The organism is Marinococcus halophilus, assembly GCF_002265875.1.
GTDB classification, from domain to species: domain Bacteria; phylum Bacillota; class Bacilli; order Bacillales; family Marinococcaceae; genus Marinococcus; species Marinococcus halophilus.
The window spans coordinates 114,099-229,441 of the sequence record NZ_NPFA01000003.1 but is presented as its reverse complement, the minus strand read 5'-3'; the positions used below and the strand labels follow the sequence as shown (position 1 = coordinate 229,441).

General features: G+C 47.0%; 121 protein-coding genes, 1 other RNA gene and 1 other annotated feature (2 of these 123 cut by a window edge). Of the genes, 88 read left to right on the top strand and 34 right to left on the bottom strand.

Going from position 1 to position 115,343, the window contains the following annotated elements:
- The 3 genes in view from trmL to CHL76_RS05105 are tightly spaced (at most 17 nt apart) and all read left to right on the top strand, a layout consistent with a single transcriptional unit that may run on beyond the window.
- Positions 1–164 carry the final stretch of a tRNA (uridine(34)/cytosine(34)/5-carboxymethylaminomethyluridine(34)-2'-O)-methyltransferase TrmL gene (gene trmL, locus CHL76_RS05115; RefSeq protein ID WP_079476961.1) on the top strand. Its footprint begins 310 nt before the window's first position, so 164 of the gene's 474 nt are visible here — the last part of the coding sequence; the start codon falls outside the window, past its left edge; the stop codon is at positions 162–164.
- 17 nt (positions 165–181) lie between these two features.
- Positions 182–487: an antibiotic biosynthesis monooxygenase family protein gene (locus tag CHL76_RS05110; protein ID WP_079476959.1), complete on the top strand. Its 306-nt coding sequence runs from the start codon at positions 182–184 to the stop codon at positions 485–487.
- A gap of 15 nt (positions 488–502) precedes the next feature.
- Positions 503–1,060, top strand: coding sequence for a DUF5366 family protein (locus tag CHL76_RS05105; protein ID WP_094908023.1), 558 nt, complete (start codon positions 503–505; stop codon positions 1,058–1,060).
- 14 nt (positions 1,061–1,074) lie between these two features.
- Here CHL76_RS05105 and CHL76_RS05100 read toward each other — a convergent pair whose 3' ends face one another.
- A complete protein-coding gene (locus tag CHL76_RS05100) occupies positions 1,075–2,946 on the bottom strand; it encodes a transglycosylase domain-containing protein (RefSeq protein ID WP_094908022.1) in 1,872 nt (623 codons plus the stop codon).
- A 183-nt stretch (positions 2,947–3,129) separates the two neighbouring features.
- Here CHL76_RS05100 and lepB point away from each other — a divergent pair, with 183 nt between their 5' ends.
- Positions 3,130–3,684 carry a signal peptidase I gene (gene lepB, locus CHL76_RS05095; RefSeq protein ID WP_079476956.1) on the top strand — a complete coding sequence of 185 codons (555 nt, stop codon included), beginning with the start codon at positions 3,130–3,132 and terminating at the stop codon, positions 3,682–3,684.
- Positions 3,685–3,742: 58 nt separating this feature from the next.
- On the opposite strand, the gene msrA is transcribed toward lepB, so the two are convergent.
- Positions 3,743–4,300, bottom strand: coding sequence for a peptide-methionine (S)-S-oxide reductase MsrA (gene msrA, locus CHL76_RS05090; RefSeq protein ID WP_079476955.1), 558 nt, complete (start codon positions 4,298–4,300; stop codon positions 3,743–3,745).
- Positions 4,301–4,418: 118 nt separating this feature from the next.
- Between msrA and CHL76_RS05085 the strand changes: the two genes are divergently transcribed.
- The 5 genes from CHL76_RS05085 to CHL76_RS05065 all read left to right on the top strand — a co-directional run bounded on the left by CHL76_RS05085 (position 4,419) and on the right by CHL76_RS05065 (position 11,132).
- A complete protein-coding gene (locus CHL76_RS05085) occupies positions 4,419–4,964 on the top strand; it encodes a glycerol-3-phosphate responsive antiterminator (RefSeq protein WP_079476954.1) in 546 nt (181 codons plus the stop codon).
- Between the two features lie 26 nt (positions 4,965–4,990).
- Positions 4,991–6,487 carry a glycerol kinase GlpK gene (gene glpK, locus CHL76_RS05080; RefSeq protein WP_094908021.1) on the top strand — a complete coding sequence of 499 codons (1,497 nt, stop codon included), beginning with the start codon at positions 4,991–4,993 and terminating at the stop codon, positions 6,485–6,487.
- 153 nt (positions 6,488–6,640) lie between these two features.
- Complete coding sequence (locus CHL76_RS05075) at positions 6,641–8,329, top strand: glycerol-3-phosphate dehydrogenase/oxidase (protein ID WP_094908020.1); 1,689 nt, start codon at positions 6,641–6,643, stop codon at positions 8,327–8,329.
- A gap of 166 nt (positions 8,330–8,495) precedes the next feature.
- On the top strand, positions 8,496–10,235 hold the full coding sequence (locus CHL76_RS05070; RefSeq protein ID WP_094908019.1) for a phospho-sugar mutase: 1,740 nt from the start codon (positions 8,496–8,498) through the stop codon (positions 10,233–10,235).
- A gap of 72 nt (positions 10,236–10,307) precedes the next feature.
- The gene (locus tag CHL76_RS05065) at positions 10,308–11,132 is read left to right on the top strand and encodes an arylamine N-acetyltransferase (protein WP_094908018.1); all 825 of its coding nucleotides are present in this window, start codon (positions 10,308–10,310) and stop codon (positions 11,130–11,132) included.
- Positions 11,133–11,191: 59 nt separating this feature from the next.
- Here the strand turns inward: CHL76_RS05065 and CHL76_RS05060 are convergent, their stop codons facing one another.
- The 6 genes from CHL76_RS05060 to CHL76_RS05035 form a co-directional block, all read right to left on the bottom strand.
- Complete coding sequence (locus CHL76_RS05060) at positions 11,192–11,464, bottom strand: acylphosphatase (protein WP_079476949.1); 273 nt, start codon at positions 11,462–11,464, stop codon at positions 11,192–11,194.
- 21 nt (positions 11,465–11,485) lie between these two features.
- Positions 11,486–11,713, bottom strand: coding sequence for a hypothetical protein (locus CHL76_RS05055; protein WP_079476948.1), 228 nt, complete (start codon positions 11,711–11,713; stop codon positions 11,486–11,488).
- Positions 11,714–11,756: 43 nt separating this feature from the next.
- Positions 11,757–12,575, bottom strand: coding sequence for a pyridoxine/pyridoxal/pyridoxamine kinase (gene pdxK / locus CHL76_RS05050; RefSeq protein ID WP_094908017.1), 819 nt, complete (start codon positions 12,573–12,575; stop codon positions 11,757–11,759).
- Between the two features lie 31 nt (positions 12,576–12,606).
- Positions 12,607–13,839: an aminopeptidase gene (locus CHL76_RS05045; protein WP_094908016.1), complete on the bottom strand. Its 1,233-nt coding sequence runs from the start codon at positions 13,837–13,839 to the stop codon at positions 12,607–12,609.
- A 352-nt stretch (positions 13,840–14,191) separates the two neighbouring features.
- The gene (locus CHL76_RS05040; protein WP_079476945.1) at positions 14,192–14,761 is read right to left on the bottom strand and encodes a LemA family protein; all 570 of its coding nucleotides are present in this window, start codon (positions 14,759–14,761) and stop codon (positions 14,192–14,194) included.
- An 81-nt stretch (positions 14,762–14,842) separates the two neighbouring features.
- On the bottom strand, positions 14,843–15,466 hold the full coding sequence (locus tag CHL76_RS05035; protein WP_079476944.1) for an NAD(P)-dependent oxidoreductase: 624 nt from the start codon (positions 15,464–15,466) through the stop codon (positions 14,843–14,845).
- A gap of 104 nt (positions 15,467–15,570) precedes the next feature.
- Between CHL76_RS05035 and CHL76_RS05030 the strand changes: the two genes are divergently transcribed.
- The 8 genes from CHL76_RS05030 to CHL76_RS04995 all read left to right on the top strand — a co-directional run bounded on the left by CHL76_RS05030 (position 15,571) and on the right by CHL76_RS04995 (position 23,097).
- On the top strand, positions 15,571–17,361 hold the full coding sequence (locus CHL76_RS05030) for an AMP-binding protein (protein WP_094908015.1): 1,791 nt from the start codon (positions 15,571–15,573) through the stop codon (positions 17,359–17,361).
- Positions 17,362–17,408: 47 nt separating this feature from the next.
- Positions 17,409–18,548, top strand: a complete 1,140-nt coding sequence (locus CHL76_RS05025; protein ID WP_158219072.1) for a DUF445 domain-containing protein — start codon at positions 17,409–17,411, stop codon at positions 18,546–18,548.
- 93 nt (positions 18,549–18,641) lie between these two features.
- The gene (locus CHL76_RS05020; protein WP_079476941.1) at positions 18,642–19,007 is read left to right on the top strand and encodes a YlbF/YmcA family competence regulator; all 366 of its coding nucleotides are present in this window, start codon (positions 18,642–18,644) and stop codon (positions 19,005–19,007) included.
- A gap of 139 nt (positions 19,008–19,146) precedes the next feature.
- A complete protein-coding gene (locus tag CHL76_RS05015) occupies positions 19,147–19,803 on the top strand; it encodes a lytic transglycosylase domain-containing protein (protein WP_233133218.1) in 657 nt (218 codons plus the stop codon).
- A gap of 1 nt (position 19,804) precedes the next feature.
- A complete protein-coding gene (locus tag CHL76_RS05010) occupies positions 19,805–20,074 on the top strand; it encodes a hypothetical protein (protein ID WP_079476939.1) in 270 nt (89 codons plus the stop codon).
- Positions 20,075–20,109: 35 nt separating this feature from the next.
- Positions 20,110–20,874, top strand: coding sequence for a membrane protein insertase YidC (gene yidC / locus CHL76_RS05005; RefSeq protein WP_233133217.1), 765 nt, complete (start codon positions 20,110–20,112; stop codon positions 20,872–20,874).
- Positions 20,875–21,031: 157 nt separating this feature from the next.
- Positions 21,032–21,721 carry a response regulator transcription factor gene (locus tag CHL76_RS05000; protein ID WP_079476937.1) on the top strand — a complete coding sequence of 230 codons (690 nt, stop codon included), beginning with the start codon at positions 21,032–21,034 and terminating at the stop codon, positions 21,719–21,721.
- A complete protein-coding gene (locus tag CHL76_RS04995) occupies positions 21,718–23,097 on the top strand; it encodes a sensor histidine kinase (RefSeq protein ID WP_079476936.1) in 1,380 nt (459 codons plus the stop codon). The genes CHL76_RS05000 and CHL76_RS04995 overlap by 4 nt, the downstream gene beginning before the upstream one ends.
- Positions 23,098–23,124: 27 nt before the next feature.
- Here the strand turns inward: CHL76_RS04995 and CHL76_RS04990 are convergent, their stop codons facing one another.
- Together CHL76_RS04990 and CHL76_RS04985 are read right to left on the bottom strand one after the other, a co-directional pair.
- Positions 23,125–24,048 (bottom strand): peptidylprolyl isomerase, encoded by a 924-nt coding sequence (locus tag CHL76_RS04990; RefSeq protein ID WP_094908012.1) that lies wholly within the window; start codon positions 24,046–24,048, stop codon positions 23,125–23,127.
- A 123-nt stretch (positions 24,049–24,171) separates the two neighbouring features.
- The gene (locus CHL76_RS04985) at positions 24,172–24,357 is read right to left on the bottom strand and encodes a hypothetical protein (protein ID WP_079476934.1); all 186 of its coding nucleotides are present in this window, start codon (positions 24,355–24,357) and stop codon (positions 24,172–24,174) included.
- 161 nt (positions 24,358–24,518) lie between these two features.
- Here CHL76_RS04985 and CHL76_RS04980 point away from each other — a divergent pair, with 161 nt between their 5' ends.
- Positions 24,519–25,088 carry a YpmS family protein gene (locus CHL76_RS04980; protein WP_158219071.1) on the top strand — a complete coding sequence of 190 codons (570 nt, stop codon included), beginning with the start codon at positions 24,519–24,521 and terminating at the stop codon, positions 25,086–25,088.
- Between the two features lie 42 nt (positions 25,089–25,130).
- Here the strand turns inward: CHL76_RS04980 and CHL76_RS04975 are convergent, their stop codons facing one another.
- The 5 genes from CHL76_RS04975 to CHL76_RS04955 form a co-directional block, all read right to left on the bottom strand.
- A complete protein-coding gene (locus CHL76_RS04975; RefSeq protein ID WP_079476932.1) occupies positions 25,131–25,679 on the bottom strand; it encodes a DUF3267 domain-containing protein in 549 nt (182 codons plus the stop codon).
- A gap of 184 nt (positions 25,680–25,863) precedes the next feature.
- Positions 25,864–26,427 carry an HTH-type transcriptional regulator Hpr gene (locus tag CHL76_RS04970; RefSeq protein WP_079476931.1) on the bottom strand — a complete coding sequence of 188 codons (564 nt, stop codon included), beginning with the start codon at positions 26,425–26,427 and terminating at the stop codon, positions 25,864–25,866.
- A gap of 39 nt (positions 26,428–26,466) precedes the next feature.
- Positions 26,467–26,988, bottom strand: coding sequence for a YtxH domain-containing protein (locus CHL76_RS04965; RefSeq protein ID WP_143745455.1), 522 nt, complete (start codon positions 26,986–26,988; stop codon positions 26,467–26,469).
- Positions 26,989–27,002: 14 nt separating this feature from the next.
- Positions 27,003–28,088 carry a 3-phosphoserine/phosphohydroxythreonine transaminase gene (serC, locus tag CHL76_RS04960; protein WP_094908010.1) on the bottom strand — a complete coding sequence of 362 codons (1,086 nt, stop codon included), beginning with the start codon at positions 28,086–28,088 and terminating at the stop codon, positions 27,003–27,005.
- A 35-nt stretch (positions 28,089–28,123) separates the two neighbouring features.
- The gene (locus CHL76_RS04955) at positions 28,124–28,552 is read right to left on the bottom strand and encodes an HIT family protein (RefSeq protein ID WP_079476928.1); all 429 of its coding nucleotides are present in this window, start codon (positions 28,550–28,552) and stop codon (positions 28,124–28,126) included.
- A 176-nt stretch (positions 28,553–28,728) separates the two neighbouring features.
- Between CHL76_RS04955 and CHL76_RS04950 the strand changes: the two genes are divergently transcribed.
- The gene (locus CHL76_RS04950) at positions 28,729–29,475 is read left to right on the top strand and encodes an ABC transporter ATP-binding protein (protein WP_094908009.1); all 747 of its coding nucleotides are present in this window, start codon (positions 28,729–28,731) and stop codon (positions 29,473–29,475) included.
- On the top strand, positions 29,472–30,683 hold the full coding sequence (locus CHL76_RS04945) for an ABC transporter permease (RefSeq protein ID WP_094908008.1): 1,212 nt from the start codon (positions 29,472–29,474) through the stop codon (positions 30,681–30,683). The genes CHL76_RS04950 and CHL76_RS04945 overlap by 4 nt, the downstream gene beginning before the upstream one ends.
- A 44-nt stretch (positions 30,684–30,727) precedes the next feature.
- Here CHL76_RS04945 and CHL76_RS04940 read toward each other — a convergent pair whose 3' ends face one another.
- Entirely contained in the window at positions 30,728–31,864 is a 1,137-nt protein-coding gene (locus tag CHL76_RS04940; RefSeq protein ID WP_094908033.1) for a M20 family metallopeptidase, read from the bottom strand.
- 252 nt (positions 31,865–32,116) lie between these two features.
- On the opposite strand from CHL76_RS04940, the gene liaF reads away from it, so the two are divergent.
- From liaF to hemH, 4 genes are all read left to right on the top strand, one after another.
- On the top strand, positions 32,117–32,908 hold the full coding sequence (liaF, locus tag CHL76_RS04935) for a cell wall-active antibiotics response protein LiaF (RefSeq protein WP_143747439.1): 792 nt from the start codon (positions 32,117–32,119) through the stop codon (positions 32,906–32,908).
- Positions 32,909–32,976: 68 nt separating this feature from the next.
- Entirely contained in the window at positions 32,977–35,133 is a 2,157-nt protein-coding gene (locus CHL76_RS04930; protein WP_094908006.1) for a transglycosylase domain-containing protein, read from the top strand.
- Positions 35,134–35,298: 165 nt separating this feature from the next.
- On the top strand, positions 35,299–36,351 hold the full coding sequence (gene hemE, locus CHL76_RS04925) for a uroporphyrinogen decarboxylase (RefSeq protein ID WP_079476923.1): 1,053 nt from the start codon (positions 35,299–35,301) through the stop codon (positions 36,349–36,351).
- On the top strand, positions 36,348–37,280 hold the full coding sequence (gene hemH / locus CHL76_RS04920; protein ID WP_094908005.1) for a ferrochelatase: 933 nt from the start codon (positions 36,348–36,350) through the stop codon (positions 37,278–37,280). The genes hemE and hemH overlap by 4 nt, the downstream gene beginning before the upstream one ends.
- 47 nt (positions 37,281–37,327) lie before the next feature.
- Here the strand turns inward: hemH and CHL76_RS04915 are convergent, their stop codons facing one another.
- Positions 37,328–38,281: an agmatinase family protein gene (locus tag CHL76_RS04915; RefSeq protein ID WP_094908004.1), complete on the bottom strand. Its 954-nt coding sequence runs from the start codon at positions 38,279–38,281 to the stop codon at positions 37,328–37,330.
- Between the two features lie 179 nt (positions 38,282–38,460).
- Here CHL76_RS04915 and CHL76_RS04910 point away from each other — a divergent pair, with 179 nt between their 5' ends.
- The 4 genes from CHL76_RS04910 (at position 38,461) to pheA (ending at position 41,731) form a co-directional block, all read left to right on the top strand.
- Entirely contained in the window at positions 38,461–38,868 is a 408-nt protein-coding gene (locus tag CHL76_RS04910; RefSeq protein WP_094908003.1) for a Spo0B domain-containing protein, read from the top strand.
- Positions 38,869–39,026: 158 nt separating this feature from the next.
- Positions 39,027–40,316 (top strand): GTPase ObgE, encoded by a 1,290-nt coding sequence (gene obgE / locus CHL76_RS04905; protein WP_094908002.1) that lies wholly within the window; start codon positions 39,027–39,029, stop codon positions 40,314–40,316.
- A gap of 55 nt (positions 40,317–40,371) precedes the next feature.
- Positions 40,372–40,812 (top strand): ACT domain-containing protein, encoded by a 441-nt coding sequence (locus tag CHL76_RS04900; protein ID WP_269845155.1) that lies wholly within the window; start codon positions 40,372–40,374, stop codon positions 40,810–40,812.
- A 28-nt stretch (positions 40,813–40,840) separates the two neighbouring features.
- Entirely contained in the window at positions 40,841–41,731 is an 891-nt protein-coding gene (gene pheA, locus CHL76_RS04895) for a prephenate dehydratase (RefSeq protein WP_094908001.1), read from the top strand.
- Here pheA and CHL76_RS04890 read toward each other — a convergent pair.
- Positions 41,728–42,285 (bottom strand): transcription repressor NadR, encoded by a 558-nt coding sequence (locus CHL76_RS04890; protein WP_094908000.1) that lies wholly within the window; start codon positions 42,283–42,285, stop codon positions 41,728–41,730. The two genes, pheA and CHL76_RS04890, sit on opposite strands and share 4 nt — an antisense overlap.
- A gap of 124 nt (positions 42,286–42,409) precedes the next feature.
- Here CHL76_RS04890 and CHL76_RS04885 point away from each other — a divergent pair, with 124 nt between their 5' ends.
- The 16 genes from CHL76_RS04885 to aspS all read left to right on the top strand — a co-directional run bounded on the left by CHL76_RS04885 (position 42,410) and on the right by aspS (position 60,086).
- Positions 42,410–43,168 (top strand): YebC/PmpR family DNA-binding transcriptional regulator, encoded by a 759-nt coding sequence (locus CHL76_RS04885; protein WP_079476915.1) that lies wholly within the window; start codon positions 42,410–42,412, stop codon positions 43,166–43,168.
- Between the two features lie 140 nt (positions 43,169–43,308).
- Positions 43,309–43,917, top strand: a complete 609-nt coding sequence (gene ruvA / locus CHL76_RS04880) for a Holliday junction branch migration protein RuvA (RefSeq protein WP_079476914.1) — start codon at positions 43,309–43,311, stop codon at positions 43,915–43,917.
- A 24-nt stretch (positions 43,918–43,941) separates the two neighbouring features.
- Positions 43,942–44,949: a Holliday junction branch migration DNA helicase RuvB gene (gene ruvB, locus CHL76_RS04875; RefSeq protein ID WP_079476913.1), complete on the top strand. Its 1,008-nt coding sequence runs from the start codon at positions 43,942–43,944 to the stop codon at positions 44,947–44,949.
- 116 nt (positions 44,950–45,065) lie between these two features.
- On the top strand, positions 45,066–46,109 hold the full coding sequence (gene queA, locus CHL76_RS04870) for a tRNA preQ1(34) S-adenosylmethionine ribosyltransferase-isomerase QueA (RefSeq protein WP_079476912.1): 1,044 nt from the start codon (positions 45,066–45,068) through the stop codon (positions 46,107–46,109).
- A complete protein-coding gene (gene tgt, locus CHL76_RS04865; RefSeq protein WP_079476911.1) occupies positions 46,106–47,245 on the top strand; it encodes a tRNA guanosine(34) transglycosylase Tgt in 1,140 nt (379 codons plus the stop codon). The genes queA and tgt overlap by 4 nt, the downstream gene beginning before the upstream one ends.
- Before the next feature lie 33 nt (positions 47,246–47,278).
- Positions 47,279–47,530 carry a preprotein translocase subunit YajC gene (gene yajC / locus CHL76_RS04860; protein WP_261763944.1) on the top strand — a complete coding sequence of 84 codons (252 nt, stop codon included), beginning with the start codon at positions 47,279–47,281 and terminating at the stop codon, positions 47,528–47,530.
- Between the two features lie 114 nt (positions 47,531–47,644).
- Positions 47,645–47,965, top strand: a complete 321-nt coding sequence (locus tag CHL76_RS04855) for a post-transcriptional regulator (protein ID WP_158219070.1) — start codon at positions 47,645–47,647, stop codon at positions 47,963–47,965.
- 159 nt (positions 47,966–48,124) lie between these two features.
- The gene (secD, locus tag CHL76_RS17175; RefSeq protein ID WP_179124140.1) at positions 48,125–49,426 is read left to right on the top strand and encodes a protein translocase subunit SecD; all 1,302 of its coding nucleotides are present in this window, start codon (positions 48,125–48,127) and stop codon (positions 49,424–49,426) included.
- Positions 49,416–50,363, top strand: coding sequence for a protein translocase subunit SecF (secF, locus tag CHL76_RS17170; protein ID WP_186807343.1), 948 nt, complete (start codon positions 49,416–49,418; stop codon positions 50,361–50,363). Before secD ends, secF begins: the two co-directional genes overlap by 11 nt.
- Before the next feature lie 99 nt (positions 50,364–50,462).
- Positions 50,463–50,783, top strand: a complete 321-nt coding sequence (locus CHL76_RS04845; RefSeq protein WP_094907998.1) for a LapA family protein — start codon at positions 50,463–50,465, stop codon at positions 50,781–50,783.
- A 164-nt stretch (positions 50,784–50,947) separates the two neighbouring features.
- A complete protein-coding gene (recJ, locus tag CHL76_RS04840) occupies positions 50,948–53,311 on the top strand; it encodes a single-stranded-DNA-specific exonuclease RecJ (protein ID WP_094907997.1) in 2,364 nt (787 codons plus the stop codon).
- Positions 53,301–53,822 carry an adenine phosphoribosyltransferase gene (locus CHL76_RS04835; RefSeq protein WP_079476907.1) on the top strand — a complete coding sequence of 174 codons (522 nt, stop codon included), beginning with the start codon at positions 53,301–53,303 and terminating at the stop codon, positions 53,820–53,822. Before recJ ends, CHL76_RS04835 begins: the two co-directional genes overlap by 11 nt.
- Before the next feature lie 198 nt (positions 53,823–54,020).
- A complete protein-coding gene (locus CHL76_RS04830; RefSeq protein WP_079476906.1) occupies positions 54,021–56,201 on the top strand; it encodes a RelA/SpoT family protein in 2,181 nt (726 codons plus the stop codon).
- A 29-nt stretch (positions 56,202–56,230) separates the two neighbouring features.
- Positions 56,231–56,689 (top strand): D-aminoacyl-tRNA deacylase, encoded by a 459-nt coding sequence (dtd, locus tag CHL76_RS04825; RefSeq protein WP_094907996.1) that lies wholly within the window; start codon positions 56,231–56,233, stop codon positions 56,687–56,689.
- Positions 56,690–56,732: 43 nt separating this feature from the next.
- Positions 56,733–56,958 (top strand) — a binding site (T-box leader).
- Positions 56,959–57,018: 60 nt separating this feature from the next.
- Complete coding sequence (gene hisS / locus CHL76_RS04820) at positions 57,019–58,302, top strand: histidine--tRNA ligase (RefSeq protein ID WP_094907995.1); 1,284 nt, start codon at positions 57,019–57,021, stop codon at positions 58,300–58,302.
- The gene (gene aspS / locus CHL76_RS04815) at positions 58,299–60,086 is read left to right on the top strand and encodes an aspartate--tRNA ligase (RefSeq protein WP_094907994.1); all 1,788 of its coding nucleotides are present in this window, start codon (positions 58,299–58,301) and stop codon (positions 60,084–60,086) included. The genes hisS and aspS overlap by 4 nt, the downstream gene beginning before the upstream one ends.
- Before the next feature lie 3 nt (positions 60,087–60,089).
- On the opposite strand, the gene CHL76_RS04810 is transcribed toward aspS, so the two are convergent.
- Positions 60,090–60,380 (bottom strand): hypothetical protein, encoded by a 291-nt coding sequence (locus CHL76_RS04810; RefSeq protein WP_079476902.1) that lies wholly within the window; start codon positions 60,378–60,380, stop codon positions 60,090–60,092.
- Between the two features lie 100 nt (positions 60,381–60,480).
- Here CHL76_RS04810 and ssrS point away from each other — a divergent pair.
- A non-coding RNA gene (ssrS, locus tag CHL76_RS04805) (6S RNA) lies at positions 60,481–60,663 on the top strand.
- Positions 60,664–60,786: 123 nt separating this feature from the next.
- Complete coding sequence (locus CHL76_RS16815; RefSeq protein WP_143747438.1) at positions 60,787–62,970, top strand: ATP-binding protein; 2,184 nt, start codon at positions 60,787–60,789, stop codon at positions 62,968–62,970.
- A 72-nt stretch (positions 62,971–63,042) separates the two neighbouring features.
- Here CHL76_RS16815 and CHL76_RS04785 read toward each other — a convergent pair whose 3' ends face one another.
- Complete coding sequence (locus CHL76_RS04785) at positions 63,043–64,326, bottom strand: replication-associated recombination protein A (RefSeq protein ID WP_079476900.1); 1,284 nt, start codon at positions 64,324–64,326, stop codon at positions 63,043–63,045.
- A 221-nt stretch (positions 64,327–64,547) separates the two neighbouring features.
- Between CHL76_RS04785 and cymR the strand changes: the two genes are divergently transcribed.
- Positions 64,548–64,967, top strand: a complete 420-nt coding sequence (gene cymR, locus CHL76_RS04780) for a cysteine metabolism transcriptional regulator CymR (protein WP_027847299.1) — start codon at positions 64,548–64,550, stop codon at positions 64,965–64,967.
- Between the two features lie 93 nt (positions 64,968–65,060).
- Positions 65,061–65,783 carry a hypothetical protein gene (locus tag CHL76_RS04775; protein WP_094907993.1) on the top strand — a complete coding sequence of 241 codons (723 nt, stop codon included), beginning with the start codon at positions 65,061–65,063 and terminating at the stop codon, positions 65,781–65,783.
- A 37-nt stretch (positions 65,784–65,820) separates the two neighbouring features.
- Here CHL76_RS04775 and CHL76_RS04770 read toward each other — a convergent pair whose 3' ends face one another.
- The gene (locus CHL76_RS04770; RefSeq protein WP_094907992.1) at positions 65,821–66,420 is read right to left on the bottom strand and encodes a hypothetical protein; all 600 of its coding nucleotides are present in this window, start codon (positions 66,418–66,420) and stop codon (positions 65,821–65,823) included.
- A 161-nt stretch (positions 66,421–66,581) separates the two neighbouring features.
- Here CHL76_RS04770 and CHL76_RS04765 point away from each other — a divergent pair, with 161 nt between their 5' ends.
- The 13 genes from CHL76_RS04765 (at position 66,582) to CHL76_RS04710 (ending at position 79,410) form a co-directional block, all read left to right on the top strand.
- Positions 66,582–67,736 carry a cysteine desulfurase family protein gene (locus CHL76_RS04765; RefSeq protein WP_079476897.1) on the top strand — a complete coding sequence of 385 codons (1,155 nt, stop codon included), beginning with the start codon at positions 66,582–66,584 and terminating at the stop codon, positions 67,734–67,736.
- Positions 67,733–68,830, top strand: coding sequence for a tRNA 2-thiouridine(34) synthase MnmA (mnmA, locus tag CHL76_RS04760; RefSeq protein WP_094907991.1), 1,098 nt, complete (start codon positions 67,733–67,735; stop codon positions 68,828–68,830). Before CHL76_RS04765 ends, mnmA begins: the two co-directional genes overlap by 4 nt.
- A gap of 100 nt (positions 68,831–68,930) precedes the next feature.
- Positions 68,931–69,593 carry a tetratricopeptide repeat protein gene (locus CHL76_RS04755; protein ID WP_079476895.1) on the top strand — a complete coding sequence of 221 codons (663 nt, stop codon included), beginning with the start codon at positions 68,931–68,933 and terminating at the stop codon, positions 69,591–69,593.
- Between the two features lie 9 nt (positions 69,594–69,602).
- The gene (gene recD2, locus CHL76_RS04750) at positions 69,603–71,897 is read left to right on the top strand and encodes an SF1B family DNA helicase RecD2 (RefSeq protein WP_079476894.1); all 2,295 of its coding nucleotides are present in this window, start codon (positions 69,603–69,605) and stop codon (positions 71,895–71,897) included.
- A gap of 49 nt (positions 71,898–71,946) precedes the next feature.
- Positions 71,947–72,114: a hypothetical protein gene (locus CHL76_RS16965; protein WP_158219069.1), complete on the top strand. Its 168-nt coding sequence runs from the start codon at positions 71,947–71,949 to the stop codon at positions 72,112–72,114.
- Between the two features lie 87 nt (positions 72,115–72,201).
- Complete coding sequence (alaS, locus tag CHL76_RS04745; RefSeq protein WP_094907990.1) at positions 72,202–74,844, top strand: alanine--tRNA ligase; 2,643 nt, start codon at positions 72,202–72,204, stop codon at positions 74,842–74,844.
- Between the two features lie 138 nt (positions 74,845–74,982).
- Positions 74,983–75,252 (top strand): IreB family regulatory phosphoprotein, encoded by a 270-nt coding sequence (locus tag CHL76_RS04740; protein ID WP_079476892.1) that lies wholly within the window; start codon positions 74,983–74,985, stop codon positions 75,250–75,252.
- Entirely contained in the window at positions 75,249–75,674 is a 426-nt protein-coding gene (gene ruvX / locus CHL76_RS04735) for a Holliday junction resolvase RuvX (protein WP_079476891.1), read from the top strand. Before CHL76_RS04740 ends, ruvX begins: the two co-directional genes overlap by 4 nt.
- Positions 75,675–75,691: 17 nt before the next feature.
- A complete protein-coding gene (locus CHL76_RS04730; protein ID WP_094907989.1) occupies positions 75,692–75,982 on the top strand; it encodes a DUF1292 domain-containing protein in 291 nt (96 codons plus the stop codon).
- Positions 75,983–76,092: 110 nt separating this feature from the next.
- Positions 76,093–77,193, top strand: a complete 1,101-nt coding sequence (gene mltG / locus CHL76_RS04725; RefSeq protein WP_094907988.1) for an endolytic transglycosylase MltG — start codon at positions 76,093–76,095, stop codon at positions 77,191–77,193.
- A gap of 20 nt (positions 77,194–77,213) precedes the next feature.
- Positions 77,214–77,870, top strand: a complete 657-nt coding sequence (locus CHL76_RS04720) for an O-methyltransferase (protein WP_094907987.1) — start codon at positions 77,214–77,216, stop codon at positions 77,868–77,870.
- A 74-nt stretch (positions 77,871–77,944) separates the two neighbouring features.
- Positions 77,945–78,421: a transcription elongation factor GreA gene (greA, locus tag CHL76_RS04715; protein WP_079476887.1), complete on the top strand. Its 477-nt coding sequence runs from the start codon at positions 77,945–77,947 to the stop codon at positions 78,419–78,421.
- Positions 78,422–78,666: 245 nt separating this feature from the next.
- Positions 78,667–79,410: a YrrS family protein gene (locus tag CHL76_RS04710; RefSeq protein WP_158219068.1), complete on the top strand. Its 744-nt coding sequence runs from the start codon at positions 78,667–78,669 to the stop codon at positions 79,408–79,410.
- A gap of 56 nt (positions 79,411–79,466) precedes the next feature.
- Here CHL76_RS04710 and CHL76_RS04705 read toward each other — a convergent pair whose 3' ends face one another.
- Complete coding sequence (locus CHL76_RS04705) at positions 79,467–79,682, bottom strand: DUF2536 family protein (RefSeq protein WP_094907986.1); 216 nt, start codon at positions 79,680–79,682, stop codon at positions 79,467–79,469.
- Positions 79,683–79,762: 80 nt separating this feature from the next.
- Here CHL76_RS04705 and mtnN point away from each other — a divergent pair, with 80 nt between their 5' ends.
- Positions 79,763–80,452: a 5'-methylthioadenosine/S-adenosylhomocysteine nucleosidase gene (gene mtnN / locus CHL76_RS04700; protein ID WP_079476884.1), complete on the top strand. Its 690-nt coding sequence runs from the start codon at positions 79,763–79,765 to the stop codon at positions 80,450–80,452.
- Positions 80,453–80,480: 28 nt separating this feature from the next.
- Here mtnN and CHL76_RS04695 read toward each other — a convergent pair whose 3' ends face one another.
- Positions 80,481–81,122, bottom strand: coding sequence for an NUDIX hydrolase (locus CHL76_RS04695; RefSeq protein ID WP_079476883.1), 642 nt, complete (start codon positions 81,120–81,122; stop codon positions 80,481–80,483).
- A gap of 64 nt (positions 81,123–81,186) precedes the next feature.
- Here CHL76_RS04695 and CHL76_RS04690 point away from each other — a divergent pair, with 64 nt between their 5' ends.
- Complete coding sequence (locus tag CHL76_RS04690) at positions 81,187–81,384, top strand: hypothetical protein (RefSeq protein WP_079476882.1); 198 nt, start codon at positions 81,187–81,189, stop codon at positions 81,382–81,384.
- A gap of 82 nt (positions 81,385–81,466) precedes the next feature.
- Here the strand turns inward: CHL76_RS04690 and CHL76_RS04685 are convergent, their stop codons facing one another.
- The 10 genes from CHL76_RS04685 to CHL76_RS04640 form a co-directional block, all read right to left on the bottom strand.
- Positions 81,467–83,449, bottom strand: a complete 1,983-nt coding sequence (locus CHL76_RS04685; RefSeq protein ID WP_094908031.1) for a S9 family peptidase — start codon at positions 83,447–83,449, stop codon at positions 81,467–81,469.
- Between the two features lie 445 nt (positions 83,450–83,894).
- Entirely contained in the window at positions 83,895–84,200 is a 306-nt protein-coding gene (locus CHL76_RS04680; RefSeq protein WP_094907985.1) for a HesB/YadR/YfhF family protein, read from the bottom strand.
- A 120-nt stretch (positions 84,201–84,320) separates the two neighbouring features.
- Entirely contained in the window at positions 84,321–84,593 is a 273-nt protein-coding gene (locus CHL76_RS04675; RefSeq protein WP_022793829.1) for an HU family DNA-binding protein, read from the bottom strand.
- Positions 84,594–84,861: 268 nt separating this feature from the next.
- Positions 84,862–85,245, bottom strand: coding sequence for a monovalent cation/H(+) antiporter subunit G (mnhG, locus tag CHL76_RS04670; RefSeq protein ID WP_186807344.1), 384 nt, complete (start codon positions 85,243–85,245; stop codon positions 84,862–84,864).
- Complete coding sequence (locus CHL76_RS04665; protein WP_179124138.1) at positions 85,229–85,516, bottom strand: Na(+)/H(+) antiporter subunit F1; 288 nt, start codon at positions 85,514–85,516, stop codon at positions 85,229–85,231. The genes mnhG and CHL76_RS04665 overlap by 17 nt, the downstream gene beginning before the upstream one ends.
- Positions 85,513–85,992, bottom strand: a complete 480-nt coding sequence (locus CHL76_RS04660; protein ID WP_079476879.1) for a Na+/H+ antiporter subunit E — start codon at positions 85,990–85,992, stop codon at positions 85,513–85,515. The genes CHL76_RS04665 and CHL76_RS04660 overlap by 4 nt, the downstream gene beginning before the upstream one ends.
- Positions 85,992–87,479: a Na+/H+ antiporter subunit D gene (locus CHL76_RS04655; RefSeq protein WP_094907983.1), complete on the bottom strand. Its 1,488-nt coding sequence runs from the start codon at positions 87,477–87,479 to the stop codon at positions 85,992–85,994. Before CHL76_RS04655 ends, CHL76_RS04660 begins: the two co-directional genes overlap by 1 nt.
- Positions 87,472–87,813 carry a Na(+)/H(+) antiporter subunit C gene (locus CHL76_RS04650; RefSeq protein ID WP_079476877.1) on the bottom strand — a complete coding sequence of 114 codons (342 nt, stop codon included), beginning with the start codon at positions 87,811–87,813 and terminating at the stop codon, positions 87,472–87,474. The genes CHL76_RS04655 and CHL76_RS04650 overlap by 8 nt, the downstream gene beginning before the upstream one ends.
- A complete protein-coding gene (locus CHL76_RS04645; RefSeq protein WP_094907982.1) occupies positions 87,813–88,235 on the bottom strand; it encodes a Na(+)/H(+) antiporter subunit B in 423 nt (140 codons plus the stop codon). Before CHL76_RS04645 ends, CHL76_RS04650 begins: the two co-directional genes overlap by 1 nt.
- Positions 88,232–90,637, bottom strand: a complete 2,406-nt coding sequence (locus CHL76_RS04640) for a Na+/H+ antiporter subunit A (protein WP_094907981.1) — start codon at positions 90,635–90,637, stop codon at positions 88,232–88,234. The genes CHL76_RS04645 and CHL76_RS04640 overlap by 4 nt, the downstream gene beginning before the upstream one ends.
- A 349-nt stretch (positions 90,638–90,986) precedes the next feature.
- Between CHL76_RS04640 and CHL76_RS04635 the strand changes: the two genes are divergently transcribed.
- The 12 genes from CHL76_RS04635 (at position 90,987) to holA (ending at position 101,713) form a co-directional block, all read left to right on the top strand.
- The gene (locus tag CHL76_RS04635; RefSeq protein WP_079476874.1) at positions 90,987–91,511 is read left to right on the top strand and encodes a YqeG family HAD IIIA-type phosphatase; all 525 of its coding nucleotides are present in this window, start codon (positions 90,987–90,989) and stop codon (positions 91,509–91,511) included.
- Positions 91,508–92,611, top strand: coding sequence for a ribosome biogenesis GTPase YqeH (yqeH, locus tag CHL76_RS04630; RefSeq protein WP_079476873.1), 1,104 nt, complete (start codon positions 91,508–91,510; stop codon positions 92,609–92,611). Before CHL76_RS04635 ends, yqeH begins: the two co-directional genes overlap by 4 nt.
- Positions 92,612–93,466 carry a shikimate dehydrogenase gene (aroE, locus tag CHL76_RS04625; protein ID WP_079476872.1) on the top strand — a complete coding sequence of 285 codons (855 nt, stop codon included), beginning with the start codon at positions 92,612–92,614 and terminating at the stop codon, positions 93,464–93,466.
- A complete protein-coding gene (yhbY, locus tag CHL76_RS04620) occupies positions 93,456–93,749 on the top strand; it encodes a ribosome assembly RNA-binding protein YhbY (RefSeq protein WP_079476871.1) in 294 nt (97 codons plus the stop codon). The genes aroE and yhbY overlap by 11 nt, the downstream gene beginning before the upstream one ends.
- 15 nt (positions 93,750–93,764) lie before the next feature.
- The gene (locus tag CHL76_RS04615; RefSeq protein ID WP_094907980.1) at positions 93,765–94,340 is read left to right on the top strand and encodes a nicotinate-nucleotide adenylyltransferase; all 576 of its coding nucleotides are present in this window, start codon (positions 93,765–93,767) and stop codon (positions 94,338–94,340) included.
- Positions 94,327–94,890, top strand: a complete 564-nt coding sequence (gene yqeK, locus CHL76_RS04610) for a bis(5'-nucleosyl)-tetraphosphatase (symmetrical) YqeK (protein WP_079476869.1) — start codon at positions 94,327–94,329, stop codon at positions 94,888–94,890. The genes CHL76_RS04615 and yqeK overlap by 14 nt, the downstream gene beginning before the upstream one ends.
- Before the next feature lie 13 nt (positions 94,891–94,903).
- Entirely contained in the window at positions 94,904–95,260 is a 357-nt protein-coding gene (gene rsfS, locus CHL76_RS04605; RefSeq protein ID WP_079476868.1) for a ribosome silencing factor, read from the top strand.
- 67 nt (positions 95,261–95,327) lie between these two features.
- Complete coding sequence (locus tag CHL76_RS04600) at positions 95,328–96,086, top strand: class I SAM-dependent DNA methyltransferase (protein WP_233133216.1); 759 nt, start codon at positions 95,328–95,330, stop codon at positions 96,084–96,086.
- A gap of 107 nt (positions 96,087–96,193) precedes the next feature.
- Positions 96,194–96,826, top strand: coding sequence for a helix-hairpin-helix domain-containing protein (locus tag CHL76_RS04595; RefSeq protein WP_094907979.1), 633 nt, complete (start codon positions 96,194–96,196; stop codon positions 96,824–96,826).
- Between the two features lie 72 nt (positions 96,827–96,898).
- Positions 96,899–98,188 carry a homocysteine synthase gene (locus CHL76_RS04590; protein ID WP_094907978.1) on the top strand — a complete coding sequence of 430 codons (1,290 nt, stop codon included), beginning with the start codon at positions 96,899–96,901 and terminating at the stop codon, positions 98,186–98,188.
- Positions 98,189–98,305: 117 nt separating this feature from the next.
- Entirely contained in the window at positions 98,306–100,603 is a 2,298-nt protein-coding gene (locus CHL76_RS04585) for a DNA internalization-related competence protein ComEC/Rec2 (RefSeq protein WP_094907977.1), read from the top strand.
- Positions 100,604–100,693: 90 nt separating this feature from the next.
- Positions 100,694–101,713, top strand: a complete 1,020-nt coding sequence (holA, locus tag CHL76_RS04580; RefSeq protein WP_158219066.1) for a DNA polymerase III subunit delta — start codon at positions 100,694–100,696, stop codon at positions 101,711–101,713.
- 31 nt (positions 101,714–101,744) lie between these two features.
- Here the strand turns inward: holA and rpsT are convergent, their stop codons facing one another.
- On the bottom strand, positions 101,745–102,011 hold the full coding sequence (rpsT, locus tag CHL76_RS04575) for a 30S ribosomal protein S20 (protein ID WP_022794935.1): 267 nt from the start codon (positions 102,009–102,011) through the stop codon (positions 101,745–101,747).
- A 233-nt stretch (positions 102,012–102,244) separates the two neighbouring features.
- Between rpsT and lepA the strand changes: the two genes are divergently transcribed.
- The 13 genes from lepA to CHL76_RS04510 all read left to right on the top strand — a co-directional run.
- On the top strand, positions 102,245–104,068 hold the full coding sequence (gene lepA, locus CHL76_RS04570) for a translation elongation factor 4 (protein ID WP_094907975.1): 1,824 nt from the start codon (positions 102,245–102,247) through the stop codon (positions 104,066–104,068).
- Between the two features lie 58 nt (positions 104,069–104,126).
- A complete protein-coding gene (hemW, locus tag CHL76_RS04565) occupies positions 104,127–105,269 on the top strand; it encodes a radical SAM family heme chaperone HemW (RefSeq protein ID WP_094907974.1) in 1,143 nt (380 codons plus the stop codon).
- 79 nt (positions 105,270–105,348) lie between these two features.
- Positions 105,349–106,383 (top strand): heat-inducible transcriptional repressor HrcA, encoded by a 1,035-nt coding sequence (gene hrcA / locus CHL76_RS04560; protein ID WP_079476861.1) that lies wholly within the window; start codon positions 105,349–105,351, stop codon positions 106,381–106,383.
- 93 nt (positions 106,384–106,476) lie between these two features.
- Complete coding sequence (gene grpE, locus CHL76_RS04555) at positions 106,477–107,058, top strand: nucleotide exchange factor GrpE (protein WP_233133215.1); 582 nt, start codon at positions 106,477–106,479, stop codon at positions 107,056–107,058.
- Between the two features lie 37 nt (positions 107,059–107,095).
- Positions 107,096–108,934 (top strand): molecular chaperone DnaK, encoded by a 1,839-nt coding sequence (gene dnaK / locus CHL76_RS04550; RefSeq protein ID WP_094907972.1) that lies wholly within the window; start codon positions 107,096–107,098, stop codon positions 108,932–108,934.
- Between the two features lie 171 nt (positions 108,935–109,105).
- Positions 109,106–110,227, top strand: coding sequence for a molecular chaperone DnaJ (gene dnaJ / locus CHL76_RS04545; RefSeq protein WP_079476858.1), 1,122 nt, complete (start codon positions 109,106–109,108; stop codon positions 110,225–110,227).
- Between the two features lie 17 nt (positions 110,228–110,244).
- On the top strand, positions 110,245–111,189 hold the full coding sequence (gene prmA / locus CHL76_RS04540) for a 50S ribosomal protein L11 methyltransferase (protein WP_079476857.1): 945 nt from the start codon (positions 110,245–110,247) through the stop codon (positions 111,187–111,189).
- A gap of 11 nt (positions 111,190–111,200) precedes the next feature.
- Complete coding sequence (locus CHL76_RS04535) at positions 111,201–111,959, top strand: RsmE family RNA methyltransferase (RefSeq protein ID WP_094907971.1); 759 nt, start codon at positions 111,201–111,203, stop codon at positions 111,957–111,959.
- Positions 111,956–113,290 carry a tRNA (N(6)-L-threonylcarbamoyladenosine(37)-C(2))-methylthiotransferase MtaB gene (gene mtaB, locus CHL76_RS04530; RefSeq protein WP_079476855.1) on the top strand — a complete coding sequence of 445 codons (1,335 nt, stop codon included), beginning with the start codon at positions 111,956–111,958 and terminating at the stop codon, positions 113,288–113,290. The genes CHL76_RS04535 and mtaB overlap by 4 nt, the downstream gene beginning before the upstream one ends.
- Positions 113,291–113,318: 28 nt before the next feature.
- Positions 113,319–113,987, top strand: a complete 669-nt coding sequence (gene deoC / locus CHL76_RS04525; RefSeq protein WP_094907970.1) for a deoxyribose-phosphate aldolase — start codon at positions 113,319–113,321, stop codon at positions 113,985–113,987.
- A 130-nt stretch (positions 113,988–114,117) separates the two neighbouring features.
- A complete protein-coding gene (rpsU, locus tag CHL76_RS04520; RefSeq protein ID WP_022794945.1) occupies positions 114,118–114,291 on the top strand; it encodes a 30S ribosomal protein S21 in 174 nt (57 codons plus the stop codon).
- Between the two features lie 20 nt (positions 114,292–114,311).
- Positions 114,312–114,758, top strand: a complete 447-nt coding sequence (locus tag CHL76_RS04515) for a GatB/YqeY domain-containing protein (RefSeq protein ID WP_094907969.1) — start codon at positions 114,312–114,314, stop codon at positions 114,756–114,758.
- A gap of 168 nt (positions 114,759–114,926) precedes the next feature.
- Positions 114,927–115,343, top strand: partial view of an NfeD family protein gene (locus tag CHL76_RS04510; RefSeq protein WP_094907968.1) — the 5' end (the start) only. 939 nt of this gene lie beyond the right edge of the window; 417 of the gene's 1,356 nt are visible here — the first part of the coding sequence; it begins with the start codon at positions 114,927–114,929; the stop codon falls past the right edge of the window.

The following is a 115,343-nucleotide window of genomic DNA, read 5'->3' as shown; positions in this document are numbered from 1 at the left end:
GGCGTGAAACTACTGGCCTTCCCGAATATGTGACTGAGAAGTATCAGGAAAAGTGTATCCGGATACCCCAGAATGATAAAGTCCGTTCATTAAATTTGTCCAACACGGCAGCTATTTTAGTGTATGAAGCGCTTCGCCAGCAGGCGTTTCCACAATTACAATAATGAAAGAGGGATAAAAAATGTACGTTGTTATAAATGAACTTGAGGTGCCGGCAGAAGCGAAGGAACAAATTCAGGAACGTTTTGGCGCTAGTGCTGAAAAGATGAATCAGGTGCCGGGGTGTTTGGAATTTTTGTTTTTAGACGAAACGACAGAAGATGGAAAACAGCTTGTTTTCACAAAGTGGGAGACCAAGGAAGACTTTCAGAACTGGCTTGAAAGTGACTCTTTTAAATCTTCTCATCGATCAGGCGGGCAGGAAAAAAGAGAGAGCGCTGCCACCGGTAATCAGATCCGCCAATTTCATGTCGTCCATGCTAACTGACCCCTGGAGTACGCAATGAAAAATGCCTATTTGACCAGCCACTTTCCGATCCTTGCTATTTTATTTTTCTGTTTATCCTTTGGCATCTGGACCCAGCAGTATACCGCCGCTTTTTTAGAAACGGCCGGTATTTATCAGGGCATGCTCGAGTTTTTTTCAGAGAATGGAATTAAATTAACCATGCTTTTTATACTTATGCTTGCGTTTTTTATGATCATTGCTGCTTTAAAATTAATTTCGGATACAATGATGGGGCTGTCCTTGTTATTTTTTTTAAACGATGAAGCTGGAGACGCCCGCTCTTATCTTCAAAGCTGTGGATGGATTTATTTAATAGCTGGGGGAGTGTCGCTGTTTCTTACTTCCCAACTTTATCTACTCGGAGGGCTTTTCATTGGAGCGACGCTTGTGTCATTCGTGTATTTGATTATCCTCCTGGCCCCCTCTCTTCGTTTTACTGGAGTGGCTGGTTTTTTTCTACTGCATGTGTCTTTCTGGGGGCTTTTTATTATTGGCACGGGATATGCGTTTTTACGTTTGTACAATAGTTTTTTACATAGTTTGCCAGTATGAAAAAAAACGGACGGCTAAGGCTGTTCGTTTTTTTCGTAAAGCATGGGATAAATCGTTTTCCAGAAAGCGATGGCGCTGTTATCCGGAGGTAGGGGCCGGGGGTCGTCGTATCCATGCCAGACCCCCACTGTGTACCTGTCGTCATAGCCGGCAAACCAACTGTCTCTCGTAGCATTTGAAGTACCCGTTTTGCCGCTGACATCTGCAAAACCTGCCAGGCTGGAAGCCGTTCCTGAAACGACAGTGGCGCGAAGAACTTCACGCATTTGATCATTGGTTTCAGGAGACCAGACGGTGGTTTCCTGGGACTCCCATTCAAACAGGAGCTTTCCATCTGCATCAGTAACAGAAGTAATAGCACGCGGTGGCTCGTACGTTCCGTCGTTAGAAAATACGGTGTAAGCGCTTGTTAATTCTACTGGTGAAACACCACGTTCAACGCCGCCGAGAGCAGCAGCGTACTGCCTGTCTGCCGGAGTTAATTCCGCCCACTCAAACTTCTCGAGGTACTGAAAGGAAGCTTCTAGGCCGGTTTGATGCATAAGGCGCAGAGCGGAGGTGTTGTAGGAAAAGGCAAGCGCTGATTTAATCGTGACGCGCTCTTTTGCTGCTCCACCTTCATTTGCAGGGCAATAGGAAGCAACACAGTATTTTTTGGTAGAAACTAATTGGTGAATCGAACGCTCGTGTTCTTCAAGGTACGGTCCGTAGACGAGCAGCGGCTTCCATACTGATCCAGGCTGCCGGTAAGCCTGAAAAGCCCGGTTGAATTCATATTCATGATAATCTGCCCCGCCGCTCATGGCCGTAAGAGTGCCGGCACGGTGATCAATGATAACGGCGGCTCCTTCTATGCCGCGCTGTTGCCAGTAGGAGCGGGATTTTTCTATTAGCATATTCTGTATATCAGTGTCCATGGTGGTATGGATGGTAATACCGGACTGAAGGAGCTGGTTTGTGCGTATGTTAAGCTTCTCGGAAAGAGCTTCTTTTTCGCTTCCCTCCGCTTGATTGAGCCGTTCGTCCCAACCTTCGTTTTGTGCCACAAGCTGTTTGAATTCGTGTTTTACATAATCAGTATAATCAGGATAGGGATTGGCATTTCTTTCTTGTAAATCTACGGAAACAGTTTCTTCGGAAGCGCTCATTTTTTCTTCAGCAGTTATCACTTCGGCTTCATTCATTTTTTCCAATATCCACAGCTGCCTTTCCCGGGTCCGCTCGGGATGTTCCACGGGGTTATAGTAGGACGGATTAGCCGGTACCGCTGCCAAAAAAGCTGTTTGCGCGAGCGAGAGATCACTGCTTGGCCTGCCAAAATAGGAATGGCTTGCCGTTTCGAAACCGTAAATACCTTCGCCAAAATAAATAGTGTTCATATACATTTCCAGTATTTCGTTTTTTGTATAGGATTGTTCGAGCTGGTAAGCGAAAAGAACTTCGGCAACCTTTCGTTCATAGGTCTGCTGATGAGAGAAATAGATATTTCTTGTCGCCTGCTGCGTAATTGTACTTGCTCCTTCTTCAATGCTCCCGGTACTTGCATTGCTTATAAGAGCCCGTAAAACGCCTAAAGGATCAACTCCCTGGTGTTCGTAAAACTTTTGGTCCTCTGTGGCAATAAATGCAGCTCTGGCATGTTCAGGAAAGTGAGAAAGCGATACGTAACGACGGTCTTCCTCTGTCCTGTATTCAGCAATTTGATCACCCTTATGGTCGGTAACGTAACTGTTCTGGGCAATAGGTACGCTGGAAACGTCCACCTGTTCTTCAAGGAAAGAAGAAAGAGCCTGGGTGCTGCTCAGCTCTTTTATAAACAGCCAGGAAACCACTGCCCCGCTGGTTATAAATAATAGTATCCATATAAGCCCTAAGAGTTTTCTCATGTAATTAATTCCTTTGCCTCAGTATATTTAATATATCGACAAAGAAGGCTTTAAGATTAAAAGGAAAAGAAAGTTCCGTAAAAAATATGATATAATGCCTCTAGTCTGCATGTATTTCTGGATTGTTCATCCGCAGAAACCGTGCTAGAGTGAAAAGGCAGATAGAAACGGAGGAAGTCGGTAATGACGAATTGGTCAAAGGAAATATGGGATTGGATTAAAGTAATTGTCGTCGTCGTATTAATTGTCGTCATTGTGCGCGGCTTCTTGTTTGCCAACTATGTGGTTAGTGGCCCTTCCATGCTGCCTACAGTGGAAGACGGGCAGCGGATGATTATTAACAAGATCGGCTATGCTTTTTCTGAGCCCGAGCACTCAGATATTATCGTTTTCCATGCAAATGAAAACAGTGATTATATTAAAAGAGTTATCGGGCTCCCCGGGGACACAGTAGAATACAGAGATGATACTCTCTACATCAACGGAGAAGCTCAGGAAGAGCCGTACTTAGAAGAATATAAAAATGAAACAAGCGGGGTCTTCACTCAGGACTTTACACTTGAGGGGGTAACCGGTGAAACAACCGTCCCGGAAGACAGTTATTTTGTAATGGGCGACAACCGCCCGAGGAGTGAAGACAGCAGAGCTGATGCCGTCGGTTTTGTAGATGAAAACCAGATTGTCGGGGAAGCGAGTATCAGGTACTGGCCGCTCGATGATTTTACCTTCAGTCCATAAAAAGAGCTTCAGCAGGCAGCATCTGCTGAAGCTCTTTTTGATAGAAAATAATTTATTATTAATGCCCCGGAGAACTGTCCCAGTGAGCTTCAATAAATTCATCACGGCCGGAGAGGGCGCGGTCTTTTTTATAAGCTTCCCGTTCTTTTTTGTAAAAGTTCTGGTGGGATTCTTCAGCCGGATAAAAAGGTTCCGCCGGTTTGATCTCTGTGACTACGGGGTCACGGAATCGGCCGCTGTCTTCTACCCGCTGCCTCGAGGCTTCCGCCAGCCGGCGCTGCTCTTCGCTATGGTAGAAAATAGCCGTCTGGTATTGCGGGCCGCGGTCGTGAAACTGGCCGTCTGGATCGGTAGGATCAATTTGAGGCCAGTATAGATCGAGCAGCTGCTGATAGGAAAACAGCGCGGGGTCAAACTCAATTTGAACTGCTTCTCTGTGACCTGTGGTACCGGCTTTTACCTGCTCATACGAAGGGTTTGCGACACTGCCTCCGGTGTAGCCGGACGTAATGGAGATAATGCCGGGCAGCTCGTCAAACGGCTGTACCATGCACCAAAAGCACCCGCCGGCAAAGGTAGCCAGTTCATTATTTTTTGTCTCGTTTTGTTGGGTCATTGCGAACACCGTCCATCACCTGTATAGTATTTTTTGTATTTGTGTAAAGTATAGCACAGCTAAAAGCAGTCGTAATTCAAAAAGCTTGAACGCGAAAGGGAGATAAAGGGGGAAAGATATGCTTACCGGCCAAAAAATTCTGCCAGCCGCCCGTAATGAAAGGGAGTTTGAAAAAGCGCTCAAAACCTCCGGACGGTACGTAGTCATTTTGAACGTGCATTTGGCAAAGCTTAAAAGCCTGATGCAGTTAAGCAAACGGGCGGATAAAAAAGTGCTTTTGCATGCAGATCTGGTCCAGGGACTCGCCCATGACGATTCTGCAGCCCAGTATTTGTGCCAGAATATCCGTCCGGACGGTTTGATCAGCACTCGCCGGCAGATTCTTACAACTGCCAAAAAAAACAACCTTATCACAGTGCAGCGCTTGTTTTTACTGGATTCACTCGCGCTTGAAACAAGCTATAAGCTGCTTGAAGACATTAAACCAGACATGGTGGAGCTTCTGCCGGGTATTGTACCATCTATGATTAAGGAAGTAGCAGAAAATAAAAATGTGCCTGTTATTGCAGGTGGCCTTATTCGTTCGCAGGAAGAGGTTTCTGCTGCTTGGAGTGCAGGAGCATCGGCCATATCGACGACGGAAAAATCACTGTGGCCAAAATAGAGAAAAGATAAGTGGAGGAAACAACGATGACTGAAAAGAAATACATTCTCGCAATAGACCAGGGAACGACCAGTTCAAGAGCTATATTGTTTGATCAGGAAGGCCGGATTGTAGGCAGTGAACAGCGTGAGCTGGAGCAGTATTTTCCCCGCGCCGGCTGGGTGGAACACAATGCCAATGAAATCTGGTCCGGTGTGCTCGGCTGTATTGCCGGAGTGCTTGAGAACAATGAAGTTTCTCCAAAGCAGATCAGCGGGATCGGCATTACAAATCAACGTGAAACCACAGTGGTGTGGGACAAGCACACCGGAAAACCAGTGTATCACGCATTAGTATGGCAGTCCCGGCAGACTGCCACTATTTGTGATGAATTAAAGCAGCAGGGACATGAAGACATGGTAAGAAGCAAAACCGGTCTTCTGCTTGACCCTTACTTTTCGGGAACGAAAGTAAAATGGATTCTTGATAATATTGATGGAACGAAAGAAAGAGCAGAGCAGGGAGATTTGTTGTTTGGAACGATTGATACGTGGCTGATCTGGAGGCTAACCGGCGGCAAGGCTCATGTAACGGACTATTCCAATGCCTCGCGTACGATGATGTTTAACATTTATGACCTAACCTGGGACCAGGAACTTCTACAGATGCTGGACATTCCCGAAACGATGCTTCCTGAAGTGAAATCGTCGTCGGAAATTTACGGCCATACGGTAAATTATCATTTCTTTGGGGAAGAGATACCAATCGCCTCAGCAGCCGGTGATCAGCATGCAGCTTTGTTTGGACAAACGTGCTTCGACGAAGGTATGGTCAAAAATACTTACGGCACGGGCTGCTTTATGCTGATGCAGACGGGAGAGACTCCGATTCACTCAAACAACGGACTGCTTACAACCATCGCATGGGGTCTTGACGGGAAAGTGAAATATGCGCTTGAAGGAAGTATTTTTGTGGCGGGTTCAGCCGTGCAGTGGCTAAAAGACGGCATGCGCCTGATTGACTCTTCCTCAGATTCTGAAGCTTATGCGCTGCGTGTAAACGACAATGAGGGCGTATACGTGGTCCCGGCCTTCACCGGCCTGGGGGCTCCTTATTGGGACAGCGAAGTGCGGGGGGCTGTATTCGGCCTGACACGTGGTACGGAAAAAGAGCACTTTATCCGGGCGACGCTTGAAGCACTCGCTTACCAGACGAAGGACGTGCTTGACGTTATGAGGGAAGATGCGGGTATGGAAGTAAAAACATTGCGCGTTGACGGCGGCGTTGTGCCGAATAACTTCCTTATGCAGTTCCAGTGTGATATGGCTGATGTCCGGGTGGAACGCCCGTATGTACTTGAAACCACGGCACTCGGAGCGGCTTATCTTGCCGGTCTTGCCACAGGCTTTTGGAAAAACAAAGAAGAGCTTATAGATAAATGGGAGCTTGAAAAATCATTCGACGTGCATATGGAAAAAGAAAAACGGGAAGAACACTATGCAGGTTGGAAAAAAGCGGTTGATGCAGCACGGGCGTTTAAGTAAACATATCGGTTGCAATTGAATGGACGAGCGATTACAATGAAGTTAAGTTAATAAATGGTCGGAGATGCAGAGAGACCGCAGATACCCTTCACACCAGAAGAGGATATCTGCGGTCTTTTTTACTCTCGGATATTTCAAAAGGGGATGAAATGAATGGCAGATCAACATTTTTCTGCACTATCACGCAAAGCGCGTTTGAGAAATATGACAGAGACCCACCTCGACGTGCTTGTCATCGGAGGCGGCATTACTGGAGCGGGTATTACATTGGACGCTACAGCCCGTGGGCTTAACACAGCCTGCATCGAAATGCAGGACTTCGCAGCGGGTACATCCAGCCGTTCTACTAAACTTGTACACGGAGGGCTGCGTTACCTCGAACAGTTTGAAATTAAGCTGGTTGCCGAAGTGGGCAGGGAGCGGGCCATTGTGTACGAAAATGCGCCCCACGTTACTGAGCCGGAGTGGATGCTACTGCCAATCGTAAAAGGCGGAAACCTTGGTAAGACTACTACTTCATTCGGGTTGCAGGTCTATGACCGTCTTGCGCAGGTAAACAAGCATGAGCGCCGTTACATGCTTAACAAAAAAAGAACGATGGAGAAAGAGCCACTACTTCGCGAAGATAACCTTCTTGGAGGCGGCGTTTACGTTGAATACCGTACAGACGACGCGAGATTAACTCTCGAAGCAATGAAAAAGGCTGTGGAGCTCGGCGCTAACGCCGTTAACTACGCCAAAGCTACTGATCTTTTGTATGATAACGGCAAACTGATTGGCGTGGAAGTAAAAGATCTGATCAACAATGAAACCCACCGCATCTATGCGGACCATGTGGTGAACGCTGCGGGCCCGTGGGTAGACACGCTAAGAAAAGTAGACGGATCGAACACAGGTAAACACCTGCATCACACGAAAGGAATTCACCTTGTGTTTGACCTCAGCCGGTTCCCGCTCCGCCAGGCTACGTACTTTGATGCTCCGGATGGCCGGATGATCTTTGCCATCCCACGTGGCAATAAGGCATACGTGGGCACGACAGATACTGATTACGGATCGAACCTGCAGGAGCCCCGTGTTTCCCGTGAAGACCGCGACTATATTTTAGAAGTAACAAATTATGAATTCCCGTCCCTAAAACTAAAGGCGGAAGACGTAGAATCCAGCTGGTCCGGCATCCGACCGCTCATTCAGGAGGAAGGAAAATCCGCTTCTGAAATTTCCCGTAAAGATGAGATCTTCATTTCCGATTCGGGGTTAATTTCCATTGCTGGTGGTAAGCTGACCGGATACCGTAAAATGGCAGAGCGGATTGTTGACGTCGTGGTGGAAAAAATGAACATTCACGCGCCATGTCCAACCCAGGACATCCGGCTTTCAGGCGGAGAAGTAGGGGGCTCCTCCGGCTATGAAACGTTTGCTGTGAAAGAAGCGTACCGCGGCGAAGCACTAGGTATGACAAGAGACGAAACAGAAGATCTGTTCCGTTTTTACGGGGCAAATGGCTTGAAAATGCTTGAGCTGCTGGAAGAAAATCTTGAAGAAGCGAAAAACAGTGGCATGCCGTTAAAACTTGCTGCCCGGCTGTTGTACGCCCTCGAGTACGAGATGGCAGTTACGCCGCTAGACTTCCTAAACAGAAGAACGGCCTTCCTGTTCTTTGATATGCCGAAGCTGAAGCGCTGGAAAGAGTCTGTGATTGCGTTTATGAAAAAATCATTAAACTGGTCCGACGAAGAAACCAAAGCCTACACTAAAGAGCTTGAATCTGAAATTGCCTATGCAACGAAGCCATATGAAGACGTTGATGACCAAAAAGCCCGGGAAAAACAAGCAAATTAATAAATTGCACAACCTCGCCTGCTCTGTACTTGGAGCAGGCGTTTTTATTTTGAAAGAGAAGAAAGGAATGCCTGAAAACCATGGTAGAAACGCGTGCTTTCTTATATACTGGTAATAGACTGTTTTACTGGGAAACATATTAAACGTTTCAGGAGTGATTGTATATATGAGTTGGACGGACCACTGGAACCGATGGCGAAACCATGCATTTATAGAAGACGCATGGAAAGAAAAGCTTCACGAGCTGGATGAAACGAACGCTGAGGAGTACTTTTATCAATACCTGGCGTTTGGAACCGGGGGCATGCGCGGAGAAATCGGGCCTGGTACGAATAGAATGAATACATACACGATCCGCCGGGCGGCAGAAGGCCTTGCACGGTATATAGAAAATGCAGGAGCGAAGGCAAAGTCCCGAGGGGTTGCAATCGCGTTTGACCCACGTCACTATTCGGAAAAGTTTGCACTCGAAACAGCGCAGACGCTTGGGGCGCACGGTATCCAGGTATACTTGTTTGAAGATCTGCGCCCAACGCCCGAGCTTTCATTTGCGGTGCGGAGAACATACGCGTTTGCCGGTGTAGTAATTACAGCAAGTCACAATCCACCGGAATATAACGGCTTTAAAGTGTACGGAGAGGATGGGGGGCAGTTCCCGCCGGGGCCTGCCGATGAGTTGATTGCCTGCGTGGAGTCGGTCGAAAATGAACTTGAAATCCGGGTGAAAGACAGCGGCTCGATGCAGGAGGAAGGCCTTCTCGTTATGCTTGGGGAAGAGACCGATGCAGCTTATGATAAAGCGCTGCAGTCGATTCTACTGAAGCCGGAAATGATTAAAGAAAGCGGCAGTGATTTGAATATAGTATTCACACCACTTCACGGAACTGCGAAAGAACCAGTGCTGCGATCACTCACGGAGGCTGGTTTTCATAATGTATCGACAGTGGAGGAGCAGTTAACGCCTGACCCGGAATTTTCTACCGTGCCAAGTCCGAACCCAGAAGAAAAAGAAGCTTTTGCAAAAGCTGTTCAAATAGGAAGCGAAAGCGGTGCTGATATACTGATTGCTACCGATCCAGATGCTGACCGTATTGGCCTGGCAGCTAAAGACAGCAGCGGTGAGTTTATGGTGCTCACTGGAAACCAGACGGGAGCTTTGCTTCTTGATTATCTTCTCATGCAGAAAACAGAAGCTGGAACCCTTCCGGCAAACGGCATTGTAATGAAAACAATTGTAACTTCTGAACTTGGAAGAGCTATAGCAGAACATTATGGCCAGGCATGCGAAGACACGCTCACCGGGTTTAAATTCATCGGTGAAAAAATCAAAATGTATAATGAAACAGGAGAATATGCGTTTCAATTTGGCTATGAGGAATCTTACGGATACTTAATCGGAGACTTTGTGCGCGATAAAGATGCTGTGCAGGCAGCGCTTTTAATCGCAGAAATGGCGCTTTGGCATAAGAAACAGGGACGCACTGTATATGAAGGCCTATTGGAGATTTACAACCGTTATGGATACTTTATGGAAGGGCTTGATTCCATAATGAAAAAAGGAAAAGAGGGCGCGGCCCAAATTGATCACCTGATCGAAACATTCCGCGAAGATCCGCCTGTGCAGGTAAGTGATGCTTCTATTCAAAAACTGGAGGATTATAAAACAGGGGAACGCACGTACTTGCTTGAAAATGGAAAAAAAGAGTCTATTCAGCTTCCGTCTTCGAACGTACTGAAGTTTTTTACAGACGATGACTCCTGGTTCTGTCTACGTCCGTCAGGCACGGAACCAAAAGTGAAGTTTTATTTCGGAGTTAAGGGAGAAACGTTTAAACAAACTGAAGAGAAGCTTCTTCAGCTGAAAATGGATGTCATGGCCATGGTGCATGAACGTCTCGAAGACTGAAAGAGTCTGTAGAGCAAAAAGAAGGTACGTGTTGTTTTTGCCTTCTAACGGCTCAAAAGGAGGTTGTTTGGCATGCAGTCATGGGTAGAGGACTACCTGCACATATTAAAGCTGAAAATAGAGCAGCCAAATGTTCGGTTTTTGACAAAGTTGATTCGCTCCCATCTGCAGCAGTTTCCATTTGAAAACGTAGGTAAGCTGATTGAAGCGGAAGAGAAGACAGAAGCATCAGCATTAATGTCTGTCGAGTCCTTTTTGTATCAGCGCCAGGTATACCAGATGGGAGGAACGTGCTATACATTGAACGTGCATTTTTATCAGCTGCTGCAGGAGCTGGGATTCTCTGCAAGACTCATTTATTTAAATGAAGACCACGTGTCGATCCGGGTAGAAACCAACCAGCCAGGCCTCTCTCCCTATTTTGTGGATGTAGGTACAACTGCGCCGTTATTTGAACCTATTCCTCTTCGGAAGGCAACGGAGAGCTCAAAAAAGTTTGATGGCGAGCAGCTGCTGTTTCACTATCAGAAGGAGTCGGGGCTGTATCGTTATATACGAATGAAAGACGGAAAGCAGGCGGATGAGTCGTGGGCTTTTAACCCTGAAGTGGAAGCAGAAGAAGCTGCTCTGCAAAATAAGGTCTACAAATCTTACGGGTCGGATGCTCCGTATATGAATCAGCTGCGTCTGCAGCTTTGGCTCCCTGAAAAATATATGCTGCTGTCTTTGAAAAACAATAAACTGATAGCCCGAAAGGCGAGCGGGGCTACGGTGACCAAATATATTCATGGTTTTCCGGCACTTGAGCAGGTGGTCCGCCATGATTTTCATCTGCCTTATCTGCCCGTCTGCCAGGCAGCTGCCCGGCTTGAAGAACGTACATCCTGGGCTTTCTAATGAAAAACTCTCCAGCTTAATGTCATCAGCTGGAGAGTTTTTTGTTTCATTTCATTTAATTAGAACCGAACGTCAAAAGATTCATTATGGTCGACAGAATCAAGATCAGAGGTTTCGAGGCGTTCAACGGTAGAAAAAGGGCTGCCTTCCTGTACTGCGACAAGAAAGTGATCCATGTCCTGGGGCGTGCCCTCGGCTTCAATTTCCACCACTCCGTTTGATTTGTTGCGAACCCAGCCATGAATATTGTGTTTTACTGCTTCTGACTGAGTGAACTGCCGAAACCCGACGCCTTGAACATTTCCGTGAACTTCTACATGATAGCGTTTCATCTGCATGCTCCTTCCATTTATTTATACTTTTTTGAAATGCTGTTGGAACCAGTGATCCTGTTCTGGCGAGGGGTGCTCACTGATCACATGAATTACATCTTCTTCGTCGGTAGCCATCCAGACGCCGCTCTCATCGAAAAAGCCTGGATAAATGTAACCGTGACGAAAAAGCAGCTGGGGCGGATAAATTTCGATAACATCCATTTCGACGTGCTTATAAACGCTTTTTGTGCATTGAAATAATTCCAAGGTGGTCACCTGCTTATTCCCGGCGTAGAAGCCGAAAACATATTCAAGATTGGGGAGCGCGGTGGCGGTAAGCTGTATGGTTTACAGAACCGACATGATCGTTCAGGCGGAAGGATTCCTGAATGGAAGCTTGAATAAACTGTTTTGCAGTGTGAATTGCTTCCCGCACGCTCTTTCCGTTTGCAAGTTCTGCTGTGATGGAAGCAGAAAAAGTGCAGCCCGCGCCGTGAGTGTAGTCTGTATTGATTTTTTCAGATTCAATATACTCAAAGCTGTTGCCGTCATAAAGAACATCGATTGATTTTTCTGCTCCGGTGTCCCCGCCGCCCTTCACAATAACGAAGGAAGGACCAAGCTGATAAATTTTCTCTGCAGCTGCTTTCATGTCCTCGAGCGATTGCGGGAGAGGCACCTGGGCGAGCTGGGATGCTTCGAACAAATTAGGCGTTACAATAAATGCCTTTGGCACAAGCGTTTCCCGCAAATAAGCGTCCATTTCGGGATTGACCGGCTCATCGGCACCTTTGCATACCATCACCGGATCCACCACCAGCTGTTCTATATGGTGTTCATCTAATTTTTTTGCTACGAGCTCGATGACTTCTTTTGAGCCAAGCATTCCGGTTTTAGCAGCTTGGACGCCGATCCCTTTAAGCACTGTATCAAGCTGTGCTTCAAGTGTGGAGATGTCGATTGGATAAACGCGGTGGAACCACTCGTTGTCCGGATCCTGGGAGACAATCGTAGTCAGGGAAACCATTCCGTACGTACCAAGCTCCTGAAATGTTTTTAAATCTGCCTGAATGCCAGCACCACCGCTTGTGTCGGAGCCGGCTATTGTTAATGTTTTAGGTAAACTCATAGTAATCTCCTTTCAAGAAATAGTAGGACAGCTATTCAGCCCATTCACCGTTCCTGAATACAGGTTCTTTTGTTCCGTCGGGAAGAATGCCGTCGATATTCATATTTTCATTTCCAATCATAAAATCAACATGCACGATACTTGTGTTTAAACCGGCCTGCTCTTTCTGATCTTTATTCATCTCCGGTCCATTTTCTACACAGAAAGCATAAGCGCTGCCAAGCGCAATATGATTAGAGGCATTTTCATCAAACAGCGTGTTGAAAAATAAAATGCCAGACTGAGAGATAGGGGAACTGTGTGGCACGAGAGCAACTTCCCCGAGCCGGGCAGCGCCTTCGTCTGAATTAATCAGGTGACGCAGGGTGTCTTCACCTTCACCGGCTTCCATATCCGTAACGGCTCCATTTTTAAAATGAAGCGTGAACTGGTCAATAACATTGCCGCCGTAATTCAATGGCTTGGTGTTGGTTACAATCCCATTAACGAAATCCTTATGGGGAGCGGTAAATACTTCTTCCGTAGGCATGTTAGGAATAAAAGGGACGCCTGAGGTATTGGTGCTTCCGCCGCCGGCCCACACATGCCCGTCAGGAAGGCCGATTTCAAGATCTGTGCCGGGAGCAGTATAATGAAGCGATTTGTATTTTTTGGCGTTCAGCCAATCAACCTTGGCACGCAGCGTGCGGTTATGCTCATCCCAGGCCTGTACCGGGTCTTCGGTGTCCGCCCGTACGGCGCTGAAGATCCGTTCCCAAAGCAGGTCGATAGCCCGGTCTTCCGGCTCGTCAGGAAATACTTTTTTCGCCCATCCCGAAGAAGGAGTGGAAATTACAAGCCAGCTGACACGGTCAGCCTGAATATAATCACGGAATCCTTCCATAGCAGCGCCGGCTGCATTATTCGCATTAGCGATTTTATCAGGATCCACGCCTTTCAGCAGATCGGGATCCGTGGATTTCACCGTGATAAAAGCCGCGCCTTCCCGGGCCAGCTGTTCCCTGCTTTCTGCCCGCCAGGAAGGGAATTCATGAAACGCTTCCTCTGGCGCTTTTTCATATTTAATTTTCGTCAATTCATCGTCTGCCCACTCCGGGTAGACATGTTTTGCTCCGGCTTCATATGCTGCTTCGGCCAGTCTTCTAACAAAAGGTGCAGCATCAATAGGAGCTGCAATAACTAAAGTTTGGCCTGGCTGGATATTAACCCCTTTATCCACAGCAAGTCTTGCATAGTTGTGAAGTTTTTGTTCGAACGTTTTCATGTCTGAAGCTTCCTTTCTCATACAGTGCTGAATAAACATAGACAGTGGTCTCAAATGTCTTTCATCATTATAACACGAGAGGATTCATCATTCTTTTGCCATGTACTGCTTTTTTTAAACAGGCTGGGACATAAAAAAGCCCTGCCGAAATATCTGGACAGGGTAAAAAAGGTATCGTACAGGTAAAGATGCATTCATCTCAGGAGAACCTGCCTGTTTAGAATAGCATAGATGAAAGAATAGCCTAATTCCGATGAGAACGTGTTATCATCTGTTTTCATGGATGAGAGGAAAAGACACAGGCTCAGGTTAAAAAATATAATTATATGCATATTTGGTTTATATATTTGGTTTATACGGAAGTTTCAGCTTTTTCTTTAGCACTTCCTCCTGGAGCAGGACTCTGGGCAGGGAGCGGGCTGCGTGTTCTAAAGTGGTGCAGCTCTGCAACAAACTTAACCGGAAACGAGGAGATTTTTGTATTATATTTATCTATCGTATTATTATAAACACTTGAAGAATGAATAATCTTATTTTGGGCATCGTCGAACTGCTCCCGCATTGATTTCAGCTCGGACTGCAGCTGCTTATCTTCGGGCATGGAAGCGTCAAACACCTCGTGAAGGGTCTCTTCAATAAGAGAGTTAATGTACAGCTGTTCCTGTCTGCTTGCTTCCGGGGATAACGTTTCGCTTCTGTATTGAACCAATGTTTCCAGTTCATCCTGTTTGTGGCGCCAGGATTTCTGGGCAGAATCCACAAAGTCAGGAATTAGATTCATGCGCCGGTGCAGTTGAAATTCCACCTGGGTCCAGGATTCCTCTACCCAGTTCAAATATTTAATTAAGGCATTGTAGCCGATAATCCAGCTGATAATAGCAGTAACAATAACAATACCAAGAATGATACCGAAAATACTCATATCGCCGCCCTCCTTCTTTCGGGGTTTTTACTTAGATAATGGTAATTAGTATAGCATGTTTGTACCGCTAGTTACACAGCCTTACTCACAAACGCCTATCCTTTTTTGGCAGAATTGAGAGTGATTTTCCAATACGTGCAATAAAAAATCAGCTGTGTTCCCTGTGGAAATCCGGGTGCCGTTTTCCGGAAGATAATCGGTTTCAAAACGCCAGGAAGCCGTGCTGCGGCCTTCTGGCAAAAAGGTTGGACAGATAACCGTCCAACAGTAAGAGGTTTCTTTAATGTATTCATAAGCTGCCTTATGGTCTTTGGCAGCCGTAGTGCTTCTTCGTTTGGATTCTGCAGATTCAAAACGGTAAAGGTGCGGTTCTGTCCGGGACCGAAGTATGCCGGCAGTACCTACAGTAATTAAACGGGTGATACCGAGATCATTCATTTCTTTTAACAAAAGAGGGGTGACACTGCTTAAGAGGTTTTGTTTATCGGTACCAAGCGCACTGACTACCACATCTGCACCCTGTAGTGTTTGTCTCATTTTTGCCTGATCAAGGGCGTCACCGTATATCTGCTCTGCAGAAGCAGGCAGGCCGTCCGTCTTTTCCGGTGAGCGGACAAGCATTTTCAAATCATGACCTGCGGCGTCAGCCATAATCGCAAAGTGAAAACCGGTACGTCCGGTGCCGCCGAATAAAGCTATTTTCATCTGGAGCACTCCTTTTTGTTTCACTTATCTATAAGCTATGTAAAAATAGATATACACCCCTATTCCCATTCTATAAAAGGAAAAACGTCGGGAGGCTATGAAAAATGCAGTGGACTACTTGGGAACCCCCTATCGTTCAATGGAGGACAAACGCGCTTTATCATTGGACGTTAGCACTCGGCTTAAATGACACAGAAGAACTGAAAAAGCATGCCGCCATAGACGTCTCCTGGTTTTGGCAGCAGGCATCTAAACGGCTTGAAACAAAATGGATTAGACGATATAAAGATACTGTTGAGCTTTCGCGTGGAAGACGGGAGGCTGTGTGGTTTTATAAAGGTAAAATGAATGCTGCAGAGCAGCTGATAAATAAATCAAAAGAAGGAATGCAACAGACAGCGTTTATCGATGAAAACGGCGAATGGACATATGAAATGCTGGCAGGGTATGTGCAAGAAGCTGCCGGAAAACTGAGGGCAGCCGGTATAAACAAAGGAGAACGGGCAGCTGTAGCAGCAGAACCTGATAAACAGTCAGCGGTAATATTTATGGCGTTAGCATATATCGGCGCTGTGGCTTGCCCTTACTATACCCGCTGGACAGCGGAAACAGAGGCGCAGGCCCATACGCATTTTCAACCGGAATGGCTCATTATTAAAACGGGGGCGTTTGTCTCTGAAGCTGAGGAAAGGTATGGTTTAGCTGCAGCGAAAATTATTCAACTAGACGGCGAACCATCATCGAAATATAAGCAGTGGCAAACACTGCCGGCCGGAAAAAATAAGGAGAAGCCTGAAAAAACGAACGGCACAGATCCTGCAATGGTTCTCTTTAATGAAAGTGAAAAGGGGGCCTCTGAAGGATATGTTCTCAGCCATGCGAATTTATTTATAAAGTCTGGCACCGAGATTGGATTAGTGTGGGACGTACGGCCAAAAGACCGTCTGTGGTGGCTCAGCAGGGAGTGGGGTTTTGACCAGCTGTTTGCTATGTTTGGGACGTTTGCAAATAATGCAGTATACTGCCTGTTTTCCTGGAATGACCAGGGCGCTGATGCCGGCAGCACGATTGAAGCGCAAGGCATCACACATATCGGTGTTGATTCGCTCTCAGCGCGGACGGCATCTGTTCAGGCCCAGAGTAAGTGGAAAGAATATCATCTGCATTCGCTGCGCTACGTACTGACATGGGAAGAAGACTGGATGCGCAGCGACCTTCAGTGGGTTATGAATGTACTAACAAGAGGAAGAATTCCACTTTTAAAAGCTTTCGGAGGGGCTTGTGCCTCGGGAATGATTATTGCTGATCTTCCGGACCGCGGTGTGCATCCTGAAAAGTACAACAGCCGCCTGCCGGGAATGGTGGCAGACACTTGGGACAGCGAGGGATATGCTGTACGTCACGCTCCTGGAAGAATAGTAGTAAAGAAACCGTGGCCAGGCAGCCGGGAAGTGTTGGTTGATGGGCAGGTGAAGTATAACGGCGCCCCCTGGTCCTTATGGAAAGACGTGTGGGCAGGTACTGGATTTTTAATAGATGACGAAGAAGGATATACGTATGCTGGGGAGCAGTCTGATATTAATAAAGTGGGGCAGCGTACGGTTTCCCTGCTGCCGCTTGAAAAATGGCTAGAGGGCATGGATTCCGTGGAAACGGCGCTTTTGCGCTGGAATGGTGGAAGCGCGGAGGCAGTCATAGCACCTGCTGAAGGATGGAGCGGCTCCATAGGATGGAAGCAGGAACTTGCAGAGCGGTGGCTTGAAGCTCAAACGTTTCCGCTAAAAAGCATACAAATAGTTTCGGCACCACCGGATAACGTGAATAAAAGAGTATGGAGAAACGTATTCAAGCGTGGGACATTTATTATAGAGGACGAAAAATTTATTTTTACCTAAGAAAGCTAACTTTAAATTCACAGAGAACTGTCAAAGGAGCAATCACCATGAATGCAGCTATTACTATTATTATTATGATCGCTATCGGAGCAGCCATTGGGGGAGTGACGAACTCACTTGCGATCCGGATGCTGTTCAGGCCATATAAGCCTATATATGTAGGATCCGTGCGGCTGCCGTTTACACCCGGGTTGATCCCCAAAAGGCGGAATGAGCTCGCTGGGCAGCTCGGCCGGGTTGTAACAGATCATCTGCTGACTCCGGAGGGGCTGCAGACAAAAATTCGAAGTGATATGTTCTCTCGTCAGTTAAATGAATGGGTAACATTAGAGATGAAGGAGTACCTGTATTCTGAAAAAAGCTTATCCGACTATGTCGAAAAGTGGACGGGCCTAAAGGATAGTCGCGGCTTTCTCCGTGAGACGTTAAGAGAGACGCTCGATATAAAATGGGAAGAGGCTAAGCACCGCCATGCAGATACCCCTATTAAGGAACTGCTGCCCTCGGGCGCAGTCCATCAATCAGAACTCATAACCAAAGAACTTACTCAGGTAATCATGGTGAAAGCCGGCGATTATTTTCGGTCAAGTGCTGGAAAACAGCAGCTGGCACTTTTACTCGAGCGCTTTTTAGAAGGAAAGGGCTCGATGGTGAACTTTTTCGGCACGATGATTGGTAACGACCGTCTCGTAGATCGCATACAACCAGAGGTACTGCGTTTTTTTGAAGATCCCGGCACGGAAAAAATGATTTCAGGGCTGCTGCAGCAGGAACGCAAAGCGTTATTTGAAAAGCCGGCATCGTCAGCTTTTGCATATGTGGACTCACGGGCTGCCGTAGATTATATTGTGGAGACGGTCGATAAGCACGTACCGGTTATGGAAAGGCTGGAACAGCCTTTAAAAGACTGGGCCCCCGCTTACGAGATAAAAGTACTGGAGGAATGGGTGCCAAAGGCAGTACAGAAAGGGCAGGCTTCCATCGCTAAAAGGCTCCCCAACCTGTTTGAACAGCTTCATCTTCACGACGTGGTTAAAGAACAGGTGGACTCGTTTTCGACTGCTCGGATGGAGGCTATGCTGCTCACAATTTCCGGAAGGGAATTCAGGCTGATCACGTATTTAGGGGCATTGATTGGCGGTTTCGTAGGCTGTGTGCAGGGAATAGTTGTGTTGTGGGTAGTATGAATAAAAAAATGCCATTGATTCTTCCGGAATGGATGAATTCTATTGGTTGTTCATGTTATGCTCGTACAGACAATCTTAAAGGAGGACTTATATATGTCCAATATTCACGACAAGGCTTATGAATTATCCAGTGCGCTTCGTGACAGCGAAGAATTCCAGCAGCTTAAAGAGCTTCATGATGAAGTAGAGCAGGACGAAGTCGCAAAGCGTATGCTTGATAACTTCCGTAATGTACAGCTTGAACTCCAGCAAAAGCAAATGCAGGGAGAGCAGCCTTCGGAAGAAGAAATTACTCAGGCGCAAAAACAGTTCGAAATGGTACAACAGCACGAAGTTATTTCGAAGCTGATGCAGCAGGAGCAGCAGCTCAGTACAGTGATCTCTGACTTGAATAAAATTATCACTGAGCCGCTTGAAGAACTCTACGGCGTGCCCGAAGAGAATAACGGCCAACAGTAATAAAAAAACTTTCCTCTGCAATGGGGGAAAGTTTTTTTTATTGTCACCTGGGTTGTTATAGTTTCTAGTGGATACGTGCTACAATAAACATGGAAGAATGTGTGTCCAGTCACGAGTTATGTTAACAGGAGGGGAAGCTGTGCGTCCGCAGGCCAAGCGTTATCGATACGTTTACTTAATTACAGCAGTGACAGCTTTACTCACAGCAGCTATTGTTTTTATTGCATCATCGGTGCAGGACGGGAGCACACCGACGTACAATTCCCCGGAGGACTTTGCAGAAAATGAAGTTCCGGAAGAATATATTTCTGTTTACAAACAGGCGGGAGAAGATTATGATATTCCGTGGACCCTCTTAGCAGCGGTCCACCGGGTGGAAACTGTGTTTTCTACGATGGAAACCCTGGAAAGCCCGGTAGGGGCGGTAGGACATATGCAGTTTATGCCATGCACCTTTGTAGGGTGGGATTATCCGGGCTGCGGAGGAAATGGCAATACCGACATAGGGGAACAGGAACTAACCGATCCGGAAACGATTAATGAATACGGAGGCTACGGTATTGATGCTGACGGTGACGGCAGGGCGGACCCATATGCTCTCGAGGATGCCGTGTATTCGGCAGCAAATTTTCTTGCATCCCACGGAGCAGCAGGCGGTGAGTTACGGCGGGCGTTATATCAATATAACCAGGCGGACTGGTACGTAGACGATATTCTTAATTATCACAACACATATGATGAAGAAGTAGAACTGGTGAGTCTTGAAGAAAATCACTTAGCAGAGGAGGGGGGATAAGTTGTTTTTTATTGAAACGTTTGCAGAAATAAACTGGGTAGAATGGCTTCTCCTTGTAAGCGTGCTCATCACTACGCTTTGGACCGTCAGCCAGCATCTCACCAGCACCAATGCTTATTCTCTCCATCACGAGGAAGCCTGTGTCTGCTATGACGATTACAGCCGGGTGCCTGAGGCGGCTGCTCTTCGCTTTGTTACTGTACAAAAGAAGATACCCGACGCTTCAGACAGCAGGCATGATGATGAAGACTCTTCTTATTTTTCATCATAATCTGGAAGCATGAAAAATAAGAAGGAGTGAATGTAGTGAATAGTAAGTGGAAATTAATAGCAATGTTAAGTGTTTTGATGCTAGTGCTCGCCGGTTGTGGAGGCGAACAGGAAGCAATATCAGCAGACAGTGAAGGAATTTGGAATCGTTTCTTTGTATACCCGTTTTCGTGGCTTTTAATCACGATCGCCCAATTTTTTAACGGAGACTACGGTCTTTCGATTATTGTGGTAACGATTATTATTCGTATCGTGCTTCTTCCGTTGTTTTTAAAACAGCAGAACAGTGCTATTGCCATGAAGCGGCTGCAGCCGAGAATGAAAGAACTTCAGGAAAAATACAGCTCTAAAAATCAGGCAGAAGCACAAAAGCTTCAGCAGGAAATGATGAAGCTGTACCGGGACGAGGGTGTAAATCCAATGATGGGCTGTCTGCCTATTCTTCTGCAGATGCCAATACTGATGGCCTTTTACTTTGCTATTCAGCGTACAGAAGAATTGGCAGCCCACAGTTTCTTATGGGTGGACCTCGGAGAACCCGATCCATTTTTCATTTTTCCGATTCTCGCGGGACTGATGATGTTTTTACAAACGAGAATTACGGCGAAGGACATGCCTGAGAATATGAGGCCAATTATGATGCTCATGCCGGTAATGATGATTGTAGCAGGTATATTTTTGCCGTCTGCCCTTTCTCTTTACTGGGCGACGGGTGGTGTGTTCATGATTTTCCAGACACTCGTTTTCACGAAACGCAAAGAAAAAATGGAGCAGAACCAGCAGGAAAAAACCACAACGTAACCATGAAAAGCCGCCTGCAGGTAAGCAGTGCGGCTTTCTTTTTTAGAAACGCTGGTACATAAATACCGTCTAATACAGATGAAAGTGGCGTCTGAGTAATAATACTGCTACGATAATAGCAGACGAATACGTATCTTCATAGGAAGGAACGAGATATATGACGACTGCATATACAATTTATTTAGTGGAAGATGAAGAAAACCTTTCCGGGGTGTTGAAGCCTTACATGGAAAAAGAGGGGTGGGAAGTGACCGTATTTGATAATGGCACAGAAGCCCTGGAGGCTAAAGAAGACCCGCCGCATCTGTGGGTGCTCGATATTATGCTGCCGGGTACGGATGGCTATCAAATACTAAAAGAAATTCGTTCTTCTAAAAAAGGGGAAGTGCCGGTGATTTTTATTTCCGCGAGAGATCAGGATCTTGACCGGGTGCTTGGCCTTGAGATGGGAAGCGATGACTACCTGGCGAAGCCATTTTTGCCCCAGGAATTGATTATCCGTGCCAAAAAGCTGTTATCCCGTATTTACGGGGAGTCCCAGACCGAGACAAGAAGGACAGAAGTAAACAATTATTATATCGATCCGGAAGCACGTACGGTAACGGATGCTGAAAATAACGATACCCATATCGAATTAACCACAAAGGAGATGGATTTAATTCTGCTTTTGACCGAGGAGGTAGGCAAAGCTTTGTCGAGGGAAGATATTATTGAGCATGTGTGGGGAGAAAACTATTTCGGCTCTGAACGCGCCGTGGATGACGTAGTGCGGAGAGTCCGGAAGAAAATGCCGAGAATTCATCTGGAAACGCTGTATGGATATGGGTATCGTGTTCTGCCGTCATGATGAAAGTGAATTTAACCCAGCGCATTTGGCTCTCTTTTATTGCCATTATTGTCCTGGTCGGCTTGACAGTCATCATTGTGTATCCTATTTCAATCCGGGGGACACTGACAGAAGAAACGTACCGGATTATTGAAGAAGAACAAGCCCAGCTCGTTAACCCGCTGAGTGATTATTTTACTCCTCCGGAATCAGATGATCTGGATTTTATTGAAAGACGGGAAGCGGAGCGCTCGGTAGGACACGTGTTTGTTACTGAAAACGAAACGGTCAGCGGGGAGCCGCGTCCGCCGGCGGAAGTAGAAAAAGAAATGCTTGAAAATGCCGGCAACCAAAATGCGGAGCGGGAGCGGTATGAACTTACGTTTAACGACGCTACCCTGTTTTACGTTATTACAAAAGTGGAATCGGACGGAGAAGAAGCATTTCAAATTTCCTACATGTGGGATACGTACAGAGACACAATGGTGAATCGTCTGTGGACACGTCTGGTGTACATACTGCTTATCACAAGTGTCGTAAGCCTGCTGCCGGCGATCTGGCTAAAGCGCTATCTGCGGCAGCCTCTGCGCGTGCTTGGGAACCGTTTTGAACAGATCGCTGAAAGGAATTGGCGGGAGCCGTTCAACTGGAAAGGGGACCAGGACTTTCAGAAGCTGTCCGAGCAGTTTGAACGGATGCGGCAGAATTTAATCCGGTATGACAACTCGCAAAAAACATTTATCCAGCATGCTTCTCATGAACTTAAGACACCGATAATGGTTGTTAAATCCTATGCGCAGTCCGTTAAAGACGGTATTCTGCCGAAAAAAGACATGGAAAAAACGATGGACGTCATCATTGATGAAGCGAACCGCATGGATAAAAGGGTTAGGGATATGCTGTATTATACGAAGCTTGATTCGCTTAAAACAGAGGCGATTGAGCATGAAGAAATCATATTCGGCAAACTGGCTTATGCGATTGAAGAACGCTTTCGACTTCAGCGTAGCGACATCCGCTTTTATATCGAAGGAGCAAGCGTACGTATGTATGCAGATGCTGAGCATATGCGGGTGCTGCTTGAAAATTTAGTGGAAAACGCGCTTCGTTACGCAGAGGACAGTATTTGGATTAAAGCGGAAAAGGATGCAGGAGGCCAAGTGAAAATCACCGTGGAAAATAACGGGGAAAACATAAATGAGGAAGAACTTGAATATATCTTCACGCCATTCCGGAAAGGAAACAAAGGGCAGTTCGGGCTCGGTCTTGCGATTGTAAGCCAGATTGCGGAGCTGCACGGAGCATCAAAAGAGGCAGCCAATACGGAGGCGGGCGTCAGGTTTACCATCATTCTTCCTGCAGAAAATGAAATAGAGACACAAAAAACCGAGGCGTAATCGCCCCGGTTTTTTTGCGGCAAACTGTTAGTTCCCTGAACTCTCTTCACTTGCTTCAGTGAACGTCTGAACCCAGTCTTTGTAATCTTCGTCTTCGACGTTGATCTCAGCGTCCTGCATTAATTCATTCAGCACCTGCTGACCGTCTTTTTGTTCTTCTGCTTGAAGTGTTTCCCTGATATCATCTTTCAATTCCTTATAACTTTCCTTTTTACCGGTAACATTAATTACATGGAAGCCGTGCTCTGTTTCCACAGGCTCTTCGGAAATGGAGTCTGTCTCCATGTTAAAAGCAGCTTCCTCGAAAGCTTCCGTCATTTCGCCTTTGCCAAAATAACCAAGCTCACCGCCGCTTTCACCGGAAGCAGTATCGATGGACTTTTCTTTTGCAAGCTCAGCAAAATCTGCGCCTTCTTCGAGCTTTTTGATGATTTCGTTTGCTTTTTCTTCACTATCTACGAGAATGTGGCTAGCTTCGACCTGGACAAGATCGTCTTTATTTTCTTCGTAGTAGTTTTTCATTTCTTTTTCGGTTACCTCAACATCCTGGGACCCAAGCTCATCGACCACAATCTGCGGTTTTACATATTGCTCCTTGAAAGCTTTAACGCTCTCGACCGAAACGCCCATATTTTCCTGGATGGTTTGAAGGAATTGGTCGTTATCATCTATGCCATACTGCTCTTTCATAGACTTGAATTCCTTGGTTACTTGTTTGTCTGAAATGTCCAGCTCCTCGGCTTTATCATTTAATATTTTTTGCTGGATAAGATTGTTTAAAGCACCTTCGCCGTAGTTGTCCTTCAAGTCTTCCATCAAATCCTGCTCAGAAATACTTTCGCCGTTCACTTCAACAATCGCGCCGTCTCCCGCTGCACTGCCTTCGTTGCTGCAGGATGCAAGCAAAAGGGCACTACTGATCCCTGCGGCCATAAAAATATATTTTTTCATTTCTCCAGCTCCCTATGTATGTTCGTGCTACCCCAATATTGTACCATATTAAAAAGTTTAAAAATGTCGATTAATGTAAAAAAAATCCTATTGTATTATACAATAGGAAAAAAATTCTCAGCTTCAGGCTGCCAAAAGAAGTTCAACGTACGAAGAAACAAGCAGGATGGTTACGAGCACATTGATAGTATTGAAGACCTTCGGCTGTTTTTCATCCGGAACTTCCCGCTGGGTAACAAACTTATTGGTCATGGAGTTCATGATGAACAGATAAGCAACAGCGAACACAATAAAGAAAAGTATAAACATAGAATTCCCCCATTCCTAACGATACTACCATAACAAATCATAAGAGAAAAAGATAGGCAGAACCCGGAAGCACAGAGAAAAAAGATATTATATCTATAACGTTTTTGCCGAACATGATATAGTAAAAAAGCAGTTGTTACAAGAAAAAGGAGTGGATCTGCTTGTCGCGGAACATATGGAAAATTTTATTCATCCTGCTATTAGCCATCAACGTTATTGTCATAGGTGCTCTCGTCTTCTGGTGGGTTTCCCTGGACCAGGAAAGCGGGTCCACAGAAACAGAACAGCAGATTTCCGAAGAGGAAGATTTCCAGCCGTACTTTACCGGAGAAACAGATTCTGCCCAGGTAAATAACATTCTAGAAGCAGAAATGGAAAATGAAAGAGCCGACTTAGTAGTGGAAAATGGCCAGTTTAAGATTGTATCTGCGCTCGAGCTTCTGGGACGCGAAATTGATATTGAACTTAGTTTTGTGCCAGAGGCTTTAGAAAATGGAAATATTGAATTACGGAAAGAGGATTTCTCCATTGCTGGCTTGCCGCTTCCGGGGCCGGAAGTATTAACGGTAGTGCAGAGCCAGTCAGAATTTCCGGAATTCGTCCAGATTAATCCTGAAGAAGAAACAATCAGAATAAGGCTTGATCAGTGGAGTGAGGATGAAGAATATACAGTAAGGGCGGACAAAGTTAACCTTGAAGAAGATGAAATTGTCTTCACCGTAGGCAGATAAAAAAGACCCCGGCGCTTTGTCTCGCGCCGGGGCCGCTTTTATTTATGAAGGCTGTTTAAGCACAATATCCATGCCGTCAAGCTTGCGTTCCACTGTACAGTGCTTTGGAGCCCTCACCAGCTGGCGGATAAACGCAAAATCATGGATAGCCATGCCGCTGTTTAAAGAAAAAACAATTAGAAAATAATGCATGTAGCCCGGCATAAGCACGGCCCCGGCAATACTTGCTGTTCCAAGTATCACGAAAGGACTGAGCATAGCCGCGACATACATATTTCTCGATACGGGTTTACTGAAGCTGTATTTAATCACAGGAAGCTGCTTCCTGCGGTTTCGGTCAAATTTCCAGGTTGTAGCGATACCAATCATCCAGAGTGGTACGGCGTGCAAAATTGAATGCAGAGGGTAAAGACTGAGCATTATTAAAAGAAGAACTCCTAGTCCGATGCCTTTGAGCTGCGTCTCTGGATGGATCGAACTGAAGATTAAAAAAGTAAACATAAAAGTTAAAAAGGAAAATCCTACCGACATGATTGTCATTTTTGTTGTGTTGTTTTCTTTTCGTAGATTCACTGATTTCCAGCAATTCATGCGACGGCCTCCTCTCTCTCCAAACCCCAACTTTGAATAATGTAATACCAACAGAAGAAAAAATCAATAGGGTTATAAAAAAAATATATAGAACGAAATTTCTAACAATTCGTCCTACAGAAGAGAAAAGAAGCCTATATACTAACGCAGTACGCCTGAATAGAGCAGGTGGCCTGTAAGAGGTTTATTTGGCAGATCTGTCCGCCGGAAGCAATGCACCGTCTTTATCCATAAAATCACTTTCAAAAGACTGGAGGGACTCTTCAAACAGATGCATGAATTCTTCCCCGTAAATGTAGCGCACGATAGTCATAAGTTCAGAAAACTCGGGAAACTTTCCATAAAGGTCTTTGATGGGAAGGGCTCCTTCAGAAACCTGAAACGTCTCTTTTTCGTAGGACTCGAGAATAGAGAGAAGCAGGTTTTCCCCATCTTCTGTAAGCTCAATGTACGTATTACGCTTATCATTTGTCTTTTTCGAAAATTTTAATAGGCTGCGATCCTCAAGCTTTTTGGAAAAATTAAACGCTGTTGAGACGTGCATAACGCCGAACTTCGCAATTCCTGAAACAGAAGCGCCCTCTAATTGGTGCGCTACCCACAGAATTTGAAATTCGTTAATGTTTAAATCATATGGTTTAACCCATTCCTGCCAATCTTTTTCCACCGATTTCCATAATGCTTTAGACAACTGTGCAGCACGAAGGCTGAATAGTATCGACTGCTTTGCATCAAATGAAGAGTCCAATTAAAGAACCCCCTCTCTTATAAGCTGGGTCATCAGTGACTAGGAACGCCGGGTTTCTTTTTTGATCTGCTTATTCAATTGAGAAATGGACTCAGAAATGTCTTTCACTTGTTCCTGAATGGAGGCCACTTCAGGTTCAACTTCCTGCTTGTATCGTTTATAGGTTTTTTTCATTTCTTTGGTCAGTACATCAAAGGCCTGAAAACCTTCTGTAGCAGCATATTGCCAGTCTTCCATCGCTGATTTGTTTGTTGAAGATTTCAAGCCGGCGCGAGTCCATTCCGATTTTTTTATGGAATGGCGTACGGCAGGGCCAGAAGCAGGCGTGGTAAAAAGTATAATTAAACTGCTAGCTATCGACCCCGTGAACATACCGGCAAAAAGAGATTTCAAATCCATCCGCCTCATTCCTTCCTTGAAATACATTTTTAATATATTATTCTTTAATAGTAGTATAGGCGAATTCAGGAAAAAAATAAAGAATTTCAAACAGTTTCTGGAGTCTGGAAAGAAGGCGCGTCTATAAATTTTTATTTTATAAAAATAATCAGCGGTATTCACCGCTGATTAAAAGCCTATTGATTCTGTTTTTGGAAGTTAAGCATAAAGTCCTGTAGAGCCTGGCAGCTTTTTTTGGATACAGCGTTATAAATGGAGGCCCGGCAGCCGCCCACAGATCGGTGGCCGTTTAACCCAACAAAGCCGGCCTGGCTGGCTTCAGTTAAAAACTGCTTGTTCAGTTCTTCCGTAGGAAGATTAAATGTCACATTCATGGAAGAACGGCTGTCCGTTTCGGCATGGCCGCGGTAAAACCCGCCGCTGCTGTCAATAGCGTCATACAGAAGAGCAGCTTTTTCTTTGTTTCGCTGCTGCATGCCAAAGACGCCTCCGCGTTCTTCAACCCATCCGAGCACTTCATTCAGAAGGTAAACAGCAAATGTCGGAGGAGTGTGGAAAAGCGAATTTTTTTCCGCATGAGTGTCGTAGCGAAGAAGCGTCGGGGTGTGGCCGGGAGCCTGGCTGACCCAGTCTTTTTTGACGATAACGACGGTAACGCCGGACGGGCCAAGGTTTTTTTGTGCCCCAGCGTAAATGGCTCCAAACGAAGAAACCGGTACAGGACGGCTTAAAATATCGCTCGACATATCGGCAACTACTGGGGAAAGCCAGTTATAATCAAGCTCCTGCCACTGCGTGCCAAAGATGGTGTTGTTTGTGGTGATGTGCACGTATTTGTCCCGGCTGTCGAGCTGCAGGGTATCGATATCAGGAATGTGGGTGTAGTTCTGATCTTTGGCAGAAGCACCGATCCGGGTCTGGCCGATCATCTCTGCTTCCTTTAACGCTTTTTCTGACCAGGAGCCGGTTAAAATGTAATTTGCTGTTTCTCCATCACGGAGCACATTCATCGGAAGCATTGAAAACTGCAGGCTTGCTCCGCCCTGCAGAAACAGTACCTCGTAATCCTCAGGGATATCGAGCAGGCTCCGGAGCCTCTCCTGCGCCTGATTATGCACTGCTTCATAATCAGCACTCCGGTGGCTGAGCTCCATAACGCTCATACCTGTATTATTGAAATCAAGCATTTCTTTTTGTGCTTTTTCTAAAACTTCGTCCGGCAGGGCAGCCGGTCCCGCATTAAAATTATATGCACGTGACATATGATCTCTCCTTTTAGCCATCCATATTTATTTTTCTATAAACGATCGGCAATCCCTTTGGCCATATCGGCTAAATCAGCGCTTGTATATTGGTCGTTATTATCCGTGAACGTAAAAGAAAACCCATCGTTCTCCGTATAACGCGGAATAAAATGAAGATGATAGTGGAAAACGGACTGCGATGCCACGCTGTTATTGTTGTTTAAAAGGTTCATGCCTGCCGGTTGAAAGGCATCTTTTATAGCATTTGCAATCTCAGGGGCTTTTTTGAAAAGAGCCGCCGCAGTTTCAGGGTGGAGTTCATAAATATTCTCCTGGTGATCCTTTGGTATTAAGAGGGTATGTCCTTTCGTCGTCTGTCCCAAATCCATGAAAGCCAGAAGTTCTTCATCTTCGTAAACGACAGAAGCGGGGATGTCTCCGGCTGCTATCTTGCAGAAAATGCAGTCGTCATTATGTGCCATAGTGTTATTCTCCTTTCTAAGCATGAATATATCTACTATCCTATTATACGTAGTAACAGTTTAGAGTTAAATGGAAACGTAAGAAGAAATGAATTTCATGCAAAAATATACAAAACCCGGGGAAACTGTGTAGAATATAAAAAGACTGTATTTTACTTAGCTGAAGGAGCGTTTGTATGACAGCATTACTTAATATCGATCATATTACCGGCGGATACAACATTCATAAGCCGGTGCTCCATGACCTGGAATTTGATGTCGGCGCCGGGGAAATTGTCGGCTTGATCGGGTTAAACGGAGCCGGGAAAAGTACAACAATCAAGCATGTTCTCGGGCTGATGGAACCCGCAGAAGGCGGAATTTATATTAATAGTAAAACTATCCATGAAGATGCAGAAGCGTACCGGAAACAGCTGGCATACATTCCCGAATCGCCTATATTATATGAGGAAATGACGCTTTGGGAGCACCTGCGCCTTACGGCTATGGCTTACGGAGTGCCGGAGGGAACATGGGAAGAGCGCAGTGAGAAGCTCATGGAGACCTATCAGATGACCCGGCGGAAAAATTGGTTTCCCAACCATTTTTCCAAGGGGATGCGGCAAAAGGTGATGATTATGTGCGCCTTCTTGGTAGAGCCGAAGCTGTATGTCGTCGATGAGCCGTTTGTCGGGCTCGATCCGGTAGCCATAAAATCCCTGCTCGATATGATGGTGGAAATGAAAGACAATGGAGCAGGAATTCTAATGTCTACGCATATTCTGGCTACTGCAGAGCGCTACTGTGACCGCTTTGTGCTGCTGCACGAAGGTCGTGTCGCCCTGAAAGGAACCATGAAGGAAATCCAGGAGCAGGCAGGAATGCCCGGGGCGAACCTTGATGATTTATATATCGAAGTGACTAAAGGAGAAATTACGTCATGACTGGGCAGTGGTGGAATGAGCGGGCAGGATCGTTTTGGGGGAAAGCCGGCCGCTACCTGCGTTTAATCGGAAACAGCGGATTTATGTTTGCCCTGTATATTCTGCTTTTTGCCGGGGCGGTATTTTATCCAGCTTTTTTGGACTGGCTCCCACAGTCTTCCTGGATAGTCATTGGTCTTTGGCTGATATTTTCTGTATTAACGCTCCGCAGCCCGGTCCGGCCATTTGTACAGTCGGGGGACCTTGTGTTTTTGCTTCCGCTCGAAAAGCGGATGGCCCCATTCTTTAAAAAATCTCTTCGCTACTCAGCAGCGCTGCAGGGAGTGGAGGTGCTGGCTGTATATGTTGTTTTAGGGCCGGTTATTCAGGAGCGTACTGCTGCCGGGGGAGCTGGCTATTTCTTCATGCTTCTGCTTTTACTCGTAATAACCTTTGTAACGACATTTATAAAGTGGGAAGAATGGAAATGGCACGATCATACTCATCGTTACATATCCACTGCAGCCCGGTGGGGGTGGCCGGCTCTCTTAATGCTTGCCGCCTGGTGGGGGAACATTTATCTGGCTGGCGTTGGCCTCGTGGGGTTGGCAGGGCACTGGCAGCTGGTAAAGAGACGCTCTGCTTCTATGCTGCTGCGCTGGGAAGTGCTTCTTGAAGCGGAGAATCACCAACTGGCTAAATTTTACCGTTTTGTTCAGTCGTTTGCAGAGGTCCCACATGTCGAAGTGAAAATTAAACGCCGGCGTTGGCTGGCCTCGCTTGTGGACAAATTAACCCATAAGCAGGAAAATACGTATTTGTATCTGTACGGCAAGGCTTTTGTTCGTTCGGGAGAATACGCAGGTATGTTTATCCGTCTGCTTGTGGTCTGCGGACTGGTCATGTACGCTTTTGCTCCGGAATGGATGCGCCTTGGGATTGGCGGATTGTTTCTTTATATGACCGCTGTGCAGCTTCAGGCTTTGAAAAGCCATTATGCTACTATTGACTGGCCGGACCTTTATCCTGTCCCGGCCGCTTGGAAAGAGGGGGCATTCATCACGTTTACGAGAGCGCTTTTGGCGGTCCAGGGAACAGGGATTGTCCTGCTTCATGTATGGATTGGACAATCGCTCCTCGGGACAGCAGCACTTATTTTATGTGTAGCGCTGCTTCTTCTATATTATCCCCGGTGGGTTACCCGGAGAAAGCAAAAAGAGATGGTATAAATGACGACAGGCCCCCTTTCTAGTAACAGAAAGGGGGCCTGCGATTATGAAGAAGCGCCGGGGTATTCCAAAACAGCTCTTCCGATGACCTGGGCTGCGGTGAGCATAGCGCGTTCATCAATATCGAATTTTGAATGATGGTGCGGATACGTTGTTTCCCAGTCCGGATGACCGGCTCCTGTGAAGAAATAAGTGCCTTTCACATGCTGGAGGTAATGCGCGTAATCCTCTCCGGCCATTGATGGGCTCATATACTCTGTATTCTGTACTGATTCCGTTTTTTTAGCACATTCAGCAATAAACCGGGCTTCCTGATGGTGGTTGTCGACCGGCGGATAGCCGCGAAGGTATTCATAGTCAGCTTCAGCTCCGGCAGCTTCGCAAATGCCATGGACGATTTTTCCGATTTCTTCTTCGAACACATCCCGCACGTTTTCATCAAAGCAGCGGGTGGTGCCGGTAAGCTTCGCGCTGTCGGCAATCACGTTAAAGGCGTTGACAGCTTCGAAGGAGCCGACGGAAAGGACTCCTGAATGAAGTGGATCGAGACGGCGACTGACAATCTGCTGCAGACTGGTGACCACCTGGGAGCCGAGCACGATAGCATCTTTGGTGAGGTGCGGCTGGGCCCCGTGTCCGCCCTTGCCGCGAATCGTAATATGAAAGCGGTCTGAAGCGGCCATCATCGGCCCTTCGCAGTACTGCACAGTGCCATAGGGAACCGTCGCCCATAGATGAGTGCCAAAAATGACGTCCACTCCTTCCAGGCAGCCGTCCCGGATCATTTCAATCGCACCGCCGGGAGCGTATTCTTCCGCGTGCTGGTGAATGAAAACGATGGTACCGCTCAGGTTGTGTTTTTCTTCTTGAAGGGCTTTGGCCAGCACAAGCAGATAGGCAGTGTGGCCGTCATGGCCGCAGGCATGCATAATCCCGTCAACTTTCGAAGCGAAAGGAAGGCCCGTGTTTTCCTGAATGGGCAGAGCGTCAAAATCAGCCCGGAGAGCAATGACGGGACCAGGATTTTCACCGCGGAGAACGGCGGTGACACCGCGCCCGCCTACATCAGTACGGACGTCATGTCCCAGCTGCCGGTGATAATCGGCTATGTAGGCAGGCGTATGCTCTTCCTCAAAAGAAAGCTCGGGGTACTGGTGCAGATACCTGCGAATCTCCACCATTTCGGGGTAAAGCTCTTCTAATCTGGTAAATAAATTGCTCACAGAAGTTCACATCCTTTAATGAAACGTAATAAGCATAGGGAAAATAATTATGTCTCGGTACAGGAGTAGCGTATAATAGACAAGTAAGCTGTATAGTATTTTCTAATCATACATGATCCCATCAGGAAAATAAAATAAGCAAATTTGGAACGGCCAGGCAGTCTGCTGCGTATATTTATAAAATCAATCAAAGAAGGGCGGAAAGAAAGCATGAGCCAAAGAATCGGTTTTGTAGGACTGGGTATTATCATTGCCGGTGTAAGTATCGTGTCTTCCCAGCTCGGTTTTGACGCGAGTCTATTCATCTGGCCAATCATTGCATTAAGCCTTGCTTGCTTTTTTGTTTCCCAGCGGAACTACTGGCTTGGTGCTATGTTTGTCGGCCTCGCCCTTTTGCATGTGTCCAATCGGGCGGACGTACCTTTTATATTCACTGCAGTGATCACTATCCTTTTTCTGGCGGGCCTTATCTTATTTTATTTCTGGTGGAATAACTCCCGCAGGGAAATAGATATCGATAAAGACCTGGACACTTCCGCGGAAAGAAATAAAAGCAGAAAAAGGTCTTCCACTAAAGAGGAGGTGCGCCGGGCCGGAGAGGAGCGGGCGTTTCCGGAGCACCGGCGTTTTCTGGCAGGACAGTGCGTGTATATAAAAAAACCTTTCAGGATGAGTGAAGCTTCTGTCCAATACGGAGCGGGCGAAGTAATCGTTGATTTTTCGAAAGCCAAAACAGAAGAAGAAACGGTTCCTGTAAAGATCAGCGGGATGATCGGAAGTATTAAGCTTTTTGTTCCTGAAAACTGGGATGTGAACATTGACGCCAAAACGCTTGTGGGCGAAACAAAAGTGCTTGGTTATAAGGAAGAAGGCATCAAGTCAGCTATGAAAGTTGAGCACAGGGCGAAAAAACAGGCCGGGATAACGCTCAATATCCATGCAGAGCTTGTCATCGGAAGCATCCAGGTTAAGTACGCAAAACAACCTGCTGTTTCAATGTAACTTAACGCAATGCCTGCCGACTAAAGCAGGGTGGAACATTTGTGTAAAAAGCGAGGGTGGCAGAGTTCATGAATAAACGAAAATGGGGAAAACGGCTGTTAATAGCAGCGGCCGTTTTTCTTCTGGTGTTTGGTATATACTTATCCTCTGTCGTAATCGGCGCTGCTGCGATCAGTGAAAAGCAGCTGACCATGAATGAAACAACAACCATTGTCGATGACAATGGCGAAAAGCTGGCTGAGCTTTATTCAGAGGACAGGGAAGTTATAGAAGAAGAACAAATACCGGACCATGTAAAAGAAGCATTTATATCCATTGAAGACATTAGATTTTATGATCATCAGGGTATTGACCCGAGGGCAATCGCGCGCGCGCTGTACCGGGATATTTTAGCTGGCGGCATCGTAGAGGGCGGAAGTACAATTACCCAGCAGCTGGCGAAAAACGCCTTTCTTTCGAGCGACCAGACGTTTTTACGTAAAACGAAGGAAGTGCTGATTGCTATGGGTCTTGAGAAGAAGTTTTCCAAAGATGAAGTAATGGGCTACTATTTAAACCAAATTTACTTCGGGCACGGGGCGTATGGAATCCAGTCTGCATCGCAGCAGTATTTTGGTAAGGACGCTTCCGAATTAAATGTCGAAGAAGGCGCCATGCTTGCGGCTATGGTAAAGGGGCCGAGCAACTATTCACCGGTGGATGAGCCCGAGGAGGCCAAAGAACGCAGAGATACCGTTATTGCTATAATGGAACGCGAAGGGTACATATCAGAAGAAGAAAAAGCAGCAGCAACTTCTGCGTCCCTTCCTTCCGGGCTCCAGGAGCAGCAGACGCATCCGGAATACTATACGTATGTGGATATGCTCATGAAAGAAGCCCAGGAAAAATACAACATTGAGCCGGAAGAAATTTACAAAGGCGGTTACACGATACAGGTGCCGATGAATGAGGATATGCAAAAAGCCTCCTATTCTCTTATGCAGCAGGAAGCGTATTATCCGGACGGCTCAGAGGATGCAGAGAGTGCCTTTTTTATGATGGATCACAGTACCGGCGGAGTGGTGGCAGTGCAGGGCGGGCGTGATTACGAACGCCAGGGTATGAACCGGGCTGAGGTACAGCGGCAGCCGGGTTCCGCGTTTAAACCACTTGCCGTGTACGGGCCGGCGCTCGAATCGGGCGATTATGAGCCATATTCAGTGCTCAAGGATGAACAATTAGACTATGACGGTTATTCACCTAAAAATAACAGCGGCGAATACCAGGGCGAAGTAACAATGAATGAAGCACTGGAGCAGTCCATCAACACGTCAGCGGTGTGGCTGTACGACAAGCTTGACCGCAGCGCCACGAATAATTTTTTACAGGATACAGGCATTGAGCCTCAGGGGGAAGGACTGGCGACAGCGCTTGGCGGTCTGGAAAACGGCGTCACCCCTGCGCAGTTAACCGAAGCGTACACCACCTTTTCAAATAACGGGACAAAAACTGAGCCGTACTTTATTACAAACATCAAAGACCGAAACGGAAACATTATTGCAGAAAACGAAACCAAAGAGAAGGAAGTGATGGACCCGCAGAATGCGTGGTACATGACCCGTATGCTTGAAAATGTAGTAGAAAACGGCACAGCTTCAGCCGGAAATACATCTTATGATTTAGCGGGCAAAACAGGAACGACCTCGTTTGAAGCAGTCGAAGACGGGGCGAGGGATGCTTGGTTCGCCGGCTATACACCGCAGTGGACCGGCACGCTCTGGATGGGTTACGATCAGACGACTGAGGACAATTATTTAACCGGGGGGAGTGCCCATGCGGTGGAGCTGTTCAAATCTATTTTAAATGAAACACCTGCTGGGGACAGTGCTGTAGAGTTTGAAAAGCCGGAGGGCGTAAGGGATCTTGAAGAGCCTGTGGAGCTTCCGGAGATCGATTCGCTCGAAGGTGATTTAACATTCGCCGGAGACGGCTTCTTAAATGTCGAGCTTACATGGGAAGCGTCTGAAGACGACCGCGTCAATTACACGATTTACGAAGTAACAGGCGGGGAACGTGAAGAAATTGACCAGGTTCGGGGACAGGGAAGCTATACGATTCAAAATGCAAACCCGTTTAATTTACGGGAGTATGTGGTCATACCTTCCTATGAGCCTACAAACCAGAAAGGAAACGAGTCAAATACGGCTGAAGTCCAGGCCCGTTCTATTTTTGGGATAGGAGGATGACAGCTACAGGGCAGCCTTGAAGGGCTGCCTTCGTCTGTTCATGAATTTTTTATGAATGTTGGTGAAATACACTATACATGACAGGAACAATCAAGTTATGGTAAAAACAGAAAAGGTGATTGTGCGAACTTGAGTGGTGAGCAGGCAGAGAGGAAGTGCCAAAAAATGAAAGAGACTATATACAATAATACTTTTTTAGAAGCAGCAGGAGGAAACTATACTGGCCACGTGCCGGTATGGTACATGCGGCAGGCGGGCAGGTCCCAGCCGGAATACCGTAAATTGAAAGAGCAGTATTCGTTGGTGGAGATTACCCATGACCCCGAGCTGTGTGCGTACGTAACCCGGCTGCCGGTGGAACAGTACCAAAACGATGCGGCAATTTTATATAAAGACATTATGACCCCGCTGCCGTCTATCGGCGTAGATGTGGAAATAAAGCCGGGAGTCGGCCCGGTGATTGACCGTCCGATCGAAACACTGGCCGATGTACAGAAGCTTGGTGCGCTTGAGCCTGAAAAGGATATTGACTATGTACTTGAAACTATCCGTTTGTTGCGCGAGCAGCTGAATGTGCCGTTGATCAGCTTCAGCGGGGCTCCTTTTACCCTAGCGAGTTACATGATTGAAGGCGGCCCGTCGAAAAATTACCACCGGACGAAAAGCTTTATGTACTCCCAGCCGGATGCCTGGTTTGCTTTAATGGATACGCTCGGCGATATGGTTATCCGGTACGCTGGTGCCCAAATACAGGCCGGTGCCCAGGCGATTCAAATTTTCGACTCCTGGGTCGGGGCGCTGAATGCTCCGGATTACCGCCAGTATGTGAAGCCTGTCATGAGCAGGATATTTGCGGCTCTGGAAGAAAAGAATGTGCCGGTTTCTATGTTTGGCGTCGGAGCCGGCCATCTGCTCGAAGATTGGAACGATCTGCCCCTTTCCATTATTGGACTGGACTGGCGGACCTCCATTCTTGAAGCGAGGAACCGGGGGGTTACAAAGACACTTCAGGGCAATCTGGATCCGAGCCTGCTGCTTGCCCCGTGGCCGGAAATAGAGAAAAGAGCGGCTGCCATTATTGATGAGGGCATTCAGCATCCCGGATTTATTTTTAATTTGGGTCACGGTGTATTTCCGGATGTGAAGCCGGAAACGTTGAAACGTTTAACAGCTTTCGTTCATGAATATTCGAAAGAACAATTGGAGGGAAGACGATGAAAAAGAAAACCGGCCTTTTGGTTATGGCTTACGGAACTCCGAGAAGCCTTGACGAAGTGGAAAGCTATTATACCCATATCCGTCGCGGAAATAAGCCTTCCGAAGAAGCGTTGGAGGACCTTGTTTCCCGATATAAAGCAATCGGAGGTGTTTCGCCGCTTGCAAAAATCACGGAGGACCAGGCTTACGGTTTGGGCGAAGTGATGAATGAACGCCATCCTGATCGTGAATTTCATGTATATATCGGTTTAAAGCATATCGATCCATTTATCGAAGATGCTGTCGCTGAGATGAAAAAGGATGGTATCGAAGAGGCATACAGCATTGTATTGGCGCCGCATTTTTCAACCTTCAGCGTGAAGTCCTATAACGGGCGAGCCCAGGAAGAATCTTTCCGTATCAATGGTCCGGCGATTCACAGCGTAGAAAGCTGGTATGACCAGCCGAAGTTTCTGCATTACTGGGCGGAGCGGGTACGTACACTGCTTGACGGACTCGATGAAGAAAAAACATGTGTAATTTTTTCTGCCCACAGTCTTCCAGAGAAAATTATTGCGAAAGGTGACCCGTATCCGGAGCAGCTGAAAGAAACAGCTCAATGGATCGCGGAGCGGGCGAATGTCAAGCACTATGATATTGGCTGGCAAAGTGAGGGGAACACCCCGGATCCGTGGCTCGGACCGGATGTGCAGGACTTGACGAAGGATCTGCATCATCAATACGGCTACGAGTCGTTTGTCTACTGCCCGGTTGGGTTTGTGGCCGATCATCTCGAAGTGCTGTTTGATAACGATGTTGAGTGTAAAGACGCTTGTGATAGTGTGGGAGCGGCGTACTACCGGCCGGAAATGCCAAACAGCCAGCGTGAATTTTTAGAGGCGCTTGGCGATGCGATTGATTCGTTAGTAGAACAAAAAGTTTCTTCATAATTTAAAAAGGCACCCTTTCGTCAGCGAAAGGGTGCCTTTTATATACTCTAAGCTTTTCCTTCCTTTTTTAATCTGCCGGCAAGCACATAAAGTATAGCCAACGTGACAAAATGGGAGGAGAAATCATTTTGATCCTGCTGCGGATAGACTTCAACGAAATCCATGCCACAAACACCGTAACTACCGAATTCGTGAATGAGAGTGAGCAGCTGTTCGGGATGGAGCCCGTTAGCATCTGCCGGGCCTCCCGGGTTATAGGCATAATCTAAAATATCGCTGCAGATACTTAAATACACTTCATCGGTCCCATCAGCGGCGATATCATAAACTTCCTTAGCAAATGCTTTTAAATCAGGAGCGCTCCGGATTTTATCAATGGTAATCGTAACGGCTCCTGCCTCTTTGGCGGATCTGCCGTTAACGGCTTTATTACGTGGGCCGTGAATGCCGAGATGCACAAGACTTTCATTTCTCACCTGCTCATATTCATACATACGGGCGAACGGGGAGCCGCGCCCAAATTCGTCTCCCATCGATTCATCGTTATTATCAAAATGGGCGTCGATATGGATGATACCAATTTTCTTACCAGTAGTTTCACCAAGAGCCCGTACCACCGGGTAAGTGATGCCGTGATCACCTCCAAGGCCAACCGGAAAAGTGCCGGAAGCCCATAAAGACGAAGCGAATGATTGAATCGTTTCCATAGTGGCAGGTACGTCAGCTGGAATAGTGGAAACGTCACCGGCATCTGCGAGACTGTAGTGACTTAGTACGTCAATATCGTCAAGCTCCGGCAGGTAGCCGCTGTAACGTTCGGAGCACTGGCGGATTACCTTCGGGCCAAGCTCGCATCCTGTATACGCTCCCCAGGTAACAGCTCCCTCCCACGGCACTCCGTAAATAGTAGCGTGATAGTTTGCTGCCTGCGCCAAATCCTTTGCTACCGAAGAAGCATGAAGGAAGGTCGGTGTATTTCCGTAAATGAGCGGTCGATTCATATGTCAGCACCCTCTCTGTGTATGGTTTCTAATATATAGGGAGTGAAGAAGTGTACATGCCCGGATACGTTTACCCCGTGACATGTGATACAATAAAGTGTACCATATGTGAGTAGTTTTGCGTTCGAAGCAGAGGGACAAAACGATACAGGGGCAACGTGGAAAGGCGGGGAGCTCAGATGAACGCTGAAGAAAAATTGGAGATATTGAAGCATTCCCGTCACGACTGGATGAATGTCCTTCAGCTGCTGAAAACACATGCTGCGCTTGGCAAAATAGAGGAGCTTCAAAGAGTGATCGAAAAGACGACGTTTAAAGCCTCCCATGAAGCCAAGCTGTCAAATGTACAGGCTCCGGCGTTTGCTTTGGAGCTGATCACGTTTCACTGGGAAGAGCACTGGTTTTCCATCGATTTTGAAGTGGAGGATGCATTCAGTGCCCGGCCGGATGATCAAATTTGGACTCGTTTTTTTCAAGGTTTGGCATCATGCATTGATGAGCAGGCCGAGCGCACGCGAGATAACCACCTCGAAATTTCCATCAACCAGAATGACGGGGGGGGTTCCGTGTCTGGAACTGGATTTTGAAGGAGAATTAAAGAGCCCGAAGAGGCTTGAGCAATGGATACGAAAAGAGTCCGTAATGATAGATATGATTGAGTATATAGAAGTAAGTAAAGAACACCTATATTGCGTCATTGTCGATCAAGCAGGCGGTCAGAAAGAATACTAATGAGGTGAATGAGTTGTTTGTAGATCACGTAAATTTATATGTAAAAGGCGGCGATGGCGGAGATGGCATGGTCGCCTTTCGTCGGGAAAAGTATGTTCCGGACGGCGGGCCCGCCGGAGGCGACGGAGGCAGAGGCGCGGATGTAGTTTTTGAGGTGGACGAAGGACTCAGAACATTGATGGACTTTCGGTATCAGCGCCACTTTAAAGCAAAGCGCGGAGATAACGGCCGATCCAAGAACCAGCACGGTAGAGGCGGAGAAGACTTAATCGTCCGTGTGCCGCCGGGCACCATCATCCGCGACCGCAACTCCGAGGTCATGATCGCGGATTTAACAGAGCATAAACAGCGGGTAGTAGTGGCAAAAGGCGGCCGTGGCGGTCGTGGAAACACCCGATTTGCTTCGCCTTCCAACCCTGCTCCGGAGATCAGTGAAAAGGGCGAGCCCGCGGAAGAAAAAGACATTCAGCTGGAGCTGAAGGTACTGGCAGATGTTGGTCTTGTCGGTTTCCCAAGTGTTGGAAAATCCACGCTTTTGTCCATTGTCTCAGCGGCTCGGCCAAAGATTGCTGACTACCCCTTTACCACGCTAAAGCCGAACCTTGGAGTGGTGGACGCCGGGCAAGGAAAAAGCTTCGTAATGGCAGATCTTCCGGGACTTATTGCCGGAGCTCATGAAGGCGTTGGGCTTGGAGCCCAATTTTTGCGGCATATTGAACGGACGCGGGTGCTTGTGCATATTGTGGATATGGCTGGCGAGCTTGAAGGCCGGGACCCGTTTGAGGATTTTCAGCAAATTAATGCGGAGCTGCGGGAGCACAACCTTCGGCTGCTTGAACGCCCAATGGTAGTAATGGCTAATAAAATGGATATGCCAGGTACAGACCAACAGCTTGAAGAGTTTAAAAAGAAGCTCCCGGAAGGCATTGAAGTTTTTCCAGTATCCACGCTTAGAAAGCAGGGTATTCAACCGCTTCTGCAAAGAGTCGCGGACCTGGTGGAAACGACTCCTGCGTTTCATTTATACGACGAAGAGGATCAGGAAGAAAAAGTGGTGTACACGCTCGATGAAAAAGAAGCTCCGTTTTATATCGGCCGTGCCGACGACGGTGCTTATGTATTGTACGGGCCGGACATCGAAAAGCACTATAGGATGGCGGACCTCTCCCACGAAGATTCGATGCAGCGCTTTTCGAGAAAAATGCGCAACATGGGCGTCGACGAAGCGCTGCGCGAACGCGGTGCTAAGCACGGAGATACAGTAAGATTATTAGATTTTGAGTTTGAATTTGTTGATGGATAACCAGCCAGTATAAATCAGAGTATAAAAGAGTGTGGTGAAAGCAGTGGCAGACAGAATTGATCATTTCTACCTTGTACGGGAAGATCTGTTGACAGATGCAATGCAAAAAACGTTGGAAGCAAAAGCACTGCTCGAAAGCGGGAAAGTGCACAAGGTAGCGGAAGCGGTACAGCATGTGGATCTGAGCCGCAGCGCGTTTTACAAATACCGGGATGCTATTTTCCCGTTCCATACGATGATACAGGAGCAGATTATTACATTATCGATTCAGCTTGCCGATCGTTCCGGTTCCCTTTCGGAACTGCTTCGTATTGTGGCAGAAGCGAATTCGAACGTACTGACCATTAATCAGACGATCCCGCTGCAGGGAAGGGCAAACATTACATTGACTGTCGACACTTCAGCGCTCAGTCTGGAAATCCGTGACTTTGTACGTAAAATTCAAGGGATGGAATTTGTGGAAAAAGCTGAAATAGTGGGATCCGGATCGCTGTAAGGAGTAGAAAGGTAAAGGAGTGGAGAGAGTGAAGCGAGTGGGATATCTTGGTCCGAGAGGAACTTTTACAGAAATGGCGGCCCGGGTGCTTTTTGATGAGCAGCTGCTTGAGCCCTTTGATACAATTGCAGAAGGGATGAAGCGGGCAGAGCAGCAGGAGATAGATCTTGCTGTCGTACCGCTTGAAAACGCAATCGAAGGATCGGTGAATGTGACTCTTGACTATTTAATTCATAAACATGAGCTGCCGATTATTGGAGAAGTAACTGTGCCGATTGAACAGCACCTGCTGGCTCTTCCAGAAAATAAAGAACACTGGGAGCAGGCGGAATTTGTACATTCACACCCGCATGCTATCGCCCAATGCCATGAATTTTTAACCCGGTGGATGCCGGAAACAAAAGCCCAGTTTACGAATTCCACAAGTGCTGCTGCAAAGAAGCTGAGTGAAGGTACGGCCGGAGGCGTGGTAATTGCGACCAGGCTTGCTGCCGAGCAGTATGGCCTGGAGGTTGTAAAGGAAAACATTCATGACTATACGAATAATCATACACGCTTTGTGGTGCTTGCAGGCAGCGATGAGCGAACAGAAAATCTTTCGGATGAAAAGAAAATAACAGAGCGGACGACGATGGTGATCACGCTGCCATCTGACTACCCTGGCGCATTGCATCAGGTGCTGGCAGCTTTTTCATGGCGGAAATTAAATCTGACAAAAATTGAATCCCGGCCAATGAAGACCGGGATTGGAAATTACTTTTTTGTGATGGATGTGGAACAGCCCGAAGATGATGTACTGATCCCCGGAGTCATTGCTGAACTTGAAGCCCTCGGATTCGGCGTACGGGTTCTCGGGCACTATCCGTGCTTTGAACTCTCTTCGACAGAAGCGAAAGTAAATAGCAGGACAACAGGCTAATCGTCTTCATCGATCAGGTAGCCGTGTTTTTGCAAAGCATCAAGCAGAACGTTGAACTGGGCGTGTGAAGAAATTTCAATTGTATGAAGGTGTACCCCGGCGGTCAGTTCTGAGAGCATGGAAGCATTTGTCCTTCTCATATTTTCAATAAAACGGTCCGCGCCGATCCGGCTTTCAATCATTAAGGATGCGGTAATGTCCCCGTAAACGGGGTGCTCAACGGATACGTCGAGAACCTTCCCCCCGTGATCAACGATTAAGTACAGCTCCTGCAGTGTACTATCCGGATCGGAAGGGTGGGAGACGGCGATACGCTCCTGTACCGTTTGGCCTGCTTCATTGTTTTTCATGATAATGTAGCCCTGAGAAGTAGCGAGAATCGGCTGGCCCTGTGCTTTTAGTAATGACATGTCCTGAACGATCACCTGTCTGCTGACGCTGGCCTTTGAGGCAAGAGAGTTCCCGGTCAACGGCCGGGTAGACGTTTCAAGCCATTCGAGCAGCTGTTTGCGCCGGTCCGCTCCAAGCATTTTTTTCGATGAATGATTAGGCATGGTAATACCTCGCTTTGTTGGTTGCTAATATATATCATAGCGGTAATATGTTTTTATTGTAAATTAAAAGTTGCCGCCGGTTCGTTTTGTGCCGGTCGGTAAAGACAGGAAAGGAGAACCGCCAGTGGCAGGACATTCAAAATGGAACAACATTAAACGGCGTAAAGAAGCCCAGGATTCCAAACGAGCAAAAATTTTCACGAAAATGTCGAAGGAAATTTTCGCCGCTGTCCGGGAAGCAGGGGATGACCCGGACCAGAATCTTCGTTTGCGTATGGCGATTACAAAAGCCCGGGCAGCAAACATTCCGAATGAAAATATAACGCGGACGATTAAAAAAGCAAATGGCCAGGATCAAAGTGTTCAATACGAAGAAATGACATACGAAGGATATGGACCCGGCGGGGCAGCTGTAATGGTAAAAGCGTTAACAGATAATAAAAACCGGACTGTGGCCGATATTCGTGCTGCCTTTAATAAAAACGGAGGCAATCTTGGTGAAAACGGCTGCGTGTCTTTTCTTTTCAATAAAGAGGGCTTTCTTGTGGTAGATCGTGAGGATATAGAAACTGATGAAGACACGTTCATGCTTGAAGCGGTGGATGCTGGAGCGAATGATGTGGATTACGATAATCACGGCTTTTACATTTACACCGCGCCTGGCGATTTTGAAGCCGTGAAAGGCGCAATGGAGCGCACGTATCATTTTTCCACGGCTGAAGTTACTATGATCCCGGAGACCAAAGCCCATTTAGAAGACGAGCATGCCAGAAAGATGCTAAGGCTGATTGATACGCTTGAAGATAATGATGATGTGCAGAGTGTATATCACAATTTTGAAGCAGAAGAAGAGCAGATGGAACGCCTGGAAGTTTCCCCGTGACCTTTCACCCTGGTGGTGAAAGGTTTTTGTTGTCCAAGCATATGAGGAACTGCTCCAATAGTTATTTTTCAATCAGCAATATTTTTGCTATGATATAGGAAAACATGTTCGCATTTCAATAAGGCAAGGAGAGGACCGTAGTGATCGAATTCGTAAAGGGACGTGTAGATCATATAAAAGGAGACACCATTACGATTGAAAATAATGGGATCGGCTATTTAATCTATTGCTCCAATCCTTTCGTATTTAACGGCCAGCAGCCGGAGGAAGAGACAGTAGTATATACATATCAGTATGTAAAAGAAGACGTGAACCGCCTGTACGGCTTTCGGTCGCGAAAAGAGCGCGAGTTGTTTGAACAGCTCCTGCAGGTATCAGGGATAGGGCCAAAGGGCGCTCAGGCGATCCTTGCATCCGGAGACCCGGGGCAGGTTGTAGGAGCCATCGAAAACGAAGATGAAACGTTTTTGACCAAGTTTCCCGGTGTCGGGAAAAAAACAGCAAAACAGATGATTATTGACCTGAAAGGAAAACTTACCGGCGTGTATGATGCAGTAACCATAGCGGGAGCGCCGGTCTCTCTGCTTGATGAGCAGCAGCCTGGCGGAGACCTTGAAGAAGCACTTGAAGCCCTGGCGGCTCTTGGCTATGGAGAAAAAGAAATCAAAAAAGTGCGCCCTCACTTGGAAAAAGAAGAGCTGAGTGCAGATGAATATGTGAGAAAAGCACTGCAATGGATGCTTACTTAGCAGAAAACGGAGGAGGAAAAATTCTTGGAAGATAGAATTGTTTCTCAGGAAGCAGAATCGGGAGAAGATTTAGTGGAACAAAGCATCCGGCCGGATAGGTTGCGTGAGTATATCGGCCAGCGGAAGGTAAAAGAAAACTTGGAGGTGTTTATTGAAGCCGCAAAGCTCCGGGAAGAACCGCTTGATCATACGCTGCTTTATGGCCCGCCAGGACTGGGGAAAACAACGCTTGCTATGATTATTGCAAACGAAATGGATGTGAATATACGGACAACCAGCGGCCCCGCCATTGAACGCCCAGGGGACCTGGCAGCGGTCATGACGGCTCTTGAGCCTGGCGACGTTCTTTTTATTGATGAGATCCACCGCCTCCCCCGGGCGGTGGAGGAAGTGCTCTATCCGGCGATGGAGGATTTTTGTATTGATATTGTAATCGGCAAGGACAGCACGGCACGTTCCGTGCGGCTTGACCTTCCTCCCTTCACGCTGATCGGCGCCACTACAAGAGCTGGCCTGCTGTCCGCGCCGCTCAGGGACCGGTTCGGGGTGCATGCGCGCCTGGAATACTACGTGGAAGAGGATCTGGCTGAAATTGTCCGGCGCTCGGGAGATTTATTCCAGCTTGATATTGATAAAGGCGCAGCGTATGAGCTTGCCAGAAGATCACGGGGGACTCCCCGGGTGGTGAATCGGCTGCTGCGCCGGGTGCGGGATTTTGCCCAGGTGCAGGGGGATGGAAGCATTACGATGGAGCTGGCAAATCATGCGCTTGAACGCCTGCAGGTGGATAAACTCGGCCTTGACCATATTGATCATAAATACCTGCTCGGTTTAATTGAAACCTTCAGAGGGGGACCGGCCGGAGTGGAAGCAATAGCAGCAAAAATCGGAGAGGAGGCCCATACGCTTGAAGATGTGTATGAGCCGTACTTGATGCAGATCGGATTTTTGCAGCGGACACCGCGTGGAAGAAAAGCAGCTCCGCTTGCTTACGAGCATTTCGGTTATCCATATCAGGGCGAAAATGAATGAGCCATGTTTAAGAAGCCAGCACTTTGAGGTGCTGGATTTCTTTCGTGCATAAATCAGTAAATTCTTATATAATAGCTTTTGGTTTTACGTGATTGAACGAATAGGAAGGGTTAGCCATGAATATAAATGAATTTGATTTTGAACTGCCGGAGGAACTGATTGCGCAGCAGCCGCTGAAGGAACGGGATCAGTCCCGGCTGCTTGTAATGAATACGGGTGCGCGGACGATTGCCCATGAACGTTTTCATCAAATTGAAGATCATCTTGAAGCCGGCGACTGTTTAGTGCTCAACAACACGAAAGTGTGGCCGGCAAGGCTGATAGGAGAAAAAAAGGAAACCGGTGCCGGAATTGAAGTGCTGCTTCTGCAGCAGGAAGGTGACACTTGGGAGACGCTTGTAAAACCGGCGAAAAGAGTTAAGCCGGGAACCGTAGTCACTTTCGGGGATGGCCGTTTGACCGCAGAATGCACGAAGGTGCTCGAGCATGGGGGCCGCGAGATGGTGTTCACGTATGACGGTATTTTTCTTGAAATTCTTCAGGAGCTCGGTGAAATGCCGCTGCCTCCTTATATTAAAGAAAAAATCGAAGACCAGGACCGGTACCAGACCGTATATGCCGAGCATTACGGCTCCGCTGCGGCTCCTACGGCAGGGCTTCACTTTACGACCGAGCTGCTTGAACGCTTAAAAGCAAAAGGGGTGCAAACGGCGCATTTGACGCTGCATGTCGGCCTCGGAACGTTTCGCCCGGTATCTGCTGAAACGGTAGAGGAGCATGATATGCACGCGGAATTTTATCATCTTCCGCAGGAAACTGCCGAAATTTTAAATGAAACGAAATCGGCGGGCAAACGTATAATTGCAGTGGGGACGACGTCAGCGCGTACGCTCGAAACCGTGGCAGGCAAACAGGAAAATGAATTTATGGAAGCAAGGGGCTGGACGGATATTTTCATTTATCCAGGCTACACGTTCCGGGGAATCGACGCTCTTTTGACAAATTTCCATCTGCCAAAGTCTACACTAGTAATGCTTGTGAGCGCTCTGGCCGGAAAGGAATTTCTTTTCCGGGCCTACGAAGAAGCCATACGCGAGAGGTACCGTTTTTTTAGTTTTGGGGATGCAATGCTTATACACTCGGGAGGAAATAACGAATGACCGCAGTAACATATGAACACATTAAGACATGCCGGCAGTCAGGAGCGCGGCTCGGTAAAGTACACACACCGCACGGGTCATTTGACACTCCTGCTTTTATGCCGGTTGGGACGCTGGCCACTGTAAAAACATTGAGCCCGGAAGAACTGGAATCGATGGGTGCAGGAATGATTTTGAGTAACACGTATCATTTATGGATACGGCCCGGCGAAGATATTGTGGAGGAAGCCGGGGGCCTGCATAAATTCATGAACTGGAACAAACCAATTCTCACCGATTCCGGAGGGTTTCAGGTCTTCAGCCTGAGCAAACTGCGGGATATTAAAGAAGAAGGGGTCCATTTCCGAAACCATATCTCCGGCGCGAAATTATTTCTTTCCCCCGAAAAAGCGATGCAGATTCAAAACTCTCTTGGAGCCGACGTGATGATGGCTTTTGACGAATGTCCGCCTTACCCGGCCGAGGAAGAATACATGAAAGCATCTGTTGAACGTACAACCAGATGGGCCGAACGGTGCCTTGAAGCGCACACGCGTCCAAAAGATCAGGCGCTGTTTGGCATCGTACAGGGCGGAGATTACCAGCATTTGCGTGAAAAATCCGCAAAAGAGTTGATTTCAATGGACTTTCCGGGTTACGCTATAGGCGGATTATCTGTTGGAGAGCCGAAAGAAACGATGAACCGAGTGTTGGAATATACGGCCCCGCTTCTCCCTCAAAACAAACCACGCTATTTGATGGGAGTCGGGTCGGCAGATGCGTTAATTGACGGATCTATCCGCGGGATAGATATGTTTGATTGCGTTCTTCCAACCAGAATCGGTCGAAACGGAACGTGTATGACAAGCAAAGGCAGATTGGTCGTAAGGAACGCTTCAAATGCCAGGGATTTCCGCCCAATAGATGAGGCATGCAGCTGCTATACGTGCCGCAACTACTCGAGGGCCTACATCCGTCATCTGATCAAAAGTGAAGAAACGTTTGGCGTCCGGCTTACTTCGTACCATAACCTGTATTTCTTACTGTCCTTAATGCAGCAAGTACGCGAGGCTATCCAGCAAGATCGTCTGCTCGACTTCAGAGAAACTTTTTTTGAACAATACGGCTTTAACCGTCCGGATGCTAAAAATTTCTAGATCGGGGAAGCTAATGGGACAAGGGGTGAAACAGTGAGTACAATTATTGTATTGGTTTTGATGTTTCTCATATTCTATTTCCTTTTAATTCGTCCGCAGCAAAAGCAGCAGAAACGGATCAAGGAAATGCATGCAAATCTGCAGAAGGGTGACCATATCGTTACTATTGGCGGTATACACGGCACCATTGATGCTATTGATGAAAACAAAATCATCGTGGACGTAGACGGCAGCATGAAATTAACGTTTGACCGGAACGCGGTCCGCGAAACAGTAAATGAATAGTTGGTATAGAATGTAATTCCCGTTTGTGAGTAAACGGGAATTTTTTCATCCTGTGAGAAAAGTTTGTTTGCCACATCTTCATGGTTCAGTATAATGAAAAGCAGGAGGTGCTCTATGGAAAAAGAATGGGAAGAATGGAAACCAGTTGTTTATCCTGCCCTTGAAAGCAAAGTGAAGGAATTTGAAAGCCTCGGCTATAAGAACATACATATCAATGAAATCTGGGAAATGAGCATACGCCAAATGAAGAAGCACCAGGATGCGCCGGCGTTGCATACAATTGTGCAAACAATCCTCCACATGAAAGCGCACGACTACATGCAACAGAAAACCATTGAGTCATATAAACGAATAGAGGAAAAGAAAAACTATGATGACGCTTTGGAGGATATACTGGCGCAGGTCAGTGGAAATGTAGCAGAAAAGGTCGATTGACATTTAATTCTGCGCATACGTATAATTGCTCTTGTTTGAAAAGCTTAGAGCGGCGTATACAGGGACCTGGAACCAGACGGAAAACTCCGTGCTGGTTTATTTATGGGAGCAGCGGCGTCACGACAACGGCGGATTGAAGCACGGAAGGATGAACCTGTAATGGTAAAGAAATCGCGGATAGTTTATTTCTTTTTAATTATTTTTGCGCTGGCGGCGTTAATGATACCGACCACGGAAAAAATTGTGAACGGTATTGAACTCGGACTTGATCTTCAAGGTGGATTTGAAGTGCTCTATGAAGTGGAGCCGCAGGAAGAAGGACAGGAAATCACAGATGAAACTCTTCAGAATACGGTTGCTGCGTTGACGCAGCGGGTGAACATTTTAGGTGTATCTGAGCCGAATATAACTATTGAAGGGGATAACCGTATACGCGTTCAGCTCGCAGGGGTCGAAGACCAGCAGGCTGCACGGGAGCTGCTTTCCACAGAAGCCGACCTGAGCATTAGGGACGTGGACGATAACGAGCGGCTGTCCGGAAATGATATTCGGGAAAACAGTGCTTCGGTAAACTTCGGCGACGCAAATAACCCTATTGTCACCGTTTCTTTAAAAGATGGGGATCAGTTTGGCGAAGTAACAGAAAATATCATTAACGAGTATTCCCCTCCAAATAATAGGCTGGTGATCTGGCTTGATTATGAAGAGGGAGATTCCTACGAAGAAGAAGCAACGAAGGAAGATCCAAAATTTATTTCTGCCCCCGCAGTAAATGAACCGCTGTATACCCAGGATATTCAGATTGAAGGGGACTTTAGCGTAGAAGAGGCAGAAAATCTTGCGGACATTTTGAATTCAGGCTCGCTTCCTGTAAACCTCGAAGAAGTATATTCGAACTCGGTGGGTGCTTCCTTGGGTGAACAGGCGATGGATAAAACCATTTTTGCGACGTTCATCGGCGTTGGGCTTATTTTCTTATTCATGCTCGTGTATTATCGTTTCACCGGCTTTATCGCTGTGTTAACACTCACCACCTACATTTATTTCGTTCTGGCCGCATTTAACTTTATCCAGGGCGTGCTGACGCTTCCGGGTATAGCGGCTCTTGTTCTCGGGGTCGGTATGGCTGTAGACGCGAACATTATCACATATGAACGGATTAAAGAAGAAATCAAGTACGGCAGGTCTATCTTATCTGCATATCGTTCAGGAGCCAGGCGGTCTCTTGGTACGATTATCGACGCAAACGTCACCACTCTGATTGCCGCCGGTGTGCTTTTCTACTTCGGCACAAGCTCGGTGCAGGGCTTTGCCCTAATGCTGATTGTGAGCATTCTGGTAAGCTTTATTACGGCGGTGCTCGGTACGAGGCTGCTGCTCGGCCTGTGGGTGAACAGCCGGATTTTTAATAAAAAACCGAAAGTGTTTGGCGTAAAGGAGCGTGACATCCATGAACCTTAATAACAGCAAAAAGGTCTTAAAACGGGTGATTCCTTTTGTCAAATTCCGGAACGTCTTTTTTCTGATTACACTTGCATATATTCTTGCCGGGGGTATTTTGTTATCTACAATCGGATTGAATCTGGGTATCGACTTTCAAAGCGGGTCCAGAGTAGAAATTTCAGCACAGGAGCCGTTAACCGAAGAACAGGTGCGCTCGGATTTTGAAGCGGTGGAAGCAAATTTGGAACCGGACGATATCACCCTTGGCGGAGAAAATAATACAATTGCTTCCGCCCGTTTTATCGGGGAGCTTTCCCAGGAAGAGATTGCAGCACTGCAGACGTATTTTGAAGATGAATACGGAAGCATTCCAAATACAAGCACCGTCTCCCCCCAAGTAGGCCAGGAGCTTGCGCAGAATGCGTTCATATCTGTGCTGATTGCTTCGCTCGGTCTGGTGATCTATATTACTATCCGGTTTCAGTTATTATACGGCATCGCTTCGATCGCTGCTTTGCTTCACGATGCGTTCTTCATCATTGGCTTTTTCAGCCTGCTCCAGGTGGAAGTGAATGTGCCGTTTATTGCAGCAGTACTCACGATCGTAGGGTATTCCATTAACGATACGATTGTAACGTTTGACCGGATCCGGGAGAACATGCCGCCGACAGAAGAAATCGAATCGTTTGAAGATCTTGCAGAAGTGGTGGATGTAAGCCTGAACCAGACGCTGGTGCGTTCCATCAATACTGTCTTAACAGTAGTGTTCGCAGCCGCAGCGCTGTTTATCTTTGGCGGTGAAGGTATACATTCGTTTTCTCTGGCCCTCCTGATCGGCCTGGTTGCCGGAACGTATTCCTCCATATTCCTGGCTGCCCAACTGTGGGTGGTCTGGAACTGGAAAAAAATCAAACGTGAGCGGGAAAAGGCTCCGACAGAAGAACCAGAATCTTAACAGGAAAGCTTCCCTTATGAAAGGGAGGCTTTTTATGGTTATTGTTGCAATTATACGGGTATAATAAAGGAGAAAACAGATTGTGAAAGGAGTGAAAAAATGAAAGCACAAACAGGTTTAATCATGGGACTTATTCTAGCACTTATTATCGCTGTTTTTGCCGTGATTAATGTAAATAGTGTAGAAGTGAATTTGTTGTTTGGAACAGGTGAATGGCCGCTGATCATTGTGATTTTGGTTTCTGTATTACTTGGGGCAATGGTGGCAGGATTTCTTAGTATGTTCCGTATTTATAAGCTGAAAGCAGAAGTACGGCGCCTGCGGAAAGCTACGAACGACAATAGTGCTTCTGTCGGTTCAAGAACAGCCGGGACGGCACATGAAAATGACAATAAAGGAAAATCCAGCCGTTCATCGTAAGTGAAATAATTTTTTGCTTCTTTTCCCGTGCACGGGAGAAGAAGCTTTTTTAATAAGTCATGGAGCAGATAAAATGGCTTTTATCCCGTAAGTATTTTCGGTACAATAGTGAGTGCAGAGAATGATCGTTTGAAACGTTAAAGCAGGAAAAGAGGAAGAGAATTATGCTGCAGTCACGAACAAGGTGGCACCAGCCCGAAGTAGACGAACATCTTGCAGAACAGCTCAAAAAGGAACTGAATGTAAGTGTTCTATCTGCCAGGCTGCTTGCTGCAAGAGGATTTGAATCAGCAGAGAAAGTGCGGCAGATGATCCAGAATGACTGGTCTATTGTACATAACCCGTATTTGCTTGATGGAATGGAAAATGCTGTCCGCCGTATTCAGCAGGCGGTGGAAAATAAAGAACGAATTCTTGTCTTTGGCGACTATGACGCAGACGGAGTATCCAGTACTACAATCATGATCCGGCTGTTATCCGAATTGGGAGCTTCGTTTGGCTGGTATATCCCGAACCGGTTTACGGAAGGGTACGGGCCGAACGTTCCCGCTTTTCAATCTGCCCACGATGAAGGGGCGTCTCTCATCATCACCGTAGATACAGGTATTGCAGCTGTTAAAGAAATCCAGACTGCCAACGATTTAGGCATGGATGTTATTATTACTGACCACCATGAACCTCCGCCGGAGCTTCCGCCCGCATACGCGATTATCAATCCGAAAAAGCCAGGCTGCGGCTACCCGTTTAAAGAACTGGCCGGAGTTGGCGTCGCTTATAAACTGGCCCATGCCCTTCTTCCCGAGGAGCCTGTGCACTGGCTCGATATTGTCACACTTGGCACCATCAGCGATCTTGTGCCGCTCGTGGAAGAAAACCGTCTTTTCGTGCAGCATGGGCTGAAGCTTTTAACAAACAGTAAACTTCCCGGTATTCAGGCGTTAAAGCGAATATGCAGTATTGAAGGGGAGCAGCTTGAAGAAGACCACGTCGGCTTTGCGATGGGGCCGCGTTTAAACGCGGCAGGGCGCATGGAAGAAGCGGACCCTGCTGTTCATCTGCTGACCGCAGGTACGCTCGACGAGGCAGAGTCGTGGGCAGAAATGATCGATGACTTGAACAATGAACGCAAATCGCTTGTTGAAAGCATAACTAAGGAAGCGGTAGAGGAAGTAGAATCAAACTATCCGGTAGAAGAAAATCCATTCATTATAGCAGCCGGAGAAGGATGGAATGCCGGAGTGATTGGCATTGTGGCGAGCCGCCTGGTGGAACGGTATTACCGCCCGGTAATTGTCATAAGTATTGACACGGCAACCGGGGAAGCCAAGGGGTCGGCAAGAAGCATCGAAGGCTTCGATATGTTTCAGGAGCTTTCTAAAAATCGTGACCTGCTCCAAAAATTCGGCGGTCACCCTATGGCTGCAGGGATGTCTCTGGATCCGGCTAATATCAACGCATTGAGAGCCCGTATGGCCTCCCAGGTAGAAGAAACACTGAGTCGTGAGCTGCTGGTCCCGGCGACGAATATTGACGTGCACGTTTCGGTAAGTGATATTACAATTGATGCGGTTGAAGATTTGCGGAGTCTTGCGCCATTTGGCGTTGGTAATCCAAAGCCAGTTTTCCGGATTGAAAAAACGCTTCTCGAGTCAGTGAAAACGATAGGAGCCTCGAAGAATCATTTAAAAATGGCGCTTGCAGCCGGTGGGAAAAAACTTGATTGTGTTGGGTTTCATCTCGGCTATTTATCAGAAAGTTTGGCAGAAAACGAAGAGGTTTCTGTCGTGGGGGAACTGAGTATCAATGAATGGAACGGCTTTCGGAAACCTCAATTATTTTTGAGAGATGCGAAGGTGGAGCAGATTCAGGTATTTGACCGCAGAAAGGAAAAAAAGATTTCGTTTCCGGATAATAAAGATACGGCGGTTATTGCTTTTACAGAGGAGCAGAGGCAGACTCTGGCAAAATCCGCAGGAGAAGCTGCTATTCTTAACGGCGCTGATACGGAAGGGGAAGCGCATAGCGCGGTCACTGTAGTGATAGCGGACATGCCAGCTTCTCTCAATGAGCTTAAGCAGGCGCTTGCTTTCTTTCCTAAGGCAGCAAATATTTATGTTTATTTACTGGGCAGAGAAAAGGCCTACTTTCATTCGATGCCTTCAAGAGAACAGTTCAAATGGTATTATGCTTTTCTGAAAAAGCGTGGTTCATTTGATCTGAACAATCAGGGAAGGCAGCTGGCAGAGCACAAGCAGTGGAAAACAGAAGATCTGTTTTTTATGAGCCAAGTGTTTTTTGAATTAGGTTTTGTTAGAATGAAAGATGCAGTTGTCTCGGCAGAAGAGAAGCCTGCGAAAAAGGATTTAACCGATTCCCTTTCCTACCAGGAAAAGATGGAGGCAAGAAATGTTGAACAGGAATTAATGTTCACTCCGTTCTCGCAATTAAAAAAACGGATTCTTTCCTGGCTGCCGGAGAAGGACGAAACTATATTAGATGTAAGGAAGAAGGTAAACCATGGACTTTAAAGATTACATAACAGTGATCGAAGATTTTCCGGAAGAAGGCATTCGATTTAAAGATATTACAACCATGATGCAGAACGGGCCTGTATACCGGGAGGCGATTGACAACATGGTGGAGTTTGCCGGAAAACATGATGTCGATGTAATTGTCGGACCGGAAGCCCGGGGGTTCGTTGTCGGCTGCCCAGTGGCATATGCAATGGAGAAAGCATTTGTTCCAATACGCAAAGAAGGAAAACTGCCGCGGGAAACCATTACGGAAGATTACGGTCTCGAATACGGAGAAGCGAGTCTGTCGATTCATACAGACGCTATTAAGCCTGGCCAGCGGGTGCTCATTACTGATGATCTGCTTGCTACTGGCGGCACTGTGAGAGCTACTGTGCAATTGGTGGAAAAGCTGGGAGGAGTCGTAGCAGGCCTCGCTTTTTTCATTGAGCTCTCCTATTTGGATGCAAGAAATAACAAAGATTTAAATGATTATAGTATTTATTCGTTAGTAACTTTTGACTAATAATAATCCTGTTTTAAGCCCCCCGGCCAATCAGTGGTTCGGGGGTTATTATTATACATAGAGGATTTGGCACAGAAAAAAGCTTGAGGCTTGAAAATAGAGCCAATTAGCGTTATATTTCTTCATATTCAGATATTTATGTCCGGTACATGAAACGTGTATTTATTATAAGGTGGAAAGGTGAGTAAGGGTGATTCCATGACGATTGATGAAGTAATGGAAAAAGCGGGCGTTTATTTATCCGAAGCGAATGTCGCTTTTTTGGATAAAGCTTATCATTATGCAGAAAAAGCCCATCAGGAACAGTACCGGAAGTCAGGCGAGCCTTATATCCTGCACCCTATTCAGGTAGCTGGTATTTTAATAGAACTGCAGTTGGATCCTGATACGATCGCGGCTGCTTTTATGCATGATGTGGTTGAAGATACAGAAGTGACCGTCGAAGACCTCGAACGGGAATTTAACAGTGAAGTTGCCATGCTCGTAGATGGCGTCACGAAGCTGAAAAAAATTAAATACAAATCGAAGGAACAGCAGCAGGCAGAAAACCACCGTAAAATGGTAGTAGCAATGGCCAAAGATATCCGGGTGATTCTTATTAAGCTTGCAGACCGCCTGCATAACATGCGGACACTGAAGCACCTTCCACCGGAAAAACAGCGCCGCATTTCGAATGAAACGCTGGAAATTTTTGCTCCACTTGCTCATCGGCTAGGTATTTCCACCATAAAATGGGAGCTGGAGGATACGGCTCTACGCTACCTCGAGCCCCAGCAGTATTACCGGATCGTGAATTTAATGAAACAAAAGCGCGCCGAACGGGAAGAATACATTGATCAGGTAATTGATAACATTCAGGAAAACGTAAACGATTTAAGAATAAATGCCGAAATGTATGGGCGGCCAAAGCACATCTACAGCATTTACCGAAAAATGGTGAAAGATAAAAAGCAGTTTAATGAAATTTATGATCTGCTGGCTGTACGTATTATCGTTGACAGTATTAAAGACTGCTATGCTGTGCTTGGGATTATCCATACCTGTTGGAAGCCGATGCCGGGCCGGTTCAAAGACTATATTGCCATGCCGAAGGCAAATATGTATCAGTCTCTTCACACGACCGTCATCGGGCCGAACGGCGAACCTCTTGAGGTGCAGATCCGCTCCAGGGAAATGCATCGTATCGCTGAATTTGGTGTAGCAGCACACTGGGCGTATAAAGAAGGTAAAGACGCCCAGAACAAAAAGTCGCTTGAAGACAAGCTCACCTGGTTTCGTGAAATTCTGGAATGGCAGGATGATACACCGGACGCCCAGGAGTTCATGGAGTCGCTTAAGATTGATTTGTTTTCCGACATGGTATTTGTATTTACGCCGAAGGGAGACGTCATTGAACTGCCGAGGGGCTCGGTCCCTATTGACTTTGCCTACCGGATTCATACGGAAATCGGCAATCGGTCAATCGGGGCAAAGGTAAATGGAAAAATGGTTCCGCTTGATCACGAATTAACGACCGGCGATATTGTAGAGATGCTTACATCCAAGCATTCCTATGGTCCAAGCCAGGACTGGCTGAAGCTGACCAAAAGCTCTCATGCCAAAAATAAAATTAAGCAGTTTTTCAAAAAAGAACGGCGCGAAGAAAACATTCAAAAAGGCCGGGAAATGGTGGAGCGCGAACTGCGGGCTCAAAACTATGAACCCAAAGATATATTGAACGAAGAAAACCGGCAGGAAACGGCCGACAAATTCAGCTTTTCCAATGACGAAGACATGTTTGCGGCAGTAGGGTATAATGGTGTCAGCCCAAAGCAAATTGTCACCAGGCTGACCGACCGGGCCCGTCAAGAGCGGGAGCAGGCCGCCGAGCAAAAATCGGTAGCTGAAGCCGTCAAAGACGTACAGCCGGCAACGCCGACGAGAAAAACCGGCGCCGGAGTAAGAGTAAAAGGCGTCGATAATCTTCTCGTGCGCCTGTCGCGATGCTGTAACCCGGTGCCGGGCGATGAAATCGTAGGCTTTATTACGAAAGGCCGGGGCGTCTCTGTACACCGGAGCGACTGCCCCAATATTAAAAATGAAGATTCGGAACCGCGTCTATTATCTGTGGAATGGGAAGGCGCGGCAGAGAAATCGAAAAACTACAATGTAGATATCGAAGTGACCGGCTATGACCGGCGGGGGCTGTTAAATGCTGTTCTGCAGGCGGTCACGGAAACGAAAACTAACATGAGCGCCGTCAGCGGCAAAGCAGATAAAAACAAAATGGCTATTATTCACGTAACAGTAAATATCAGCAACACCGATCACTTGCGCCGGGTCGTGGATAAAATTAAGGGGCTCCCCGATATTTATTCTGTACGCCGGGTGATGCATTAACGTTTGCGGGAGAGAAAGGGTCGTTCAACGTGAGGATAGTACTGCAGCGAAGCAAAGAGGCGGCGTGCCGCGTCGATGGAAAAGTGACTGGAGAAATATCTGCAGGCCTGGTGCTTTTTGTAGGCATCCACGGCGAGGATACAGAGAAGGAGCTTGAGTGGATGGCAGAGAAGGTGAGTAATCTCCGCGTGTTTGAGGACGAAGCGGGGAAAATGAACCGTTCTGTACTCGATGAGGGAGGCCTTGTACTATCCATTCCTCAGTTTACGCTGTACGGCAATACGCAGAAAGGGCGCCGGCCCAATTTTATGGAAGCTGCCGCGCCGGAGCAGGCTAAAGTGTATTACCGTCGGTTTAACGAACTTCTCGCAGAACAGAATGTGCACGTGGAAACAGGCGTGTTTGGCGCGGACATGGATATATCTCTTACGAATGATGGCCCGGTGACGCTCATACTGGATTCTCCGAAAAGCCAGGGAAATGGTTGACAATCCCCGGGAAGATTCGTAAGATTGTTTTACAGAAGAACAGCAAAAGCCGATGATAAAGAAAGTAAACAGCGCGGCAGACTGCCAGAGAAGAAGGGCCTGAGGCTGGAAGCCCCTCTCTTTCTCCCCTGTTGAAAGACACTTTGTAGGTTTTATTTCGAATGCTGCCGAGCAGCCGGTAGGAATAAACGTGCGCCTTCGTTACAGGCATAAAGCGGAAACGAGTGTCGTTTCAATTAGGGTGGCAACGCGGATCAACCGTCCCTCATGATTCATGAGGGGCGGTTTTTTTATGTGGAAAGACTGAAAAGATAAAGGGAGGAAAGAGCATGGCTTATCGAATTCCAAGAGGAACCCAGGATATACTGCCGGGTGATTCGGAAAAATGGCAGTTTATTGAACAAAGAATCGACGATATCTGCAGCCGGTTCAACTACAGTGAAATAAGAACTCCAATTTTTGAACAAACTGAGCTGTTTGCGAGGGGTGTCGGGGATTCTACGGACATAGTACAAAAAGAAATGTATACGTTCGAAGATAAAGGCGGAAGACAGCTGACACTCCGTCCTGAAAACACAGCTTCAATCGTTCGTTCTTACGTGGAGAACAAAATGTATGGCTGGGCCGGACAGCCGGTGAAGTTATATTACACCGGGCCGATGTTCCGCTACGAGCGCCCGCAGTCCGGAAGGATGCGGCAGTTTGTACAGTTCGGTGTAGAAGCAATCGGAAGCGCGGATCCTGCGATTGATGCAGAAGTTATCGGTCTTGCGATGCAGTTTTATGAAGAAATGAACCTTAAGGGCCTAAAGTTGGTGGTGAACAGCCTTGGGGATAAAGAAAGCCGGAAGGCTCACCGGGAAGCACTGGTATCTCATTTTGAACCACGGATCGGGGAATTCTGCAGTGATTGCCAGGAGCGCCTGCACACTAACCCACTCCGGATCCTGGACTGCAAAAAGGATAAAGACCATCCACTGATGGTGGACGCCCCTTCCATTCTTGAGCATTTGAATGAAGAATCAAGCAGCTATTTTGACCAGGTTAAAACAATGCTTGATGAAATGGGCATTCCTTATGAGGTGGACGCGAACCTTGTACGAGGACTGGATTATTACACCCATACAGCCTTCGAAATTATGATTGAGGGAGAAGGTTTTGGAGCAATTACAACGCTAATGGGCGGAGGCCGCTACAACGGGCTGATCGGAGATATTGGCGGGCCGGATACGCCGGGCATCGGTTTTGCCCTTAGCATTGAACGGCTGCTGATGGCACTCGACACACAGAATGTAGAGCTCCCTGCAGAAAAAAATCTGGACTGCTACATTGTTGCCCTGGGAGAGGAAGCTAAAAAACGTTCTGTATCCCTGGTACATGAGCTTCGGAGAGCAGGAATCAAAGCTGATAAGGATTATATGGACCGGAAAACAAAAGCCCAGTTTAAAGCGGCAGACCGTACAAACAGTACATTCACTGTAGTAATCGGCGACGATGAACTAGAAGCAGAAGCAGTCAACATTAAAAATATGGAGACCGGCGCGCAGGAAGAAGTGCCGCTGTCTGCTTTTATTACTACTATGCAGAAACGCACAAGGAGGAAGGCACAATGATAGGACGGACGCATTATTGCGGAGACATTCAAGAAGCGCTGATAGGCGAAAAAGTACGATTGAAGGGATGGGCCCAGACCCGCCGGGATTTGGGACAGGTCGTTTTTATTGATCTCAGGGACCGCTCAGGAATTGTGCAGATAGTAGCGACCCCTGAACAGTCCAAGGAAGCACTGAACGCAGCGGAAAGGGTCCGCAACGAATATGTGCTCGACGTAGAAGGAATTGTCGTTCAACGTGACGAGGAAACGTACAATGAAAAAATTCCGACTGGGAAGGTAGAAGTGCGTGTTGATGAGCTTTCGATTATGAATGCCTCGAAGCCGCTGCCGTTTCAGATCGAAGCAGACACTAACGTTTCTGAAGACGTCCGGCTCCGCTACCGCTACCTTGATCTCCGCCGCCCGGACATGCAGGAAACGTTCAAGCTCCGTCACCAGGCGACAAAGTTTATCCGCCGTTTTCTGGATGATCATGACTTTTTCGACATGGAGACACCGATGCTTACCAAAAGCACGCCTGAAGGGGCAAGAGACTACCTGGTGCCAAGCCGGGTTCACCCCGGGGAGTTTTATGCTCTGCCACAGTCTCCTCAATTGTTTAAACAGCTGTTAATGGTTTCAGGTTTTGAACGTTATTACCAGATTGTGCGCTGTTTCCGTGATGAGGATTTGCGGGCCGACCGGCAGCCGGAGTTTACCCAGGTGGATATTGAGACAGCTTTTCTGGATACAGAGGATCTCTTTTCGATGATGGAAACAATGATGGCCGGATTGGTAAAGGAAACACGTGGAGTAGACATTGAAACGCCCTTCCCGCGTATGACATACTATGAAGCGATGAACCGCTACGGCTCTGACAAGCCGGAAACCAGGTTTGGCATGGAGCTTGTAGAGCTGACTGAAATCTTAAAGGATAGTGATTTTAAAGTATTTAAAAATGCCGCGGCTTCGGGAGGCATTATTAAAGGGCTGAATGTTAAAGGCGTGGCCAATAAAATGTCCCGGAAGGAAATTGATGACCTGGCAGAGTTTGTGGCCGCTTACGGGGCTAAAGGGCTTGCCTGGCTGAAGGTAGAGGAAAACGAGCTCAAAGGGCCAGTCGCGAAGTTTTTAAGCGAAGAGGAAACAGCGTCGCTTCGGGAAGCGCTGGGGGCGGAAGCAGAAGATCTTCTATTCTTTGGAGCAGACACCCACCAGGTGGTCTGGGATTCCCTTGGTGCTCTGCGCCTGAAATTTGGAAAAGAGCTGGATATGATCGACCGCAGCAAGTTTAATTTCCTGTGGGTCACAGAGTTTCCATTGATGGAATACAACAAGGACGAAGACCGCTATGTAGCTATGCACCATCCGTTTACACGACCGGTGGAAGGCGACGCCCACCTGCTTGAGACAAAACCAGAAGACATTCGGGCAGAGGCATACGACCTTGTCTTGAACGGATACGAAATTGGCGGGGGATCGCAGCGCATTTATGAAAAAGAGCTGCAGGAAAGAATGTTTACGGCTCTTGGATTTAATAAGGAAGAAGCGAAAGAACAGTTCGATTTTCTTATGGAAGCCTTTGATTACGGTGCACCACCACACGGCGGCATAGCGTTTGGCCTTGACCGGATCGTCATGATTCTTGCAGGCAGAAATAACCTGAGAGATACGATTGCCTTCCCGAAAACGGCCAGCGCCACTGATCCATTAACCCAGGCACCAGGAAAAGTGAGCAGCCGACAGCTCGAGGAGCTGCATCTCAAACTTGATGTAGTTGAAGAAGAGGACGAAGACGACTAAAAGCTATAGGTGGTCAAGGCGGTGGAACTGCTCGACAAAAGCTCCGGGGTCTGAATTAATCTGAAAAGTGCGGATGCCCTGTATCGTATGAACATAAAGAAAGCCTATTTTCCCGGGTTCATATCGGTAGGAAACGTCGAGCACTTCTTTAAGAGGATAAGAAATCTCCTGGCCGTAAGCGATATGGTCTTCTTTTAAACAAAGAGGGACTTCCACAGGAATCCGCTTTTTCTGGAAATTTTCAATTACTTGTTCCGTATACGTTGCATTAAGCCGGGCAAGTGTTTCTGACATTGTCTGCTCCTTTTAAGATGCGGCGGGGCACCTTGGAATGATATAGTAACGTTCTTGACCGAATTATACGAAAGTGCTAATATATAATCAAACAATGTGAAGAGTCCTGAGGTGTTCGTGAAGCACTGATCGTTTTGAGCCAACACTTTCACATTGGGAGCCTGACGTCTTGTTCTGGAGTACAAGCCTCAATATTTGAGGAAGTATGAACGAACAAGCAAGGCACCCACCTGCCATGAGCAGGTTCAAAAACAAGTTCGTTTGACGGCACATTGGGACTCTTCCTGTTTTACTTAAATTGTTATGCATCCTCCGGCGCGTGAATAGTGCACCGGAGGTTTTTTACATAAACCCGCCGGGACGGGCAGGCTTTCACGGCAGTAAGAGAAACGCAGGTGAACATACATTGAGGAAGCTCCGCTCTAAACTTTTAGTAATCACTTTAATCATAACAGCGCTTCCGCTGTTAATTTTTGGAGTGGTGTTGTTCGAATCCCAGCGTTCAGAGATGGAATCCCAGCTTGAGGGTTCTTTATTTTCACTGGCCAATAATTTATCGTTAACGATGGAGAGCGTTTTGTCGGAACGAATGAATGATCTGGATATGATGACGATGAATCCTGTTTTGCAGGATGAAAGTGCCTCGCCGTCCGGTATACGTAATGAGCTCGAACAAATGGTGGAAGCAGAAAATTTATATATGGGTATTGTTTACATAGACACAAATGGGGATATTGTTACCTCCACCCGGGACGAAGTAATAGGGAAAAATGTTTCTGACCGCATATGGTACCAAAAAGCGAGAGCAGGGAACCCCACGCTTGAAGAAGCGTTTATAGACCCAATCTTAAAGCAGCCGATTATTCCCTTGGCAGCTCCGGTAGAAAACGATGCAGGCAGCGTGACCGCTGTAATCTCTCCTTCCATCAATGAAAATGCGCTATGGGAAGTGCTCTGGCAGCGTTTAAATAAAATGGGAGAACACGAGCGTTTCTCCGGTCAGGCCTTTGTAGTTAATAACGAAGGGGAATACATTGCCTATCCTAATTCGGGCTATGTGCTTGAAGAAAGCTTCCTCGATGAGCAGGGCATGGAAGAGAATTCTATTAAAGAGCTGAGCACCAGCCAGGAAGATCAGCTGATTGAGCATGGAAACGATGTCTCTGTGATCACTCCTGTAGAGAATGTAGGCAGTCTGGCAAACGAATGGTATGTCGGCTATACGGTGCCCAAAAGCGGATTTTATGCAAACCTCCGGCAGCTTATCTACAGTTATCTGTTTGTATTCAGCATTGTTTTAATTATTACGGTATTTGCCGTTTTTAAGCTGTCCAAATACATCGTACATCCTGTTGAACGCCTCGCGGAAGCGACAAGCCGTTTTGCGATTGGTAAAAAGGTATTCCCGCTGCAGGCCAATGCTTACGAAGAGGTGGATGTGCTGACTAATACATTTAACCACATGTCAGAGCAGCTTGAAGAGAGGGAGCGGGGGCACCGCCAGTCTACCATGATTCTGGAAACGACTGATAATGGAGTAATAGCTGTCTCCAGGGATTTCATGAATATTACTACATTTAACGCGATGTGCGAAAAGCTGTTTGGGCTGGACAGGAGAGAAGCCCTTGGTTCTTCTGTCCGCGAGGTGATGCAGAAGTCTGAAGATTTTCGGGAATTTGCGGAGAAAATAGAAGAGAATCACCTGAAAGATATGCAGATTGAAATGAAAGAGATTGTAGTTCCGATCAGTGGAAAAAACCGGACGTTTTTAGTAAATATGACCCCTCTTCCAGCTGTAGATGCCCGGGAATCCTCTGAGGGGATTGTGCTCATATTTAACGATATTACAGAAAAGAAGGATATGGAAAATGAACTTGTCCGCAGTGAAAAACTAAAAATGGTCGGCCAGCTGTCAGCAGGCTTTGCTCATGAAATTAGAAACCCGCTTACGACGATTAAAGGATTTGTGCAGCTGTTCCGCCAGTCTGCAAATAAAGAAAAGGATATCCAGCATTATGATTTAGTACTAAGCGAAATTGACCGCATGAACAGCATCGTCGAAGATTTGCTCGGCCTTGCCAGGCCAACGCGCGCTGGCGACGAACACAGTATTCAGGTAAACAGCCTGCTTGAAGAGCTGCTGGAGCTGTACAGCCAGCAGGCGGTAAAAAACAAAACGTTTATTTATACTAATTTTGATGATATTCCTGAAATAATCGGAGACCGGAAGAAATTATCGCAAGTGTTTGTCAACCTGATTAAAAATGGCCTGGAAGCAATGCCGGATGGAGGTGTGCTGCGGGTGGAGACTTTTATGGAATGGGGTAAAGAACCTTATTTCGAGGTGAAAATTAAAGATACCGGCAGCGGCATGAGTGAAGAACAGCTGGAGAAAATCGGCAGTCCTTTTTATACAACCAAATCAAACGGGACCGGTCTTGGGATGATGACAGTCTTTCAACTTGTGGAAGATTTTAAAGGAACGCTGGAGGTGGATTCTGCTCCCGGTGCCGGAACAGCTTTTAATTTAAGGCTTCCGGCCCAGCTGGCCGGAGAAGCAACGGACAATGACAGCCAGAATGTAAATTAAAGACGCCTCGGATGGGGCGTCTTTTTTAAGTGCAGTAATGGGTTGTAAAAGCGCTGGCGGCATTAAAACAGCTTATGGCTTCCTCCTTGCTGGCTTAATCTGGCGGTAAACGTCAGCCAGGGCTTTCTCAAATTTGCTGTTGTCTTTCGGCTCATAATACTGGTCGTTTTTTAATTTATCCGGGAGATACTGCTGCGGCACCCAGCCGCGTTCATCATTGTGAGGGTATTCGTAGCCTTTGCCACGTCCCAGAGCGTCAGCGCCCTTGTAATGTGAATCCCGAAGATGAGGGGGAATGGCTGGCGTGCCTGCTTTTAGCATCGCCTCGCGGGCAGCATCGAGGGCTTTATAAGCGCTGTTTGATTTTGGTGAAAGACATAATTCCACTACGGCATCCGCAAGCGGTATCCGCCCTTCTGGGAAACCTAGCCGTTCGGCGGCTTCGACAGCAGCCAGGGCCCTCGGGCCGGCCTGTGGATTGGCAAGACCGATGTCTTCATAGGCGGTTACAATCAGCCGGCGGCCGATACTGGTTAAATCCCCTGCTTCGATCAGCCTTGCCAAATAATGGAGGGCGCCATCAGGGTCGCTGCCCCGAATGGATTTTTGGAAGGCGGAGAGGACGTCATAGTGGTGATCCCCGTCTTTATCATGGGTAAACCGCTTCTGCTGAATGCATTCCTCGGCGACTGCCTGAGTAATATGGATGATTCCGTTGCTATCGGGCTGGGTGCTGAGTACGGCGAGCTCGAGCGCATTGAGAGCGGCGCGTACGTCTCCTCCGCCTGCTTCTGCCAGGTGCATTTTTGCTTCCTCAGTGATTTCTGTCTTGTACGTTCCCATACCATTCTGCGAGTCAATGAGGCTGCGCTCGATCAACTGCTTCATTTCGGGAACGGACAGAGGCAGCACTTCAAATATATGCGTCCGGCTTCGTATAGCTGGATTAATCGCATGATAGGGGTTAGCAGTAGTGGCGCCGATCATAATAATTAAGCCGCTTTCGAGGTAGGGAAGCAAAAAATCCTGTTTTGTTTTATCGAGCCGGTGTACTTCATCCATAATGACAATCAGCTGGTCGGACATTTTAGCTTCCTGAACAGCAAGCTCCATGTCTTTTTTGTTATTCATGACGGCATTCATTTTTTTGAAGGCAATGTCTGTGCTTCCGGCGATAGCGGAGGCAATGGAAGTTTTCCCTGTACCCGGCGGGCCATATAAAATCATAGAGGAAAGCTTTCTTGTTTCCACCATTCGGGCAATCATTTTTCCTTCCCCGAGAATATGATCCTGGCCAGCTACCTCTTCGATGGAGGCAGGCCGCATCCGGAAGGCGAGAGGTTGTTTGGATGACATGGAGTTTCTCCTTTCGTAAACACTTCACATAGAAATTGTATCATGATTTCTCAGTTATGAGGATGAACAGCGGGCTGCAGGTATGGTATACTGGCATTAATTCCAACTGTTTTTATCAGCATTAGAAACCGTACAGCAGACGGATAAAACTAAGAATCAATCAGCAGGATTACTGAAGACGTAACAGGTACTGACAGGCCTGACAGGAAGGAATGAAGGTATTGAAAATTTCAACTAAAGGCAGATACGGATTGACGATTATGATGGCGCTTGCCAGAAAGCATGGGAGTGGTCCGACGTCCTTAAAATCAATCGCCCGTGACCATAACCTTTCCGAACACTATTTAGAGCAGCTGATTGCTCCGCTTCGAAACGCCAGTCTTGTTAAAAGCGTAAGAGGAGCCTATGGCGGCTACATGCTCTCGAAAGAGCCGGCAGATATTACAGCCGGTGACATTATCCGCGTGCTTGAAGGACCAATCAGCCCAGTCGAAGTTCTCGATGATGAAGAGCCGGCTAAACGGGATTTATGGCTGAAAATCCGGGACGCTGTAAAGGATGTACTCGATAGTACCACGCTTGATTATCTGGCGGAGTATCAGGGAGATGAAGAACAGGAAAACTATATGTTTTATATCTAATCCTTGAAGGTATGACAAGTATACGTGCGAAATCTCCATGCCGCATCTGGCATGGAGATTTCTTATGATAAGAGCTTTAAGGGGGAAGTAACCGTGGCCGTAGAAAATATTATCGTCGTTGTAATTTTTTTACTCATCCAGTTATTTGCAGATAAATTGATATCCTCTGACAAGATCGGCCGTTTTAGTTGGTTGTCATTTTCCGGGGGAGTGGCCGTAGCATTTATTTTTGTATATATACTTCCATATCTGCATGACGAGCAAAGCAAATATGGAGAGAGTTCTTTTCGTGGTCTAACGTTTGAGTCAGAGTTTTATTTGCTCAGCCTGATTGGACTCGTTGTTTACTTTATAATTCATAACTTTGCTGTCCGAGCTTATCATTCAACTGAAAGGGGAGAAGGCCAGTTTTTCTGGATCCAGGTGGCTTTTTTTGCCCTTTACAACAGTATGGTGGCCTATACAGTATTTGGTTCTGATGTAGAAGGCCTTCAGACAGTCTTTTATGGGGTGGCAATTGGCTTGCACTTTATGGCTATTTCGCATGATCTGCACCGGGAAGATGCGGGCCGGTATAGACGGGGAAGATATTATTTGGCAGGAGGTATTTTATTCGGATGGGTATTTGCCATCATATTTACACTGCCGGAAATCGTTCTGGCCATCACGTTTGCGGTCATTGCAGGGGCCATGATATTTAATGTGCTGAAAAAAGAAATGCCGACAGAAGAGTCGGCTCATCTGCCGACCTTTCTATGGGCAGCATTCATCTACACTGTAGTAACAGAAATATTGAAGCTCCTCTTTAATTGGTAAGAAATGCTGCATCTCTGCAGATATACTGGCTATTACATTAAAGGTCGTATTTAAGCGCAAGCTCGGCCGCCCGGAGCCGGGTGTCGACCGTTTGGTCTTCTTCGAGCATTTCCCTGACGGTTTCAATTGCTTTGCCCTTCAGGACCCCGCCGCTGATAAATGCCACATCGAAAATAATTTCATTCAGCACGTCAAGATGATGAGTTAAATCTGTAATGGTTTTTGGTGAACGCAAGGAGGCCTGCAGTTCCTTACTGAAATCATTGCGGTTGAGCGGCTCTTTGTTAAAAAACCAATTGACGGTTTTCTGGTGGGGATAACCGAGCCCTTTTTTTTGATTATCAACGTTTGGTACGTAAATGTATTGTGAAGTGACCGTACAGAAATACACGTCACGGCTATTGTCGTCCGGCACGATGACAAGGTCGTCTATTTTCATCTGGGAAATAAAATTATATACATTAGTGGCGCCTTCATCCATATCAAAACGGGCTAATTCTTTTTTAACTTTTTCGTAACTGAGGCCATTTAAGGATTTGCCGACAGGGTATCCAATGGCGATAAAGTCATATTCTAAAAAATTATGCAGCTGGTTGGTGCCGTTAGGTAAAGGCCGGAGCAGCCAAACATTTTTCACTCACACATCCCGCACTTTCATAAAATAATAGGAAACAAAATATATATTACACGTGATAAGAAAGCATAGGCAAGGAAATAGACAAAAAATCTCCTATTTGTTAATGTAAAAAATAATGTTATTCCGATTACATGTAATAACTCCAGTAGGAGGAGAAAAATATGTCCGCTATATACGCAGACCATGCGGCTACAACACCGCTTCGCCCGGAAGTGGCTGAGGTCATGATCGAGTCTATGCAAGAGCCGGCAGGAAATCCATCGAGCGTCCATCAATATGGGCGCCGGGCGAGAAAGAGACTCGATGCGGCCCGCCGTATGCTGGCCTCATCTATAAGTGCAAGCCCTAAAGAAATCATATGGACGAGTGGAGGAACTGAAAGCAACAACCTGGCACTCCGCGGGTTTATGCACGCCAACCGTGAGAAAGGCAGCCATCTGGTGACAAGTGCCATCGAGCATCACGCTGTTCTGCATACGGCTCAGGCGCTGGAAAAAGAAGGCTTTCAGGTTACCTATGTTGAGCCTGATGAGCAGGGAATCGTTTCGGTGGAAAAGTTGATGGCAGCTGTGACCGACGAAACGATACTTGTTTCATTAATGTATGTAAATAATGAGACTGGGGTTGTCCAGCCCGTGCTTGAAGCTGCTGAAACGCTGGCAGAAAAAGGTATTGCTTTTCATACCGACATGGTGCAAGCATATGGGCAGCTGCCATTTAGCGTGGCAGAGACACCGGTGACGATGGCGACGATGACAGCTCATAAAATCAATGGCCCTGCGGGAGCAGGCTGTTTATTCGTACGCAAGGGCGCAAAGCTCCGCCCGGAACTAACAGGCGGAGAACAGGAAAGAAGGCGCCGGGCAGGTACAGAAAACGTAGCCGCTATCGATGGTTTTGCCAAAGCCGTGGAGCTGCAGATGAATAGTATGCCCGAACGGAGGCAGGAGCTTGAAGTGCTCGGCAAGGCTTTCTTATCCGAGCTCGGACGCAGCGGGGCAGCATACCGGATCAACGGAGAATATGCAGAAAAAAGCCCGCATATTTTAAATATATATTTTCCCGGGATTCAGCTTGAAGCATTTCTTGTGCAAATGGATATGGAGGGCGTAGCTGTTTCAAGCGGGTCGGCCTGCACCGCTGGGACTGTAGAACCGTCTCATGTCCTCGAAGCAATGTACGGAAAAGATGCCCGTATTTATGAATCTGTCCGGTTTAGTTTTGGTTATAAAAACACCGTGGAAGATATGAAAACTGTAGCGCGGGCTGCAGCGAAAATCAGCCGGAAAATGAAAGAAAAGGAGGCTCTGAAATGACTAATGCAGATACAAGAATTGTCGTAGGAATGTCCGGGGGAGTGGATTCTTCTGTCACAGCAGCCCTGTTAAAAGAACAGGGCTATGAAGTGCTCGGTATTTTTATGAAAAATTGGGATGATACAGATGAGTCTGGGATGTGTACGGCGACGGAGGACTACGAAGACGTCATTGCAGTATGCAATCAACTGGATATACCATACTATGCCGTGAATTTTGAAAAAGAATACTGGGATCGGGTTTTTACGTACTTTCTGGAGGAATATAAAGCCGGTCGTACGCCGAACCCTGACGTAATGTGCAACAAAGAAATAAAATTCCGGGCGTTTCTCGATCACGCATTTGACCTCGGTGCCGACTACGTTGCTACCGGCCACTATGCACGAGTGGAACATACGGAAAACGGCACGTATCTGCTGCGCGGCGTAGATAATAACAAAGACCAGACGTATTTTTTGAACCAGTTAAGTGAAGAACAGCTGAGCCGCGTGCTGTTCCCACTCGGAGAGTATGATAAATCCGAAGTCCGGAAAATGGCAGAAGAACGGAGTCTTGAAACGGCTGGAAAAAAAGACAGCACGGGGATCTGCTTTATCGGAGAGCGGAATTTCAAGGATTTCCTGCAGGAGTATCTTCCAGCCCAGCCAGGTAACATGGAAAGTCCGGAGGGTGAGGTGAAAGGCCGTCACGACGGTCTGATGTACTATACACTCGGCCAGCGGCAGGGACTTGGCATCGGCGGCTCCGGGGAGCCGTGGTTCGTCGTCGATAAAGACATGGAGCGCAACGTCTTGATTGTCGGCCAGGGCGGCAATCACGAGCGGCTGTATTCAGAACAGTTGACCGCCTCTGAATCCAACTGGATTCATAAACCGGAAGCCTTTCCGTTTTCATGCACGGCAAAATTCCGGTACCGTCAGAAGGACCAGGGAGTAACCGTTCACCAGAAGGCAGATGGGGAACTTCTTGTAGAGTTTGATGAACCACAGCGGGCAGTCACGCCGGGGCAGGCCGTTGTCTTTTACGACGGCGATGTGTGTCTTGGAGGCGCAACAATAGAAAAAGCCATGATGAAGGAAAGCGTTGCAACATAACGTTTTCCTTTTTCTTGATTCCTCCTGTATGGTGGGAAGGCTTTTCAATCACCCGGGATCGTGAAATAATATAGAAAGAAGATTTGAAAAGGATGATAGTATGGATAAGAATCAGCAGGCGATGGAGCTTTTGCAAAATGGGGATTTTGAAGAAGCGGCCAGGCTTTTGAATGAGCAGATGGAAGCAGAGCCGAATGACCCTGTCGCGTACATAAACTTTGGTAACCTGCTTGCCGAAGCCGGTGAAGACGACAAAGCAATCCGTTTTTTTACGAAGGCACTGCAGATAGACGAAACAGCCGCAACAGCCTATTACGGGGCCGGGAATGTATTGTATAACCGGGAGGAATACGCCGAGGCTATTACAATGTATAAAGGGGCCCAGCAGCAGGGGCTTGAAGACTCGAGCCTGTTTTTCATGCTCGGACTGAGTTATCTGCAGTCCGATCGTCTTCCATATGCGATTGCCAATTTCAAGCGTTCCGTGGAGCTCGATGAATCGGACGCTGAAGCAAGATATTATTATGCACTGTCGCTCGCCCAGCAGGAGGAAGTCGACCAGGCTGAAGCAGAATTTAGAAAAGTGGTGGAGCAGGATCCGGACCATGCCGACGCCCACTATAATCTGGGAGTGGCTGCCCTGTTTAATGAACGGGTGGAAGAAGCGCTCAGCTGCTTCGAGAAAGCACTTGAATCAGAGCCTGAACATGCATTGGCAGAGAACGGCAGACAGCAGGTTCAGCAGCTGCTCGGCGAAAAGTGAGGTGGTGCTATGGAGAACGGATATGATGAACAGGAGCTGCTTGAACCCTATGTCCTCGGAACAGTGCAGCACGTTATATTCCGCAATGAAGAAAACGGCTATACGGTAGCGAAAGTAAAAATTAAAGAATCGATACCCGCCTTTGAAGAAACCACAACGACTATCGTTGGCATCCTTCCGACAGTGGAGGCAAACGAACGATATCGTTTTAGCGGTGAAATTAAACAGCATCCGCGCTTTGGCACCCAGTATCAGGTCGTCTCATACCAGAAAGAGATACCGACCGAACGTTCCGCATTAATTGATTATTTATCGAGTGACCGGTTCCCGTACATCGGGCCAAAAACAGCAGAAAAACTGGTCGATCGCTTTGGGGCCAGAGTGATTGATGAAGTGCTCGAACGTCCGGAAGCCCTCGAAAAGATTCCTGGCCTGAACGAAGAAAAACGTAAACAAATTCGTACCGCCATGCTCGAAAATCAAGGTATGGAGCATGCCATGACGCTTTTAGTGCGCTACGGATTCGGTACGGACCTTGGCGTGAAAATATACAACCAGTACCGCGAGCAGACCCTTGACATCATTCAGCATGATCCGTACCAGCTTGTCTGGGACGTAGACGGTGTTGGCTTTACGAAAGCAGACCGTCTAGGGGAAAACACCGGCATACAAAAAAACGACCCAAGCCGTTTAAAGGCAGGGGTGTTGTTTGAGCTGTACGAGCGGACGATGCAGGACGGGCATGTGTATATCCCAAAGCAGCAGCTGCTCGATAGCGCAGAGCAGCTGCTTGCAGACCCTGCCGTTACCATTGATCAGCAGGAGCTGAAGCTTGTACTGCAGGAGCTCGTAAACGAAGAGCGGGTGCAGATCGACGATAGCCGTGTTTATATCGCCTCTTTGTATTTTGCGGAAAAAGGTTTTTCAAGCAGGGTACATAAGCTTCAGGAGGAAGCGGAGGAAAAAGAATATTCCCAGGCGGATCTGCTGCAGGCACTCGGGGAAGTGGAGGAGAAGTTCGATATTGAGTATGCTGATCAGCAGAAAGAAGCGATACAAACGGCTATGGAAAAACCATTGATGCTTCTTACAGGAGGGCCGGGGACTGGCAAGACCACGATCATCCGGGCCATTGTAGAAGTGTACGCCTCCCTCTACGATATTTCTCTTGATCCTTCGGAATATTCGGGGAAGAAGCCTTTTCCAGTATTGCTTGCAGCCCCGACCGGACGGGCGGCAAAGCGAATGAAAGAATCCACCGGCCTGCGGGCGGTGACAATTCATAAGCTGCTCGGATTCAGCGGAGAAGGGGAAAATGAGCTGTTTGAAAAGGATGAGTACGAGCCACTTGAAGGGGAGCTGCTGATTGTTGACGAAGTTTCGATGGTGGACATGTGGCTTGCCAATCAGCTGATTCGGGCGGTGCCGAAAGGAATGAAAGTAATTTTTGTTGGGGACGAAGACCAGCTGCCTTCGGTAGGCCCGGGCCAGGTGCTCGGAGATCTTCTTGAAGCAGGTACCATACCAACTGTGAGCTTATCAGTGGTATACAGGCAGACGAACCAGTCATCAATTGTAGAATTAGCCCATGCGATGAAAGAAGGAGGGCTGCCGGACGACTTCGAGCAGCCGTTTGAAGACCGCCGGTTTTTCCCGTGCTCAAAATCACAGGTGGCCGATGTGGTGGAGAAAACGTGTGCCGGCGCCATCCGGAAGGGCTACGATCCCATGGATATTCAGGTGCTTGCCCCGATGTACCGGGGGGAGGCGGGCATCCACGCCCTGAACGAACGTCTGCAGGAGATGTTTAACCCCCGGACGCCGCAGAAACGGAGTGTAACCTTCGGTGACGCTGTTTATCAGAAGGATGATATCGTTCTTCAGCTTGTAAATAACGGCGAAGAAGGCATATATAACGGGGACAAAGGCGTGCTCGAAACTGTCTTTGAAGCAAAAGAAACTGTCGATAAAGAAATGCAGGTTGTTTTTTCCTTTGACGAAAAGGAAGTCAGTTACACGCGCCAGGACCTCAAACAAATCACTCTTGCCTACTGTACTTCTATTCATAAGGCGCAGGGAAGCGAGTTTCCCATTGTAGTTGTGCCGATGCTGATGTCCTACCGGCGGATGCTGCGCCGTAATTTGTTGTACACAGCGATCACACGGGCGAAGGATTATTTAATTCTCTGCGGCGAAAAAGAAGCGTTCATGTATGCCGTAAAGCAGGAATCAAAAAATGAACGCTATTCGTACCTGAAGGAACGACTGAAACACCGGGAAGAAGATCCGGAAGACCAGGCTTGACAGAAAATACGGTTTCCGATATAACTGAAACAGAATAACAAAAACAGTGATGGAACGAGTACGGCGGGTATATTCACACAGAGACCGGCAGCAGCGGCTGAAACTGCCGGAGAATAACCCGCCCGAACGCTGCTCCGGAGTGCAGGCAAACCCTGCCGGATCATCCACGTTACGGATGCTGAGTTGGCCGCTTGATATGTGGCAACCAGGGTGGTAACGCGAGCACACTCGTCCCTGTTTTCAGGGGCGGGTTTTTTAATGTGATATAAACGAAAGTGAAAAATTCACGGGAGGCTGATCAATAATGCCAGCATTAACATCTACTGAAGTCCGGCGGCGCTTTTTGGACTTTTTTGAGGAAAAAGGACACACGATTGAACCGAGTGCTTCGCTTGTTCCACACGAAGACCCGACGCTTTTGTGGATCAACAGCGGTGTCGCTACGATGAAAAAATATTTTGATGGCCGGGTGATCCCTGAAAACCCGCGCCTTGCGAACGCTCAAAAATCAATCCGGACAAATGATATTGAAAATGTCGGAAGAACAACGAGACACCATACATTTTTTGAAATGCTCGGTAATTTCTCGATCGGTGACTATTTTAAAAAGGAAGCCATCGAATGGGCCTGGGAATTTTTAACGTCAGAGCGCTGGATAGGCTTTGATGCAGACCGGCTGTCAGTTACCGTGCATCCTGAAGACGACGAGGCTTATCAATACTGGCGGGAAATCATCGGACTTCCTGAAGAACGGGTAATCCGGCTCGAAGAAAACTTCTGGGATATCGGCCAGGGACCGAGCGGGCCAAATACGGAAATTTTCTATGACCGCGGAGACGCCTGGGGGGACGATCCACGCGATCCTGAACTGTACCCAGGAGGCGAAAATGAGCGTTATTTAGAAGTATGGAATCTCGTATTTTCGCAGTTCAATCATAATGCCGATGATACGTATACACCTCTTCCAAAGAAAAACATTGATACGGGCATGGGGCTGGAACGGCTTGTAACTCTCGTTCAGGACGTGCCGACAAACTTTGATACTGATCTTTTCCGGCCGATCATCCGAAAGGTAGAAGAAGTGTCCGGAAGAACGTATGGAGAAAATGAAGAGCAGGACATTGCTTTTCGTTTGATTGCTGATCACGTACGGACAGTCAGCTTCTCCATCGGGGACGGGGCCCTGCCGTCCAATGAAGGACGCGGTTACATTTTGCGCCGCCTGCTCCGCCGTGCGGTACGTTATGCCGGCTGGCTCGGGCAGGAGGAGCCGTTTATGCACAGGCTTGTAGGCGTCGTGGGTGAGATTATGGAAGATTACTATCCGGAGGTTCGTGAAAAACAATCCTTTATTGAACGTGTGGTAAAAACGGAGGAAGAACGTTTCCATGAAACGCTGAACGATGGGTTGAAAATGCTGAAGCAGGTGACAGAAAGAGCCCGCAGCAAAGGTGAGACCGTTATCTCCGGCAAGGACGTATTCCGTCTGTATGATACGTACGGATTCCCGCCTGACTTAACGGCAGAATACGTAGTGGACGAAGGCTTTGCGGTAGATAACGAGGAATTCGAAGTGGAAATGGAAGCGCAGCGGAGCCGGGCGCGGGCTGCGAGAAAAGACAGCGGTTCGATGCAGACCCAGGAAGCACTTCTGACAGATATAGAAACGACCAGCACGTTCGTTGGCTACGAGCATTTTGATGTAGAAACAAATGTTCAGGCGCTGATCCACAACAAAGAAATCGTGGACACAGTCGGCGCCGGGGAACAGGTGCAGCTTATCCTGGAAAAAACCCCGTTCTATGCGGAAAGCGGCGGACAGGTGGCAGACCGCGGCACGATCGTAAATGAGGTATCAGGAGTGGAAGCGGTAGTGGAAGACGTTCAAAAAGCTCCAAATGGCCAGCATCTTCATACGGTACGGATCGAGAAAGGATCTCTTCGCAAAGGAATGCACGTCAGAGCATCCATCGAAGAAAATACGAGAAGCAGCATTATCAAAAACCACACAGCGACCCATTTGCTGCACCAGGCACTTAAGGACGTTCTTGGCGAGCACGTAAACCAGGCAGGGTCAATTGTGACGGACAACCGTCTACGCTTTGACTTTTCCCATTTCGGGCAGGTCACTGAAGAAGAAATAAAGCAGATTGAATACCAGGTGAATGAAAAAATATGGTACAACATGTCGGTTCTTATTGAAGAAAAAGGCATCAACGAAGCGAAACAGATGGGGGCCACTGCGTTATTTGGTGAAAAATACGGAGAAAGAGTGCGCGTGGTGCAGATCGGTGACTACAGTATCGAGCTGTGCGGCGGCTGCCATGTCGGAAGCACCTCCGAAGTTGGAGTGTTCAAGATTACAGGAGAATCCGGTATTGGGGCCGGGACCCGCCGCATAGAAGCTGTTACCGGCCGGTATGCGTATGAGTACGTTGAAAGCAGAATACAGCTGCTGGAGGAAACAGGAAGCATCGTCCGGGCCCGTGCTGTTGACGACATTCCACAGCGGGCAGAAGCTCTGCAGGAGCAGATCAGAAGCCTTCAAAAAGAAAATGAATCATTGTCGCAAAAGCTGAGTAATCTCGAAGCCGGTGATCTTGCAGACGCGGCAGAAGAAATAAATGGTATTCCGGTGATTGCCAAAGAACTTCCGGGAGCAGATAAAGATACACTAAGACAGACAGTAGACGAACTCAAGCAGAAGCTTGGAAGCGGTATTGTCGTGCTTGGAACATCGGAAGGAGAAAAAGTACAGCTCATTGCCGGCGTAACCAAAGATCTGACTGAACGGTATAAAGCAGGAGATATTGTGAAAAAAGCAGCAGAAGTGTGCGGAGGCGGGGGAGGCGGCCGCCCGGATATGGCTCAGGCAGGGGGAAAACAGCCCGAAAAGCTTGCCGAGGCATTAGAAGAAGCGAAGAAGTTTATCTTATCCCTTTCCTAATTGCCCCTATCTCATGTACAATATAATCGTCTATATAGTAACCATATTAATTACCACAGTATAGGAAGGGAGCTTCTCCTCCCTTCTGCTTTTTATGAAATGAAATTTCGTGAAAAGTCATCTGAGGAGGTGGAGGAATTGGATACGAACGACCGGACCGTACGTTTTAACCGAGAAGAAGATTCTTCCGACCCGAAGGCCGAAGAAGTTCTGCTCAGCGTGTATGAAGCGCTCGAGGAAAAAGGGTATAATCCAATTAATCAAATTGTGGGATATTTGCTTTCAGGCGATCCAGCTTATATCCCCCGCCATAAAGAAGCAAGAACGACCATCCGCCAGCTCGAGCGGGATGAATTAATTGAAGAATTAATTCGACACTATTTAAAGGATCACCAAATATCCTCGTGAAAAAAGCGCTTGGCATCGATGTCGGAAAGAAAAGAATCGGGATTGCCGTTTCCGATGCGCTTGGCTGGACAGCCCAGGGGATAGAAACGATTCATTTGAAAACGACAGAGCCGGACGAAGCCTTCCCGCGTATTCTTGAACTGGTCAAAGAAAATGAAATAGAGCAGCTTGTGGTCGGCCTTCCTAAAAACATGGACGGTACAATTGGCGGCAGGGGAAAAGAGTGCCAGGCTTTTGCAGAAAATCTTAAAGAATTTTCCTCCTTGCCGGTAGCCATGTATGATGAGCGTTTGACAACAAAGGCGGCAGAACGCACACTGTTACAAGCAGATGTCAGCAGGAAAAAGCGCAAAAAAGTCGTAGATAAAATGGCAGCTGTCATGATTTTGCAAAGTTATTTGGATCATCAATCAAACTTATAGTAAAGAGGTGAAATATAATGGCTGAGGAAGAAGAAAAAGAGCGAATTGTCATTCCGGATGAGGACGGCAATGAACATTTATTTGATATTTTGTTTACGTTCGATGCAGATGAAAGCGAGCAGTCTTACATTGTAGTAATCCCATCGAGCGATGCCGACAATGAAGAAGTGGAGGTCTTTGCTTTCCGTTATGAAGAGGAAGGTGAGGGCGACGAGTCGGATATAAACCTCTTCCCGATCGAGTCTGATGAAGAATGGGAAATGGTCGAAGAAATGGTAAACACGTACAGTGCTAACGAAATGGAGTAGAACCTGTTCTAACCGTAAAGGAAGCACACCGGATCTTCTTCCGGTGTTTTTCTTTATCATTATGCCTGCCCTGCAGCTGAGCCGGGGGGTTAAGAGGAGAACATCCATTCATGAAAACGCTCATATATTCATATACCGGGCGCCGCAGATCTAAAAAGAAAAAAGGGAAGGCGGGGCTCTATGGTCTGGGACTTATATTCCTAATGAGTGTCGCTGCGGGTCTCCTGTATGTGCTGTACATGCTTTTTCCGGTGGCGGAAAACAGCAGGGAAAAACAGACAGTAGTAATTGAACAGGGCACTTCGACGGAAGCAGCGGCTGAGCAACTTAAAAATCAGCAGCTGATCAGGCATGCTGGAGTGTTTCAATACTACAGCTACTTACGTCCAGATAGCCTGAAAGCCGGTACATACCGATTATCTGCTTCGATGAGTGCCGGGGAAATAGCCGGGGCGCTTGAAGCGGGGGAGCAGGCTCAGGAGCCGGTAGTTTCTATTACCGTTCTCGAAGGTCGGTCCTTGGAACAAATAGCACGAATCAGCGCAAAGAATGCTGATTTTTCAGAAGAAAAATTTATGGAAACAGCAACAGATGATTCGTTTATTCGTTCTTTAAGTGAATCATATTCATTTATACAGCAGCCGAACAATCAAAATGAAATTCGGTACGCGCTTGAAGGTTATTTATCGCCACAGACGTATGAGTATTACGGTGAATCGCCGGAAGCTGAAGTAATTATAAAGGATATGATTGAACGCACCAACAAAACTATGGTAGAATTTTCGAATCAAATCGCGGACAGCTCCTGGACAGTTCGTGAGATATGGACCATCGCCTCCATCGTAGAACGAGAGGCCATGCAGGCAGAAGACCGGGCTCCGATTGCCGGAGTAATCGAGAATCGGCTGGGGAAAAATATGCGCCTCGAGATGGACCCTACAGTAGCATATGCGCTCGGTGAACACAGGCTCCGTACATCCTTTAAGGATTTGCAGGTTTCTTCCCCGTATAACACATACCGGAACCGGGGGCTGCCTCCGGGACCGATTGCAAGTCCGGGAACGCAGTCGATACAGGCAGCTTTGAGCCCTGAACGCACAAAGGCACTATACTTTTATGCCCGCCCGAACGGGGATGTTATATATAACGAAACGTACGAGCAGCATACACGTACACAGAATAAGTATGAAAGCGAGTGGGAGAATCAATAGCTGGGAAAGCGGGCGAAAATATGCCGGATATAAACAACCATTTTATTGAATACCGAAAAGAATTGGGGCTCGGGCCCCGGCCGTGGTTTGAGGAAATGATGGAAGAAGCGGCACAGGACCGGGTCCCCATCATGGATGAAGAAGCGCTGCAATTCATGATTGGGCTGTTGCAGCTAAAACAGCCGGACTCAGTGTTGGAAATTGGAACTGCGATTGGCTATTCTGCTTTGCGTATGGCCGCTGCCCTGCCTGAAACGTCCATAATCTCGGTGGAAAAAGACGAGGAACGCTACAGGCGCGCAGAATATTACCGCCAAAACAGTCCGTGGCGGAAACAGGCTGCATTTATTCTCGGCGATGCTTTGGACCTGAAAGAGGAATTTTCAGAGAGAGGCACGTTTGACGCTGTATTTATAGATGCCTCTAAAGGACAATATCAGCAGTATTTTCAATTATGCGAACAGCTGCTGGCCCCTGGTGGGCTTGTTATTAGCGACAACGTACTGTTCCGCGGTTTGGTTGCGGACCCTGAAGCGGATATTCCTAAACGATTACAGCCGATGGTGAAGAAAATAAGGAAATATAACCGCTGGCTGGTGGAAAGAAAAGATTTTCATACCGATATTTTTCCTGTAGGGGACGGGGTGGCAATAAGCATTCACCTTCCGGGAAAGTGAGCAGTAAAACGTAAAATACTATAAAAGCAAGTTAAAATATGATACATTTTTATACTGAATAGAGGAGTGAAAATATGCCAGAAGAAAAACAGCATTTTATGACAGAAGAAGGCAGAAAAAAACTAGAAGAGGAACTCGAATATTTAAAAACGGAGCGGCGCCAGGAAGTCGTGGAGCGCATAAAAATTGCAAGAAGCTTCGGCGATTTGTCCGAAAACTCGGAGTACGACGCTGCTAAAGATGAACAGGCTTTTGTAGAAGGACGAGTTGGCCAGATTGAGCAGATGCTGAAAAACGCTGCTATTATTGAAGAAGATACAAGCAACAACTCCGTCGTGTCACTCGGAAAGTCGGTCCGGTTTAAAGAACTGCCAAATGGGGATGAAGAAAGTTATACGATTGTTGGAAGCGCGGAATCTGATCCGCTTGAAGGGAAAATTTCTAACGATTCTCCTATGGCCCAGAGTCTGCTTGGACGCCAGATCGGCGAGCAGGTTACGGTTTCAACACCAGGCGGGGACATAGAAGTGGAAATCATTGAAATCGCCTAGAAGTTCAACGCAGCAATGAAAACTAAAAACGGCGCCCTGTTTTGAGGATGTAAATCATAGGTCTATATTCCCTCGTTTTCCGAAAGTATTTCCTTTATGATAAAACATGTTACGTGCTCTCTGCAGGGCGTGTTTTTGTACTATAAAAGCAATACATACGATAGGGGCAGGTGAATCATAAGATGTCGAACAACAATTATAACGACGAATCCGGCTCACGCTTTCAAAAGAAAAGGAAAAAGAGAATGAATAATGTTTTAAATGCTGCGATCGGTGTAGTAGCAGTGCTTATTCTGTTCTTTGGGATTCTGTTGTTATTTTTCAATAATAATAATGAACAGGCTGAAGATAACGGAGAAGAAGTGGCAGACTCAACTAATACCGAAGAACAACAAAACGAAAGCGGACCGGAGGAGAATCCGGACACTTCTTCGACGGAAGAAACGCCGGAGAATAACGCAGACGAAGAGAATACAGCCGAGGAAAATGCGAACGAAGAAAATGCAGAAGAACCGGCAGGAAACTCTGAATCTGATTCTTCTTCCGAGTCTGATTCTTCTAATGAAGAAGCGGAAAGCGATTCTTCTGAGGAAGAAACATCTAGCGAAGATTCTTCTGAAGAGGAAGGCAGCAGCGCCTCCGAATCGGAAAACAGTGAAAGTGACGATACTGTACCATCCCAGGAGGATGGAGAATATGAGCCGGTAGGCACGGAACAGGAAAACTTCCAGGCAGACTTCACTGAAGGCGGCCAGAACTGGGAAGAGATGGAGGATGCTGTAGAAGCCGCCACAGGGTTGAGATCAACGGAAGGCAACAGTACTGTGCTTTGGAGGCTTGAAAACGGTGGTTCCCAGGATACCGCAAGAGCGGTGATCAGTGAGGACGCCAGCAGTGAAAATCCATACGAGGTACACATGGAATGGGTGGATGGCGAAGGCTGGAAGCCAACAAGCGTCGAGCGTCTCAGCAGTAACCAGTATAATTAATGAAAAACCGGCTTCCCTGGAGGAGGCCGGTTTTTTCGTGTATGGAGCATGTTAAGTTAAGAAGTTGGAATAGCACGGAAATGAACAACAGCAGTATAGATTGAATGACCGTTCTCCGAACGGGTATGCACGTGGTGCTGAACGTGATGGACCTCAAGCATAAGAGCCTCATTCTGTTCGATTTTTTGTTGAATGTCCGCCTCGAGTTGTTCAAGAGACAACGATTCAAAAAATTCTACTTTATCCCGGATTGTTTGAAGGTTTAAAGACATATGTATTCTCCTTTGCGTTATAATATACAGGGTAGTTTCACAAGTAATTATAATTGTAGATGATAAAGGTGGGTCCGCCAATGCGTTTAGGCATTATTGGAGCAATGGAAGAAGAAGTGGAGTATTTAAAAAGTTTAATGGAAAACATTGAAGAAAAAGAAAGCGGAGGCTGCTTTTTTTCTTTTGGGCGCTTAAACGGCCATGAGGTCATTCTGCTGCAGTCAGGCATCGGGAAAGTGAACGCAGCTATTGCCACTTCACTATTAATTGAGCTGTATAAGCCCGAAGCCGTAATTAACACAGGCTCAGCCGGAGGGTTTAACCCGGAGCTTTCTGTAGGAGATGTCGTGGTCTCCACAGAGGTGCGCTACAACGACGTGGATGCGACTGTATTTGGGTATGAATTTGGACAAGTGCCCAATATGCCCGCCGCTTATTCTGCAAGCCGAGAATGGATAGAAAAAGCAGAATCAGCCGCTTCGCAGGTAGACTTAAACACACGGACGGGACTGATTTTATCCGGGGATTCGTTTATGAGTAAGGCTGAGCAGGTGGAAAGCTTAAAAGCCCACTTTGATGAGCCCCAGTGTGCAGAAATGGAAGCAGGAGCAATTGCCCAGGTGTGCTACCGGTTTTCATGTCCATTTGTCATAATTCGTTCGCTTAGTGACATTGCAGGCAAAGAAGCAAAACAATCCTATGATGAATTTTTAAAGCATGCTTCAAAGCAGTCAGCGGATATGGTGATCGCGCTGTTGGCACAAGCCTGATACCATTTTTGATTCAGGCTCCAGGCTGTTACCGAAGAAGAGAAACGGTATGGCGAATGATTTGTGCTGTCAGTCCCCAAATAACGACATCCTGGTAGTGATAGACAAATTGGGGCAGTGTTGTAGTATTTGTACGATACGTTTCTTCATTTGGAATTAATGAAGTAGGGAAGCTGTCTGAAAAACGCATGCCCATGTAAACATTATGTTTTTCGGGCTCGTGATTTAGAAAGAAGTCAAGCGGCACGGTGAATAGCTCGTCTACTTCTGACGTATTGGGGGAAAAATTCCCCGAGTAGTCTACCTCTCCAATATAAGGATACACTATTCGTTGGAATGGCTGAACAACAACGTCTAAAGCCCCCCATACATCTAACGCAGAAGAGGGGATCCCGGTTTCTTCTTCGAATTCTCGAAGGCCTGCAGCAAGAGGAGAAGAGTCAGAGTCATCAATTTTCCCGCCAGGAAAACATATTTCCCCTGGCTGGGACTGCAGCGACCAGGCTCTACGCTCAAACATGATATGATATTTATTTTGTTGTTGAAGCAGGGGTACTACTACCGCTGCTTTTCGCATATGCTCTTCTCCCATTATAGCCGCAGAACGGGTGCGGATTCTGTTTCTCCAATAGCGGGCATTGTCCATAGTATCCTCCTTTTGAGGTATCATTGTTTTTCATCCTCTTGAATGTGGTATATACAGTTTATAGGATCATATTACAGGAGGGATAAAGATGTCAGAATCAGAACGTCTTAAAAATAAAGTGAAAAAAGAACAAAAACAGCAGCCGGATAAAAAGCCAGGCAATGAAGAGCCGCCTACAAGCAGTGAAGATCCAATCCCACTGGCAGACATGAAATACGAGGAAGAAGAAAACAGGAAAAAGCATAATACCAAGAAACGCTCCGGCAGTGAAGATAAAGATGACTGACGGCACATGTAAATGAAATCCCGCTTCAATGGAGAAGCGGGATCATTTTTATGCTGCACACTACCGAAAGCTTCGAGGAATATTATTTTTCTATATAGTGGTGAAACCAGTCGACCATATGATTTAGTCGTTCGATCCGCAGGGCGGGCGGACCGGAGCGGCTTAGTTCATGATTAGCTCCTGGAAAACGGAGAAAAGAAACCGTTTTGTTTAAATATTTCATGTTAATAAACAACTGCTCTGCCTGTTCCATTGGACAACGATAATCGTTTTCGCTGTGCATGATCAACAGAGGCGTATGAATATCTTTCACGTAACGGAGTGGCGAATGATGCCAGAGCTTTTCTGGATCCTGATGAAGCGGCACCCCAATCTCCCAGTCCGTGAAAAAGAAGCCGATATCACTCACTCCATAAAAGCTAAGCCAGTTCGAAATGGAGCGTTGGGTAACAGCTGCCTTGAATCGATTGGTATGGCTGATCATCCAGTTAGTCATGAAGCCGCCATAGCTCCCTCCGGTCACTCCCAGCCGGTTGCGGTCTATAAACTCGTAGCTGTCGACTGCGTGATCTAAAATGGCAAGCAAATCCTCAAAATCTTTCCCGCCATAATCCCGGCGGCACGCATCGGCAAAAGCCTGGCCGTAACCATGGCTCCCCCGGGGATTGCTGAACAGGACTCCGTAGCCCTCTGCTGCAAGCAGCTGAAACTCATGGAAGAATGTATGGCCGTACATCGCGTGCGGGCCTCCATGAATTTCCAGGATTAGCGGAAACGCCTGACCTTCTTCATAATTGACCGGATACATAATCCAACCGTGAACGTCCCAGTGGTCGCTTGTACGAACGGAAAGAGTCTCGGGCAAAGAGAGATCAACCTCTTTCAAAAAGCCGGCATTGACGTCTGTCAGCCGTACCCGGCCCTTGTCCTCGAGCCGGCGGCTGTAAAAATCCCCGGGGTTTGAAGGATCGCTGATGCCTAAAACAAATTGCTCGTTTTTTGGATGAAAGGAGAACGAAAAGACGTGATTGTCTTCATCATGAATGGCGGTAATTTCATTATGCATATCCATTTGATACAAACCGACTTTACCATTCTCGCTTGCCAAAAAGTAAATATGCTCCTGATCGCTTGACCATACTGGTTTATCAGAGGTATGCCCGGTTCTGATATCGCCGGTCATGTAGTCTCCTATCTGGACGTCCCACTTTAGTGTCATTCCTTTTCGTTCTTTTGTTAATGGATTGATCAGCCAGATTTGATTAATAGTGGCGCTTTTATACTCTAATTCGTGGCCAGTACATGCAATCCAAGAGCCATCCGGGGACCAGCTGGCATTAGTAAACATTCCCGAGGAGTCGGTCAGTTTAGAAATTTCTTTTGTTTCAACATTAAGTGTATACAGGTCCTGGACTGGAGAAATATCTTCGTCGCTGTTTCTGTTTGCTGTAAATACAATGAACTGGCTGTCCGGGGACCAATCGGGATCATGGTGATCATAGCTTCCGTTCGTAAGCAGGGAGGTTTCTTCCTGGTCAAATCGAAACAAGCCGATATGTGAGCGCCTGCCGTAATGAAAGCCGCGGCTGTCTGATTTATAACGAAGGCGGTCAATTTTTACAGCCGAAGGAGCACTGCTGGAAGAATCCTCTGATGCTGAAAGGAGGTCTTCTTCAGTGGCATGCTCTGTTTCAAACAGCAGTTTTTGGCTGTCCGGAGACCACACTGGGTTTGAGGCTCCGTGTTGAACAGAGGTAATCTGCTTTGGCTCTCCCCCTGAAGTGCTCATTACCCAGATTTGGTTAAGTCCCGAGCGGTTAGATACAAAAGCGAGGCTTGACCCATCCGGGGACCACCGCGGCGAAAAATTTGTGTAAGAGCCGAATGTCCATTGAACTGGCACATCATCCGTTAAATATTGCGTGTATATATTTGAATAATAGCTGTTCGTATCTGTTTGAATAGATTTTTGCACGAACGCATAACGCTCGCCGTCTGAAGAAAGGCGAGCATCGTCCACGACATGAATACGCTCTAAATCAGCTGCAGTTAAAGGTCTTTTCATAGACAACGTAGTATCCTCCTCATATTGTACCTGTGATGCTGTTCTTTTGGGAAAGGTTCCATGTATGTAGGGTACTTTTTTAGTATAGTAAAACGTATCGTAAAAAACAAACAAACTGCAAGGCTGAAAGTTCTGTGAAAAAACAGTGGAAGAACATCTGACACATATAATGAAAATCAGGGGGCGACTATGTACACTGATAAATAACAGGAGGCAGATGCTTCGTTCCAGCATTTCATTGTTGTTTTTTGCAGAAACAATCGAAATGGATCAGCCGGCATGGCTTTTCGTATTGGAGCAGGGCACGTCCTGTAAGCCGTGAATAACAGGCTCTCCTTTAGGCATCACTCTCTCTCCCTTGAAGCTGCAGGCACTTAGGCCTGCAGCCTTTTTTTGCTGACAGGGGAAAGTGACAGCCCTGAAATAAAAATGCAGAGTAGGTGCACTACTCTGCGTCGCTGCTTTCGTTATATTCAAACACAATGGTATCATGTTTCCGGCTGAAGCTGACGTGCAGGTTGTGTGCGCGTAAATACCAGCTGTCTGTATCCTCTACGTAAAAAGTGAGGCCTTCTTCTTCAGTCGTCACTGCCGGCTTCTCTGGTTTATCAAGAGCAATGCCCATAGAAAAGCCAGGATAGAGCTGGGGAGAACCACCATAGCGAACATAGAATCTTACAGAATCGCCGCTTTCCACATTTAGTTCTTCCTTCATCCATTTAACTGCGGGACGGGTAATTGTTATATCCATACATAAACTCCTTCAAAGAATGATATAGAATTGTTCCCTTATTCGCATTGGAAGAAACACCAAAGAACGTCAAGAAAAAACAGCCCTTCTGACCAGAAAGGCTGTTTTTAAGTATTTATGTTAGTTTACAGCATCTTTCAGCTGTTTGCCCGGGCGAAACGCAGGATTCTTTGTGGAAGGAATCTTAATTTCTGCGCCGGTTTGCGGGTTACGCCCTTTACGAGCGGCACGCTCGCGTACTTCAAAGCTTCCAAATCCAACTAACTGGATTTTGTCGCCTTTTTTCAAAGTTTCTGTGATGCTGTCGAATACAGCGTCTACAGCTTTGGAAGCGTCTTTTTTCGAAAGCTCAGCCTGATCTGAAACTGCGTTGATTAAATCCGTCTTGTTCATGAAAATACTCCCTTTCATTCCATAAATTTAGAGTCTTTCATACCAAATTAACTCATGAAAACCCTGGTATGTCAACCCTTCCATTTATTTTTGTAGGTTTCTAAGAAGAAAAACCAGTAATAAAGCAAATATATTTTAAAAATACTTACATTATTCTGGTTTTTTTCTTAAACCCCATCATAACAAGGGTTTGATTAGAATTCCAGTATTTATGATAAAAAGATTGAATAGCAAAAAACTGGACCAGATGAACGGCCCAGCTTTTTTACTATTTGTCACTATTGGTATTTTTTTCGCTGTAGGAACGGCTCTCTGACCTGGATTTTTTAAGAGCGTCCTGCGAACTCCTTTCTGCGAGTGGCACACCAGAATTGTATGCAGCTCTTGCAATCAGGTGACCCCCTACAGGAGCTGTCACAAACACAAACACCAACGTCAGAGTAAAGCGGAGACTGAACTCCTGGGTGTGTACCATGAAAAACATAAAAGCACCAAGTACAACACAAAGGACCCCCAGCGTAGCTGCCTTGGTAGCGGCGTGTGAGCGCGTGAATATATCCGGCAGGCGTGCCAGGCCAATAGCGCTTATCACGCTGAAGGCCGCTCCAACAAGAACAAGCAGCGCTACAACCCAGTCAACGATCGCGATCATGCTCAATGACAACACCCTTTTCGATATATTTAGCAAAAGCAACAGTACCAATAAAGGCCAGGATCGCAAGCAGCAGCATAACTTCGATAAATGCGTTTGTATTTAAGATGATACAAAACAAGGCAATTAAGCTGATTAATTGAATGCCAATCACGTCAAGTGCAATGACACGATCCGGCATCGAAGGTCCTTTGAATATTCGGTACAGCGTGATTAAAATAGACAGGGTCACAAGAACGGCTGCCGTGATATAAATTATATTTAATATCATTGTCTGCTGACCTCCCTAATTGCTTTTTCGAATGAATCACGGATTTCCTCTTCTGTGGCTTCTACGCTCTGAAGATCCATAGCATGAATAAATAAAGAGCGGTTATCCGGTGCTACTTCTACCACCAAGGTCCCCGGCGTCAGCGTGATCAAAAGGGAGAGCAAAGTCACTTCCCATTCGCTCTCAAGCGTCGTTTCCATTTCGAAGATACCGGGCCTGATATTTAAGCGGGGGCTGAGGATCTGCCGGGCTACTGAGAAACTTGAAAGAACTAATTCTTTAAAAAAGATAAGAACAAGTACTAGCGAAGCGTAGATTCGGTGAAAATACAACCTTTCCCGAAAAAAACCTCTCACAAAATACAGCACGAGAAGACCGAGAAAAAAGCCGCTGATGAAGGATGCAAAGGACCAGGCATTATTAATAACCATCCAAAGCAGAGCCATAACCAGATTAATCATAATCTGAAAAGCCATTATGCTTCCCCCCCTAACACGGCCTCAATATAAGCTTGAGGATTGATGAGTGTTTGTGCTGCGCTTTCTACAAAAGGATACATAACTTCTGCTCCGATCCCCATAAATACAGACAGTGCTACAAGAAATACAATTGGAGGCATCTGTGCTTTTATGCTGCCATGTTGTTCAGCGTGGGTGAGCTTCGGTTCTCCGAGGAAGCCCTGGAGAAAAATACGTATTACCGAAAACAGCACGAGCAGGCTTGCGATCATCATAACTGCTACGACGATATAATGCCCGGCTTCGGCTCCGCCTACAACCAACATTAGCTTTCCGGGAAATCCACCAAGAGGTGGGACGCCGGCAAGGGCAAGAGCGGAAATGAAAAACATCCATGTAAGGAGCGGGTGGTGCTTAATAATTCCTCCCATACCTGAGAGCTTGCTGGTGCCGGCTGCTGTGATCAGTGCTCCGATGATTAAGAACAGAGCGGCTTTGATGACAATGTCGTGAAGCAGATAGTAAATGGCTCCGACAAACGCATCGCTGTTCAGCGAGGCAACGCCAAACAGGATAAACCCAACAGCCACAATTACGTTGTACACTAAGATCAGTTTTACATCCCTGTAAGCAATGGCGCCGATAACACCAATGATCATTGTGACGGCGGAAAGAACCAGAAGAATAGTGTGAGTTACAGCCGTATCTTCATTAAAAATAATAGAGTAGGTTCTAAAAATGCTGTAGATACCAACTTTAGTTAAAAGAGCAGCAAAAATTGCCCCGATGGCTGTCGGCGGTACAGAATAGGATCCTGGCAGCCAGAAGTACAGGGGGAACAGGGCCCCCTTTAGGCCAAAAACGATTAGAAACAGGATAGCGATAACCGTAATTATTGGTTCAGCACCGGTTTCGCTGACCCGCTGGCTGAGCTGTGCCATATTCAGGGTCCCCGTGACAGCATACAAATAAGCTACGCCAATAACGAAAAAAGCGGAAGAAACAACGTTCACGATAACGTAGTTAAAAGATTCTTTCAGCTGCGTTTTTGTACTGCCATGGCCGATTAAAGCGTAAGAAGCTAAAAGAAGCACTTCAAAACAGACGAACAGATTAAAAATATCTCCCGTAAGGAAAGCTCCGGATACTCCGGCAATCAAGAATTGAATAAAAGAATAGTAGTAATATTTTTCCCGGCCTACTCCGATGGTACTAAAGGAAAAATAGATAATAGGCAGTGTTACCAACGAAGTGGTCGTAGTTAAAAGCACAGCTAAGGAATCACCTACAAGCACAATGCCAAACGGTGCTTCCCAGCCGCCAAGTTCAAGGGTCATAATGCCGTTTGCTAATATGTACGTAAGCAAGAAGACATTAACGCCGATTAAAATCAAACTTGTAATAAATGCCCAAATACGCTGGGCAGTGACACGCTTTGGAAAAAATAGCGCCACGATTCCTGCGATGAGTGGGATAAGCACCGGAAGGATCAGCCAATTACTCATCAGTATCAGTTCCTCTCAGTTGGTCAGTCTCAGCTGCCCCGGTTACTTTGTACGTGCGGTAGCCCAGCACAAGAATAAACGAAGTTACTCCGAAGCTGATAACGATCGCAGTTAGTATCAATGCCTGGGGCAGTGGGTCTACGTAAGTGTCAGCATTCAGGCCAAGCAACGGAGGTGCTCCTGTTTTCAGCCCTGCCATGGTTAAAAGCAGCAAGTGGGCGCCGTGGCTTAAAACCGAGCTGCCGATGATGATGCGGATTAAGTTTTTTGTCAGTATCAAATACAAACCGACAGTAAATAAGAAGCCGGCAAGGATAGACATAATTATTTCCACTATTTATCCTCTCCGATCGTTTGAATAATAGTCATAGTTGCTCCTACCACGGTCAAATAGACGCCCAGGTCGAAAGCGAGGGTAGTTGTCAGCTCTAATTCACCCAGTACAGGAAAATGGAAATAGCCGAACGTTTGCGAAAGGAACGGTGTCGAAAAGAAAAATGACCCTACGCCGGTGCCCACCCCAAAAACAAGACCAATGGCTATCATGGTTTTATAATCAATCGGCATGGCCCGGCGGACGGTTTCCATGTCAAAGGCAAGAAGGAGAAGAACTAAAGCAGCACTTGTCATCAATCCTCCGATAAAGCCGCCTCCGGGCTCCTGGTGACCGTTGAAGAAAATATAGATAGCAAATAGAAAAATCAGAAATGAAATGAATTTCGTTACTGTCTGCAGAATCACGTCATTGTACTTCATTTATTTTCGCCTCCTGCCAGCCTTAATTTAATTAGGGAATAGACCCCGAGAGAGGCGATGCCTAACACGAGAATTTCAAGCAGGGTATCAAAACCGCGGAAATCTACGAGGATCACGTTTACGACGTTGTTTCCGCCCGCTTCTTTATAGCTGTTTTCCAAGAAGTAATCCGAAATGGCAGGGAACAGCCTGGTGCCACTCGCAGAAAGCCCGATCAGGGTAACGGTGAGTCCGACTGCCACAGAAATAACCAGGTTGGCAGCGTGGAACTTCGTTTCTTTTAAAGCGTCGAAAATCTGCGGGAAATGATAGAAACAGAGCAAAAACAATGTTACTGAGACTGTTTCAATCGTCAACTGGGTCAGCGCCAGATCGGGCGCCCGGAACAGCACGAAAAATAACGCTACCGTATAGCCAAGCACACCAAGGGAAATCACTGCTTTTAATCGTGAACGAGTGAACATCAGAATGAGAGAAGACCCTACCAGCACAAGCGAGAGAACGGCCTCATAAGGAGTTACCGGCACCATATTCGCAGTGTCGATGGCAAAAGCTCCTGTACCAAAAAGCGAGAAAAGAAGCAATACTACGGTAAAAGAAAAAATGTAAATGAAATAATCTCTCACAAGCCCCGTCATGTGCCAGGATATAACAGTGTATGAAGTACGTTCAATTCCTTCCAAAAAACGATTATAGGTCTGATTAAACAGGCGGTTGTCCGGGAAGACAGCGTATATGCTGCTCCACTTCTGCAATACGAGAAAAATAATCGTCCCCAACAGCACCACGCCGATGGTCATAAACAATTCGGTAGAAAAGCGGTGCCAAAAATAGATGTCCACCCCAAAAGAACCTGTCTGGGCAAGTTCCGGCATGATAGAAGCCATGGCTGGTTCAATGATGGCCGGTACAAGCGTATTCGGGAAAAAGCCGAAGACTACGACGAGCGCCACGAGAATCAAAGGAGCTAAAAGCATACCGAATGGAGCTTCGTGCGGTTTGGCAGGAAGCTTCTCTTCCTGGAGTTTCCCGGTGAATGTCCGGAAAACGAGTATCATACAGTAAACAAAGGTAAAGATACTGGCAGTCCATGCAACAATCGGAAGCAACAGGCCAATGGAGCCCATGCCATACTGGGAAAAATGTGTGATTTCCACCATCGACATAAAAAACATTTCTTTACTCAAAAAGCCGTTGAACGGAGGCAGGCCAGCCATGGAAAAGCTGCCGATTACTGCGATGGTAAAAGAAATAGGCATCAAGGTCATGAGTCCGCCAAGCCGCCGAATGTCCCGTGTACCCGTTTCGTGGTCGATGATACCTGCCATCATAAATAGGCTTCCTTTGTACGTGGCATGATTGATCAAATGAAAAATAGCAGCTGCCACAGCAACGGTATAAGCATTGTTATCAACACTGTCATAGTGAAGAGCCGCAGCTCCGGCGCCGAGCATCGATAAGATCATTCCCAGCTGGCTGACAGTGGAATAAGCGAGAATACCCTTTAAATCAGTCTGCCGTATCGCAGAAAGCGATCCCCATATAAGAGTCAGGAGACCGAAGCCGGTAACAAGCCAGAACCAGTAAGCACTGACTGCAAACAACGGTGTGAGGCGGGCTACTAAATAAATCCCCGCCTTAACCATCGTAGCGGAGTGCAAATAGGCACTTACCGGTGTTGGAGCCTCCATGGCATCAGGCAGCCAAATGTGAAATGGGAACTGGGCGGACTTTGTAAACGCCCCGAGTAGAATTAAAAGCATGGCGGGTAAGAACAACGGGCTGGCCGCAAGCTGGTCAGAAGCATCCAAAATCCCGCGAATGCTGTAAGTACCGGTTACGGAGGCAATCAGCACAAAGCCGACCAATAAAGCAAATCCTCCTATAAAGGTAATGAGCAGTGATTTCAACGCTCCATAACGGGACTTTTCCTTCGTGTACCAATACGAAATCAGCAAAAAGGAAGAAATGCTCGTAATTTCCCAGAACGTATATAAAACGATTAAATTATCTGACAATGTAAGGCCGAGCATGGCTCCCATAAATAGCATTAAATATGTATAAAAGTTATTTAACTGCTCTTTATGCTTATTCAGATAATAAATGGAATAAAGAACCACGAGCGCTCCTATGCCTGTAATAAGCAGAGCAAATAAAAGACCGAGTCCGTCTACGTAGGCAACGTAATTAATGCCTAACGAGGGGATCCATTCAAATGTCTTTATGACTGACCCTGTACCGGATACGTCAGGGAGATAAGTCAGGAAATAACTGAAAAGCACAATAGGAACAATAAGTACGAACCATCCTGTATGTATACGCGGGATGAATTTATACAGTAAAGGCACCAGCACAGCGGCCAGAAACGGTGCGATGATGGCAAGGTGTAAAATAGTAAACATGATGAACCTCCTTGTTGGTTTCGGTCGCCACTGAATTCTTTTCACATTATAGCGTATATCTAAACGCCTTGCATTAGAAGCGAATTCCGGAAAAGACCTTTGTTTTTAACAAATATATATGAAGAGAAGGGGAAGTGTTCACAATTTTGTTCGATATTTTGTCACAAGCCTAAAGGAAATTGAAAAAAAAGCCTCTGACGGTTATACTAGCTGTTTGTACGGCTTATGAGGAAAGCATGCTGAATCGATACGATATTTGGACACGGTTTTGTTAAAATAGAAGCAGCGGACGAATTTGTAATACAATGGCAGGAGTGAGAACACGAAAACCTGCGCGAAGGGGGACGGGATGTTGATTAAACGATTTATGCCAAATGAATATCTGCCAAGTGTTCTGGATCTCGACTTAGAACACCTGCGTGAAAATAACATTAAAGGCATTATTACTGACTTAGACAATACTCTTGTAGAATGGGACCGGCCGGATATAACAACGGAGCTTGACGATTGGTTTTTCTTTTTGCGGGAGCAGGGGTTCCAGGTGACAATTGTCTCCAACAATTCAGAGCACCGCGTCCGGTCATTTTCAGAACCTAATGGTATCCATTTTATTCACTCAGCTAAAAAGCCAATGGGACGGGCGTTTCGTAAAGCGACCAGGCGAATGGGGCTGAAAAAGCATGAAGTCGTTGTAGTCGGTGACCAGGTGCTGACAGATGTGTTCGGCGGAAACCGGGCCGGATTTTATACTGTATTAGTCGTACCAGTGGCCCAAAGCGATGGTTTCCTGACAAAAATCAACAGGAAAGTAGAACGCCGGGTAATGAAACGGTTAAAAGATAGAGGATTAATTCAATGGGAGGACCAACAATGACCGAAGAGCTGCATTGCGCCGGATGCGGGGCGCCTATTCAAAATGAGGATAAAAATAAAGCGGGGTACGTCCCAACATCAGCGCTAGTAGACAGAGCGACAGTGATCTGCCAGCGTTGTTTTCGTTTGAAGCATTATAATGAAGTCCAGGACGTGGATATGGAAGATCAGGATTTCCGTAATAAATTGCACGAGCTTGGTAACAAGCAAGCACTTATTGTGAAAATTGTTGATGTGTTTGATTTTGAGGGCAGCTGGATCCCGGGATTTCAAAGGTATATCGGAAACAATCCAGTGCTGCTCATGGTCAACAAAACAGATCTGCTGCCGCATTCCGTAAATGAAAACAGGCTCCTTCACTGGATTCGCCGCCAGGCAAAGGAACAGGGGTTAAAGCCGAAGGATGTCGTTTTGCTGAGCGCTAAAAATAAACAGGGAATCAGGGAAGCTGCCTCACGCCTTGAAGAATTAAGGAAAGGCAGAGATGTGTATGTCACAGGATGTACGAACGTTGGTAAGTCCACCTTTATTAACGCCTTGATTGCCGAATTTGGTGAAAACGAAGAACAAGACATTACTACCTCTCATTTTCCCGGCACAACGCTTGATATGATTGAAATTCCTTTAGATGACCAGACAAGCCTGTATGATACGCCGGGGCTTATTAATGATAAGCAGTTTGGGCGTAAAAGAAGTCTTCAGGAACGGAAGGAATTTATCCCGGAGAAAGAATTAAAGCCAAAGGTCTACCAGCTTGAAAGCGGACAGACGATATTTATCGGCGGTTACGTGCGCATGGACTTTGTTGAAGGAGACTCTAATTCATTTGTTGTGTTTATGTCCAACCGCCTTCCGGTCCACCGCACGAAACAGGAGAACGCTGACCGTCTTCATCCGGACAGAGTCGGAGATGTATTGAAGCCGCCGTACCGGGTGGAGGAGGCACCGGAATTAACGAAACACCGTATAGAAATTAAAGAAGAAAAAACAGATATTGTCGTACAGGGACTCGGATGGATTACAGTGACGAAGCCTCACGCTTCGGTGGATATTTACGTGCCGGTCGGTACAGGGGTATCAAAGCGGGAGGCGGTGATTTAAATGCCGAAGACGCTGCTTGGCTTAATCGGCCATCCGCTTGGCCATTCGCTCTCTCCGCAAATGCACAATGAGCAATTTAGACGGCTTGGACTGGATGGATACTATCATTTGTTTGATACACCGACAGAAGAACTGCAGGAAAGCGTACAGGCGCTCCGACAGCTCGGGACTGCAGGCTTTAACATTACTATTCCTTACAAAGTCAGCGTGATGGCCTATATTGACAGGGTCGATTCGTCGGCCGAACGGATTGGTGCAGTGAACACGGTCGTAAGGGAAAACGAAGAGCTTGTCGGATATAATACAGACGGGGAGGGGTACCTGGAATCTTTACTGGCCGTACGTTCATTGGAACAAATAAAAAATGCAAATATCCTGGTGATCGGAGCAGGCGGGGCGGCACGCGCGGTGTGCTATGCGCTAAGTCTCCGGCGTCCTAACAACATTATTCTCGTGAACCGGACGCAGGAAAAGGCAGAACAGCTGAAAAGCCACCTTGAGGATATAGCGTCCATCGAAGTGGTGCCGAAAGAAGAAGCAGAAAGCAGGAATTCTGAATACGATATATTGATTAATACGACTTCAATTGGGATGAGTCCTGAGACGGACCGGTCTCCGTGGCCTTTAAAAAATGTCAAAACTTCTGCGCTATGCAGTGATCTTATTTACAACCCGTGGGAAACCAGATGGCTGAAGGAAGCCCGGAAGGCTGGCCTTGACACCTTGAACGGAAGTGGAATGTTTGTTAACCAGGGAGCACTTGCATTTAAATATTGGACGGGTCAGGAACCGGACCGTAAAGCGATGCACTCCCTCGTCGAAAACCATCTAAAAGGAGAACATAATGCTGAATAATAAACAAAAACGTGCCCTGCGCAGAGAAGCGCACTCATTAAAGCCGCTTTTCCAAATTGGAAAAGAAGGCATGAACGAGCAGATTATTACTCATGTAGATGAAGCTATTGAAAAAAGAGAAATTTTAAAAGTGAATCTGCTGCAGAACTGTATGGAAGATAAACATGAAGTGGCGGCTGAGCTTGCCGAAGGCACAGGTTCAGAAGTAGTACAGGTGATCGGGAGCACGATCGTGTTGTACCGGAGATCGAAAGACAATCCTGGGATTGAACTTCCAAAGTAAACAAGGAGACCTGCTATGAGTGAACGTATAGGCCTGTTTGGAGGCACATTTGACCCACCGCATTTAGCTCATCTAATTATGGCAGAAGAGGCAAAGAACGCACTGGATTTGGATGAAGTCTGGTTTATACCAGTGCATACGCCCCCGCATAAACAGAGAGAAAATATGATTTCCGGGGAAGAACGTCTGGCGCTTGTGGAAGCAGCGATTAAAGATAACCCGGGTTTTCGGACTTCTTCCGTGGAGCTTGAGCGTGGCGGCGCTTCGTATACAATTGATACCGTGCGGTACTTTAGGCAGCAGGCACCGGAAACAGATTTTTTCTTTTTAATCGGCGGTGACATGGCAGATCAGATGGATAAATGGAAAGATATTGAAGAACTGCGCGGCCTGGTCGAATTTATATTTGTGAACCGTCCGGGTTACAACGCCCACAAGCCTTCATGGCTGAAGCAGGTGGAGGCTCCTACAATGCACGTTTCTTCTTCGATGATACGCCGCCGGCTCAGGGACGGAGAAACCGTTCGTTATATTGTGCCGGATAATGTATTAAAAGAGATTGAGAGGAAAAAGCTGTATGGACAAAAGTAAAGCTCTTCAAATCGTCAAAGAACAATTGACAGAGAACAGGTACAAGCATACACTCGGTGTGCGTGAGACCGCGCTATATTTGGCAAAACGCTTTAATATCGATTATAATAAAGTTGAGATAGCAGCTATTTTGCATGACTATGCTAAATATCGGCCGGTCGAAGAAATGCGCGAACTGCTCCGGGGGAAAGAAGAAGCCGCGAGGTTTATTGCTTACGGAGATGAACTGCTTCACGCTCCTGCCGGTGCTTATTTCATTCAAACAGAAGCAGGTGTTGCCGATGGTGATATTGTTTCTTCTATTTATTGGCACACCACTGGAAAGCCTAATATGACTGCCTATGAAAAGGTGCTTTTTTTAGCAGATTATATAGAACCAAACCGGACATTTCCCGGAGTGGAAGAGGTCCGGGAGACAGCAGAAAAAGATATAGATGCTGCTATCGTGATGGCTCTTGGCAATACGATTCAGTTTTTAATTTCAAAAAATGTTCCTGTATTTCCAGAGACGCTTGCTGCCTATAACGATCTGGTGATGGAACGTAAATAATGGAGGTCTGTAGATGAACGAAAAGGAACTGCTTGAATTAGCGGTACAAACTGCTGACAGCAAAAATGCACATGATATCGTGGCAATGGATATGAGAGGCATCTCGCCGGTCGCAGACTATTTTGTGATTGGACACGGCACATCCGAAAAGCAGGTACAGGCGATTGCGACAGAGTTAAAAAAAGCTGCGCATAAGCAGGGCCTTGATGTACAGAGGCTTGAAGGCTACAACGAAGCCAAGTGGGTGTTGATCGATCTCGGAGACGTGGTCGTCCACATTTTTCATGAAGATGAACGAAATTACTACAACCTCGAAAAACTATGGGGAGATGCCGCATATGTAGAGCTTGAAACGGTGCTCTCCCAGTAATAATGCATGCCTGAAAGGCCTGATTTTTCAGGCCTTTTTCTAATTTAACCGAAAGGGGGAACTCGGGATGGATGATTCAATGTACAATGGCTTTGCCGAAGTATATGACCGGCTGATGGCTGACGCCCCGTATCAAGCCTGGAAGGATGCTGTAATACAGGAAACACCAGGCAAAAGCGTCAAAATGCTCGAGCTTGGATGCGGAACCGGAGAGATTATGAAACATCTGTATGGGGAAGGCTTCCGGGTGGATGGTATGGATCTTTCTGCCGACATGCTTGCAGTAGCTGCACAGAAATGGGGTTTATCAGATGAAAAGCCTGTATTGTTTCATCAGGACATGAGGGTTCTGGAGGCACCTGATACGTATCAGCTCATTTATTGTTTTTGTGATTCCCTGAACTATTTAACGGCGCCGGAAGATGTTAAAAATACCTTTGCTGGAGTGTACAGCCATCTTGAAGCGGAAGGAGTTTTTATGTTTGATGTCCATTCCATTCACTACATAGAAGACATACTGGCTGAAGTTTCTTTTGCAGACAATGATGAGGAAATTTCTTTTATTTGGGATGTGTATCCATCAGAGCAAAACTGGGAAGTTGAGCATGAACTGACGATTTTTTCAAAAAATATAGACGGCACCTATAACCGCTACGATGAAGACCACGTGCAGCGGACGTTTGCTATTAATGAATACAAGGAGTGGCTGGAAGAAGCCGGTTTTTCAAATATTCGCATTACGGCAGATTTCACAGCTGATTTTCCAAACGAACAAAGCGAGCGCATATTTTTTGTAGCTAAAAAACAGACAAATGGTGTAAAATAATGTAATATATAGAAATTGCCCCCTCTTATACTGGGAGCGCCTGCTCCCTTCACCCCTTCCCTGATTTTTTCTTACCCATTGAGCAAACAAAATAGAATTTGGAGTTGATGCTGTCCTTGATGACCCGTTGGAAATTAATTGCAGTCAGCGCCGGCGGTGCCGTGTGTTTTGGAATTATGTTTCTACTATTCTGGAGTGGTCTGCCCCGCGAACAGTCAGCAACGCAGGAGCCTGTGCCGTGGAAGAGTCATTCTGAAGAAATAAACCAGGAGGAAATGTCCGCGGGCGCTTCTGTTGAAAAAGAGGAAGAGCCGGAAAAAAAGGTTCAGGTGGATGTAAAAGGAGAAGTGAAGGCTCCTGGTGTTTATGTGCTTCAGGCAGACGAAAGAGTCAAGGAAGCGGTTCAAAAGGCTGGTGGGGCGACAGACAATGCGGATATGCTTCAGGTGAACCTGGCAGAAAAAATAGAGGACGAGATGGTTATTCACATTCCCGGTGAAGGAGAGGAGCCTCTTAATGCGCCGCCTGAAGAAAGCAGTGCAGATACGGCAATGGTGAATGTGAACGAAGCGGAGCAGACGGATTTAGAGACCATACCAGGAATAGGCCCGGCAAAAGCCGCAGCTATTTTAAGCTATCGTGAGGAAAATGGCTCCTTTGAAACGATTGAGGATTTATCCAACGTCAGCGGAATAGGGGAAAAAACGGTGGAGCAGCTCCAAGATTACATTTCTCTCTAATATTTACTTTTCGAAATAGTCTGATAAAGTTAAGAAAGGTATATTAATAATTTGAAAGAAAGGAGCTTTACCGTGGAAGAACATAAAGACTGGAAACTCGAGACGCTTTCCGTACATGCCGGCCAGACTCCCGATCCGGCTACCAATGCAAGAGCAGTACCTATTTATCAAACCACTTCCTATGAATTCAATGATACCGATCATGCTGCAAACTTATTCGGCCTTCAGGAGTTCGGGAATATTTATACCCGTATCATGAACCCGACCTCTGACGTGTTTGAAAAGCGAATGGCTGCTCTGGACGGCGGTATTGGAGCGCTTGCAACTGCAAGCGGCAGTTCTGCCATTCATATTGCCGTTTTAAATATCTGCAGCGCGGGAGATGAAATTGTTGCTTCAAGCGGCTTGTACGGCGGTACGTACAACATGTTTATGCATACGCTCCCGAAGATGGGCATTCATGTGCATTTAGTGGAGGGGACGGATCCAAAAGCATACGAAGAAAAGATAAATGAAAATACAAAATTAATATTCAGCGAAATTATAGGAAATCCTAATGGCAATGTGCTCGATATTGAAGAGGTGGCAGCAGTGGCGCACGATAACGGCCTGCCGTTAGTCGTGGATGCTACCACAGTTACGCCAGTTTTATGCCGGCCCATTGATTACGGAGCAGACATCGTGGTGCATTCTGCTACAAAATTTATCGGAGGCCATGGCACGACCATTGGCGGAGTGATTGTCGACAGTGGAAAGTTCAACTGGGAGAACGGTAAATTTCCCGGTCTGACAGAACCGGATCCGAGCTATCACGGCGTCGTATTTACTGAAGCAGCCGGGGAGATGGCTTATATTTTAAAAGCGCGGGTACAGCTGCTGCGTGATTTAGGGGCCGCTATTTCACCAATGAACTCTTTTTTGCTTCTCCAGGGGCTTGAAACGCTTCACCTGCGAATGGAACGTCATTGCGAAAATGCCGAAAAGGCAGCGGCGTTTTTAGAGCAGCATGAGCTGGTGGACTGGGTGAACTACCCAGGGCTTTCTTCGCATGATACGTACGCTACAGCGGAAAAATACTTGCCTAAAGGAAAGGGGGCCATTCTAACCTTTGGTATAAAAGGCGGCCTCGCTGAAGGAAAAAAATTCATTGAAGCGTGCAATTTGCACTCGCACGTAGCGAATGTCGGAGACGCCAAGTCTTTAGTTATTCATCCGGCGAGTACAACGCACCAGCAGCTTTCTGAAGAAGACCAGCGCGCAGCAGGTGTATCTTCAGACCTTATCCGGCTTTCGGTCGGAATAGAGCATATCGACGACATTCTCCGCGATTTAGAAAAAGCTCTCCACGAAAGCCAGAAATAAACCTCGAACGCTAAAGCCTGCCTCCACGGGCAGGCCCTTTCTTTTTCTTTTCCCGACGTACTATTTAACAATTATGGGGGGGTGGATGCAATCCCCGTTCTTTGGATACTTATATCTATGACAGCCCCGGCCGCGATGGTACTCCGCGGAGACTTATGGGCGTGGGGGGCCATTTGGCTGTGCTTCGGCGCCGGATGGATAATTGTCAGGCGCTTTTGGATGCTTGCTGCCGGAGCAGCGTTGATGTTGATTTTTGCTGGCAGCTCCCTGTACTGGACTGCGCATAATGATTCGGCTTTAGACGGCACAGAAACAAAAATCACGGGTACCGTGTCATCGCCGCTGATGTATGACGGCGGGAGGGCCCGGTTTGATCTGCGCACGGATCAAAAGGAACACATACCGGTTACGTGGTGGTTTGAGACGGAAGAAGAAATGCAACAAAGCAAACGACTGCTTCCCGGTGACCGTTGCCAGTGGGCCGGGGAGCTGCGTAAACCGGGGACAGCTGGCAATCCAGGGGCCTTCAGCTATAAGACTTACCTGTATTGGAACAAGATACACTGGCTGTTTACGGTGGAAAACGGCCAGGAGATAAAATGTTTTAACCAATCCACGGGAGTGGTGGACACGCTGCAGCGGCTGAGGGCCCAGCAGGTACAGCGGATGGATAATTTTTTTCCGGAACAGGCTGGCGGATTGGCAGCTTCACTGCTTTTTGGAGAACGTGCTTCAATGACCGGAGAGGTTGAAGAAGCTTATCGCTCGCTCGGTCTCATTCATGTGCTTGTAGTGTCCGGCATGCACGTCGCTATCGTAAGCGGGGCTGCATTTTTTCTTTTGAAACGAATTGGCATGACAAAGGAACGTTCCTATACTATTGTACTTTGCCTTCTGCCTGTGTACGCTGTTTTGACCGGAGGGGCTCCATCAGTGCTTCGTGCATCGATTGCTGCGGGGATTTTCATTGCCTGGCAGAAATGGGGGCCGCCCGGTCAGCGTTTGGATCCGGCGGTGATTCTTCTGGCTGTCATGGGAGCTATGCTTTTCTTTAACCCAGGCTATCTTTTTCATATTGGGTTTCAGCTTTCCTTTTTATTGAGCGGGCATCTACTTTTATGCCGGAAAAAGATGGCGGCCGTGGGCAAGTGGACGAATATGGCATGGGTCGCTGGTTCTTCAATGCTTGTTTCTCTCCCGATTGTATTATGGAACTTTTACCAATTCTCCCTCTGGAATGTAATGATTAATTTTCTATTCACCCCGGTTCTTCTACTTCTTGTTCTCCCATTTTTATTTTTAAATTATCTTCTCTCGTTTTTCCTTGCCTCTCCTCCTGAAGTATTTTCCATAATGTTCTCAGGTATCGAATGGATGCACGCCCTTTTTATTTATTTGTCCGGCATGTCTTGGTCTACAGTACTTCTAGGAAAACCGGGAGCTGTTTTTACTATCGTATATGCAGCAGGCTGCACAGTGTTTGTAGCTGCTTGGAATAGGGGGCTGCGAAGACAAGCACTATATCTGTCAGCAGCAGCCATGCTTGCCGCTGTTGGCTGGCAGTGGGTGGCTCCTTATACAGACAGCCGAGGGACAGTGACTTATCTTGATGTCGGACAGGGAGACAGCACAGTTATAGAGCTTCCCTACCGGCGCGGAGTGGTTGTGGTTGATGGAGGCGGCCGGGTTAGTTTTAATGAGGTGGAGTGGGAGCAGCAGGAAAAGCCATTTGACCCTGGTGAAGCAGTCGTCGCTGAATATCTAAAATACCGGGGTATCCGGCATTTGGATACAGTAGTAGCAACGCACGGGGATGCTGACCATGTGAACGGCCTGAAATATTTGATGGAGCATGTGCCGACGGGGGAACTATGGTATGGCAGAAGCACTCACTACGAACCTGAAGAGCTGGAGCTTTTAGCAGAATTTGACGAGCATACTGACATCAGGCTGGTTGAAGGCGGGGAAACGTACCAGATCGGAGGCACGTCCTTCTATGTGTTGCATCCCCGCGGGGAATGGAAAGACAAAAACGACCGTTCTGTGGTGTTGTATTTTGAGCTTGGCGAAAAAAGGTGGCTGTTGACAGGAGACGTTTCCGCCGAACAGGAAAAACGGATGATACAGAATTATCCCGGCCTCCGGGCTGATATTTTAAAAACTGGCCATCATGGCAGCAGCACCTCCACGTCCCGGGATTTTGTGGAAGCGTTGGAGCCGGAGCACGCGGTCATATCGGCTGGCTACTGCAACCGTTTTGGACACCCGCATCCTGAGCCGCTCGAGATACTTGAAAGGGCAGGGATAAATATATGGCGTACTGATCTTCAAGGAGCCATCCAGTTTACTGTTTTCCCCAGGGAAGAGCCAGGCATACATACGGTGCGTAAAGAAATGCTTCCGGCGTGCAAGTAACTCAGAGTTTCTCATAGGAAAGAAAAAGAAAATACGATAAAATAGAAAAAGAATACGTTCGGAAAGTGTGAGCAGATGGATTATATAACGATGGAAAAAAAGGTACAGCAGGAGGAAGTGCAGCCGTTTTACCTTTTGCAGGGCGAAGAAAGCTATATGATTCAGGATATTCAGCAGAAAATTATCGGTAAAGCGCTGGCAGAAGGAGAGAAAGAATTTAACCTGTCCACGTTTGATATGCGTGAAACGCCAATCGAAATTGCTGTAGAAGAGGCGGAAACCCTCCCTTTTTTCGGGGAGCGGAGAGTGATTGTGCTGAAAAACTGTTATTTTTTAACGGGGGCAAGAGAAAAAGAGAAGGTAGAGCATAAAATCGAAGCGCTTGAGACCTATGCTAGGCAGCCAAACCCGACTACCGTGTTAATACTGTCCGCGCCCTATGAAAAGCTTGACGCCAGAAAGAAAGTAGTTAAAGAAATAAAAAAACAGGCGGTGGTGCTCGAAGCAGCAGCCGCCGGCGAAGAGACAATGAAAAAATGGATGCAGCAGTTTAACCAGGCCCACCAGCTTGTGATGAGCCGGGAAGTTATGGACCGTTTCATTGCTCTTGCCGGCAAAGACCTTTTGATGCTTGCCGAAGAGGCGAAAAAGCTGCAGCTCTATACCGGCAGCGGGGAAGTAACGATGGAGACAGTAGATAAATTGGTTCCGCGATCGCTTGAGGACAATGTGTTTGAACTGGTGGCTGCTGTAGTCAAGGGCCAGGCAAAAACAATGCTGCGTATATATTACGACCTGCTCAAGCAGGGAGAAGAGCCGATTAAAATTCTGGCGCTGCTTGCCAGGCAGATCCGTATCATTTATCACGTAAAAAACCTGAAGCAGCAGGGCTATTCGCGAAAACGCATGGCTGGGTCGATTAAAATCCATCCGTACGCGGTGCAGCTGGCTGAAAAGCCGGCGGCAGCATTTTCCCACGCGTACCTTCAGGAGGCCATGAAGCTGCTGAGTGCCACAGATTACCAGATGAAAGCAGGAAAAATGGATAAGCAGCTCGCACTGGAACTCTGTTTTATGAAGCTTGTTTCAGGGCAGAAAATTGGACAATAAAAAAACGACTCGGGCCCGAGTCGTTTTATCCTTATTGTGCTACTGCGCTTAGGCGCTTGTGCATTCTGGATTTAGCGCGGTTGGCCGCGTTTTTGTGAATCATGTTTTTGCTCGCTGCTTTGTCTACTTTCTTCATCGCGAGCGCGTAAGAATTCTTCGCAGCATCAATGTTGTTTGCATCGATGTTTTTGTCGAATTCTTTAATAGCCGAACGCATGGAAGAACGGAAAGCCTGCTGCTTCACACGTTGATTTTCGTTAATAATCACGCGCTTTTTTGCGGATTTAATATTTGCCATGGTGGTCACCTCCTTTAGTTACCGGTCATTTCTTTTATCAGCACAAAAGGATTCTATCAAAAATCACGACTAAGCGCAAGATTCAGCAGCAAAGAGTTAAATGGAGGAAATTTTCAGAATTAAAGCGAAGTGAACGCGAACGTTGAAGGAAAGGCGGGGCATTGCTATAATAGACGTTAGTCTCTGCGAACGGAACGCACGGCAAAGTAGTAATAACAGGAGTGATCGAATCAATGAAAGAGCATGAAAAACTTGAGCGCCAGAAGCGCATTCGTAACTTTTCGATCATCGCCCATATTGATCACGGGAAATCGACGCTTGCTGACCGGATTTTAGAATCGACCAGCGCGTTGACCCAGCGTGAAATGAAGGCCCAGATGCTGGATGCGATGGATTTAGAAAGAGAACGCGGTATTACGATTAAACTTAATTCTGTACAGCTGAAATATACACATACAGATGGAGTGGAATACATTTTTCACCTTATCGATACGCCGGGACACGTCGACTTTTCCTATGAAGTGTCGCGGAGCCTGGCAGCCTGTGAAGGGGCTCTTTTAATAGTAGACGCCGCCCAGGGCATTGAAGCCCAGACGCTTGCCAACGTGTACCTGGCCCTCGATAACGATCTGGAAATTCTGCCTGTTATCAATAAAGTGGACCTGCCGAGCGCCGAACCTGACCGGGTGAAACAGGAAGTGGAAGACGTTATCGGTCTGGACGCTTCGGAGGCAGTGCTTGCCTCGGCAAAGGATGGACTCGGAACAGAAGAAATTTTAAAGCAGATCGTGGAAAAAGTCCCGCCTCCGCAGGGAGACCCCTCGGCTCCGCTGCAGGGTATGATTTTTGACTCCGTCTATGATACGTATCGCGGGGTTATTGCCTATATCCGGATTAAAGAAGGAACGGTCAAGCCTGGGGAAAAAATCCGGATGATGCAGACGGGAAAAGAATTCGAAGTTTCGGATGTCGGGGTTTTTAATCCTAAACCTGTATCCTGCGATGAACTGACAGTGGGAGACGTTGGATTTTTGATTGCCGGCATCAAAAACGTCGGTGATTCGAGGGTGGGCGATACAATTACAAACGCCCACAACCCGGCTGCAGAACCTCTTCCGGGATACAAACGCATGAATCCGATGGTTTTCTGCGGCCTGTTCCCGACAGATGCAAGCAAATATAACGCCCTCCGGGACGCGCTCGAACGGCTCGAGCTTAACGACAGCTCGCTGCAGTTTGAAGCAGAAACGTCCCAGGCGCTAGGATTCGGTTTCCGCTGCGGGTTTCTTGGCCTGCTGCACATGGAAATTATTCAGGAGCGCATCGAGCGCGAATATAATATCGAACTGATTACTACCGCCCCGAGCGTCATTTATCACGTGCAGATGGTGGACGGGGAAATGAAGGAAATTGACAATCCTTCCAATATGCCCGACGCCCAGCAGGTGGAATGGGTGGAAGAACCGTTTGTGAAAGCTACTGTCATGGTGCCAAATGATTACGTGGGCGCCGTCATGGAGCTTTGCCAGGCCAAACGCGGAGAATTTAAAGATATGCAGTATATGGATGATACGCGTGTAAATATCGTTTACGATCTTCCGTTAACCGAAATTGTTTATGATTTTTTCGATCAGCTGAAATCGCAGACGAAAGGATATGCTTCGTTTGATTATGAATTTATCGGCTTTAAAGAGAGCAATCTCGTGAAAATGGATATATTGTTAAACGGCGAAAATGTCGATGCACTGTCTGTTATTGTTCACCGGGAGGCAGCCTACGAACGCGGAAAAGCTATCGTTGAAAAATTAAAGGATTTAATTCCGCGCCAACAGTTTGAAGTGCCGGTGCAGGCGACGATCGGAAAAAGCGTCATTGCCCGTTCAACGATCAAAGCCATGAGGAAAAACGTTTTGTCGAAATGTTATGGCGGCGATATTACGCGGAAGCGCAAACTGCTTGAAAAGCAGAAGGAAGGAAAAAAACGCATGAAAAGCGTTGGAAAAGTAGATGTTCCGCAGGAAGCATTTATGTCTGTATTAAAGATGGATAAAGACTAAGCAAAGCGGCTGCCTTCCGGGCGGCCTTTGCTTTTTCTATAAATAAGGAGAGAAAAACGTGGCCAAAGGATTGTACGTCCACATCCCTTTTTGCGAATACATTTGTTATTACTGTGATTTTAATAAATTTCTCATCAACAATCAGCCGGTGGATGAATATTTAGAAGCGCTGGACCAGGAGCTTGCTTCTTATAAGATGGATCAGCTGCAGACGGTCTATATCGGCGGGGGCACACCGACTGCACTTTCAGTCGAACAGGTGGAGAAGCTGATGCAGATTGTGAGCCGACACGTTCCGGTGTCCCAGTTGAAAGAGTACACGGTGGAAGTGAATCCAGGAGATGTTGGGGAAGAGAAGCTGTCACTGCTAAAGGCAGGTAAAGTCGACCGGTTGAGCATTGGTGTCCAGACATTCCATGACACCCAGTTAAACAAGATTGGCCGGGGGCATTCAGCGGAAGAAGCGAAAGAAACGGTCCAGGCCGCCAGAAAGTCCGGATTTGATAACATTTCTATTGATTTAATGTTCGGGCTGCCGGGACAGACAATGAAGGACTGGGAAGAAACGCTTGATGAAGCGATGGCGCTTGCCCCCCCGCACGTATCGGCTTACTCTCTGAAAATTGAAAAGCAGACCCGGTTTTATAACTGGTGGAGGGAAGGGAAGATCGCACCGCTTCCGGAAGAAGAGGAAGCGGACATGTATGAACTGCTCGTGGCTCGCCTTGAAAATTATGGGCTGCAGGCTTATGAAATCAGCAATTTTGCGCGTGCGGGGCACAGCAGCCGCCACAACCGGATATACTGGCAGAATGAAGAGTATATTGGGGCTGGGGCCGGGGCTCATGGATATATTAATGGCGTGCGCTATGCTAACGTTAAACCGCTGAACCACTATATCCAGGCAGTTCAGGAAAAAGGCAATCCAGTCCAGTCAACGCATCCAGTGACGAGAAAAGAGCAGATCGAAGAAGAAATGTTTCTCGGGCTTCGTCTATACGAGGGTGTGTCTACGGAACGTTTTTATCAGAAATACGGCTGCACAGTCGAAGATATATATCCGGAAAGCATTCAGGAAGCAAAGCAGAAAGGATGGCTGGCAGAAGCAGACGGCTATCTGTTTTTAACGGAAGAAGGAAAACTGCTCGGCAATGAAGTGTTTACGTTATTTTTGTTGGACGAGGAGCCCGAAAATAATTGACAAAGCAAAAATCCTTTGATAGCTTATAAAATAGATTTAGCACTCGGGTAAAACGAGTGCTAACAGAGGAGAATGTGTAATGCTTACCGATCGACAATTACTCATTTTGCAATCGATCATTGAAGATTATATTCAATCGGCTGAGCCTGTGGGTTCAAGAAGCATCTCCAAAAAAAACAGCATTACGTTCAGTCCGGCCACTATCCGTAACGATATGGCGGATTTGGAGGAGCTCGGTTTTTTAGAAAAAACCCACAGCTCGTCCGGACGCATTCCTTCCCAAAAAGCTTACCGGCTCTATGTGGACCGCCTGCTGCTTCCGTACCGGTTCAGTGAGCCTGAAATGAATAATATTCAATCACTTTTTGCTGGTAAAATACTCGAAGCTGAAGAAGCAGTGAAGGAAACAGCGGGGATATTGTCTGAGCTGACGAGCTATGCCTCTATTGTGCTTGGCCCGGAGATGTTTGAATCCAGGCTCAGGCAGATTCAGATTGTTCCGATCGGAAAAGCAGCTGCTGTTGCTGTCATCGTAACGGATACAGGCTATGTGGAAAACCACACGGTAGCTCTTCCCCCCTCTCTCGAAGCAGGAGAGCTCGAACAAATTACGAATATTTTAAACGAACGCCTGCGGGGCATTCCGCTTTATCAGCTGCAGCGGGCGTTGTTCTCTGAAGTAAGGGACCTTCTGAAAAAGTATGTGCTTAACTATGAAGCAGCTCTTTCATTTACAGAAGAAGCTCTTCGCAAGTCAAGGCATGAAAAAATCTTTTACGGAGGAAAGACCAACCTGCTTAACCAGCCGGAATTTAAAGACGTGGACCGTGTGCGGGCGCTACTTGAATTAATGGAGGAAGAGCATTTGATCCATGAGCTCTTAAAGCCAACCATGAATGGAATGACAATTAGGATCGGCCAGGAAAATACGAATGAAGCGTTTGAACACTGCAGTATTATTTCTGCCACCTATTCTCTTGCCGGGAAGCCGGTCGGAACCATTGGCATTGTAGGGCCGACAAGGATGGAATACCAAAAAGTCATAACCCTTATCAATCATCTTTCCTACGGACTGTCAAATGTGTTGGATGACTTGTACCGGAGAGACTCTTAATGATAGTATTTGTTATTGGTTGATGAACTTAATAAAGAGCCGGATAAAATGTAGCTCTGAACGATAGCAACAGCATTTATGGAGGTGGCGCAGTTGAGCGAAAAGAACAAACAGCAGGAACAAGAAAAAAATGAACAAGAAACACCGAATGAAGAAGTAACAGAAGAAGATGTTGAAATCATCGAACCTGAAGATGTTGAGGAAGATGAACTGGAAGAAGAAACAGGGTCGCGTGAAGCGGAACTCGAAAAAGAAGTAGAGGAATGGAAAAACCGTGCTCTTCGCGCGCAGGCCGATCTAGAAAACGTGCGCCGCAGAGCAAAAGCGGAAAAAGAAGAGGACGCCAAATACCGGGTTCAGCCTCTTGCAGAGGAGCTTCTGCCGGTAATGGATAACTTCGAAAGAGCGATGCAGACCCAGCCGGATAATGAAAGTGCCCAGTCATTTATTGACGGCATGGCTATGGTTTACAATCAATTCCGGACCGCGCTTGAACAGCAGGGAGTAGAAGAAATCCCGGCACAGGGCGAATACTTTGACCCAACCATTCACCAGGCTGTCATGCAGGCTGACGAAGAAGGGTTTGAGTCCAATCAGATTGTGGAAGAAATGCAGAAGGGATACAGACTGAAAGATCGTGTACTGCGCCCTTCAATGGTAAAAGTGAACAACTAATAATTCATATATAGAGTACTGTATAGGAGGAAGAAAAATGAGTAGAACAATTGGCATTGACTTAGGTACAACAAACTCCTGCGTAGCCGTTATGGAAGGCGGCGAAGCACAGGTTATTCCGAATCCGGAAGGCAACCGCACAACTCCTTCAGTTGTAGCGTTCAAAGACGGAGAACGTCAGGTTGGGGAAGTGGCAAAGCGCCAGTCCATCACAAACCCTAACACGATCAGTTCCATCAAGCGTCACATGGGCACAGATTATAAGGTGGAAATCGAAGGCAAAGAATACAATCCGCAGGAAGTTTCTGCGATTATTCTTCAAAAATTGAAGTCTGATGCTGAAAGCTATCTTGGCGAAACTGTTACAAACGCGGTTATTACAGTGCCGGCTTACTTTAACGACTCCCAGCGTCAGGCTACAAAAGACGCCGGCCGCGTTGCAGGTCTGGAAGTAGACCGGATTGTCAACGAGCCGACAGCAGCAGCGCTTGCATATGGGCTGGAAAAAGAAGAGGATCAGACGATTCTCGTGTTTGACCTTGGCGGCGGTACATTTGACGTTTCCATTCTTGAGCTTGGCGAAGGCTTTTTCGAAGTGCGTTCCACGTCCGGCGACAATAAGCTTGGCGGCGATGACTTTGACCAGGTAATTATCGATCATTTGGTGGATGAATTCCGTAAAGAAAACGGCATTGACCTTTCCCAGGATAAAATGGCTGTCCAACGTTTAAAAGATGCAGCTGAAAAAGCGAAGAAAGATCTTTCCGGCGTTACGCAGACCCAAATTTCCCTGCCGTTTATTACAGCAGATCAAAGCGGGCCGAAGCACCTCGAGCTTACACTGACACGCGCCAAGTTTGATGAGCTTTCCTCGAAGCTGGTTGAACGCACAATGGGACCTACAAGACAGGCAATGAAAGACGCCGGTCTCAGTGCTTCCGAAGTGGATAAAGTCATCCTTGTTGGTGGTTCCACCCGTATTCCAGCTGTACAGGAAGGAATTAAAAACTTAACCGGTAAAGAACCACACAAAGGGGTTAACCCGGATGAAGTGGTAGCCGTAGGTGCTGCCGTGCAGGCAGGCGTCCTCACTGGTGACGTAAAAGACGTTGTGCTTCTCGACGTTACACCGCTTTCGCTTGGTATCGAAACAATGGGCGGAGTGACGACGAAACTAATCGATCGGAACACTACGATCCCGACAAGTAAGTCCCAAACGTTCTCCACAGCGGCAGATAACCAGCCTTCCGTGGATATTCATGTGCTTCAGGGTGAGCGTGAAATGGCTGCGGACAATAAAACACTTGGCCGGTTCCAGTTGACGGATATTCCACCGGCTCCGCGCGGTGTGCCTCAAATCGAAGTTACTTTTGATATTGACGCCAACGGTATTGTGAATGTGCGTGCGAAAGATCTTGGCACAAACAAAGAGCAGTCCATTACCATCACTTCTTCTTCCGGCCTCTCTGAAGAAGAAATTGAACAAATGGTAAAAGATGCTGAAGAAAACGCGGAAGAAGACAAAAAGCGTAAAGAAGAAGTAGAAGTACGCAACGAAGCGGACCAGCTCGTCTTCACTACCGAAAAAACATTGAGCGATCTCGGTGAAAACGTAACAGAGGAAGAAAAACAACAGGCAGAAGACGCAAAAGAAAAAGTAAAAACGGCGCTTGAAGGCGAAGATATTGAAGCTATTCGCACAGCGAAAGACGAGCTTCAGGAAATCGTTCAGCAGCTCACAACCAAAATGTACGAGCAGGCAGCGCAACAGGCTCAGCAGGAGCAGGGCGAAGCCGGCGGCGAAAGCAGTGAAGACACTGTAGACGCTGAGTACGAAGACGTTAATGATGACAATGACAACAACAAAAACAGCTAACGATCTGTAGCGCTGATGAATGGGGCTGTCCCGAATAGTGGTCACTTGACTGCTTCTATTCAAGGGGATAGCCCCTTCTTTCTGTAAAGAATATGTTTTTCAGATTGAAGCGTCTTCTTGTAGAATGATAAGATAACACGTATGGACAAGAGCGAGGAGTGAAGATGAACGATGAGTAAACGCGATTATTATGACGTGCTTGGCGTCAGCAAAGACGCAGATGAGCAGGAAATAAAAAAAGCATATAGAAAACTGGCGCGCCAGTATCACCCGGACGTCAACAAAGAAGACGACGCCGAAGAAAAATTTATTGAAATCAAAGACGCCTACGATACATTAAGCGATCCACAGAAGCGTTCAAATTACGATCGTTTCGGCCATGAAGATCCTAATCAGGGCTTTGGCGGCGGTGGTGGAGCTGGCGGTTTTGGCGGCGGCTTCGGCGATATTTTCGATATGTTTTTCGGCGGCGGTGCTTCCAGAGATCCAAATGCTCCGAGACAGGGCGCGGATCTGCAGTATACAATGACGCTCACCTTTAAAGAAGCAGCTTTCGGCAAGGACACAGAAATTGAAATTCCAAAAGAAGAAAACTGTGAAACGTGTGGCGGCGACGGCGCGAAGCCGGGAACTGAAAAAAGAACATGTCGCCAGTGCGGTGGCCAAGGCCAGATGAACGTAGAACAGAATACGCCGTTTGGACGTGTCGTGAACCGGCGCGTATGTGACCGTTGCAGCGGCTCCGGCGTCGAAGTGGAGGAAAAATGTCCTACGTGTAATGGAAACGGACGCATCCGCCGGAACAAAAAGATTAATATTCACATTCCGGAGGGCGTCGACCACGGCCAGCAGATCCGCGTGAGCGGACAGGGCGAGCCTGGTGCAAACGGCGGACCGCCAGGCGACCTGTTTGTTGTATTCAACGTACAACCGCATGAGTTCTTTGAACGTGACGGAGACGACGTCTACTGTGAAATGCCGCTTACATTTGTTCAGGTAACGCTTGGTGATGAAATTGAAGTGCCGACACTGCGCGGGAAAGTGAAACTGAAAATACCGGCAGGTACACAGTCCGGCACGAAATTCCGCCTCCGTAATAAAGGTATTAGTAATGTACACGGCCGCGGGCAGGGCGACCAGCATGTCAAAGTCCAGGTAGTGACACCGAAAAAATTAACGGACCGCCAGAAAGAGCTGCTGCGGGAATTTGCAGAAATCAGCGGCGATGAAGAGACCGATGAACAGCACGGAAATTTCTTTGACCGCGTGAAACGGGCTTTTCGTGGAGAGTAAAAGAGAGGAGCAGGCTTATGAATTGGATTGAAATTTCTGTCCACACCACCCAGGAAGCAATTGACCCTGTTTCATTTGTGCTTCAGGAAGCAGGAGCGAGCGGAGTGGTGATTGAAGATTCGGCCGACCTGGAGCGTGAATGGGAAGAGGCGGAAGATGAATGGTTTATGCTTTCTGAAGATAATTATCCGGATGAAGGCACGCTCGTGAAGGCCTACCTTCCAATGACAAGCTACGTCACCGATACTGTGGAGGAAATCAAGCAATCCATTAACGAACTGCTCCTTTACGATATTGATTTAGGACGAAACCAGGTGGTGCTCAAAGAGATTGCCGAGGAGGACTGGGCAGAGGCGTGGAAAAAATATTACAAACCTGTCCAGATCACGAATAAAATCACTATTGTGCCTTCCTGGGAAGAGTACGAAAAAAAGAGCAGTGAAAAAATCATTACGCTTGATCCGGGCATGGCATTTGGTACCGGCACCCATCCGACAACCGTACTCAGCATGCAGGCTCTTGAAGAGTATACACGTCCGGGAGATGCGGTGCTGGATGTAGGGACCGGTTCCGGCGTGCTTGCTATAGGAGCCTCCTTGTTTGAAGCGGGAGAGATTCTTGCGCTCGATCTCGATGAAGTGGCTGTCAGAAGTGCGAAAGAAAATATTAGCCGTAACGGTATGGCAGAAAAGATCACTGTGGCTCAATCGGATCTGCTGGAATACCAATCAATGCAGGCAGATATCATTGTAGCTAATATTTTAGCGCCAATTATTATCCGCCTCGCGGAAGATGCGTTCAGCTCTCTTCAACCGGATGGTGTGTTTATTACTTCAGGCATCATTGAAAGCAAACGTACAGATGTTGAGCAGGCTCTGACGGAAGCGGGTTTCGTTATTGAGGATGTGCGGGCAGTCGAAGACTGGCTGTGCATTATCGCCCGCCGTCCGCAGGCGTTATAAAGGAGAGGAATATGCAGCATTATTTTGTGGACCCCTCCTCCATACAGCATGAATATATACAAATCACGGGTAATGATGCAAAGCACATTGCCCGTGTTATGCGTATGGGCCCGGGAGAAGAAATTGTATGCAAAGACAACCAGGGACGTGCTTTTGTGAGTGAAATCGAAAGCGTTGAAGAAAAGAGTGTTCGTGCAAAAATAGTCAGCGAATGGACAGCCGGTGCAGAACTTCCTGTAAATGTCATCGCAGCCCAGGCTCTGATTAAGGGAGAAAAGATGGACACCGTTGTACAAAAAGCAACGGAATTGGGAGCCGCGGCGATTTATTTTTATGAAGCGGAGCATTCTGTGGTAAAATGGGATGCGAATAAACGGCAAAAGAAAATTGATCGTTTAAACCGAATTGCTAAAGAAGCAGCAGAGCAGTCAGAGCGGATGTATATACCGGAAGTTGCTTATTTTGCTTCTGTACGGAAGGTTGTAGAAAATACGTCTTCTATGGAGAGCAGAATCGTTTTATCGGAAGCAGAGGCCAGGGCAGGCAGGCCTGCACAGCTTCCAGCCGTATTCAGCCGGAAGCCTGAAACGCTGCTCGCTTTCATCGGGCCGGAGGGCGGTTTTTCCAGTAATGAGCTTTCTCTGCTTGAAGAAAACGAAATTCCTATGACGTCGCTCGGAAAAAGAATTGTCCGCAGCGAAACTGCTTCTTTGCTGCTTCTCGGGGCAGTGACATATTATTATGAAATTCAGGAGGGGAACATACAATGAGATCAGTGGCGTTTCATACTCTTGGCTGTAAAGTAAATCACTACGAAACGGAAGCCATATGGCAGCTGTTTAAAAATAACGGCTACGAAAAAAAGGAATTTGATCAAACCGCAGATGTCTATGTCATCAACACCTGTACGGTGACCAACACCGGAGACAAAAAAAGCCGCCAGGTTATCCGGCGCGCAGTGCGCAAAAATCCGGAAGCTATTATTTGCGTTACCGGCTGTTATGCCCAGACGTCCCCGGGAGAGATCATGGATATTCCCGGCGTCGACATTGTCGTAGGTACGCAGGACCGCAAAAAAATGCTCGACTATATTGAAGAGTACACGGTATCCCGGGAACCGATTAACGGTGTAAGCAACATTATGAAAAACCGGGTGTATGAAGAGCTTGATGTGCCGGAATTTACCGATCGTACGAGAGCATCGCTTAAAATTCAGGAAGGATGCAATAATTTCTGTACCTTCTGTATTATTCCATGGGCCCGCGGCCTTCTTCGTTCGAGAAATCCGGAAGATGTCATGCATCAAGCCCATCAGTTAGTTGATAAAGGCTACAAAGAATTAGTGCTTACAGGTATCCATACAGGCGGATACGGGGAAGACCTGAAGGACTACAACCTTGCTGGGCTTCTGCGGGACCTTGAAACAATCGAGGGTCTAAAACGAATCCGGATTTCCTCCATCGAAGCAAGTCAGATCACCGATGAAGTAATTGATGTGCTCCGCAACTCCAACAAAGTAGTAAATCATCTGCACGTGCCGCTTCAAGCCGGCTCGAACACCGTGCTTAAACGAATGAGAAGAAAATACAGCGTGGAGTTTTATGCAGACCGCCTCGAAAAACTGCGCGAAGCCCTGCCGGAATGTGCTATCACCACAGACGTGATCGTAGGTTTCCCAGGAGAAACAAAAGAAGAATTTCAGCAGACGTACGACTTTATCCGGGACCAGCGTTTCTCAGAGCTGCACGTGTTTCCGTATTCGAAGCGCACGGGTACGCCTGCTGCTAAAATGAATGACCAAGTTGAGGAGGAAGAAAAAAATGATCGGGTGCACCGTCTGATTGAACTTTCCAACCAATTGGCCAAAGAATATGCTTCGCGTTTCGAAAATGAAGTCGTGGAAGTAATCCCGGAAGAGGAAGATAAGGAAAAACCAGGATACTTTGTCGGCTATTCGACAAATTATATAAAAGTCCGTTTCCCTGCGAAACCGGAATGGCGCGGTGAGATTGTACGTGTGAAAATTACGGACGCCGGCTACCCGTTGAATGAAGGGGAATTTGTCCGCGTGCTCGACCCTGACGCGGCAACGCTTGTATAACTATAATAGTTGAACTGGAGGAGAAAGCATGGCAGATCTCGCGCAATATATCGATCATACGCTGCTGAAGCCGGAAACAACATTTGAAGACATTAAACGTATCGCCACCGAAGCGAAAGATAATCATTTCAAATCTGTGTGCATTAATCCGGCAATGGTCCCGTTAGCGGCTAAGGAACTAGAAGGCTCCGATGTGCTCGTTTGCACGGTAATTGGCTTTCCGCTCGGTGCTACGAATCCGGAAACAAAAGCGTTTGAAGTAAAAAATGCCCTTGCTAATGGAGCAAAGGAAGTTGATATGGTTATTAATATAGGCGCGCTAAAGAGCGGGGAAGACGCCCTGGTCCGCGCAGATATTGAAGCAGTAGTACAGGCTGCTAATAAGGAAGCACTGGTGAAAGTCATCATCGAAACAGCGCTGCTGACGGATGATGAAAAGAAAACGGCCTGCAGTCTTGCCGTAGAAGCCGGCGCAGATTTTGTAAAGACCTCCACTGGATTTAATGGAGGCGGAGCAACAATTGAAGATGTGCGGCTGATGAAAGAAGCGGTGGGCGACCGCGCCGGAGTGAAAGCAAGTGGCGGGGTCAAAGACCGGCAGACCGCTCTTGCATTAATTGAGGCCGGAGCTTCCCGGCTCGGTGCAAGTTCCGGTGTGAAAATTCTGCAAGGCGAAACCTCAAGCGAAAACTACTAACAATCTGAACTTTCCTGCTCGTTGATTTTTTGGCATAGATGCTTTATACTATTTACCAAATGGCTAGTATTTGAGTAAACTTCTTTATTCATGTATTGGTTAGATTGGTTGTTCGGAGGGAGGGAATCACATGGCAGAGACAAGAAAGAAAAAGAATGAAGATATTGATGCCGCTCTTCGCCGTTTTAAGCGTAGCCTTTCCAAAGAAGGAACAATGGCTGAAGTGAAAAAACGCAAACACTACGAAAAACCTAGTGTTCGTCGTAAGAAGAAAAGCGAAGAAGCTAGAAAACGTAAGTTTTAAGTAAAGAAGGTGCTGCATCCTTGGAACTCATGGATCGTTTAAGCAGTGACATGAAATCAGCAATGAAAAACAAGGAAAAACAGCGTTTGAATGTTATCAGAGGCCTGAGGGCTTCGATGCAGAATGAAGCCATCAAGCTCAATAAAGAGCTTGATGAAAGTGAAGCAACAGCGGTGTTAAACCGTGAAATGAAACAAAGAAAAGATTCCCTCCATGAGTTTGAAAACGCAGGACGGGAAGATTTAGCAGAACAGACCAGGTTCGAAATGAACGTCATATCTGAATATCTTCCTGCTCCTTTATCGAATGAAGAACTGGAATCGATTGTAAAAGAAACCATTCAAGAGCAGAATGCTTCTTCGATGAAAGATATGGGAATAGTGATGTCTGCAGTGATGCCTAAAATTAGCGGAAAAGCAGATGGTTCTCAGGTAAATCAATTAGTGAAAAAGCATCTGTCTTCTTGATAATATGAAATCTAGAGATCGAATCAGGGTTTAGTGCCGGTTCGGTCTCTTTTTTTAAACTTATGCCGCTCTTACTACTGAAATAAACGGGAAAAAATTGAAACGCTTTTATCTTTATCCTCGTACATAAGAATATAGACATATAACTATTGAACGGGAGGAGGGATAATGGTGGAGCAGAGAAAAAGCAGATGGCTGGCTGTCTTTCTTGCGATTCTTTTTACGATGGCCGCGTGGCTTCCAGCTTCTGTACAGGGAGCTGGTGAAAATCAGACAGTGTACGTTATTCCGGTTGAGCAGACCGTGGAGCAGGGAATGGCTGCATTTTTGGAACGATCGGTAGAGGAAGCAGAAGAAGCGGAAGCCGACCGGATTATTTTTGAGCTTGACACTCCTGGTGGTGCGGTAGATGCCGCAGGAGAGATTGCTTCAATTATTAATGAAACGTCTATTCCAACGACAGCATACGTAACGGAACAGGCGATGTCAGCAGGGGCATTTCTGGCTCTGAGTGCTGACGAAATTGCGATGGCACCTGACACGGAAATGGGAGCAGCCCAGGTTATTGACGGCTCAGGTAACGCA

Bases quoted from the DNA above. Each gene is read 5' to 3' on its own strand.
- CHL76_RS05110 (WP_079476959.1), top strand. From the start codon at position 182: ATGTACGTTGTTATAAATGAACTTGAGGTGCCGGCAGAAGCGAAGGAA.
- CHL76_RS05105 (WP_094908023.1), top strand. From the start codon at position 503: ATGAAAAATGCCTATTTGACCAGCCACTTTCCGATCCTTGCTATTTTA.
- CHL76_RS05100 (WP_094908022.1), bottom strand. From the start codon at position 2,946: ATGAGAAAACTCTTAGGGCTTATATGGATACTATTATTTATAACCAGC.
- lepB (WP_079476956.1), top strand. From the start codon at position 3,130: ATGACGAATTGGTCAAAGGAAATATGGGATTGGATTAAAGTAATTGTC.
- msrA (WP_079476955.1), bottom strand. From the start codon at position 4,300: ATGACCCAACAAAACGAGACAAAAAATAATGAACTGGCTACCTTTGCC.
- CHL76_RS05085 (WP_079476954.1), top strand. From the start codon at position 4,419: ATGCTTACCGGCCAAAAAATTCTGCCAGCCGCCCGTAATGAAAGGGAG.
- glpK (WP_094908021.1), top strand. From the start codon at position 4,991: ATGACTGAAAAGAAATACATTCTCGCAATAGACCAGGGAACGACCAGT.
- CHL76_RS05075 (WP_094908020.1), top strand. From the start codon at position 6,641: ATGGCAGATCAACATTTTTCTGCACTATCACGCAAAGCGCGTTTGAGA.
- CHL76_RS05070 (WP_094908019.1), top strand. From the start codon at position 8,496: ATGAGTTGGACGGACCACTGGAACCGATGGCGAAACCATGCATTTATA.
- CHL76_RS05065 (WP_094908018.1), top strand. From the start codon at position 10,308: ATGCAGTCATGGGTAGAGGACTACCTGCACATATTAAAGCTGAAAATA.
- CHL76_RS05060 (WP_079476949.1), bottom strand. From the start codon at position 11,464: ATGAAACGCTATCATGTAGAAGTTCACGGAAATGTTCAAGGCGTCGGG.
- pdxK (WP_094908017.1), bottom strand. From the start codon at position 12,575: ATGAGTTTACCTAAAACATTAACAATAGCCGGCTCCGACACAAGCGGT.
- CHL76_RS05045 (WP_094908016.1), bottom strand. From the start codon at position 13,839: ATGAAAACGTTCGAACAAAAACTTCACAACTATGCAAGACTTGCTGTG.
- CHL76_RS05040 (WP_079476945.1), bottom strand. From the start codon at position 14,761: ATGAGTATTTTCGGTATCATTCTTGGTATTGTTATTGTTACTGCTATT.
- CHL76_RS05035 (WP_079476944.1), bottom strand. From the start codon at position 15,466: ATGAAAATAGCTTTATTCGGCGGCACCGGACGTACCGGTTTTCACTTT.
- CHL76_RS05030 (WP_094908015.1), top strand. From the start codon at position 15,571: ATGCAGTGGACTACTTGGGAACCCCCTATCGTTCAATGGAGGACAAAC.
- CHL76_RS05025 (WP_158219072.1), top strand. From the start codon at position 17,409: ATGAATGCAGCTATTACTATTATTATTATGATCGCTATCGGAGCAGCC.
- CHL76_RS05020 (WP_079476941.1), top strand. From the start codon at position 18,642: ATGTCCAATATTCACGACAAGGCTTATGAATTATCCAGTGCGCTTCGT.
- CHL76_RS05000 (WP_079476937.1), top strand. From the start codon at position 21,032: ATGACGACTGCATATACAATTTATTTAGTGGAAGATGAAGAAAACCTT.
- CHL76_RS04995 (WP_079476936.1), top strand. From the start codon at position 21,718: ATGATGAAAGTGAATTTAACCCAGCGCATTTGGCTCTCTTTTATTGCC.
- CHL76_RS04990 (WP_094908012.1), bottom strand. From the start codon at position 24,048: ATGAAAAAATATATTTTTATGGCCGCAGGGATCAGTAGTGCCCTTTTG.
- CHL76_RS04985 (WP_079476934.1), bottom strand. From the start codon at position 24,357: ATGTTTATACTTTTCTTTATTGTGTTCGCTGTTGCTTATCTGTTCATC.
- CHL76_RS04975 (WP_079476932.1), bottom strand. From the start codon at position 25,679: ATGAATTGCTGGAAATCAGTGAATCTACGAAAAGAAAACAACACAACA.
- serC (WP_094908010.1), bottom strand. From the start codon at position 28,088: ATGTCACGTGCATATAATTTTAATGCGGGACCGGCTGCCCTGCCGGAC.
- CHL76_RS04955 (WP_079476928.1), bottom strand. From the start codon at position 28,552: ATGGCACATAATGACGACTGCATTTTCTGCAAGATAGCAGCCGGAGAC.
- CHL76_RS04950 (WP_094908009.1), top strand. From the start codon at position 28,729: ATGACAGCATTACTTAATATCGATCATATTACCGGCGGATACAACATT.
- CHL76_RS04945 (WP_094908008.1), top strand. From the start codon at position 29,472: ATGACTGGGCAGTGGTGGAATGAGCGGGCAGGATCGTTTTGGGGGAAA.
- CHL76_RS04940 (WP_094908033.1), bottom strand. From the start codon at position 31,864: ATGGTGGAGATTCGCAGGTATCTGCACCAGTACCCCGAGCTTTCTTTT.
- liaF (WP_143747439.1), top strand. From the start codon at position 32,117: ATGAGCCAAAGAATCGGTTTTGTAGGACTGGGTATTATCATTGCCGGT.
- CHL76_RS04930 (WP_094908006.1), top strand. From the start codon at position 32,977: ATGAATAAACGAAAATGGGGAAAACGGCTGTTAATAGCAGCGGCCGTT.
- hemE (WP_079476923.1), top strand. From the start codon at position 35,299: ATGAAAGAGACTATATACAATAATACTTTTTTAGAAGCAGCAGGAGGA.
- hemH (WP_094908005.1), top strand. From the start codon at position 36,348: ATGAAAAAGAAAACCGGCCTTTTGGTTATGGCTTACGGAACTCCGAGA.
- CHL76_RS04915 (WP_094908004.1), bottom strand. From the start codon at position 38,281: ATGAATCGACCGCTCATTTACGGAAATACACCGACCTTCCTTCATGCT.
- CHL76_RS04910 (WP_094908003.1), top strand. From the start codon at position 38,461: ATGAACGCTGAAGAAAAATTGGAGATATTGAAGCATTCCCGTCACGAC.
- CHL76_RS04890 (WP_094908000.1), bottom strand. From the start codon at position 42,285: ATGCCTAATCATTCATCGAAAAAAATGCTTGGAGCGGACCGGCGCAAA.
- queA (WP_079476912.1), top strand. From the start codon at position 45,066: ATGAATATAAATGAATTTGATTTTGAACTGCCGGAGGAACTGATTGCG.
- tgt (WP_079476911.1), top strand. From the start codon at position 46,106: ATGACCGCAGTAACATATGAACACATTAAGACATGCCGGCAGTCAGGA.
- CHL76_RS04855 (WP_158219070.1), top strand. From the start codon at position 47,645: ATGGAAAAAGAATGGGAAGAATGGAAACCAGTTGTTTATCCTGCCCTT.
- secD (WP_179124140.1), top strand. From the start codon at position 48,125: ATGGTAAAGAAATCGCGGATAGTTTATTTCTTTTTAATTATTTTTGCG.
- secF (WP_186807343.1), top strand. From the start codon at position 49,416: ATGAACCTTAATAACAGCAAAAAGGTCTTAAAACGGGTGATTCCTTTT.
- CHL76_RS04845 (WP_094907998.1), top strand. From the start codon at position 50,463: ATGAAAGCACAAACAGGTTTAATCATGGGACTTATTCTAGCACTTATT.
- recJ (WP_094907997.1), top strand. From the start codon at position 50,948: ATGCTGCAGTCACGAACAAGGTGGCACCAGCCCGAAGTAGACGAACAT.
- CHL76_RS04835 (WP_079476907.1), top strand. From the start codon at position 53,301: ATGGACTTTAAAGATTACATAACAGTGATCGAAGATTTTCCGGAAGAA.
- CHL76_RS04830 (WP_079476906.1), top strand. From the start codon at position 54,021: ATGACGATTGATGAAGTAATGGAAAAAGCGGGCGTTTATTTATCCGAA.
- hisS (WP_094907995.1), top strand. From the start codon at position 57,019: ATGGCTTATCGAATTCCAAGAGGAACCCAGGATATACTGCCGGGTGAT.
- aspS (WP_094907994.1), top strand. From the start codon at position 58,299: ATGATAGGACGGACGCATTATTGCGGAGACATTCAAGAAGCGCTGATA.
- CHL76_RS04810 (WP_079476902.1), bottom strand. From the start codon at position 60,380: ATGTCAGAAACACTTGCCCGGCTTAATGCAACGTATACGGAACAAGTA.
- CHL76_RS04785 (WP_079476900.1), bottom strand. From the start codon at position 64,326: ATGTCATCCAAACAACCTCTCGCCTTCCGGATGCGGCCTGCCTCCATC.
- CHL76_RS04765 (WP_079476897.1), top strand. From the start codon at position 66,582: ATGTCCGCTATATACGCAGACCATGCGGCTACAACACCGCTTCGCCCG.
- mnmA (WP_094907991.1), top strand. From the start codon at position 67,733: ATGACTAATGCAGATACAAGAATTGTCGTAGGAATGTCCGGGGGAGTG.
- CHL76_RS04755 (WP_079476895.1), top strand. From the start codon at position 68,931: ATGGATAAGAATCAGCAGGCGATGGAGCTTTTGCAAAATGGGGATTTT.
- recD2 (WP_079476894.1), top strand. From the start codon at position 69,603: ATGGAGAACGGATATGATGAACAGGAGCTGCTTGAACCCTATGTCCTC.
- CHL76_RS16965 (WP_158219069.1), top strand. From the start codon at position 71,947: ATGGAACGAGTACGGCGGGTATATTCACACAGAGACCGGCAGCAGCGG.
- alaS (WP_094907990.1), top strand. From the start codon at position 72,202: ATGCCAGCATTAACATCTACTGAAGTCCGGCGGCGCTTTTTGGACTTT.
- CHL76_RS04730 (WP_094907989.1), top strand. From the start codon at position 75,692: ATGGCTGAGGAAGAAGAAAAAGAGCGAATTGTCATTCCGGATGAGGAC.
- mltG (WP_094907988.1), top strand. From the start codon at position 76,093: ATGAAAACGCTCATATATTCATATACCGGGCGCCGCAGATCTAAAAAG.
- CHL76_RS04720 (WP_094907987.1), top strand. From the start codon at position 77,214: ATGCCGGATATAAACAACCATTTTATTGAATACCGAAAAGAATTGGGG.
- greA (WP_079476887.1), top strand. From the start codon at position 77,945: ATGCCAGAAGAAAAACAGCATTTTATGACAGAAGAAGGCAGAAAAAAA.
- CHL76_RS04710 (WP_158219068.1), top strand. From the start codon at position 78,667: ATGAATAATGTTTTAAATGCTGCGATCGGTGTAGTAGCAGTGCTTATT.
- CHL76_RS04705 (WP_094907986.1), bottom strand. From the start codon at position 79,682: ATGTCTTTAAACCTTCAAACAATCCGGGATAAAGTAGAATTTTTTGAA.
- mtnN (WP_079476884.1), top strand. From the start codon at position 79,763: ATGCGTTTAGGCATTATTGGAGCAATGGAAGAAGAAGTGGAGTATTTA.
- CHL76_RS04695 (WP_079476883.1), bottom strand. From the start codon at position 81,122: ATGATACCTCAAAAGGAGGATACTATGGACAATGCCCGCTATTGGAGA.
- CHL76_RS04690 (WP_079476882.1), top strand. From the start codon at position 81,187: ATGTCAGAATCAGAACGTCTTAAAAATAAAGTGAAAAAAGAACAAAAA.
- CHL76_RS04685 (WP_094908031.1), bottom strand. From the start codon at position 83,449: ATGAAAAGACCTTTAACTGCAGCTGATTTAGAGCGTATTCATGTCGTG.
- CHL76_RS04680 (WP_094907985.1), bottom strand. From the start codon at position 84,200: ATGGATATAACAATTACCCGTCCCGCAGTTAAATGGATGAAGGAAGAA.
- CHL76_RS04675 (WP_022793829.1), bottom strand. From the start codon at position 84,593: ATGAACAAGACGGATTTAATCAACGCAGTTTCAGATCAGGCTGAGCTT.
- mnhG (WP_186807344.1), bottom strand. From the start codon at position 85,245: ATGATCGCGATCGTTGACTGGGTTGTAGCGCTGCTTGTTCTTGTTGGA.
- CHL76_RS04665 (WP_179124138.1), bottom strand. From the start codon at position 85,516: ATGATATTAAATATAATTTATATCACGGCAGCCGTTCTTGTGACCCTG.
- CHL76_RS04660 (WP_079476879.1), bottom strand. From the start codon at position 85,992: ATGGCTTTTCAGATTATGATTAATCTGGTTATGGCTCTGCTTTGGATG.
- CHL76_RS04655 (WP_094907983.1), bottom strand. From the start codon at position 87,479: ATGAGTAATTGGCTGATCCTTCCGGTGCTTATCCCACTCATCGCAGGA.
- CHL76_RS04645 (WP_094907982.1), bottom strand. From the start codon at position 88,235: ATGAAGTACAATGACGTGATTCTGCAGACAGTAACGAAATTCATTTCA.
- CHL76_RS04640 (WP_094907981.1), bottom strand. From the start codon at position 90,637: ATGTTTACTATTTTACACCTTGCCATCATCGCACCGTTTCTGGCCGCT.
- CHL76_RS04635 (WP_079476874.1), top strand. From the start codon at position 90,987: ATGTTGATTAAACGATTTATGCCAAATGAATATCTGCCAAGTGTTCTG.
- yqeH (WP_079476873.1), top strand. From the start codon at position 91,508: ATGACCGAAGAGCTGCATTGCGCCGGATGCGGGGCGCCTATTCAAAAT.
- aroE (WP_079476872.1), top strand. From the start codon at position 92,612: ATGCCGAAGACGCTGCTTGGCTTAATCGGCCATCCGCTTGGCCATTCG.
- yhbY (WP_079476871.1), top strand. From the start codon at position 93,456: ATGCTGAATAATAAACAAAAACGTGCCCTGCGCAGAGAAGCGCACTCA.
- CHL76_RS04615 (WP_094907980.1), top strand. From the start codon at position 93,765: ATGAGTGAACGTATAGGCCTGTTTGGAGGCACATTTGACCCACCGCAT.
- yqeK (WP_079476869.1), top strand. From the start codon at position 94,327: ATGGACAAAAGTAAAGCTCTTCAAATCGTCAAAGAACAATTGACAGAG.
- rsfS (WP_079476868.1), top strand. From the start codon at position 94,904: ATGAACGAAAAGGAACTGCTTGAATTAGCGGTACAAACTGCTGACAGC.
- CHL76_RS04600 (WP_233133216.1), top strand. From the start codon at position 95,328: ATGGATGATTCAATGTACAATGGCTTTGCCGAAGTATATGACCGGCTG.
- CHL76_RS04595 (WP_094907979.1), top strand. From the start codon at position 96,194: ATGCTGTCCTTGATGACCCGTTGGAAATTAATTGCAGTCAGCGCCGGC.
- CHL76_RS04585 (WP_094907977.1), top strand. From the start codon at position 98,306: ATGACAGCCCCGGCCGCGATGGTACTCCGCGGAGACTTATGGGCGTGG.
- holA (WP_158219066.1), top strand. From the start codon at position 100,694: ATGGAAAAAAAGGTACAGCAGGAGGAAGTGCAGCCGTTTTACCTTTTG.
- rpsT (WP_022794935.1), bottom strand. From the start codon at position 102,011: ATGGCAAATATTAAATCCGCAAAAAAGCGCGTGATTATTAACGAAAAT.
- lepA (WP_094907975.1), top strand. From the start codon at position 102,245: ATGAAAGAGCATGAAAAACTTGAGCGCCAGAAGCGCATTCGTAACTTT.
- hrcA (WP_079476861.1), top strand. From the start codon at position 105,349: ATGCTTACCGATCGACAATTACTCATTTTGCAATCGATCATTGAAGAT.
- dnaK (WP_094907972.1), top strand. From the start codon at position 107,096: ATGAGTAGAACAATTGGCATTGACTTAGGTACAACAAACTCCTGCGTA.
- dnaJ (WP_079476858.1), top strand. From the start codon at position 109,106: ATGAGTAAACGCGATTATTATGACGTGCTTGGCGTCAGCAAAGACGCA.
- prmA (WP_079476857.1), top strand. From the start codon at position 110,245: ATGAATTGGATTGAAATTTCTGTCCACACCACCCAGGAAGCAATTGAC.
- CHL76_RS04535 (WP_094907971.1), top strand. From the start codon at position 111,201: ATGCAGCATTATTTTGTGGACCCCTCCTCCATACAGCATGAATATATA.
- mtaB (WP_079476855.1), top strand. From the start codon at position 111,956: ATGAGATCAGTGGCGTTTCATACTCTTGGCTGTAAAGTAAATCACTAC.
- deoC (WP_094907970.1), top strand. From the start codon at position 113,319: ATGGCAGATCTCGCGCAATATATCGATCATACGCTGCTGAAGCCGGAA.
- rpsU (WP_022794945.1), top strand. From the start codon at position 114,118: ATGGCAGAGACAAGAAAGAAAAAGAATGAAGATATTGATGCCGCTCTT.